91 protein-coding genes, 7 tRNA genes, 4 rRNA genes, 1 other RNA gene, 12 pseudogenes and 1 riboswitch (2 of these 116 running past the window's edge) are annotated in these 115,343 nt (G+C 40.1%); of the genes and pseudogenes, 63 read left to right on the forward strand and 52 right to left on the reverse strand.

Features of this window, described 5'->3' with window-relative positions:
* Positions 1-73: the 3' portion of a zinc ribbon domain-containing protein gene (locus J1G47_RS02975; RefSeq protein ID WP_207326746.1), read on the forward strand. Its footprint begins 158 nt before the window's first position; 73 of the gene's 231 nt are visible here — the last part of the coding sequence; its start codon lies off the left edge, out of view; it ends in the stop codon at positions 71-73.
* A 298-nt stretch (positions 74-371) separates the two neighbouring features.
* Here the strand turns inward: J1G47_RS02975 and J1G47_RS02980 are convergent, their stop codons facing one another.
* Positions 372-1,439, reverse strand: coding sequence for a PhoH family protein (locus J1G47_RS02980; RefSeq protein WP_010786136.1), 1,068 nt, complete (start codon positions 1,437-1,439; stop codon positions 372-374).
* 91 nt (positions 1,440-1,530) lie between these two features.
* Positions 1,531-1,627: riboswitch (TPP riboswitch) on the forward strand.
* Between the two features lie 50 nt (positions 1,628-1,677).
* Between J1G47_RS02980 and thiB the strand changes: the two genes are divergently transcribed.
* Positions 1,678-2,658 (forward strand): thiamine ABC transporter substrate binding subunit, encoded by a 981-nt coding sequence (thiB, locus tag J1G47_RS02985; protein WP_005711006.1) that lies wholly within the window; start codon positions 1,678-1,680, stop codon positions 2,656-2,658.
* 39 nt (positions 2,659-2,697) lie between these two features.
* On the opposite strand, the gene priA is transcribed toward thiB, so the two are convergent.
* The 4 genes from priA to J1G47_RS03005 form a co-directional block, all read right to left on the reverse strand.
* On the reverse strand, positions 2,698-4,911 hold the full coding sequence (gene priA / locus J1G47_RS02990) for a primosomal protein N' (protein WP_207326747.1): 2,214 nt from the start codon (positions 4,909-4,911) through the stop codon (positions 2,698-2,700).
* On the reverse strand, positions 4,911-5,777 hold the full coding sequence (rarD, locus tag J1G47_RS02995) for an EamA family transporter RarD (protein ID WP_035494660.1): 867 nt from the start codon (positions 5,775-5,777) through the stop codon (positions 4,911-4,913). Before rarD (J1G47_RS02995) ends, priA begins: the two co-directional genes overlap by 1 nt.
* Entirely contained in the window at positions 5,777-6,658 is an 882-nt protein-coding gene (rarD, locus tag J1G47_RS03000) for an EamA family transporter RarD (protein ID WP_010786133.1), read from the reverse strand. The genes rarD (J1G47_RS02995) and rarD (J1G47_RS03000) overlap by 1 nt, the downstream gene beginning before the upstream one ends.
* Before the next feature lie 193 nt (positions 6,659-6,851).
* The gene (locus J1G47_RS03005) at positions 6,852-8,069 is read right to left on the reverse strand and encodes a pyridoxal phosphate-dependent aminotransferase (RefSeq protein WP_075592153.1); all 1,218 of its coding nucleotides are present in this window, start codon (positions 8,067-8,069) and stop codon (positions 6,852-6,854) included.
* A 145-nt stretch (positions 8,070-8,214) separates the two neighbouring features.
* On the opposite strand from J1G47_RS03005, the gene J1G47_RS03010 reads away from it, so the two are divergent.
* The 14 genes from J1G47_RS03010 to thrB all read left to right on the forward strand — a co-directional run bounded on the left by J1G47_RS03010 (position 8,215) and on the right by thrB (position 24,893).
* A complete protein-coding gene (locus J1G47_RS03010; protein WP_016527471.1) occupies positions 8,215-9,489 on the forward strand; it encodes an isochorismate synthase in 1,275 nt (424 codons plus the stop codon).
* A gap of 291 nt (positions 9,490-9,780) precedes the next feature.
* Positions 9,781-10,503, forward strand: a complete 723-nt coding sequence (locus J1G47_RS03015) for a phosphatase PAP2 family protein (protein WP_010786130.1) — start codon at positions 9,781-9,783, stop codon at positions 10,501-10,503.
* A 2-nt stretch (positions 10,504-10,505) separates the two neighbouring features.
* The gene (nagK, locus tag J1G47_RS03020) at positions 10,506-11,420 is read left to right on the forward strand and encodes an N-acetylglucosamine kinase (RefSeq protein WP_160433597.1); all 915 of its coding nucleotides are present in this window, start codon (positions 10,506-10,508) and stop codon (positions 11,418-11,420) included.
* Positions 11,421-11,586: 166 nt separating this feature from the next.
* The gene (gene gloB, locus J1G47_RS03025) at positions 11,587-12,294 is read left to right on the forward strand and encodes a hydroxyacylglutathione hydrolase (RefSeq protein WP_010786128.1); all 708 of its coding nucleotides are present in this window, start codon (positions 11,587-11,589) and stop codon (positions 12,292-12,294) included.
* Positions 12,295-12,426: 132 nt separating this feature from the next.
* Positions 12,427-13,119, forward strand: coding sequence for a polyprenyl diphosphate synthase (gene uppS, locus J1G47_RS03030; RefSeq protein ID WP_041603150.1), 693 nt, complete (start codon positions 12,427-12,429; stop codon positions 13,117-13,119).
* 17 nt (positions 13,120-13,136) lie between these two features.
* A complete protein-coding gene (locus J1G47_RS03035) occupies positions 13,137-14,006 on the forward strand; it encodes a phosphatidate cytidylyltransferase (protein WP_010786126.1) in 870 nt (289 codons plus the stop codon).
* A gap of 9 nt (positions 14,007-14,015) precedes the next feature.
* On the forward strand, positions 14,016-15,335 hold the full coding sequence (rseP, locus tag J1G47_RS03040; protein ID WP_075620640.1) for an RIP metalloprotease RseP: 1,320 nt from the start codon (positions 14,016-14,018) through the stop codon (positions 15,333-15,335).
* 50 nt (positions 15,336-15,385) lie between these two features.
* Positions 15,386-17,803, forward strand: coding sequence for an outer membrane protein assembly factor BamA (gene bamA / locus J1G47_RS03045; RefSeq protein ID WP_005711019.1), 2,418 nt, complete (start codon positions 15,386-15,388; stop codon positions 17,801-17,803).
* Positions 17,804-17,877: 74 nt separating this feature from the next.
* A complete protein-coding gene (locus J1G47_RS03050; RefSeq protein WP_005711020.1) occupies positions 17,878-18,681 on the forward strand; it encodes an OmpH family outer membrane protein in 804 nt (267 codons plus the stop codon).
* On the forward strand, positions 18,681-19,706 hold the full coding sequence (gene lpxD, locus J1G47_RS03055) for a UDP-3-O-(3-hydroxymyristoyl)glucosamine N-acyltransferase (RefSeq protein WP_010786123.1): 1,026 nt from the start codon (positions 18,681-18,683) through the stop codon (positions 19,704-19,706). Before J1G47_RS03050 ends, lpxD begins: the two co-directional genes overlap by 1 nt.
* A gap of 78 nt (positions 19,707-19,784) precedes the next feature.
* Positions 19,785-20,192 carry a 3-hydroxyacyl-ACP dehydratase FabZ gene (gene fabZ / locus J1G47_RS03060; protein WP_021118498.1) on the forward strand — a complete coding sequence of 136 codons (408 nt, stop codon included), beginning with the start codon at positions 19,785-19,787 and terminating at the stop codon, positions 20,190-20,192.
* Between the two features lie 27 nt (positions 20,193-20,219).
* The gene (gene lpxA, locus J1G47_RS03065) at positions 20,220-21,014 is read left to right on the forward strand and encodes an acyl-ACP--UDP-N-acetylglucosamine O-acyltransferase (RefSeq protein WP_005711023.1); all 795 of its coding nucleotides are present in this window, start codon (positions 20,220-20,222) and stop codon (positions 21,012-21,014) included.
* A 390-nt stretch (positions 21,015-21,404) separates the two neighbouring features.
* Complete coding sequence (gene thrA / locus J1G47_RS03070; protein ID WP_010786121.1) at positions 21,405-23,849, forward strand: bifunctional aspartate kinase/homoserine dehydrogenase I; 2,445 nt, start codon at positions 21,405-21,407, stop codon at positions 23,847-23,849.
* Between the two features lie 96 nt (positions 23,850-23,945).
* Positions 23,946-24,893, forward strand: a complete 948-nt coding sequence (thrB, locus tag J1G47_RS03075) for a homoserine kinase (RefSeq protein WP_005711026.1) — start codon at positions 23,946-23,948, stop codon at positions 24,891-24,893.
* A gap of 91 nt (positions 24,894-24,984) precedes the next feature.
* On the opposite strand, the gene tyrA is transcribed toward thrB, so the two are convergent.
* The 10 genes and pseudogenes from tyrA to prlC all read right to left on the reverse strand — a co-directional run bounded on the left by tyrA (position 24,985) and on the right by prlC (position 35,781).
* Complete coding sequence (tyrA, locus tag J1G47_RS03080; protein ID WP_010786119.1) at positions 24,985-26,106, reverse strand: bifunctional chorismate mutase/prephenate dehydrogenase; 1,122 nt, start codon at positions 26,104-26,106, stop codon at positions 24,985-24,987.
* Position 26,107: 1 nt separating this feature from the next.
* Entirely contained in the window at positions 26,108-27,169 is a 1,062-nt protein-coding gene (locus tag J1G47_RS03085) for a 3-deoxy-7-phosphoheptulonate synthase (RefSeq protein ID WP_010786118.1), read from the reverse strand.
* 150 nt (positions 27,170-27,319) lie between these two features.
* Positions 27,320-28,342, reverse strand: coding sequence for a glycosyltransferase family 9 protein (locus J1G47_RS03090; protein ID WP_005711031.1), 1,023 nt, complete (start codon positions 28,340-28,342; stop codon positions 27,320-27,322).
* 8 nt (positions 28,343-28,350) lie between these two features.
* A complete protein-coding gene (locus J1G47_RS03095) occupies positions 28,351-28,689 on the reverse strand; it encodes a TusE/DsrC/DsvC family sulfur relay protein (protein ID WP_005711033.1) in 339 nt (112 codons plus the stop codon).
* 204 nt (positions 28,690-28,893) lie between these two features.
* Positions 28,894-29,509: pseudogene (locus J1G47_RS03100) on the reverse strand (2',3'-cyclic-nucleotide 2'-phosphodiesterase); the annotation flags it as partial.
* Between the two features lie 301 nt (positions 29,510-29,810).
* Entirely contained in the window at positions 29,811-31,259 is a 1,449-nt protein-coding gene (locus J1G47_RS03105) for an alanine/glycine:cation symporter family protein (protein ID WP_207326748.1), read from the reverse strand.
* A 202-nt stretch (positions 31,260-31,461) separates the two neighbouring features.
* Positions 31,462-32,439 (reverse strand): nickel/cobalt transporter, encoded by a 978-nt coding sequence (locus J1G47_RS03110; protein ID WP_075592145.1) that lies wholly within the window; start codon positions 32,437-32,439, stop codon positions 31,462-31,464.
* The gene (locus tag J1G47_RS03115) at positions 32,430-33,071 is read right to left on the reverse strand and encodes a DUF1007 family protein (RefSeq protein WP_010786114.1); all 642 of its coding nucleotides are present in this window, start codon (positions 33,069-33,071) and stop codon (positions 32,430-32,432) included. The genes J1G47_RS03110 and J1G47_RS03115 overlap by 10 nt, the downstream gene beginning before the upstream one ends.
* A gap of 121 nt (positions 33,072-33,192) precedes the next feature.
* Positions 33,193-33,573: RNase P RNA component class A (rnpB, locus tag J1G47_RS03120), an RNA gene on the reverse strand.
* A gap of 156 nt (positions 33,574-33,729) precedes the next feature.
* Entirely contained in the window at positions 33,730-35,781 is a 2,052-nt protein-coding gene (gene prlC / locus J1G47_RS03125; RefSeq protein ID WP_005711045.1) for an oligopeptidase A, read from the reverse strand.
* 160 nt (positions 35,782-35,941) lie between these two features.
* On the opposite strand from prlC, the gene J1G47_RS03130 reads away from it, so the two are divergent.
* Positions 35,942-37,108: a chorismate mutase gene (locus J1G47_RS03130; protein ID WP_010786112.1), complete on the forward strand. Its 1,167-nt coding sequence runs from the start codon at positions 35,942-35,944 to the stop codon at positions 37,106-37,108.
* A gap of 30 nt (positions 37,109-37,138) precedes the next feature.
* Here the strand turns inward: J1G47_RS03130 and ung are convergent, their stop codons facing one another.
* Positions 37,139-37,801, reverse strand: coding sequence for a uracil-DNA glycosylase (gene ung / locus J1G47_RS03135; RefSeq protein ID WP_005711048.1), 663 nt, complete (start codon positions 37,799-37,801; stop codon positions 37,139-37,141).
* A gap of 196 nt (positions 37,802-37,997) precedes the next feature.
* On the opposite strand from ung, the gene grcA reads away from it, so the two are divergent.
* Positions 37,998-38,381 (forward strand): autonomous glycyl radical cofactor GrcA, encoded by a 384-nt coding sequence (grcA, locus tag J1G47_RS03140; RefSeq protein ID WP_005711050.1) that lies wholly within the window; start codon positions 37,998-38,000, stop codon positions 38,379-38,381.
* Positions 38,382-38,467: 86 nt separating this feature from the next.
* On the opposite strand, the gene accC is transcribed toward grcA, so the two are convergent.
* From accC to dapD, 5 genes are all read right to left on the reverse strand, one after another.
* Positions 38,468-39,811 carry an acetyl-CoA carboxylase biotin carboxylase subunit gene (accC, locus tag J1G47_RS03145; protein WP_005711056.1) on the reverse strand — a complete coding sequence of 448 codons (1,344 nt, stop codon included), beginning with the start codon at positions 39,809-39,811 and terminating at the stop codon, positions 38,468-38,470.
* Between the two features lie 75 nt (positions 39,812-39,886).
* Positions 39,887-40,357 carry an acetyl-CoA carboxylase biotin carboxyl carrier protein gene (gene accB, locus J1G47_RS03150; protein WP_075620644.1) on the reverse strand — a complete coding sequence of 157 codons (471 nt, stop codon included), beginning with the start codon at positions 40,355-40,357 and terminating at the stop codon, positions 39,887-39,889.
* Positions 40,358-40,554: 197 nt separating this feature from the next.
* Positions 40,555-40,998: a type II 3-dehydroquinate dehydratase gene (gene aroQ, locus J1G47_RS03155; RefSeq protein ID WP_015939704.1), complete on the reverse strand. Its 444-nt coding sequence runs from the start codon at positions 40,996-40,998 to the stop codon at positions 40,555-40,557.
* A 159-nt stretch (positions 40,999-41,157) separates the two neighbouring features.
* The gene (gene bioB, locus J1G47_RS03160) at positions 41,158-42,165 is read right to left on the reverse strand and encodes a biotin synthase BioB (protein WP_005711060.1); all 1,008 of its coding nucleotides are present in this window, start codon (positions 42,163-42,165) and stop codon (positions 41,158-41,160) included.
* Between the two features lie 55 nt (positions 42,166-42,220).
* The gene (gene dapD, locus J1G47_RS03165) at positions 42,221-43,045 is read right to left on the reverse strand and encodes a 2,3,4,5-tetrahydropyridine-2,6-dicarboxylate N-succinyltransferase (RefSeq protein WP_005711063.1); all 825 of its coding nucleotides are present in this window, start codon (positions 43,043-43,045) and stop codon (positions 42,221-42,223) included.
* A 185-nt stretch (positions 43,046-43,230) separates the two neighbouring features.
* Between dapD and yceD the strand changes: the two genes are divergently transcribed.
* The 6 genes and pseudogenes from yceD (at position 43,231) to J1G47_RS03195 (ending at position 48,862) form a co-directional block, all read left to right on the forward strand.
* Positions 43,231-43,755, forward strand: coding sequence for a 23S rRNA accumulation protein YceD (yceD, locus tag J1G47_RS03170; RefSeq protein ID WP_021115246.1), 525 nt, complete (start codon positions 43,231-43,233; stop codon positions 43,753-43,755).
* A 20-nt stretch (positions 43,756-43,775) separates the two neighbouring features.
* A complete protein-coding gene (gene rpmF, locus J1G47_RS03175) occupies positions 43,776-43,937 on the forward strand; it encodes a 50S ribosomal protein L32 (protein WP_005711065.1) in 162 nt (53 codons plus the stop codon).
* A 26-nt stretch (positions 43,938-43,963) separates the two neighbouring features.
* The gene (gene plsX / locus J1G47_RS03180) at positions 43,964-44,989 is read left to right on the forward strand and encodes a phosphate acyltransferase PlsX (protein WP_005711066.1); all 1,026 of its coding nucleotides are present in this window, start codon (positions 43,964-43,966) and stop codon (positions 44,987-44,989) included.
* 285 nt (positions 44,990-45,274) lie between these two features.
* A pseudogene (locus J1G47_RS03185) lies at positions 45,275-46,252 on the forward strand (diaminobutyrate--2-oxoglutarate transaminase family protein); the annotation flags it as partial.
* Between the two features lie 10 nt (positions 46,253-46,262).
* Positions 46,263-47,720: pseudogene (locus J1G47_RS03190) on the forward strand (pyridoxal phosphate-dependent decarboxylase family protein); the annotation flags it as partial.
* 263 nt (positions 47,721-47,983) lie between these two features.
* Entirely contained in the window at positions 47,984-48,862 is an 879-nt protein-coding gene (locus tag J1G47_RS03195; RefSeq protein WP_021111199.1) for an NAD(+) kinase, read from the forward strand.
* 108 nt (positions 48,863-48,970) lie between these two features.
* Here the strand turns inward: J1G47_RS03195 and rph are convergent, their stop codons facing one another.
* Positions 48,971-49,705 (reverse strand): ribonuclease PH, encoded by a 735-nt coding sequence (gene rph, locus J1G47_RS03200; protein WP_160428080.1) that lies wholly within the window; start codon positions 49,703-49,705, stop codon positions 48,971-48,973.
* Positions 49,706-49,795: 90 nt separating this feature from the next.
* Here rph and J1G47_RS03205 point away from each other — a divergent pair, with 90 nt between their 5' ends.
* From J1G47_RS03205 to J1G47_RS03270, 14 genes are all read left to right on the forward strand, one after another.
* Positions 49,796-50,659 carry a YicC/YloC family endoribonuclease gene (locus J1G47_RS03205; RefSeq protein WP_015939712.1) on the forward strand — a complete coding sequence of 288 codons (864 nt, stop codon included), beginning with the start codon at positions 49,796-49,798 and terminating at the stop codon, positions 50,657-50,659.
* Positions 50,660-50,662: 3 nt separating this feature from the next.
* Positions 50,663-51,691 carry a UDP-N-acetylmuramate dehydrogenase gene (gene murB, locus J1G47_RS03210; protein WP_035494676.1) on the forward strand — a complete coding sequence of 343 codons (1,029 nt, stop codon included), beginning with the start codon at positions 50,663-50,665 and terminating at the stop codon, positions 51,689-51,691.
* Positions 51,692-51,697: 6 nt separating this feature from the next.
* A complete protein-coding gene (locus J1G47_RS03215) occupies positions 51,698-52,459 on the forward strand; it encodes a biotin--[acetyl-CoA-carboxylase] ligase (protein WP_016527462.1) in 762 nt (253 codons plus the stop codon).
* Between the two features lie 201 nt (positions 52,460-52,660).
* On the forward strand, positions 52,661-53,023 hold the full coding sequence (locus tag J1G47_RS03220; protein WP_021109920.1) for a YbaN family protein: 363 nt from the start codon (positions 52,661-52,663) through the stop codon (positions 53,021-53,023).
* A gap of 51 nt (positions 53,024-53,074) precedes the next feature.
* A complete protein-coding gene (gene mog, locus J1G47_RS03225) occupies positions 53,075-53,668 on the forward strand; it encodes a molybdopterin adenylyltransferase (protein ID WP_207326750.1) in 594 nt (197 codons plus the stop codon).
* Between the two features lie 8 nt (positions 53,669-53,676).
* Complete coding sequence (gene glnB, locus J1G47_RS03230) at positions 53,677-54,015, forward strand: nitrogen regulatory protein P-II (RefSeq protein WP_021112810.1); 339 nt, start codon at positions 53,677-53,679, stop codon at positions 54,013-54,015.
* 8 nt (positions 54,016-54,023) lie between these two features.
* Complete coding sequence (lspA, locus tag J1G47_RS03235) at positions 54,024-54,512, forward strand: signal peptidase II (protein WP_021112806.1); 489 nt, start codon at positions 54,024-54,026, stop codon at positions 54,510-54,512.
* The gene (gene ispH / locus J1G47_RS03240; RefSeq protein ID WP_021112801.1) at positions 54,513-55,457 is read left to right on the forward strand and encodes a 4-hydroxy-3-methylbut-2-enyl diphosphate reductase; all 945 of its coding nucleotides are present in this window, start codon (positions 54,513-54,515) and stop codon (positions 55,455-55,457) included.
* The gene (locus tag J1G47_RS03245) at positions 55,457-55,696 is read left to right on the forward strand and encodes an FAD assembly factor SdhE (protein ID WP_005711081.1); all 240 of its coding nucleotides are present in this window, start codon (positions 55,457-55,459) and stop codon (positions 55,694-55,696) included. Before ispH ends, J1G47_RS03245 begins: the two co-directional genes overlap by 1 nt.
* Positions 55,697-55,851: 155 nt before the next feature.
* The gene (gene mutY / locus J1G47_RS03250; RefSeq protein ID WP_005711082.1) at positions 55,852-56,997 is read left to right on the forward strand and encodes an A/G-specific adenine glycosylase; all 1,146 of its coding nucleotides are present in this window, start codon (positions 55,852-55,854) and stop codon (positions 56,995-56,997) included.
* Positions 56,987-57,262 (forward strand): oxidative damage protection protein, encoded by a 276-nt coding sequence (locus J1G47_RS03255; RefSeq protein ID WP_005713208.1) that lies wholly within the window; start codon positions 56,987-56,989, stop codon positions 57,260-57,262. The genes mutY and J1G47_RS03255 overlap by 11 nt, the downstream gene beginning before the upstream one ends.
* A 10-nt stretch (positions 57,263-57,272) precedes the next feature.
* A complete protein-coding gene (gene mltC / locus J1G47_RS03260) occupies positions 57,273-58,367 on the forward strand; it encodes a membrane-bound lytic murein transglycosylase MltC (protein ID WP_005713210.1) in 1,095 nt (364 codons plus the stop codon).
* Positions 58,368-58,490: 123 nt separating this feature from the next.
* Positions 58,491-58,566, forward strand: a tRNA-Phe gene (locus J1G47_RS03265).
* A gap of 18 nt (positions 58,567-58,584) precedes the next feature.
* Positions 58,585-58,660: transfer RNA gene (locus J1G47_RS03270), tRNA-Asn, on the forward strand.
* A gap of 402 nt (positions 58,661-59,062) precedes the next feature.
* On the opposite strand, the gene glpC is transcribed toward J1G47_RS03270, so the two are convergent.
* The 3 genes from glpC to glpA are packed head-to-tail and all read right to left on the reverse strand — an operon-like array spanning position 59,063 to position 63,306.
* On the reverse strand, positions 59,063-60,340 hold the full coding sequence (glpC, locus tag J1G47_RS03275; RefSeq protein WP_075604833.1) for an anaerobic glycerol-3-phosphate dehydrogenase subunit GlpC: 1,278 nt from the start codon (positions 60,338-60,340) through the stop codon (positions 59,063-59,065).
* Position 60,341: 1 nt separating this feature from the next.
* A complete protein-coding gene (gene glpB, locus J1G47_RS03280; protein ID WP_207326751.1) occupies positions 60,342-61,625 on the reverse strand; it encodes a glycerol-3-phosphate dehydrogenase subunit GlpB in 1,284 nt (427 codons plus the stop codon).
* A complete protein-coding gene (glpA, locus tag J1G47_RS03285) occupies positions 61,615-63,306 on the reverse strand; it encodes an anaerobic glycerol-3-phosphate dehydrogenase subunit A (protein WP_207326752.1) in 1,692 nt (563 codons plus the stop codon). Before glpA ends, glpB begins: the two co-directional genes overlap by 11 nt.
* Positions 63,307-63,585: 279 nt before the next feature.
* Here glpA and glpT point away from each other — a divergent pair, with 279 nt between their 5' ends.
* Together glpT and glpQ are read left to right on the forward strand one after the other, a co-directional pair.
* On the forward strand, positions 63,586-65,031 hold the full coding sequence (gene glpT / locus J1G47_RS03290) for a glycerol-3-phosphate transporter (protein ID WP_021114149.1): 1,446 nt from the start codon (positions 63,586-63,588) through the stop codon (positions 65,029-65,031).
* 64 nt (positions 65,032-65,095) lie between these two features.
* Entirely contained in the window at positions 65,096-66,175 is a 1,080-nt protein-coding gene (glpQ, locus tag J1G47_RS03295; RefSeq protein ID WP_082259097.1) for a glycerophosphodiester phosphodiesterase, read from the forward strand.
* A gap of 73 nt (positions 66,176-66,248) precedes the next feature.
* Here glpQ and rluC read toward each other — a convergent pair whose 3' ends face one another.
* Positions 66,249-67,208: a 23S rRNA pseudouridine(955/2504/2580) synthase RluC gene (rluC, locus tag J1G47_RS03300; protein WP_021119012.1), complete on the reverse strand. Its 960-nt coding sequence runs from the start codon at positions 67,206-67,208 to the stop codon at positions 66,249-66,251.
* Between the two features lie 89 nt (positions 67,209-67,297).
* Between rluC and J1G47_RS03305 the strand changes: the two genes are divergently transcribed.
* On the forward strand, positions 67,298-68,209 hold the full coding sequence (locus J1G47_RS03305; protein ID WP_016527455.1) for a mechanosensitive ion channel family protein: 912 nt from the start codon (positions 67,298-67,300) through the stop codon (positions 68,207-68,209).
* Between the two features lie 116 nt (positions 68,210-68,325).
* On the opposite strand, the gene J1G47_RS03310 is transcribed toward J1G47_RS03305, so the two are convergent.
* The 7 genes from J1G47_RS03310 to J1G47_RS03335 form a co-directional block, all read right to left on the reverse strand.
* Positions 68,326-69,081 carry a M48 family metallopeptidase gene (locus J1G47_RS03310; RefSeq protein ID WP_005713220.1) on the reverse strand — a complete coding sequence of 252 codons (756 nt, stop codon included), beginning with the start codon at positions 69,079-69,081 and terminating at the stop codon, positions 68,326-68,328.
* A 66-nt stretch (positions 69,082-69,147) separates the two neighbouring features.
* Positions 69,148-69,675 carry an inorganic diphosphatase gene (ppa, locus tag J1G47_RS03315; protein WP_005713221.1) on the reverse strand — a complete coding sequence of 176 codons (528 nt, stop codon included), beginning with the start codon at positions 69,673-69,675 and terminating at the stop codon, positions 69,148-69,150.
* Positions 69,676-69,809: 134 nt separating this feature from the next.
* On the reverse strand, positions 69,810-72,662 hold the full coding sequence (locus J1G47_RS03320) for an SNF2-related protein (protein ID WP_160402870.1): 2,853 nt from the start codon (positions 72,660-72,662) through the stop codon (positions 69,810-69,812).
* A gap of 17 nt (positions 72,663-72,679) precedes the next feature.
* On the reverse strand, positions 72,680-72,991 hold the full coding sequence (locus J1G47_RS11745) for a Fic family protein (protein ID WP_234924167.1): 312 nt from the start codon (positions 72,989-72,991) through the stop codon (positions 72,680-72,682).
* Positions 72,984-73,748 (reverse strand): Fic family protein, encoded by a 765-nt coding sequence (locus J1G47_RS03325; RefSeq protein WP_234924168.1) that lies wholly within the window; start codon positions 73,746-73,748, stop codon positions 72,984-72,986. The genes J1G47_RS11745 and J1G47_RS03325 overlap by 8 nt, the downstream gene beginning before the upstream one ends.
* A gap of 159 nt (positions 73,749-73,907) precedes the next feature.
* Positions 73,908-77,312, reverse strand: coding sequence for a DEAD/DEAH box helicase family protein (locus tag J1G47_RS03330; protein ID WP_207326753.1), 3,405 nt, complete (start codon positions 77,310-77,312; stop codon positions 73,908-73,910).
* Positions 77,312-80,596, reverse strand: coding sequence for a site-specific DNA-methyltransferase (locus tag J1G47_RS03335; RefSeq protein ID WP_207326754.1), 3,285 nt, complete (start codon positions 80,594-80,596; stop codon positions 77,312-77,314). The genes J1G47_RS03330 and J1G47_RS03335 overlap by 1 nt, the downstream gene beginning before the upstream one ends.
* A 254-nt stretch (positions 80,597-80,850) precedes the next feature.
* Here J1G47_RS03335 and ilvC point away from each other — a divergent pair, with 254 nt between their 5' ends.
* Complete coding sequence (gene ilvC / locus J1G47_RS03340) at positions 80,851-82,332, forward strand: ketol-acid reductoisomerase (RefSeq protein WP_160404709.1); 1,482 nt, start codon at positions 80,851-80,853, stop codon at positions 82,330-82,332.
* A 494-nt stretch (positions 82,333-82,826) separates the two neighbouring features.
* Here ilvC and J1G47_RS03345 read toward each other — a convergent pair whose 3' ends face one another.
* The gene (locus tag J1G47_RS03345) at positions 82,827-83,816 is read right to left on the reverse strand and encodes an inorganic pyrophosphatase (protein WP_234923267.1); all 990 of its coding nucleotides are present in this window, start codon (positions 83,814-83,816) and stop codon (positions 82,827-82,829) included.
* Positions 83,817-84,479: 663 nt separating this feature from the next.
* Between J1G47_RS03345 and J1G47_RS12005 the strand changes: the two genes are divergently transcribed.
* Positions 84,480-84,605 carry a hypothetical protein gene (locus tag J1G47_RS12005; RefSeq protein WP_010786080.1) on the forward strand — a complete coding sequence of 42 codons (126 nt, stop codon included), beginning with the start codon at positions 84,480-84,482 and terminating at the stop codon, positions 84,603-84,605.
* 536 nt (positions 84,606-85,141) lie between these two features.
* Here J1G47_RS12005 and J1G47_RS03350 read toward each other — a convergent pair.
* Positions 85,142-85,589, reverse strand: a pseudogene (locus tag J1G47_RS03350) (IS5 family transposase); the annotation flags it as partial.
* A 206-nt stretch (positions 85,590-85,795) separates the two neighbouring features.
* On the opposite strand from J1G47_RS03350, the gene J1G47_RS03355 reads away from it, so the two are divergent.
* From J1G47_RS03355 to dld, 10 genes and pseudogenes are all read left to right on the forward strand, one after another.
* Positions 85,796-85,872: transfer RNA gene (locus J1G47_RS03355), tRNA-Arg, on the forward strand.
* Between the two features lie 27 nt (positions 85,873-85,899).
* Positions 85,900-85,975, forward strand: a tRNA-His gene (locus J1G47_RS03360).
* A 26-nt stretch (positions 85,976-86,001) separates the two neighbouring features.
* A tRNA-Pro gene (locus J1G47_RS03365) sits at positions 86,002-86,078 on the forward strand.
* A 180-nt stretch (positions 86,079-86,258) separates the two neighbouring features.
* Positions 86,259-87,801 (forward strand): 16S ribosomal RNA (locus J1G47_RS03370).
* A 79-nt stretch (positions 87,802-87,880) separates the two neighbouring features.
* A tRNA-Ile gene (locus J1G47_RS03375) sits at positions 87,881-87,957 on the forward strand.
* Between the two features lie 69 nt (positions 87,958-88,026).
* A tRNA-Ala gene (locus J1G47_RS03380) sits at positions 88,027-88,102 on the forward strand.
* Between the two features lie 284 nt (positions 88,103-88,386).
* Positions 88,387-91,403, forward strand: a 23S ribosomal RNA gene (locus tag J1G47_RS03385).
* Positions 91,404-91,745: 342 nt separating this feature from the next.
* Positions 91,746-91,861, forward strand: a 5S ribosomal RNA gene (gene rrf / locus J1G47_RS03390).
* A 51-nt stretch (positions 91,862-91,912) separates the two neighbouring features.
* A 5S ribosomal RNA gene (rrf, locus tag J1G47_RS03395) occupies positions 91,913-92,028 on the forward strand.
* The 16S, 23S and 5S rRNA genes sit together here with 5 tRNA genes alongside, the layout of an rRNA operon.
* A 211-nt stretch (positions 92,029-92,239) precedes the next feature.
* Positions 92,240-93,933: pseudogene (dld, locus tag J1G47_RS03400) on the forward strand (D-lactate dehydrogenase).
* 148 nt (positions 93,934-94,081) lie between these two features.
* On the opposite strand, the pseudogene J1G47_RS11750 reads toward dld, so the two are convergent.
* Positions 94,082-94,258, reverse strand: a pseudogene (locus J1G47_RS11750) (helix-turn-helix domain-containing protein); the annotation flags it as partial.
* Between the two features lie 193 nt (positions 94,259-94,451).
* Between J1G47_RS11750 and J1G47_RS12080 the strand changes: the two are divergent.
* Entirely contained in the window at positions 94,452-95,009 is a 558-nt protein-coding gene (locus J1G47_RS12080; protein ID WP_419471192.1) for an IS256 family transposase, variant Zn-binding type, read from the forward strand.
* 381 nt (positions 95,010-95,390) lie between these two features.
* Here J1G47_RS12080 and J1G47_RS03410 read toward each other — a convergent pair.
* From J1G47_RS03410 to ltnD, 8 genes and pseudogenes are all read right to left on the reverse strand, one after another.
* Positions 95,391-95,999 (reverse strand): annotated as a pseudogene (locus J1G47_RS03410) (IS256 family transposase); the annotation flags it as partial.
* A gap of 286 nt (positions 96,000-96,285) precedes the next feature.
* Positions 96,286-97,632, reverse strand: a complete 1,347-nt coding sequence (locus J1G47_RS03415) for an alpha/beta hydrolase-fold protein (protein WP_207326755.1) — start codon at positions 97,630-97,632, stop codon at positions 96,286-96,288.
* Positions 97,633-97,691: 59 nt separating this feature from the next.
* On the reverse strand, positions 97,692-99,158 hold the full coding sequence (locus tag J1G47_RS03420) for a GntT/GntP/DsdX family permease (RefSeq protein WP_010787321.1): 1,467 nt from the start codon (positions 99,156-99,158) through the stop codon (positions 97,692-97,694).
* A gap of 11 nt (positions 99,159-99,169) precedes the next feature.
* Positions 99,170-100,117 (reverse strand): D-erythronate dehydrogenase, encoded by a 948-nt coding sequence (gene denD / locus J1G47_RS03425; RefSeq protein WP_021117171.1) that lies wholly within the window; start codon positions 100,115-100,117, stop codon positions 99,170-99,172.
* Between the two features lie 24 nt (positions 100,118-100,141).
* Entirely contained in the window at positions 100,142-100,924 is a 783-nt protein-coding gene (gene otnI / locus J1G47_RS03430) for a 2-oxo-tetronate isomerase (protein ID WP_020457593.1), read from the reverse strand.
* 2 nt (positions 100,925-100,926) lie between these two features.
* The gene (otnC, locus tag J1G47_RS03435) at positions 100,927-101,559 is read right to left on the reverse strand and encodes a 3-oxo-tetronate 4-phosphate decarboxylase (RefSeq protein WP_010787324.1); all 633 of its coding nucleotides are present in this window, start codon (positions 101,557-101,559) and stop codon (positions 100,927-100,929) included.
* Complete coding sequence (gene otnK / locus J1G47_RS03440; protein WP_020457592.1) at positions 101,556-102,797, reverse strand: 3-oxo-tetronate kinase; 1,242 nt, start codon at positions 102,795-102,797, stop codon at positions 101,556-101,558. The genes otnC and otnK overlap by 4 nt, the downstream gene beginning before the upstream one ends.
* A 1-nt stretch (position 102,798) precedes the next feature.
* The gene (gene ltnD / locus J1G47_RS03445) at positions 102,799-103,707 is read right to left on the reverse strand and encodes an L-threonate dehydrogenase (protein WP_207326756.1); all 909 of its coding nucleotides are present in this window, start codon (positions 103,705-103,707) and stop codon (positions 102,799-102,801) included.
* Between the two features lie 177 nt (positions 103,708-103,884).
* Between ltnD and J1G47_RS03450 the strand changes: the two genes are divergently transcribed.
* Both J1G47_RS03450 and J1G47_RS03455 read left to right on the forward strand, forming a co-directional pair.
* The gene (locus J1G47_RS03450) at positions 103,885-104,643 is read left to right on the forward strand and encodes a DeoR/GlpR family DNA-binding transcription regulator (RefSeq protein ID WP_160403632.1); all 759 of its coding nucleotides are present in this window, start codon (positions 103,885-103,887) and stop codon (positions 104,641-104,643) included.
* An 84-nt stretch (positions 104,644-104,727) separates the two neighbouring features.
* Positions 104,728-105,270: an RBBP9/YdeN family alpha/beta hydrolase gene (locus J1G47_RS03455; RefSeq protein ID WP_005714118.1), complete on the forward strand. Its 543-nt coding sequence runs from the start codon at positions 104,728-104,730 to the stop codon at positions 105,268-105,270.
* Between the two features lie 34 nt (positions 105,271-105,304).
* Here the strand turns inward: J1G47_RS03455 and J1G47_RS03460 are convergent, their stop codons facing one another.
* On the reverse strand, positions 105,305-105,919 hold the full coding sequence (locus J1G47_RS03460; RefSeq protein WP_005714119.1) for a glutathione S-transferase family protein: 615 nt from the start codon (positions 105,917-105,919) through the stop codon (positions 105,305-105,307).
* A gap of 205 nt (positions 105,920-106,124) precedes the next feature.
* On the opposite strand from J1G47_RS03460, the pseudogene ggt reads away from it, so the two are divergent.
* The 3 pseudogenes from ggt to J1G47_RS12285 form a co-directional block, all read left to right on the forward strand.
* A pseudogene (gene ggt, locus J1G47_RS03465) lies at positions 106,125-107,889 on the forward strand (gamma-glutamyltransferase).
* 269 nt (positions 107,890-108,158) lie between these two features.
* Positions 108,159-108,203: pseudogene (locus J1G47_RS12280) on the forward strand (hypothetical protein); the annotation flags it as partial.
* A gap of 60 nt (positions 108,204-108,263) precedes the next feature.
* Positions 108,264-108,521, forward strand: a pseudogene (locus J1G47_RS12285) (transposase); the annotation flags it as partial.
* A 148-nt stretch (positions 108,522-108,669) separates the two neighbouring features.
* Here the strand turns inward: J1G47_RS12285 and ftsX are convergent.
* The 3 genes from ftsX to ftsY are packed head-to-tail and all read right to left on the reverse strand — an operon-like array spanning position 108,670 to position 111,626.
* Complete coding sequence (gene ftsX, locus J1G47_RS03475) at positions 108,670-109,596, reverse strand: permease-like cell division protein FtsX (protein WP_021110247.1); 927 nt, start codon at positions 109,594-109,596, stop codon at positions 108,670-108,672.
* Positions 109,597-109,605: 9 nt separating this feature from the next.
* Positions 109,606-110,259 carry a cell division ATP-binding protein FtsE gene (gene ftsE / locus J1G47_RS03480; protein ID WP_021110246.1) on the reverse strand — a complete coding sequence of 218 codons (654 nt, stop codon included), beginning with the start codon at positions 110,257-110,259 and terminating at the stop codon, positions 109,606-109,608.
* Entirely contained in the window at positions 110,259-111,626 is a 1,368-nt protein-coding gene (gene ftsY / locus J1G47_RS03485) for a signal recognition particle-docking protein FtsY (RefSeq protein ID WP_207326757.1), read from the reverse strand. Before ftsY ends, ftsE begins: the two co-directional genes overlap by 1 nt.
* Positions 111,627-111,724: 98 nt before the next feature.
* Between ftsY and rsmD the strand changes: the two genes are divergently transcribed.
* The gene (gene rsmD / locus J1G47_RS03490) at positions 111,725-112,312 is read left to right on the forward strand and encodes a 16S rRNA (guanine(966)-N(2))-methyltransferase RsmD (protein ID WP_026916625.1); all 588 of its coding nucleotides are present in this window, start codon (positions 111,725-111,727) and stop codon (positions 112,310-112,312) included.
* Positions 112,313-112,498: 186 nt separating this feature from the next.
* Here the strand turns inward: rsmD and J1G47_RS03495 are convergent, their stop codons facing one another.
* Both J1G47_RS03495 and J1G47_RS03500 read right to left on the reverse strand, forming a co-directional pair.
* Positions 112,499-112,747, reverse strand: coding sequence for a hypothetical protein (locus J1G47_RS03495; RefSeq protein WP_041603184.1), 249 nt, complete (start codon positions 112,745-112,747; stop codon positions 112,499-112,501).
* Positions 112,747-113,190: a nuclear transport factor 2 family protein gene (locus tag J1G47_RS03500; RefSeq protein WP_015939865.1), complete on the reverse strand. Its 444-nt coding sequence runs from the start codon at positions 113,188-113,190 to the stop codon at positions 112,747-112,749. Before J1G47_RS03500 ends, J1G47_RS03495 begins: the two co-directional genes overlap by 1 nt.
* A gap of 134 nt (positions 113,191-113,324) precedes the next feature.
* On the opposite strand from J1G47_RS03500, the pseudogene J1G47_RS03505 reads away from it, so the two are divergent.
* Positions 113,325-113,441 (forward strand): annotated as a pseudogene (locus tag J1G47_RS03505) (helix-turn-helix domain-containing protein); the annotation flags it as partial.
* Positions 113,442-113,521: 80 nt separating this feature from the next.
* Here the strand turns inward: J1G47_RS03505 and rhuM are convergent.
* Together rhuM and J1G47_RS03515 are read right to left on the reverse strand one after the other, a co-directional pair.
* A pseudogene (gene rhuM, locus J1G47_RS03510) lies at positions 113,522-114,095 on the reverse strand (RhuM family protein); the annotation flags it as partial.
* 186 nt (positions 114,096-114,281) lie between these two features.
* Entirely contained in the window at positions 114,282-114,641 is a 360-nt protein-coding gene (locus J1G47_RS03515; protein WP_010787368.1) for a hypothetical protein, read from the reverse strand.
* Positions 114,642-114,684: 43 nt separating this feature from the next.
* Here J1G47_RS03515 and J1G47_RS03520 point away from each other — a divergent pair, with 43 nt between their 5' ends.
* Positions 114,685-115,056 carry a LysR substrate-binding domain-containing protein gene (locus tag J1G47_RS03520; RefSeq protein ID WP_010787367.1) on the forward strand — a complete coding sequence of 124 codons (372 nt, stop codon included), beginning with the start codon at positions 114,685-114,687 and terminating at the stop codon, positions 115,054-115,056.
* 23 nt (positions 115,057-115,079) lie between these two features.
* Positions 115,080-115,343: the 5' end (the start) of an aminotransferase-like domain-containing protein gene (locus J1G47_RS03525; RefSeq protein ID WP_207326758.1), read on the forward strand. It continues 1,278 nt past the right edge of the window; only the first 264 of its 1,542 coding nucleotides appear in the window; the start codon lies at positions 115,080-115,082; its stop codon lies off the right edge, out of view.

The raw sequence follows: 115,343 nt of genomic DNA on the forward strand, positions 1-115,343 counted from the left end.
CGTCAAACTTCACTTGATTTGGTTAGGTATTTTTGTGTTGGTTATTGGGCTGGCGAGTTTATTATCTGTATAAATGAATGATGATGTAAGTATAAAAAAGGATAGTAGATAAAACTGTTGTCCCAAGAATAGGCATAGTAGACAAAATGGTTGCTAATGTTTATTTTCTCTAAATGTTAGCAACTCTTTTTATTTAAAAAACCCTGTATAAACAACATGTTACGCTTTTTTCGTTAATTCATTGTGATTATTTAATTTTCGCTTAAGTTCACTAAATAATCCCTCTAAACGATTTGTCGTCTTTTCTATATTTAATTCAGAATGTTTTGTCTATTACACCTAAAATTATGGTTATACTTTATAACGTATATTTATAATTCTTCTGCTTGTTCTAGGATTTTATCTTGCTCTTTTATTAATTTTTCTAATTTCTTTTTTTCTCGGTTAGCCTCATCTTCTGCTTCCCATACATCATAAGCTTGAACAATTTTTGCAACGACAGGGTGGCGAACAATATCCTTACTGTCAAAAAAGTTAAAACTTAACTCTGGAACCTCTTTTAATACTTCCATTGCGTGTTTTAAGCCAGATTTTTGGCTACGCGGTAAATCCACTTGAGTAATATCGCCCGTAATGACTGCTTTAGAATTGAAACCAATACGAGTTAAAAACATCTTCATCTGCTCAATGGTTGTATTTTGGCTTTCATCTAAAATAATAAAGGCATCATTCAGTGTTCGCCCACGCATATATGCAAGCGGTGCGATTTCGATCACATTTCGCTCCATCAGCTTTTGTGCCTTCTCGAAACCTAACATTTCAAACAGTGCATCGTAAAGTGGTCGAAGATAAGGCTCGATTTTTTGCCCTAGATCCCCTGGTAAAAAACCGAGCTTCTCACCAGCTTCCACTGCGGGACGAGTGAGCAAAATACGGCGAATCTCTTGGCGCTCAAGAGACTCTACTGCTGCAGCAACAGCTAAAAAGGTTTTTCCCGTTCCTGCAGGCCCAATACCAAAGCTAATATCGTGACTTAGAATATTACGTAAATAGGCTTGTTGATGTTCGCCACGTGGTTTAATTACGCCGCGTTTTGTTTTAATTGCAATTTCATGAGCCGAACTTGTCCACTGATTTTGCAACAACATTCGGCTTTCTTGAATCGCTAAATGAACATCTTCCAAATCTAGCTCTTTTACTTTGCCTTTAATTGGAGCAGTTTCGTTGTAAAGTTGCTGAATTAATTTCGCACAATTTTTTAATAATGTTGCAGAATAATGATTTTCTTCAACTGCTTGAATAGTAAAGGTAAATGCATTACGCGCAACAATAAGGTTAAAACTTTTTTCAATAAGGGTAAGATGCTCGTCAAAAGAACCGCATAACGATTGAAGACGAGCATTGTCTTGAGGCTCAAGAGTGAAAATAAGTTCGTTCAAAGGATTTCCTCTATTTTGTACTGATTCTCAGCGACTTTTAAAATTCGCCATATTTTAAGTGATCTTAGCACAAAATTATAGTAGAATACCTCTGTTCTCATCGGGGTGCTTTGTATAGCAAGGCTGAGAAATACCCATAGAACCTGATCTGACTAATATCAGCGTAGGGATTTGAGACAGACAATCTATATCCGCCTGTTTTAGATCCTTCTATTTTCACTTTTAGAAGGAATATTCAATGAAATTCAATCTTTTCACCCTTTCTGCGTTAGCCGTTGCAACCACCACTTTTGCTCAACAGCCAACACTCACGGTTTATACCTATGATTCTTTTGCTTCAAAATGGGGGCCTGCTGCTAAACTTGAAGCGCTATTTGAAAAACAATGCCAATGCGATTTGAAATTTATGCCTTTTGAAGATGGGGTAACAATGTTCAATCGTATTCGTTTGGAAAAAAATAAGACTAAAGCCGATGTAATGTTAGGTATCGATCATTTCTTAATGCCCGAAGCTGAAAAATCAGGCTTATTTGTAGAACACAATCTGCAAAACAATGCCAATAACTTACCGCTTGAATGGCGAAGCAAAATATTTTTACCCTATGATTTTGGAGAATATGCTTTTATCTACAACAAAGAAAAAGTCAGTAATCCACCAAAAAGTTTAAAAGAACTTGTTGAACGCCAAGATCTTAAAGTGATTTATCAAGATCCTAGAACTAGCACCGTTGGACGAGGATTGCTCTTTTGGGTAAATCAAGTTTATGGCGAACAGGCAGAATCAGCGTGGCAGAATTTAGCCAAACATACCGTCACTGTGGGAAAAGGCTGGTCTGAAACTTATGGTGCATTTTTGAAAAACGAAGCAGATTTGGTGTTGAGTTATACAACATCTCCGCTATATCATCAATGGCACGAACAGACGGATAAATACGTCGCGGCAGATTTTGCAGAAGGACATTTAGTGCAGGTGGAAGTAGCCGCAATCACAAAGAGCAGCAGACAACTCAAATTAGCTCAACAGTTTCTAAGCTTCCTACAACAACCAGAATCGCAACGAATTATTTCTTACTATAATGTAATGAAGCCTGTTGTGACTACTAAGGCAGATCCTTTATTTAACACATTGCCAACTTATCAAACTATAAGTTTCACTCTTCCTGATAACAGTGAGATAAAGCGCTGGATAAATACTTGGTTAAATACTGTTAGCCAATAGTTTTTAGAATGGCTAAATAAGCTCAAAGGTCACAATAACCTACCCCAACTCCTGCGGATCAATATCCACCGTCAATCGAATATCGTTTCGCAGGAACTGTTCTTTTTGCTCATCAAAACGATCTAACAACTGTTGGATCGCACTTCTTGCCGAATGTTGAATTAATAACTGCCAGCGATAATGTCCTGCTTTTTTTGCCATCGGGGCGTTGAAAGGCCCAAGTAACTGAAAGCCTTGCCAGCCGTTTTCGCTGATAATTTGGTGTAAACAAGCGGTCAAATCTTGCAGAAAATTTGCAACTTTGTCGCTATCTCTACCCGTTGCACGAATAAGCACTTGTGAAGAAAACGGTGGTAAGCTCATTATTTTTCGCATCGCTAAGGCTTGGCTGGCAAAGGCAAGGTAGCCGTCGTTGAGTAAGCTGGTGAGTAACGGGTGATCGGGGTAATGCGTTTGTAACACCACTTCTCCTTGCTTTTCCGCCCGTCCTGCTCGCCCTGACACTTGTACATAAAGCTGTGCCAAACGTTCTTCTGCACGGTAATCGGTGGAAAACAGGCTACTATCCACATTCACGATGGCGACTAAAGTCACATTCGGGAAATGGTGTCCTTTGGCTAACATCTGTGTGCCGATCAAAATTTGGCTTTTGCCTGCTTGGATTTCGGCAAGGTGTTGTTCCAACGAGCCTTTACGAGCGGTGCTGTCACGATCAATGCGAGTAATACTGTACTGCGGAAAACGCTGTGCCAGCACTTGTTCCAGCTGTTCTGTGCCGATCCCAGTGGTAATCAAATTGACTGAGCCACAATGTCCGCACTGGCGTGGAATGGCTTTTTGCGAAGCACAGTGATGGCAACGCAATACTCGCTGTTTTTGGTGATAGGTAAAGGGCTTATCACAGGACGGGCAATCGGCAATCCAGCCACATTCGTGGCAAAGTAAAACAGGGGCAAACCCCCGTCGGTTTAAAAACAACATCACTTGATTGCCTTTTTCCAAGTGAGCTTGCATCATTGCTAACAACTTTTCCGATAAGCCCGAATAAATCCGCTGTTTTTTCAAATCAATTAAGGTTTGTTTGGAAAAATGTGCATTACCAGCCCTTGCAGTAAGCTGAAGTTCGATAAATTTACCGTTTTGTACATTTTGCAAACTTTCAAAACTAGGCGTTGCCGAGCCGAGAATGATCGGAATGTTGTTATTTTTCGCCCGAAGCACTGCCAGATCTCGTGCGTGATAACGCCAGCCGTCTTGTTGTTTGAATGAGCCATCGTGTTCTTCATCAATGATAATTAAGCCGAGTTGCTGAAACTGGGTGAACAAGGCGGAACGTGTGCCGATCACAATCGCACTTTCGCCGTTTTTTGCCCGAAGCCACGCATTGAGCCGTTGAGTGTCGTTGAGATGGGAATGCAATGCGTCAATTTCCACATTAAAACGAGCTTGGAAACGCTGAATAGTTTGGGGGGTCAGCCCGATTTCAGGCACAAGCACCAACACTTGTTCGCCCCGTTTCAGCACTTCTTCGATCACTTGCAGATAGACTTCCGTTTTCCCTGAGCCTGTGACCCCATTGAGCAAAAACGCCCCGAAGCCTTGTTGATAATGCAAACGGCTGACGACAAGGGTTTGCTGTTTATTCAACGTTAAACGGTTTTGGCTGTTGCAAATCGGCTGTTCGCCCAATTTTTCCTGCCAGCTTTGCACGTTAAAAGGGATTTCCAGCTTTTCCAGATACCCTTTTTCAAACAAAGCTTTCCATACCGCAGGGCTACAAGCGGTCGGTTTTTCAAAGAAATTTGCAAATTCCGCCAGTTTGCTTAATAGCTCTTGTTGTTTTTTTGCCTTTTGAACCACGCCGTTGGCTAGGGCTTTTCTGCCGTTTTCCGTGACAACAAAATAGTCGGGAGCAGTGCGTTCACTACTTTCCCCTTGTCGTAGTTTGACAGGCAAAGCACTTTGTAGCACTTCGCCGAAAGGGGCGTGATAATAACGGCTTGCCCACTGTAAAAGTTGCCACATTTCAGCGTCAAACAGAGCTTGTTCATCTAACAGTTGCTCAATCGGTTTCAGTTTTTCGGTGGGAATATCTGATGTGGTCGGAAAGTCCACCACAATCCCGATTTTACGTTGGCGACCAAAAGGCACAACGACCCTAGCCCCTTTCACCACATTTTCAAAATGCGTTGGAAGTAGGTAATCAAAATAACGTGCCAACGGCACGGGTAGCGCAATTTGGATGAGGTTCATCAGGGTTTCACTTTGCGAAAACTATCAACACTTAATAAGATAATAGATACCGCCAAACACGCCATTAAAATATAGGATTTTGCTTCTAATACTTCACCAATGGCAAAGGAAATAAATAACATTACCAAAGGTTCGGCATAGCCAAGTAATCCTAACACATTAATCGGCAGTAAATTACTCGAAGCGATATATAAAATAAATGCCATTCCATTCACTAGCCCTAATAATGCTAGATAAAAATAGAGATATTCATTTTGCATTAAAATAGAGGCTTGATCAACTTGAGCAATATAATAAATAGCAAAGGGTAATAACAATAATAATTCTACAAAGAAAGTAGCTAAATTATTAATATGAAAATAGCGACGTAATACAATATAAATAGGGTAGCCAAAGCCAGCCACAAAAGTTGCCCACGAAATACTTGCGGTTAAAACAATATTGATTGTAACGCCAAGAGTTGCAAAAAATAAAGCAAGCCATTTTAATAAAGTAAAATGCTCTTTAAAAACTAGTTTACCTAAAGCAACTGCAACGATAGGTAATAATAGATAACCGATAGAAACTTCAATAGCTTGATTATTATTCGGTGCCCAAAGAAATAACCAAAGCTGAATAGCTGTATTTAATGCTAAGAGCAGAAGAATAAAAATAAGACAAGGTGTCTGTTTTACTCTATAATATAAATCTTTAAAGGCTTTTTGTTGATGAAATAAAAAGATCGCCAGTAAAATAAATGGCATTAATACCACAATACGAAAGCCAAAAATACTATCGCTTTCTAAAGGGCGAAGTAAAACTGCAAAATAATAGCCAGCACCGAATAAGATATTTGCAGAAAGTGAAAATAAGATCCCTTTTAACATTATTCCCTCCGACGCTGTTTACGAATAGTAATAATGCCATCAAGCACTAATAGACATATCGACAGCATCAAACACGCCATTAAAATATAGGAAGATTGATCTAACACTTCGCCAATAATAAAAGCAACAATTAGCATTGCAAGCGGTTCAATATAGCTTAATAATCCCAAAACATTAATCGGCACAAGGCTACTTGCCATTATATAGCCAATTAATGCCGTACCACTGACAATGCCTAATAACACTAACCAAAAATAAAAATTCGGATTATTTTCGGTGACAAATTGCATATCGGTATTGAGCATAAAATAAGTGGCTATCGGCAACATTAATATAATTTCGCAGACAAAGCTGGATAAATGCGACATATCAAAATGTTTACGCAAGCTGAAATAAACAGGGTAGCCGATTAATACCATTAAAGTTGCCCAAGAGAGTGAACCTGCGGTAATTAATGTAATGAATACCCCAACAGACGCGGAAATAATGGAGATAATTTTTAAGAGAGATAAGGTTTCATTAAATAAAAACCGCCCAACAGCCACCATTGCAATCGGCATTAATAGATAACCGATAGAGACATCAATGGCATAGCCGTTGTTGGGGGCATAAAGGAAAAGCCACATCTGCAAGCCTGTGACCGCAGTGGTTGTTAGTAATACCAAAATTAAATGGGGGTGCTGTTTTAGGCGTTTTAAATAGCGGTTAAATTCGTCGGTTTTTTTGAAAATAAAGAGTGCTGAAATCACAAAAGGCAGGCTTACCCACATTCTAAAACCGTAGATTTCTTCACCGGAAAGCGGTTTTAAATGGGTGGATAAATAATAGAGTACACCGAATAAAATAGAGGCGGTGACGGAAAATGTGATGCCTTTTATCATTAAAAAATGAACCTATAACCTATATGAACATCTGTGTTATAAAAGTAGGGACGCCACGCTTGGCGTCCATTGCAAAGACGAAGTGCGATTTATGTTCACGGACGGACGCCAAGCGTGGCGTCCCTACAATGTTACATAATAGATTTTTGGACGCACACAGTGTGTCCCATATATTTTAAATGGAAATGCTTAATTAATCCTGACGATAACTCTGCAAAAACTTCGCTAATCGTCCAATCGCTTCTTCCAGCTGATCAACATACGGCAATGTCACCACACGGAAGTGGTCTGGTTTATGCCAGTTAAAGCCTGAGCCTTGAACCAACAATACTTTTTCCTGCTGAAGCAGATCGTAAACAAATTTTTGATCGTCTTTGATACCGTACATTTCCGTATCAATTTTCGGGAACATATACATCGCCCCTTTTGGCTTCACACAGCTAATCCCAGGGATTTTGGTGAGCAATTCGTGAGCCTTATTACGTTGTTCCAATAAACGACCACCCGGTAAGATAAATTCGTTAATGCTTTGATAACCGCCTAACGCTGTTTGAATAGCGTGTTGCATCGGGGTGTTGGCACATAAACGCATTGACGCAAGCATATCTAAGCCTTCAATAAAGCCTTTTGCCTGATTTTTCGGGCCGTTTAACACCATCCAACCTTGACGGAAACCTGCGACACGGTATGCCTTTGACAAACCATTATAAGTCACCGTTAAAAGATCAGGGGCAAGAGGGGCAAGATGATGATGTACCGCACCGTCATAGACAATTTTCTCGTAAATTTCGTCTGAGAAAATAATCAAGTTATGTCCACGGGCAATCGCCACAATATCCAATAATAACTGACGGCTATACACTGCTCCCGTTGGGTTATTCGGGTTAATCACCAAAATTGCTTTGGTTCTTGGAGTGATTTTCGATTTAATATCTTCAATATCTGGGAACCACTCATTTTCTTCATCGCAAAGGTAATGAACCGCTTTACCGCCCGCAAGAGTTGTCGCCGCTGTCCAAAGTGGATAATCTGGCATCGGAATTAAAATCTCATCGCCATCATTTAACAAGGCTTGCATTGACATTGTGATGAGTTCAGATACGCCGTTACCAATGTAAACATCACCGACATCTAAATCACGCATACCTTTTAATTGATAATATTGCACAATCGCCTTACGAGCAGAGTACAAACCCTTAGAGTCGCAATAGCCTTGAGCGGTTGGTAAGTTACGAATAACATCAACTAAAATTTCCGCAGGGGCTTCAAAACCGAATGGGGCCGGGTTACCAATGTTTAATTTTAAAATCTTATGTCCTTCTTCTTCCAGACGGGTCGCTTCCTTATGTATAGGCCCACGAATATCGTAGCGGACGTGAGCTAATTTATCGGTTTTTGCAAAACGTTCCATTGTTTCTCCCTAAAATAGAGGGTTAATTATCTGTTAATTTATAAAAATCACTCTACTGTACTCCGATTTGTTAGGAAAAAAAAGTGGAAATAGGCTAAAATAGACTTCTTTTTGTCAAGCGGTGAGATTTTTAGGATTTTTTGCAATGTCTGTGTTTAGTCAGTTAAAGCAACAACTTTATCAACAACTACAACAAAAGCCTGTGGCACAAGGCTTAGTACAGTTGCAAGCAGAAATTGCAATAGACCTTGAAAATCAACAATTACTAGCTTGGCTAAAAGCACAACCGCTTTTCCCCCACTACTACTGGCAAAATCGAGATACAGAACAAACGATAGTGGCAGTCGGTGCGGTACAAACCTTTGAGCATTTAGACGATGTAGAACAATTTAGCAAACAGTCTGATTTAATGGTCGTCGGCGGAATAGAATTTGAAGGACAATGCCATTTTGTGTTGCCACGCTTACTGTTAGTAAAAAATGAGAAGAAAATCACCGCTTGGTTAAATCTAGATGGTCGCCATTTTGAAAGCGAACAAAAGGAATGTATCGCTTTGTTAGCTCAGTTTGAGCAGACAGCCGAACTTCACCCCATTGAAAATAGCTTGTTAAGCACAAAAGTTGCCTGTGATTTTTCACGTTGGCAACACAACATTGAATTAGCGATTGAACAAATTCAACAACAGCAAATGAATAAAGTGGTGTTAGCCAATGCGACCATCAAAACTTTTACACACCACATTTCCCCCTACGTTCTGCTTTTTGCCAGCCAACAAAAAAATCTAGGCTGTTATCATTTCTTATGGTCGGAAAAACAAGGGGAAGCCTTTATCGGCTCGACACCCGAACGGCTCTACTTACGCCAGCAACGTCAATTTTTTACCGAAGCCCTTGCAGGCACAGTGGCGGTGACGGACGATCCTGTTCAAACGGAACAAAATGCCCTATGGCTACTCAACGATCAAAAAAATATCTATGAAAATTGGCTGGTAGTAGATGATATTTGTAGCCATCTGGCGGATTGTGCGACGGATATTCAAGTCAGCGATGCAGAGATCAAGCGGTTACATAACGTGCAGCATTTACGCCGAAAAATCCAAACGCAACTGACAGAGCAGGTCAGCGATGCAGATTGCCTTGCTCGTATTCACCCAACCGCCGCCGTCGCAGGACTGCCACGCCCTAAGGCGAAGCAGTTTATTCAACAACAGGAATGTTTTGAGCGGGGCTGGTATGCAGGGGCATTAGGCTATTTCACCCCTGAACAAGCCGAGTTTTGCGTAATGTTACGTTCAGCCCTTATTCAAGCTAATCAAATCACCTTTTACGCAGGGGCAGGAATTGTCGAAAAATCTGATCCTCAATCAGAATGGCAAGAAATTGACCGCAAAGCTCAGGCAATGGCAGGGTTAATGGAGTAATTTCTTTTTCATATTTTACTTCTGCGCCTTAGATTTTCTTCACAATAGTCATAATGTGGTAGTCGAAATTAGAATAAACAGACTAGGATATATCTGTTGAGCTTAATTAGAAGTCAGCAATAAGAAACCATTGGGGGGTAGCACATAACAATCAGTAGGGGTGGTAGGACTCTGCCTTTTAGTAAGCAGGTGCTAATTATTCATTATATTACAGAAACATTCTATTTATTTTACAGGTATATCACGTAGTTTTTTAAGGAATACAATTTAATATTGCATAGGATTTATAATATGGTAAAGAAACTTTCATTTTTGACGTTATTAATGTTGTTCATTCCAGCTACAGCGTGGTTAATTGGGTGGCAATGGAATTTGCAAACTAATCTTGGTGTTAATGTTTTCGATTGGGCGTTGTTTATTTTAACGGAAACGGGTTCAACGCCTTATGCGTTAATCACTTGCGTGCTGTTTATGTTGTGGCTGATGTGGCTTGCTCGCTCTCGCTATTCGTGGTTTTTAGTAGGCTTTATTTGTGCAACGTCGGTAGTTGGAACACAGGCAATTAAAGAGGGGGCGAAAGCGGTCTTTAAAGAGCCTCGTCCTTTTGTGACACAGATGTTTCAGGCGGATACTGAGGCATTTTATGCTTTACCTAAAGCTGAGCAGGAAACGGCGGTATTGAAATTTGTACAACCTGAAAATCAGTTTGTGATTGAACATCAAGCAGATGAGCTGGGCTACTCTTTCCCGTCAGGGCATACGATTTTTGGGGTATCTTGGCTATTGATGTTTGCAGGGTTGCTGTTTGGTATTCGTGGACAAGCGGTGATTTTTGCTCAATTTTTTGTGATTTTGTGGGCTGGTTTGATGTTGATCAGCCGTTTGCGGTTAGGAATGCATTATCCTATCGATCTGTTTGTCAGTACTTTGATTGCGTGGGTTTTCCACTTGATCATCTTCTTATGGGTAATCCCACTCTTAGAAAAATGGACATTATTTAAAAAGCGAGGCTAACTATGGTTTATTACGGTTTGGATATTGGCGGTACAAAAATTGAATTGGCTGCCTTTAATGAGAAATTAGAGAAGTTACACAGCGAGCGAGTGCCAACCCCACAAACGAGTTATGAGGATTGGTTAAGAACAGTGGAAACCTTAGTGCGTAATGCCGATGCAAAATTTGGCGAGCACGGCACTGTGGGGCTTGGTGTACCAGGTTTTGTTAATCATAAAACTGGGTTAGCGGAAATTGCCAACATTGCGGTGGTTCACGGCAATAAAATTATTCAAGATTTGGAAGCACGTTTAGGGCGTGAAGTGCGTGTTGAAAACGATGCAAACTGCTTGGCTTTATCGGAAGCGTGGGACGAAAGCAATCTGCAATATTCAACGGTGTTAGGGTTGATTATTGGTACAGGTTTTGGTGGCGGTATTGTGTTGAACGGTAAAGCTCACTCAGGTCAAATCGGTATGGCTGGCGAGGTGGGGCATATTCAGCTTAACTACCACGCGTTGAAATTGCTTGGTTGGGATAAGGCACCAATTTATAAATGTGGCTGCGGTAATACGGCTTGTTTGGATAGCTATATCTCAGGACGTGGTTTTGAGATGCTTTATAATGATTTAGTCGGCGAAAAAGTTGATGCAAAAAACATTATTCAGCGTTTTTACGATAAAGATGAGAAAACCGTTGAGTTTGTTGAGAAATACATTGAGTTAATGGCAATTTCGGTGGCAAATTATATTACGGTACTTGATCCAGATATGATTGTGTTTGGTGGTGGTTTGTCTAACTTTGATTATATTTATGAAGCCTTGCCAAAAGCCTTACCAAAATATTTATTGCGTAATACGGAAGTGCCAGTGATTAAAAAAGCGATCCACGGTGACTCAAGCGGTGTGCGTGGGGCGGCAGCGTTATTCTTGAAATAGTAGGTCGGGCATTTATGCCCGACAATCATTTATAAAATACCGCAAAGTTAGGCATTTATACCCGACAATTTTTCATAAAATATGGCAAAGCAGGCATTTATGCCCAACAATTTTTCATAAAACACGGCAATGTCGGGCATAAATGCCCGACCTACGGAAAATAAATATGCTTCAAATCACCCCAATTCCAGCCCTTTCTGATAATTACATTTGGATTTTACAAAAAGAGTGCCAAGCGATTATTGTCGATCCAGCAGAGGCTCAAGCTGTATTCGCTTTTCTTGCAAAACATCAGCTTAATCCCACCGCTATTTTGCTTACCCATAATCATCACGATCATACTGATGGCGTGGCTGGTTTAGTGGCACAATTTCCCGATATGCTTATTTATGGCTCAGAAGAAGTGAGCCAATTTGCCAATCAGATTGTTTACCCTGAGCAACAGTTTGAACTGTTAGGGTTAAAGGTGCGAGTGATTGAGAGTGCAGGGCATACGGCGCAACATATTAGCTATTTGGTTGATAATGAATATCTCTTTTGTGGTGATGCGTTATTTTCAGGCGGTTGTGGGAGAGTGTTTACAGGGGATTACCAAGCTCAGTTTGATGCCCTACAACGTTTTAAAGCCTTGCCTGATTTTGTGAAAGTCTATGCTGGTCACGAATATACTCAAAGCAATTTGAAATTTGCCGAAGCGGTAATGGCAACAAGCTGTAGTTTAATGGAACATCAAGAGCGAGCGGATATTTTGCGTTCACAACATAAACCAACGCTACCGAGTACGATTGGTGTTGAAAAACAGATTAATCCATTTATGCAAGCGGTGACTTTAGATGAATTTATTATATTAAGGCAGAAAAAAGATAATTTTTAATACATATAAGCTAAATCCTATCTAGCACATCATTCTTAATTTCCCCTATCTCTCATCATATGATATAGTTAAAAACGTTTTCATGTTTATTGTTCAAATAGGTAAGTTGCTGTGAATATAGATCTTCAAAATATGCCTCAGCATGTGGCGATTATTATGGATGGTAATGGACGTTGGGCTAAGCAACGAGGGAAATTACGAGTATTTGGTCACAGAAAAGGGGTAAAAGCTGTTCATTCAGCTGTTAATTTTGCCTTAACGCAAGGAATTAAGGTATTAACGCTATACGCATTTAGCAGTGAGAATTGGTCTAGACCGAAGTTGGAAGTTGCCGCATTAATGACACTATTTATAGAAACATTGGATTTAAATATAAAAAAACTACACAGCAATAATATTCGCTTAAAAATTATTGGTGATAAAACTGCTTTTAGTGAAGCACTGCAAGAAAAAATTGAACTGGCTGAACAACTGACAAATAAAAACACTGCATTGACTTTAAACATTGCTGCAAACTATGGTGGACAATGGGATATAGTCCAAGCAACCAAACGTATTGCACATCAAGTAAAAAATAATGTCATACCTATCGAAGATATTACAACTGATTATTTCCAGCACAATTTATCTACTAAGGATCAACCACAGGTCGATTTATTAATTCGTACTAGTGGAGAACAGCGAATTAGCAATTTTTTATTATGGCAAATTGCTTATGCCGAGTTAGTATTTAGTCCGGTTTTATGGCCAGATTTTGATGAAAAGGCATTTACAGATGCCGTTATTGCTTATCAACAACGTGATCGCCGTTTTGGTGGTTGTTAATCTATAAGGAAAATTCAATGCTTAAAGAACGCATTCTTTCGGCAATCGTGATGATTATTTTAGCAGTGGTTGCATTGTTTTGGTTTTCACCCTTAGCTTTTACGATTGGCTTATCCGCTATTGTTGTGTTAGGTATGTGGGAATGGGCTCAGTTTGCGGGTTTTAAACGTCCGATAGCACGTGCTATTGTTGCTTTTGTGGTGACCTGTTTATTGATTTTTCCTATTATGGCAGAAACAAGTTATATTCAAGCTACACGTTTTTTAACAGATGAAACAATACCACTATTATTTGTAGGTTGTTTTTGGTGGTTCATCGCATTTGGATTGGTTATTACTTATCCTAATTCAGCTTCAATTTGGAGTAAGTCAGTAGCAGCCAAATTTATTTTTGGTTTTTGTACACTCGTCCCATTTTTAATCGGTACTTTAGCGTTACGTTTTTATCAATATAATCTTGAACAATATCAGGGAACTTATTTACTTCTCTATGTGTTTTTATTGGTCTGGGGAGCGGACTCAGGCGCCTATTTTGTAGGTCGTGCATTTGGTAAACATAAACTTGCACCTAAAGTTTCTCGAGGTAAATCTTGGGAAGGGGCTATTAGTGGTGTGATTACATCGACTATTATTGCCGCTATTTTCTTGAGTCTTGCACCAAACAATGTATTTGGTCGTGAGTTGAATACGTCTGCGTTTATCGTGCTTTCCGTGATTACTGTGGCTGTTTCGATTTTGGGTGATTTAAGTGAAAGTATGTTTAAACGCCAAGCTGGTATTAAAGATAGCAGTAATTTGATTCCAGGACACGGAGGAATTTTGGATCGTATTGATAGCTTAACAGCGGCTGTTCCTGTTTTTGCTACTGGTTTCTTCTTCCTTCTATAGAGGTTATTTGTGCTATCAATCTTTGCCTTTTTTATTTTAATTTGCGTCTTGGTGTTTGTTCACGAATATGGACACTTTTGGGCTGCTCGTAAATGTGGCGTAAAAGTTTTGCGTTTTTCTATCGGTTTTGGAAAAGCATTATGGCGTAAGAAAGATAAACAAGGGACTGAATTTGCATTTTCATTAATTCCTTTAGGCGGTTATGTGCAAATGCACAATGGCGAAGCAGAACATCAATTGCCAGATTCGCAATCTTTGCATACAAAGACTGTTTTGCAGCGTGCTTTTATCGTTCTTGCAGGCCCAGTGGCGAATTTTTTATTTGCTATTTTGGCGTATTGGGCGGTTTTTGTTATTGGAATTCCAATGGTAAAGCCTGTTATTGGTTCTGTGATTCCGAATTCTATTGCTCAACAAGCTCACTTGGTTTCTGAATTTGAGATTAAACGTGTTGATGGGCGTGATGTGCAAGATTGGGAAGATGTCACGTTAGCTTTGCTAGGCAAAATTGGAACTAAGGAAATTAGTGTAGAGGGAAGTTTAGTCAATGAAGACTTCCCGCGTCAGTTTTCACTTGATTTAAGCCTTTGGAACGTTGATGGAAATAAAGAGAATCCTTTGACTTCATTAGGAATTCGTCCAAAAAGTGCAACGGTTGAACCAATTATTAAAAATGTAGTCGAAAATTCAGTTTCGGCAAGAGCTGGGATTTTAGCTGGCGATAGAGTTATTTCGGTAAATCAGCAACCTTTTGAATGGCAAGGATTGCTTAAACAGGTTCAATCGGGAACAACTATTGAATTAGTGGTAGAAAGAAATAATCAACAACTTGTTTTTAAATTAGAACCTGAATATTCTAAAAAAGAGGAACGTTATTTAATAGGCTTAGTGCCAACGTATCAACCATTAGAATCAAAGTATCAAAGTGAATTAAAGTATGATATTCTTTCTGCGCTTGGAAAGAGCTTAGAAAAAGTCGTATCATTAAGTTATACGATTTTACAATTTATTGGAAATTTAATTACAGGCGAGCTTTCTCTTAGTAATATGGGCGGGCCAATTTCAATGGCAAAAGGGGCTGGGGCAACGGCTGAAATTGGTTTTGTCTATTACTTAGGATTTATGGCATTGATAAGTGTGAACCTTGCAGTGATGAACCTGTTCCCTATTTTGCCTTTAGATGGAGGACAGTTGATTTTACTAGCAGGGGAAGCAATGAGAAAGAAACCTATTTCTGAACTATTTCAATTGCGATTTCAACAGATTGGTGCAATGTTTGTTATAGGTTTGATGTTATTTGCATTATTTAATGATTTAGTCCATTTATAATCAAGTGGTTAGATTTCAATATTATTTTACCAACGAATAGGATCATTTAAATGAAAAAACTATTACTTTCAACATTATTAGTTGCAAATGGTGTTGCTTTTGCTTCACCTTTTGTGATCAAAGATATTCGTATTGATGGTATCCAAACATCTGTAAGCCAAACAATGATCCCTACATTACCTGTAAAAGTAGGGCAACTAGCGACTGATAATGATATTGCAAACGTTATTCGTCATTTATTTGTACAAAATCGTTTTCAAAATATTAGTGCAACCCGTGAAGGAGATATTTTAATTATTAAAGTGGTAGAGAATCCAGTCATCAATAATGTTGATATTGAAGGTAATTCTGCAATCCCCAAGGAGCCACTGGAACAAAATCTAAAAGCGAATCTCATCACTAAAGGAGAATTATTTAATTCTACAAAGTTAGACGCATTTAAATCAGCACTTATTGAGCATTACCACTCTATAGGTCGTTACAATGCTACCATTGATACTGTTATAACAAACTCAGACAATGGAGGTGTAAATATTAAATTAGATATAAAAGAGGGAGATGTTGCCTATGTAAAAGCTATTAATTTTGAAGGAAATCAAGCTTTTACATCAAAAGTATTAATGAAACAACTGGATATTCAACCTGATGTTTCTTGGTTCAATATTTTTCAAAGTAGTAAATTTGAACAAACAGCATACAATCAAGATTTAGAAAATCTACGTAATTTCTACATGAACCAAGGATATGCAAAATTTAATGTTGAAGCTGAACAACCCGTATTTAGTGATGATAAAAAAGAAGTATCTTTAACATATAAAATCAATGAAGGAATACCTTATACTGTAAGTGAAATACGTATTGTTGGTAATACTGCAAAATTAGATAACGAGTTAAATGAACAGCTCAAATATTATAAAACAGGCGAGCTCTTTAGCAAAAATGAACTTTCAAAAATTGAAGACAATATTAAACAAGTATTTGGAAATAATGGTTTTGCTTCCGCTAAAATAGAGCTTCATCCAACCTTCGATGATACAAATAAAACAATTCGTCTCACATTTGTTGTGGATGCTGGGCAGCGTGTTTATGTAAGACAGATTCGTTTTGAAGGAAATGATGTGACTGCAGATTCAACGTTACGTCGAGAAATGCGTCAGCAAGAAGGAGCATGGTTGTCAACAAGTCTAGCTGCTTTGGGGAAGGCTCGTCTAGAAAGAACGGGGTTTTACGATAGTGTAGAAATGAGCTATCCAAATGTCCCAAATACGGCGGATCAAGTTGATATTGTATATAAAATAAAAGAACGCAATACAGGAAGTATTAATTTCGGTGTTGGTTATGGAACAGAAAGTGGTTTAAGTTATCAAGCTGGGATAAAACAGGATAATTTCTTAGGTATGGGCTCTACAATTAGTTTAAATGGTACCCGTAATGACTATGGTACAAGTATCAATTTAGGGTATACTGAACCATACTTTACTAAGGATGGAGTAAGCCTTGGTGGAAATATCTTCTACGAGGATTATGATAATTCAAAAAATAATAGTGTCGCAAGTTATAAACGACAAACCTATGGAGTCAATAGTACTTTAGGATTCCCTGTAAATGAATACAACTCCTATTTCCTTGGTCTAGGCTACACTCAAGATCTGATTAAGAATGCTCGACGTGAATTTAATCGTGAACTTTATGTACAATCCATGAAATTCCCGATTGATAATGACTTAAATGTCTATAAAAAAATTAAAGCAAATGACTTCGATTTTTCTTTTGGTTGGAACTATAATAGTCTAAATCGAGGTTTTCTCCCAACAGAAGGGACTTTAACAAGCATTAGTGGACGTATTACCACACCAGGTTCAGACAATAAGTATTATAAAGTTAGTATTGATTTTAAAAACTATTTACCAGTCAATCGCGAACATAAGTGGGTTATCTCAACTAAAGCGAATATTGCTTATGCAAATGGTTTTAGTGGTAAAGAATTACCATTCTATCAAACTTATACTGCAGGAGGTATCGGCTCTCTGAGAGGTTTTGCTTATGGAGCTATTGGACCAAAAGCAATCTATCTGGGTAAAGATAACAATGGTAATATCGGATTCAATTCCGTAAATAGAGATATTGTTGGCGGTAATGCAATGGCATCTGCAACTTTAGAATTAATTACTCCAACACCATTTGTAAGTGAAAAATATCAACATAATGTAAGAACTTCATTATTTGTGGACGCTGCAACAGTGTTGAATACAAAATGGAAAACTAATCCAGTAGTAAACGACATTCAATATAATTATTCTAGTTTAGAAAACTTTAAAGATTATAAACGTTTTCGTGCATCTACAGGTATCGCATTCCAATGGAATTCCCCGATAGGTCCATTGGTATTTTCTTATGCGAAACCAATTAAAAAATATCAAGGTGATGAAATTGAACAGTTCCAATTTAGCATTGGTGGTTCATTCTAATCTTATAAACAAGCGGATAGATTTGTTCATTTTTTTACGAGTCTATCTTTCCTAACTTCAGAAAGGACATTTTAATGAAAAATTTATTTAAACTTGCCGCAGTTGCTTCAGCTTTAGCTTTTAGTGCGAATACAGTAAATGCAAATGAAAAAATTGGATTTGTTGATCCTAATTTCTTGATACAAAATCATCCACTTACCATTGAAGCAAATGATAAATTCACTAAATTTATGAAAGACACTGAATCTAAATTTGCACCAAGGGAAAAACAATTAGCAGCAGAAAATAAAGCATTATCTGATGAAGAAAAAGCATTATTGGATGAGCGTAAAAAAATTGAAGAAGATGCACAGAAGTTACAAAAAGAACAAGTGACCTTAGAAGCTGCAATGAAGAAAAAGGTAGCCCAACTTGAAAAAGATGCACCTAGGTTAAAAGCGAAAGAGATCCAAGCACGTCAGGATAAAATTAACGCAGAAGCTAAACCATTCCAAAATAAAGTTTCTGCATTGCAACAACGTGAAGTAGAATTTGGAAAAAAAGCAGAAGAGTTCCAAAAACGTGCTGATGAGTTTCAAAAGAAAGTAGCGGCTTTCCAAGAAGAAATTGCTAAGGTACAAAAAGAATCTGGTGTAATAACTCCTGAACAAGTACAACAAAAAGTCGTTGAAGATATTAATGCGAAAATTAAACAAGTCGCGGAATCTAAAGGCTATACTTTAGTTCTTCCTCCATCGGTCGCATTATATGCTAAAGATGGAAATGCAGCAGATATTACAGAAGAAATTCTAGTTGCAATGGGTGGAAAAATGCCAGAGGCTCCAAAAACTGAAGTGCCTGCAGCGGAAGTCACAAAACCAGAAGAAGTGAAAAAATAATGGCTGAATTCCGTTTAATTGAATTAGCGGAGCAGATCGGCGGTACTCTAAAGGGTAACGCCGATTTGGCTATTTTAAGCATTGCTCCTTTAGATAAAGCAACTTCTAATCAAATTACCTTTATCTCTAATGCAAAATATCGTCCACAGTTATCGCAATGCCAAGCGGGAGCTATTATTGTTTCTGAAGCTGATGTCGAATTTTGTGCCGAAGGTCAAAACTTGATCGTGGTTGGAAACCCTTATGTTGCTTATGCGATTTTAGCTCAATATATGGATACAACCCCAAACCCTGCCGAAAATATCGCTGAAAGTGCCGTGATCTCACCTGATGCTAAATTGGGTCATAACGTTTCTGTCGGTGCAAATGCTGTGATTGAAAGTGGTGTTGAAATCGGTGATGATGCGGTGATTGGTGCTGGCTGTTTTGTCGGAAAAAACAGTAAAATTGGTGCAAGAACCAAATTATGGGCAAATGTGTCGGTTTACCATAATGTACAAATCGGCTCAGATTGTTTAATTCAATCTTCTGCCGTTATTGGTAGTGACGGTTTTGGCTATGCAAATGAGAAAGGTCAATGGATTAAAATTCCTCAGACTGGTGGCGTGATTATCGGTAATCGTGTTGAAATTGGGGCTTGTACCTGTATTGATCGTGGTGCTTTAGATCCAACGGTGATTGAAGACAATGTGATTATTGATAACCTATGTCAAATTGCACATAACGTACATATCGGTTATGGCACTGCGATTGCTGGAGGTGTCGTAATGGCTGGTAGCCTGAAAGTAGGACGCTTCTGCCAAATTGGTGGGGCAAGTGTAATCAATGGGCATATGGAAATTTGTGATGGGGCAATCATTACTGGAATGGGAATGGTAATGCGACCAATCACAGAGAAAGGAATTTACTCATCGGGTATTCCTTTGCAAACTAATAAAGAATGGCGTAAAACAGCTGCTCTTGTAATGAATATTGATGAAATGAATAAACGTTTGAAAGCATTGGAAAAACGTTTAGCTGAATAATTGATTGAGGTCTTAGTAGTGACAACCAAATTACAAACAGAAAATCGTGAACCAAGAATTATTGAAGTAACTGAAATTATGGAAATGCTTCCACATCGTTATCCATTCCTATTAGTTGATCGTGTGGTAGATTTTGAAGAAGGTAAATGGCTCCGAGCTGTAAAAAATGTGAGTGTAAATGAGCCTTGTTTTACTGGGCATTTTCCAAATCAACCCGTTTTCCCAGGTGTACTTATTTTAGAAGCAATGGCTCAGGCAACAGGTGTGTTAGCGATTAAAAGTTACGGTAAATTGAAAGAAAACGAACTTTACTATTTTGCAGCAGTAGATAATGCTCGCTTTAAACGCCCTGTAGTACCAGGTGACCAAATGATTATTGAAGTGACCTTTGTTAAAGAGCGTCGAGGTATTACGGCATTTACAGGTAAAGTTTATGTAGATGATACGCTAGTTTGCGAAGCAGACCTAATGTGTGCACGTAAATAATCTTGCTTGAATAAAGAGGAAAATACTATGCCATTAATTGACGCTTCAGCCAAAATTCACCCAACAGCCTTGATCGAAGAAGGTGCTAAAATTGGTGCAAATGTAGAAATCGGTGCATTTTGTGTTATCGGCAAAGATGTTCGCATTGGGGCTGGTACAAAAATTCACTCTCACGTTGTTATTCAAGGTGATACAGAAATTGGTGAAGATAATCAAATTTTCCAATTTGCAAGTATTGGTGAAATTAACCAAGATCTTAAATATCAAGGTGAACCAACTAAAACCATTATTGGACATCGTAACCGTATCCGTGAAAGTGTGACTATTCATCGTGGTACGGTTCAAGGCGGTGGTGTTACGCGTGTAGGTAACGATAACTTATTTATGATTAACTGCCATATCGCCCACGATTGCTCTATCGGTAATCGCTGTATTATTGCGAATAATGGCACTTTAGCAGGACACGTTACTCTTGATGATTTTGTGATTGTTGGCGGAATGTCAGCTATTCATCAATTTGTCGTTGTGGGTTCGCACGTTATGTTGGGTGGTGGCTCAATGGTTAGCCAAGATGTGCCGCCTTATATAATGGCTCAAGGCAACCACGCACAACCGTTCGGGGTTAATCTTGAAGGGCTAAAACGTCGTGGTTTTGAGAAAGCGACAATGCATGCAATCCGCAATGTGTATAAGCTAATTTACCGCAGTGGTAAAACCTTAGAAGAAGCTATTCCAGAAATTGAACAGTATGCAAAAACAGAAGCAGCGGTCAGTTTATTCTTGGATTTCTTTAAACGTTCTACGCGTGGCATTATTCGTTAATTTGTTCATGCTCTCTTATTGAGGAATTAAAATATTCGAGCATACATTCTGTATCAATAGCAAAAATGTATCCATATAAGATGTTGTTCTAAAGAATATAGATACATCGATTTTTAATCTGACATATTAAATAGTAGTTATTCTATAAAAACCTGTTGACAAATGTTCTATTTTAGAGGATTCTCCCACTTGTCTTTCATGCTTAACATTTAGAGAATAGCGATGAACCGTTTTTCTATGATTATTACCACGACGATGACCATTATGTGCAAACATAGTGCGGGTGTTCGTGGCTAGAAAACGGAACAATATTCAACGAAACCCGCTTTAACAAGCGGTTTTTTTTGTAACAAAATTTGCAAACATTAACTATTATCTTCAGGAGAAATTATGCGAGTTCTAAAATTTGGAGGCACTTCTTTAGCCAATCCAGAACGCTTTTTACAAGCCGCTGACATCATCGAAAAGGCACATTTGGCAGACCAAGCCGCAGGCGTACTATCCGCCCCAGCTAAAATCACTAACCATCTTGTCGCTATTGTCGATAAAGCCCAAACAGGCGAATCCTACGAATCTCATCTCACCGAAGCCACCGACATTTTCAATAACATCATCAACGGATTATATGCCGTCAATAACAATTTCGACCGTGAAGGATTAAGTGCCTTTATCAAAGCAGAACTAGACGACATCTGCAATATTGCAGCTGAAGCAGCAAAAAATAAATTCTGCCCAGATAATATCGGTGCAACAGTGCATAGCCGTGGGGAAAAATTGTCGATTGCGATGATGAAAGCGTGGTTTGAAGCGAAAGGTTATGAAGTTACTCGCATTGATCCTATCGAAAAATTATTAGCACACGGGAGCTATTTAGAATCTTCTGTGGATATTGCTGAATCGACCAAACGTATTGAAGCTCTTTCTATTCCAAAGAAAAACGTCGTGTTAATGGCGGGCTTTACGGCAGGTAACGAACAAGGTGAATTGGTGTTACTTGGTCGTAATGGTTCAGACTACTCTGCTGCCTGTTTAGCCGCTTGCTTAAAAGCGAATGTGTGCGAAATTTGGACGGATGTGGATGGTGTTTATACTTGCGATCCTCGTTTAGTACCAGATGCGATCTGTTTAGAGTCTATGAGCTATCAAGAAGCGATGGAGCTTTCTTACTTCGGTGCGAAAGTGATCCACCCTCGCACTATTGGTCCGTTAGTACCGTTAAACATTCCATGCTTAATTAAAAATACCCATAATCCGGAAGCACCAGGCACAATCATTGACAGTAATGTAGTCAATGATAATTTAAAAGTGAAAGGGATCACGAACCTTGATAATGTGGCAATGTTCAATGTTTCAGGCTCAGGTATGCAAGGTATGGTTGGTATGGCTGCTCGTGTGTTTACTTCGATGTCGCAAGCGGGTATTTCCGTGAACTTAATTACACAATCTTCTTCTGAATATAGTATTAGTTTCTGTGTGCCTGTAAAAGCGGTCGAAAAAGCACTCTGTGCGTTAAACAATACTTTTGCTCAAGAGTTAAAAGATGGCTCGCTTGATCCTGTGGAAGTGATCAAAGATCTCTCAATTATTTCTGTGGTTGGTGACGGTATGCGTACCGCCAAAGGGATTGCGGCTCGCTTCTTCTCTGCACTGGCTCAAGCAAATATCAGCATTGTGGCGATTGCACAAGGTTCATCAGAACGTTCCATTTCTGCGGTTGTGCCGTTAAATAAAGCGATTGAAGCGGTTAAAGCTACACATAAAGCGTTATTCAATAACAAAAAAGTGGTCGATGTCTTTTTAGTGGGTGTTGGCGGTGTGGGTGGCGAATTGATCGAACAGATCACAACCCAGAAGGAATATCTTGCAAAGAAGGATATTGAGATCCGTGTTTGTGCATTAGCTAACTCAAATAAAATGTTGCTCAACGAAAACGGCTTAAGCCTTGATAACTGGCGTGCGGATTTAGAGTCGGCGACACAGCCATCTGACTTTGATGTGTTGCTTTCATTCATTAAATTACATCACGTTGTTAATCCTGTTTTTGTCGATTGTACGACAGCACAATCGGTGGCAAATCTTTATTCTCGTGCATTAAAAGAAGGCTTCCACGTGATTACACCAAATAAGAAAGCGAATACCTCAAGCTATGCTTATTATCAGGAAATGCGTGAAAATGCTCGTCAAAGCCAACATAAATTCTTATATGAAACCAATGTGGGCGCAGGCTTGCCTGTAATCGAAAACCTACAAAATTTGCTTGCTGCCGGCGATGAAGTCGAGAAATTTGAAGGGATTTTATCTGGTTCACTCTCTTTCATTTTCGGTAAGTTAGAAGAAGGTTCAAGTTTGTCTGAAGCAACCACCATTGCTAAAGAAAAAGGCTTCACTGAACCTGATCCACGTGATGATTTATCAGGGCAAGATGTGGCTCGTAAATTGCTGATTTTAGCCCGTGAATGTGGCTATCCATTAGAGCTGGAAGATATTGAAGTGGAAGGTGTTTTACCAAAAGGTTTCTCTGAAGGCAAAACTGCAGCAGAATTTTTAGCGATGTTGCCGGAGCTTGATGTGGAATTTGCAAGACGTGTGGAAAACGCGACCGCTTGTGGCAATGTGTTGCGTTATGTGGGCTCCATTGAAAACGGTAAATGCCGTGTCGCAATCAAAGAAGTAAACGGTGATGATCCACTTTATAAAGTGAAAAATGGTGAAAATGCCCTTGCGTTCTATACCCGTTATTACAGCCCGATCCCACTGTTACTGCGTGGCTACGGTGCGGGTAATGATGTGACGGCAGCGGGTATTTTTGCGGATATTTTGCGTACACTGAATTAAATCTACATTTGCAAAATTTTGTTCCAAACTAACCGCTTATAACGGATGCCAAGCGTGGCGTCCCCACAAAAATGGTTATAAAAACAAAGGAAAAAAATGACATTACGAATTTATGCTCCAGCTTCAAGTGCAAATTTAAGTGTCGGGTTTGACTCTCTTGGCACAGCCATTTCGCCGATTGATGGCTCATTACTCGGCGATGTAGTACAAATTGAAGAGTGTGATCAACCGTTTGAGTTGGAAAGTGTCGGTTATTTTGTGCGTAAACTGCCGAAAGAACCGCAAAAAAATATCGTCTATCAAGCTTATGTACTGTTTAGCGAACGTTTGAAATTGCGTGGTGGCGTAGTGAAAAATTTACGCCTCACCCTTGAGAAAAATATGCCGATTGGATCGGGCTTAGGCTCAAGTGCTTGCTCAATTGTGGCTGCTCTCGTAGCACTGAATAAATTCCACGATGAACCGTTTTCAAAAATGGAATTGTTGGAAATGATGGGCGAACTAGAAGGTAGAATTTCTGGCTCAATCCATTACGACAACGTTGCACCTTGCTATTTAGGCGGTTTGCAACTGATGACTCAATCTCTCGGCAATATCTGCCAGCCGATTCCGTTTTTTGACGAATGGTATTGGGTGCTGGCTTATCCTGGGATTGAAGTTTCCACCGCAGAAGCCCGTGCGATCTTGCCGAAAAGCTATACACGCCAAGAGATGATCTCACAAGCTCGCTATTTAGGCTCTTTCGTTCACGCTTGTCACACTCGTCAAGATGTACTTGCCGCAATTATGATGAAAGATCTTATTGCTGAGCCGTATCGTGAGTCGTTACTGCCAAACTTTGCCGAAGTCCGCCAAGGTTGTAAAGATTTGGGGGCGTTAGCGGTGGGTATTTCGGGGTCAGGCCCAACTATGTTCGCCATTGCACCAGATTTAGAACACGCTCAAAAACTGGTCGATTATCTTGAAAAAGATTATCTACAAAATAATGAGGGTTTTATCCATATTTGTAAGGTGGATAATTTAGGAGCGAGAGAGTTGAAGTAAGCTCGGCATACATAATTATTCTCATAGACTCCGCCCTTATTAAGGGCGGAAAAGCAAGAGAAAATATAAAATGTCTTAGTAAAGTAAATTCCTATCCCCTCAAATCATTCGCCTGTTGCAATAAATTACGGCTCTCTTTAAGGAACTGTTCGGAATAATCGCCAAACCAACAATGCACTTTTTCAAAGGCATCAATAAAGCCCTGTTTATCGTTTTGCTGAAAGAATGCCAAGCTCTTTTCAAAACTCTGTTGTAGCGAGGCAATGACATCTAAATTTTCAGGCTTATCGGCAATAATTTCCGCATACAATTTCGCATCTTGGGCAAATAGACGACCGATCATCGCCAGCTCTAAACGATAAATCGGTGACGAAAGTGCAAGTAATTGCGGTAATTTGACCGCTTGTTGCGATAAATGTAAGCCATAAGCAAAGGTGGAAAAGTGGCGTAGTGCTTGAATGTAGGTCATTGCGTGATCGTGTTCTGTGGCATCGATCTCTTCAATCTTCGCTCCCCAAATCCGCATTTGGTCAAGCAGCCATTGATAACGTTCAGCAAAACGCCCGTGACAACAAGCGATCACTTGTTTGGCAAAACTTGCAATATCTGGCCCAAACATTGGGTGAAGCCCAACAACGGCTCCAGAATGCACTTCTAACATCTTCGCTAACGGCTGTGCTTTGACTGAGGTGAGATCAGCTAAGATCATCTGTTCGTTCAAATACGGCTGTAAACGCTCAAGGGTGTCTAAGGTGTTGGCTATCGGCACACAAACCACCACTAAATCCGCTCCGTGCATAATCTGTTCGGCTTGCTCCCAGTCATCTCGATCAAGGCGTTCGACCGAGTAGCCCGATAATTCAAAATAGCGGGCAAACAGTCCGCCTAACTTGCCCAAGCCACCAACAACCACGATTTTCCGCATTTGCTCATTTGTCGCTTTAAAGCCGTGTTTATTCTCGTTGGCATAAGATTCCCGCATTAGACGACGCAACACATCTTCAATCAAATCAGCAGGAATGCCCTGACTTTCTGCTTCTTGACGGCGAGCGGCAATCATTGAGGCTTCACGTTCAGGGGCATAAATCGGCAAACCGTGCCGGTGCTTAATTTTGCCAACTTCTGCCACCAGTGAAAGACGTTTTGACAATAATTCAATTAACTGTTGATCGACTTGATCGATCTGTTCACGAATAGGATTTAATGGGTTCATACTACTTTCTTAGGGTCTCTGCAAAATCGGTTAATAAGGTTTCCGTTGTCTGCCAATCAATACAAGCATCTGTAATAGATACGCCATATTGCATCTGTTCAAAAGGTTGCTCGGATGATTGATTGCCTGCAAACAGGTGGCTTTCGATCATTAAGCCGATAATAGATTGATTGCCTGCGACAATCTGTTGTAGCACATTTTCCGCCACCAACGGCTGACGGCGGTAATCTTTATTAGAGTTGCCGTGGCTACAGTCGATCATAATCGCTTCAGGCAAGCCGGCTTTGCGTAATGCTTGCTCGCACTCTTGCACATATTGTGCTTCAAAATTCGGGGATTTTCCACCACGTAAAATAACGTGTCCATCAGGATTGCCTTTGGTTTGCAATACCGTCACTTGCCCCTGTTGGTTAATGCCAATAAAACTATGCCCCATTGCAGAAGCCTGCATTGCATTAATCGCCACGCCCAAATTTCCGTCCGTGCCGTTTTTAAATCCCACCGCCATTGATAAGCCAGATGCCATTTCTCTGTGGGTTTGAGATTCCGTTGTTCTTGCTCCAATCGCTGACCAACTAAACAGATCAGCAAGATATTGTGGGCTAATCGGATCTAAGGCTTCGGTTGCAAGTGGCAAGCCCAGTTCAGCTAAATCCAACAATAATTTACGTGCAATGCGTAACCCTTTTTCAACATCGAAGGTGCCGTTTAAATGTGGGTCATTAATTAAGCCTTTCCAACCCACCGTAGTTCGTGGTTTTTCAAAGTACACTCGCATTACAATGTAAAGTTTATCTGACACTTTGTCAGCTAACACTTTTAATTTTTGGGCATACTCTAATGCAGATACAGGATCGTGAATGGAACAAGGGCCGATAACAATAAGCTGGCGTTTATCACGTTTATGAATAATATCTGAGATCACTTTTCTTGATTCTTCAATCTGTTTACGCAGATGCTCCGGCAACGGAAACTCTTGTTTTAATCCCTTTGGCGTTAGCAAAACTTTTTCATTACAAATGTTTACGTTGTGTAAACTATCCTGATTAAATACAGTGTTCATTTTTATTTCCTATAATTGTAAAAAAATCAATACAGAGGTAATTTACAACGTAATTGGCAAAGTTTCAATGGTTTTTTGAGTTTAATCTATCAAGCTGTCAAAGCCCTATAATATTTCGGGCGGACACATCGGTCCGCCCAAACAATGATTTTATAAATAATCTTGAATTTTCTGTTTCACCTGCTCTACTGAAATTCTCTCCATCAGTCCATCACCTTTCGCACTTGTCGCCCAAGGCAACTGATCCCAAGGTTTTCCACGACTTTCTAATACAACCTGATCATAAACAGACACCACTTTATCTAAATCTAAATAAGGGCCTGTACGGCGTGGGTTATGAATCGCATATAGACCAATCACCTTCGTATTTTGAGTTGTCGCAATATGAGCTGGCCCCGAATCCGAAGATAGCACCAAATCCGCTTGACGAATTAATGCGGCAAGTTGTTTTAAATTGGTTTTTCCTGCAAGATTAAGGCTGTTCAGTGCAAGTTGTTGAATTTTTGCTGCTACTTCCATCTCATAAACCGATGGAGAGCCTGCAATAATCACATTGATGTTTTGTGCTAATGCAAACTGTGCAATTTGCCCATAATTTTCAGGCGACCAATCTTTCTCTTTTTTGCTAGAACAAGGGGCAATGACTAAATTTTTTCTTTGTTTATCAATAAATTGCGACGTATAGGCTAAATCTGCTTCACTTACAGGTAAATCCCAAGTTGGGCGTAGATCTTGCACACCAATCGCTTTAGCAAACATCATTTGACCGTCTAAAACGTGGGGGGAAGCGGTCTGTTCCACCTTTTTATTTGTAAATAGCCACTGTCCTTCTCTTGCCCGATCTTGATTAAAACCTACTTTCTGTTTTGCTCGAATACCTAACGATAAAATAGATGCACGCAATGCCGTTTGCATATTTAACAGATAATCAAACCGCTTACTGCGAAGCTGTTTCCATAACGCCAAAATCCCTTTCCATCCCGTTTTTTTATCATAAGGCACAAGGGTTACATTCGGAATGCCTTGCATTAAAATCGACTCTGTTTTACCAATAATCCAAGTGATTTCAGCTTGCGGATATTGGCGTTGAATGGCTTGCACGACAGCAAGGGTATGGCAAACATCACCAATCGCAGAAAGGCGTAAAATACAGATTGATTGTGGGCTGTTCATCTTCATTCCTATAAACATTTCGCAGGTTTTGGCAAGCCTGCAATTTTGGTTGCCTGTTTTGCTGGGCCTTCGGGGAATAAACGTTGTAAATAACGGCTACTGCCTTTTTCTTCACCAAATTTCTGTGACAAGGCTTTTACCAGCATTCGGATTGCAGGGGATGTTTTGTATTCTTGATAAAATTCTCGCACAAAATAGACGATTTCCCAATGGGCTTCGCTAAGTTCAAGGTTATCTTTTTGAGCGATAACTACGGCAAGTTCAGGCGACCAGTCGTCTAAATTTTTCAAATAGCCGTGTTCGTCTGTGGGGTATTGTTGATGATTGAGTTCGATAAAATGAAGCATACAAGATGAGGGTGTAGGATGAAAACTCTAAAAAAAGAGCCCAGCATTCTAAAAAGAACTTAATTAAAATGCTTGGCTATAAATATATTACTTCGTCAAATCAATCTGATAAATCGCAAAGCCTGTTTCATCAGTGCCAACGAATGACATTGGATATTGTGCTTTTTCTGCAATAAAGGCTTTCGCTTTATCGCTTGGCGACGTTTCAAAATAAGGCTCATCAGATGGGCCAGTGTGAGCAAGTGCTACGATTAAATCCGCCCCCGCTTTTTTCACGATTGGCACATATTTTTCAGCCGTTTTCACAATATCACGAGCTTCCACTTTGCCGTCTAAATGGGCTTTATCCCAAACTATTACTTGTGGTGGAACGAAACCGATATAACCGACATTTAAAGTATGTTTCACGCCATCTTCATCAACCACTTCTTTTTTCTGAATGAAGTATGGTTGGTAAACTGGCTCATCAGTACCTGGTTTAACGCATCAATCGCAGGGTTAGATTTACCCTCTTTATAACCGACCGCAACTTGATAATCCGCAATCGGATTACCTTGAATTAAGTCACCATTATCAACAAGTACACTATTTTAAGCTTCTTTTCGAGCTTGTTCAATTAACGTTGCGGCACGAGTAAAACCAAATTTTGTTGTTGGCGCATCTTTATAATAGTCAAAATCCGTTAAAAAACTGTGAATATCCGTTGTGCCAATGACACGTAAGAAACTTTGCTATCACCAGCTGCAAATGCAAAGCGATTTGCACTAATGGCTAATACAGTGGTCGCACCAATTTGAAGAAAACGTCCTCTGTTCATCATAACAAGTATCCTCATTGATATAAAAAAAGGGAGAGTATTATAGTCAATAATACTCTAAAATGCCTTAATCCTTTTATCAAATCTGTGATCGACTTCACAAAATAGATAAATTAAGGCTGTATAAAAACCGCTATTCTAATTTCTGAAGCGGTTACTTTAGGGGGAATATAGAACAGATAAAAACTAGATTATCTATGTAATTAGAAATAAATAATACATATAAATCTACTTAAGATCCCTATACCTCATAAAAATCCCTGCATGATAAGCAGGGATCTTATTAGATTAAACTTTTAATAGGTTACTCTTTTGACTTCCAAATTAACGGATCAACACCACGGCGAATAAGCTCTGGGTGATCTTCAATTTTGAATACAGGCTGCTCTACCCCTGCTTTCACTTGTTTTTGGTAATCTTTTAAGATAACCCAAACAATTGGAGCAAGTAAAACGATAGACACTAAGTTGATCATCACCATTGATGCCATTACGGTATCGGCAAACGCCCAAACAATACCGCCATCACGCACAGCACCGAAGTAAACGAAAAATAACACGATTAAACGGAAGGCTAATACGAAACTTGGTTTGTTACGGATATAGCGAATATTGCTTTCTGCATAAGCATAGTTACCGATAATTGAAGTGTAGCAGAATAACAATAAGATAAAGGCTAAGAAGTGTAAGCCAAATTCACCGATGTGGAACTCTAACGCTTTTTGGGTTAAAGATACGCCACGCAATGATTCGCTACCATAATCGTTAGACATTAAAATAATGATTGCGGTACAAGTACATACAATAATGGTATCCACAAATACCCCTAACATTTGAATTAAGCCTTGACTTGCAGGGTGTTTTGCATCTGACGTTGCCGCTGAGTTTGGTGCAGAACCCATACCCGCTTCGTTTGAGAATAAACCACGTTTAATCCCCATTAACATCGCTTGTGAGAATAATGAACCAAAGATACCGCCAGCCATTGCAGAAAAGTCAAAGGCACTGGTAATAATTTTATTTAAAACTTCAGGTACTCGCTCAATATTCATCCCTAAAATGATCATTGCCATAATTAAGTAGAATAACGCCATCATCGGCACAACTTTCGCTGAAACCTGACCGATACGTTTAATCCCACCGAAGATAATCGCTGCAGTCACAATCACTAACACAATGCCCACATAATGCGGATCCCATTCCCACGCATTACGCGTTGCTTCAACGATAGAGTTTGCTTGAACCGCATTGAACGCAAAACCGAAGGTAAAAATTAAGGTAATTGCAAAGGCAATCGCAAGCCAAGGAGCTTTTAAACCACGCTTAATGTAATAAGCTGGGCCTCCACGGAACATACCGTTTGGATCACGCACTTTATAAACCTGTGCCAATGATGATTCTGCAAATGCACTACTCATACCAATTAACGCTGTGATCCACATCCAGAACACTGCACCTGGTCCGCCTAATGCGATAGCAGTCGCAACTCCACCGATATTACCCACACCCACACGGCTTGCCAAGCCTGTTGCAAAGGCTTGGAACGGGGTTAATGACTCGCCCTCTGCAGCACGGCCAGACCACATTTCACGGATACTACGAGGTAATAAACGTAATTGAACTAAGCCAGTGGTAATGGTAAAGAATAAACCAGCACCTAAAAGGGTTAATACAGTAATATCCCAAAGTGGACCGTCAATCGTGTTCACGATCCATTTTAAAACATCTTCAAAAATTGAAACGATGCTATCCATCGAAAAGACCTCATAAAAAAGTAAAACAATTTCGGCATTTTAACGATTTTTTATCTTTTGAAAAGATTTTTTTAATTAAAATGATAAAAAAAGTTAATGATTAGTTATTTAGCGAGCTGGACTGGTTTAAATAACAAATTCTGTCTAATTAGCAAATAATACAAGGGACACCACGCTTGGTGTCCATTGAATATGACATAACTTAACGCTTAAACAAAAGATTTTGGCTTGTATCTAACAAACTACTGTGGAATAAGGTAAAACCAAAACCGATCAAAAGTAATCCAATCAGCAATTTTCCGAATAAAACAGACCGCTTGTGAGCAGAAAATGAAAGATACCAATGGCTAATATGCACCGCTTTACGGCGAGCGAAAAGTACCAAACAGGCAAAAAGCGTTAGCGTTAGCCCCGTTCCCGTTGCCATTAATAACGCAGAAGCTACCCCCCACAGGTACAAATCCAAGGTATAAGCTAAAAACAGCACTAAAATTGCCCCTGAACACGGGCGTAAGCCAATGCTAAAAATCAACATCAGCGTGCTTTTCCAATCCGTTGCAGTTGCCATTTCAGATGAACTTGGCAAATGTTTATGCCCACAGCCACAATCTGCAGAATGTTGATGATGAGCAGTAATAAGCGGTGATTTTGGGGCTATTTTTTGCAAATGGCGAATTTGAAAGCCCTTTGGCTTTGCTCTCACGCTTTTTAACGCTTGATAACACCAATAAAGCCCAAACAACATCATTACAACAAAACTGCCTCGCTCAACCCATTTTAACGCTAGATTAAAATAGCTACGAGAAAGGGTAAAAATCACCACAATAATCGTCACTAACCCAATCGCCACCAAGCCTTGCACTAACGCAGACAACAACGTGATTTTTACCGCTTGTGGCAGTTTGGTTTGTTCAAAAGAGAGATAGCTGGTCAGAATAAACTTACCGTGACCTGGGCCGACGGCGTGAAACACGCCATAGATAAAACTCACCGCCATTAAGCTCAGCCCTGCCTGTTGCTGGTTTTCGTTTAGACGATTTAACGCCCCTGAAAGGGCAAAATTAAATTCCCTCTGCCACTCGCTGACTTTAAATAAGAGATAGGGATAAGCCTGATAAATCGCAAAAAGAGCCACCAATCCGATCGCTATCCCAGCCCAATACTTTGCCTTTATTGACATACAATACTCACTTTTTGCGCAAATTGTGCGCCTAAAGACAAGCCACGTTCTGCTGGCATATCGGGGGTTTCATTTTTATCTAATGTCGATGCATACAACCGCAAAGATTGATTTACCGTCGGCTCAATCATCTCAACTTTACAAAGATTTTGCTCTGTGCTACTGACATCACTCGCTTTTTCGTAATTCATTGCTAAGTAATAACTTGGCTCAAAGGTAAAAAAACGGAATGACTGCCCTTTTACCGCTTTAGGTTCAGCCAGTAGCAAGGTGAAATGGTAAATAATACGATTATGCTGAATTTCAACGGACGAGTTATGCGGTTTAGCTTTAAACTTAATCGGTTCATTTTGCTGATTATAAAGCTCGCTAAAATAGTGGGTACTCACCGCAGATTCATCTAACTCACGCAAAATTTTATTCATTGCCTGTTTTTTATCCTTACTGCTGTTGATTTCATAGATCAGTTCAGCTGATGTAATCTCATCAAGTGTCCAGTACAATTCAAAACCTTCCAGCTTACCTTGTTGAATTAACACTTTATTTTTCATATCAAGGAAAGAATGTGGGTGGGCAAATACAGAAAAAGAGAGTAATAACGAAATCGTGCCGATAAAAAAACGCTTAAGCATTTGAAATCCTTATAATGAAATCAATTTTAAAATCATTATATCAGACTTTTATAAGGGCTTTTTGTTCCGACATGCTTCAATAAAAAAGCGAACAGACAAAATCTGTTCGCTCTTAAAAATTAGGCTGAGTCGGTCGATAAGCCGAGTTCTGTCGTGGACAATCATTCCTCTAGGCGTACATTCACACATACGCTCGAGCAACCTACCCGAATCCCAAGCGGGCAACTCGTTGGATTCCTATTTGGTCTTGCTACGAGTGGAGTTTACCGTGCCGTGAAATGTTACCACTCACGCGGTGCGCTCTTACCGCACCCTTTCACCCTTACCAGCAGAAACTGGCGGTCTGCTCTCTGTTGCACTAGTCGTAGGCTCACGCCTCCCAGACGTTATCTGGCACTCTGCCCTGTGTAGCTCGGACTTTCCTCTCGTTTACTTGTCCCACTAGGTCGTTCTTACGAACGGTTAAGGGCTTCAATAAACCAGCGATTGTCTAACCAACTCAGGCTGGCGAGTATAGCGGATTTATGAACTTTTGCAACAAAATGAATTGTCTCATCCCTATTATCAACGTTGATTGAATCACTTGGAATATATGATTTATATTCAACAATTTTCAAATTAATGCATACAAGCCAGCTCTTTTCTTTAATGTATTATGCTACCAAGTCTTATCCTCTTGACGAGCAATCCCCTTATGTCTTAACAACGCATCTAACGTAGGTTTGCGACCACGGAAGCGTTCAAACAAGACCATCGGCTCTTCTGAACCGCCACGGGTTAAGATATTATCTAGGAAAGACTGCCCAACCTCACGATTAAAAATACCTTCCTCTTCAAAGCGTGCAAAGGCATCTGCCGATAATACTTCTGCCCATAAGTAGCTGTAATAGCCTGCGGCATAGCCCCCTGCGAAGATGTGGGAGAAGCTGTGTGGGGTACGCACGAAAGTCGGTAATTCCACCACTGCAACCTGTGCTTTTACCGCTTTTAGCGTATCTAACACAATATTTTCTTTCGGCTCACTCATATGTAAACGGAAATCGAATAAACCAAATTCTAACTGGCGTAACACAAACATTGCTGCTTGGAAGTTTTTCGCTTTCAGCAACTGGGTCAATTTCTCTTTTGGTAGTGGCTCGCCTGTTTGGTAATGTCCTGAAATAAAGGCAAGGGCATCTTCTTCCCAGCACCAGTTTTCAAGGAATTGACTTGGTAGCTCAACTGCGTCCCACGGCACGCCGTTAATCCCTGAAACGTCACCCACATCAATTTCGGTCAGCATATGGTGAATACCATGCCCAAACTCGTGGAACAGCGTAGTAACTTCATCGTGTGTAAACAGAGCTGGTTTATCGCCAATCGGTTTATTGAAGTTACAGGTTAAGTAGGCAACAGGTTTTTGTAATGAACCGTCCGCTAGACGTTTTTGATTGATACAATCGTCCATCCAAGCACCGCCACGTTTATTTTCACGGGCATATAGATCCAAATAGAATGAACCACGCAAGCGGTCAGTTTCATCGAAAATATTGAAAAAACGGACATTCTCGTGATAGCTATCAAATTCTTTCTGCTCCTCCACCCGCATACCAAAAATGCGTTTCACCAGTTCAAATAACCCCGAAAGCACACGTTCTTCAGGGAAATAAAGGCGCAACTCTTCATCGTTGATCGCATATAAGGCTTGTTTCTGTTTTTCACTATAAAACGCAATATCCCACGGCTGTAATTCGCTTACGCCATAGCTCTCTTTTGCAAAGGCTTTTAGCTCAGCTAACTCTTTTTTGCCTTGCTCTTTAGAACGATTTGCTAAACCTTCCAAGAAATCAACCACTTGCGTTGGGTTTTCCGCCATTTTGGTTGCAAGGGAAAGCTCGGCATAGTTTTCAAAACCGAGTAATTTAGCTAACTCTAAGCGTAACTCAAGGGTTTCCGCCATAAGTGCAGAGTTATCCCATTTACCTGCATTTGGACCTTGATCTGACGCTCGTGTGTTATAAGCTTCATACATTTTCTGGCGAAGCTCACGGTTTTCACAATAGGTCATCACAGGCAAATAGCTTGGAAATTCAAGGGTAAAGCGGTAGCCTGATTTCTCTTTACTTTGTGCTGAAAGTTTCGCCCCTTCAAGTGCTGACTCTGGCAAACCTTTTAGATCCGCTTCGTCTTCAATCACAATATCCCAACCCATTGTTGCATCAAGGACATTGTTGCTAAATTGTGAGCTAAGTTCAGATAAACGAGCAGAAATTTCGCCATAGCGTTTTTGTTTATCTGCTGGCAATGAGATCCCTGATAACTCAAAATCACGCAAGCTGTTTTCAATCGCTTTTTTCTGAGCGAGCGAATAAGTGGCAAACTCAGGGCTATTTTTCAGTTTGACATAGCCTTGATACAACCCCTGATGTTGCCCAACCCAAGTGCTGTATTCGGATAACATCGGCAAACACGCTTGATAAGCTTCACGCAATTCAGAGCTATTTTTTACTGAATTGAGATGCCCAACAGGCGACCACGCACGAGAGAGTTTATCTCCTGTGATTGCTTGCGGTAGGTAGAAGTTTTCCCACGTTGGTGTATTAATTTGAGAAACTTGTTCAATCGTATCACGGCATTGTTGAATTAACTGCTCAATAGCAGGCACAACGTGTTCAGGTTGAATTTGAGAGAATTTAGGTAAACTTGTGTTGTTTAAAAGTGGATTTGACATTCGATTTCCTCTTTATTTGATAAAAGTGCGACATCTTACCATTTTAGCGATTATTTTCATTAGTTGATTGTGATTTATGGGGGAAGCCGTTAAAATTTCAGTTATATACAAACTGCAAACTGCAAAAAATTAAACACAACCGACCGCTTAGGAAAACGCAATGTCTTTAGATTTATCGGATATTCGACAACAAATCATTCAAATTGACCGCAACTTATTGAAATTATTATCGGAGCGTCATCGACTTGCGTTCGATGTAGTGAGAAGCAAAGAGATCACGAAAAAGCCTCTACGAGATATCGAACGTGAAAAACAACTGTTACAAGAATTGGTTAGTTTTGCTCAAGCGGAAAATTATCAACTTGACCCACAATATGTTACGCAAATTTTCCAACGTATCATTGAAGACTCTGTCTTAACACAGCAACATTACTTGCAAAATAAACTGAATCAGAATCAAGAAAATGCCACCATTGCATTTTTAGGTATGCGTGGCTCTTATTCTCATCTTGCTTCTCGCCAGTTTATGAAAAACAGCACGGCTTCTTTAGTGGAACTCAGTTGCGAATCTTTCGATTCAGTTTTTGAAAAAGTTCAGCAAGATGAAGCCGATTATGGCGTGTTGCCGTTAGAAAATACCACATCAGGTTCTATCAATGAAGTTTATGATTTGTTGCAACATACAGACTTAACCCTTGTAGGCGAATTAGCTTATCCTATTAAACACTGTGTTTTAGGAACAAACAATGCTGATTTTGCCCAAGTGGATACCATTTATACCCACCCACAACCTGCACAACAATGTAGCCAATTTATTCATAGTTTAGATAAAGTGCATATCAAATACTGTGAAAGTAGTTCTCACGCTATGCAGTTAGTGGCTCGTTTAAATAAACCAAATTGCGTTGCGTTAGGTAATGAAGATGGCGGGAAATTGTACGGTTTAAGCGTGTTAAAAAGTGGTATTGCGAATCAAGAAAACAATATTACTCGCTTTATTGTAGTGTCTAAAAAAACTATCAATGTTTCGCCACAAGTACAGACCAAAACCTTGTTATTAATGACGACGACTCAACAAGCGGGTGCTTTGGTTGATGCGTTGATGGTGTTCAAGCAACACGGCATTCGTATGATTAAACTTGAATCTCGACCTATTTATGGTAAACCGTGGGAAGAGATGTTCTATGTGGAATTAGATGCCAATATTCACAATGAAAATACCCAAAATGCCTTGAAAGAACTTAAAACAGTGACGAGTTTCTTAAAAGTATTGGGTTGCTATCCAAGTGAAATTATTGAGCCAGTCCAAATCAACAATATAAGTTAGGAAATCTCTTAGATATTCCTAGCATGTTACTTATAATGGCAGCTGCCAATTAATTTCTTCGACTCCGTGAGAACGAAGGTAATCATTGGTTTTTGAAAAATGGCGACAGCCTAAAAAGCCACGATGTGCAGAGAGCGGTGATGGGTGAGGGGCTGTGAGAACGCAATGACGAGAGCGATCGATAAATTGTCCTTTTTTCTGAGCATGGCTTCCCCAAAGCAAAAATACCAGATTTTCACGATGTAGATTGAGTTGATGGATCACCTTATCAGTAAAGGTTTCCCAACCGATATTGGCGTGTGAATGTGCTTTTCCTTGCTCAACGGTGAGAACCGTATTTAACAATAGCACCCCTTGTTTTGCCCACTCAATGAGATAGCCGTGTGATGGTATTTGAAACCCAACATCTTGGGATAATTCTTTGTACATATTAACCAGCGAGGGAGGCGGAACAATTCCTGGTTTTACTGAAAAAGATAAACCGTGTGCCTGATTGGGGCCGTGATAAGGGTCTTGCCCTAAAATAACTACCTTCACATCTTTGAATTCAGTTAAAGCAAAAGCACTAAACACTTCATTTTGAGGTGGGTAAATTACTTTTCCAACTAAACGTTCTTGATGTACATATTGCAAAATATGTTGAAAATAGGGTTGTGTTTTTTCTTCCCCAATGGCATCAGTCCAACTGTTCATATTCTATCCTATTATTAAATTGTTAAAAATTAAAATGAACTGTTAACTCTTGTCTATTTTTTAAGCCATCATCAGTTTTTTTTGATAAAAATGCTTAAATTTTTCTCGCTTTTTAAAGGATTAAAGTTAGAATGCTCAAAATTTTTTGAAACTTTAAACTTTTTTTATAATTTACCCAACATACTAGGAGCTAAAAATGATCAAAGGTGTACAAATCACTGAATCTACCAACAAAAACTTATTAAACTCTTTCTGGTTATTAGATGAAGAGAAAAATGAAGCACGTTGCTTAGCAGCTAAAGGTGATTTCCAAGAAGACCAAATAGTTGCAATCAGCGAATTAGGTCAAGTTTCATACCGTGAAGTCCCAGTTAATGTTGCACCAACCATTAAAGTTGAGGGTGGTCAGCACTTAAACGTAAACGTATTACGTCGTGAAACATTAGAAGATGCAGTGAAAAACCCTGAGAAATATCCACAATTAACTATCCGTGTTTCTGGTTATGCAGTTCGTTTTAACTCATTAACACCAGAACAACAACGTGATGTTATTACTCGTACTTTCACTGAAAGTTTATAATTACATCTTTTCTCAGGCCCTACCGTAAGGTAGGGCTTTATTGTATCTATTTTGACATAGTAGCAGATATGTTTTCTACTATATCATTATTTTAAACCCAATTTCTTCTCAAGATAGTGGATATTCGTTCCACCCTTGCAGAAGTTTTCATCAGAAAGAATCTGTTTATGAAGTGGGATATTGGTTTTAATTCCTTCCACGATCGTTTCTGACAATGCATTTTCCATACGACGAATTGCAATATCACGATTTTCAGCAAAGGTAATCAATTTACCAATCATTGAATCATAATGCGGTGGGACTGAATAGCTAGCATAAATGTGAGAATCCCAACGAACACCTAATCCACCTGGAACGTGTAAACGGGTGATTTTACCCGGTGATGGTAAGAATGTACTTGGGTCTTCCGCATTAATACGGCATTCAATCGCGTGACCACGCACTTTAATATCTTCTTGTTTAACTGAGATTGGTAAACCTGCAGCAACACGAAGCTGTTCTTTTACAAGATCAATACCTGTAATCATTTCTGTGACAGGGTGTTCTACTTGTAAACGGGTGTTCATTTCAATGAAATAAAACTCGCCATTTTCAAATAAAAATTCAAATGTACCTGCACCACGATAGCCGATTTCACGGCACGCATTCGCACAACGTTCACCGATAAACTGACGTAATTCAGGGGTAATGCCTGGCGCTGGTGCTTCTTCTACCACTTTTTGGTGGCGACGTTGCATAGAGCAATCACGCTCTGCCAAATAAACCGCATTGCCGTGTGTATCTGCAAGCACTTGAATTTCGATATGGCGTGGATTTTCAAGGTATTTTTCCATATAAACCATATCGTTATTAAAGGCTGCTTTCGCTTCTGCTTTGGTCATCGCAATAGATTCTTCCAAATCTTTTTCGTGATGAACCACACGCATACCACGACCACCGCCGCCACCAGATGCTTTAATGATCACTGGATAACCAATCTTCTGTGCAATTTCTTTATTTTTGGCGACATCATTACCGATAGGGCCACCAGAACCAGGCACACAAGGTACGCCTGCTTTTTTCATCGCATTAATTGCAGAAACTTTATCGCCCATTAAACGAATTACATCTGCTGTTGGACCAATAAAGATAAAGCCTGAATTTTCTACTTGTTCTGCGAAGTTTGCGTTTTCAGATAAGAAACCATAACCAGGGTGAATCGCATCAGCACCAGTTACTTCTGCAGCGGCAATAATCGCAGGAATATTTAAGTAACTTTTTGTTGATGGCGCAGGACCGATACATACTGTTTCATCCGCAAGGAGAACGTGTTTCAACTCACGGTCTGCCGTTGAGTGAACAGCAACCGTCTTAATGCCAAGTTCACGGCACGCACGCAGAATACGCAATGCAATTTCGCCACGGTTTGCAATGACAACTTTTTCTAACATAAGAGATACCCTTAATTGAAAGCGGTCTTTTTCGTGCAATTTTTTGCAAAAATCTGACCGCTTGTAAGAAATGGATTATTCAATAATGAAGAGTTTCTGATCAAATTCAACCGCTTCGCCGTCGTTTACAAGGATTGCTTTGATTACCCCTGCTTTGTCTGACTCGATACGGTTCATCATTTTCATTGCTTCAACGATACAAAGTGTGTCGCCTACTTTCACGGTTTTACCCACTTCAACAAATGGAGCTGCTTCTGGGCTTGGGCTACGATAGAATGTTCCTACCATTGGTGAAAGAATCGCGTGACCAGATACTTCCGCTGTTGGTGCTGGCGCTGCCGCAGGTGCTGTTTGAGCTGCTGGTGCAGGGGTTGCTGCAGGTGCTGGCGCTGCTTGTGGTGCAGTAACATATTGTACTGCCGCAGGTGCAACTGCTGGTGCTGCACGGCTAATACGTACTGTGCCTTCTTCTTCAGACACTTCTAATTCAGTAATGCCTGATTCTTCAACTAACTCGATAAGTTTTTTAATTTTGCGAATATCCATAATGAGATCCGTATTTGAATGTAAAAATAAACAAACTCTATGTTCAAAGAACATAGAGCAAAATTTTGCGTAGATTACCTGAAATTTTATTAATTTGCGACGAAAATCTGATAAATTTGCCGAATTTATTAGCAAATTTGCCACTAATCGTAGCAGTTCAGTTTTCTTTTTTTTACTTCAGACAACAAAAAATGGATTTATTTCCCACTCTTTAGAAATTGAATAGCATAATCTAAGGCGTAATCGTAACCTTTTGCCCCTAATCCACAAATCACGCCTTTTGCGACATCACTTAAATAGGAATGATGACGGAAAGGTTCACGGGCGTGTACGTTGGATAAATGGACTTCAACAAAAGGAATAGCAACTGACAATAAAGCATCACGCAAAGCAACGCTGGTATGAGTAGACGCACCGGGGTTAATGATAATGAAATCGGTATTTTGGAATGATTGATGAATACGGTTAATAATCGGCTCTTCGCCATTTGCTTGAAAATACTCTAGACAATAGCCTCTTGCCTTCGCTAATTGTTGGAGGTGGTTTTCAATATCGGCTAAGGTTTGTGAACCATAAATATGGGGCTCTCGTTTCCCTAGCATATTTAAATTAGGTCCGTTTAATAACAAGATTTTTTTCATTATATTATCCTTACAAGCGGTTAAAAATGAGCAAGATTTTGCAATGTTATCAAATTCTAACCCTCGCCCCTTGTGGGAGAGGGGCAGTTTTTGCTTCGTTTACAAGAAAAAACAGGGAGAGGGGAGAGAATTTAGCTACTTATGTTGTAATTACTTTTATCATTCAACATTCGAACAACTTAATGGATATAAATTCAATTTTTCCATCAGCACTCTATCGCCATCTTCTTCTGGGTTTTCCGTCGTTAATAATTTATCCCCATAAAAGATCGAGTTTGCACCGGCCATAAAACACAAGGCTTGCATGGCTTCCGGCATATTGCTACGCCCGGCTGAAAGGCGAACATAACTTTTTGGCATCGTAATACGCGCAACAGCAATGGTTCTCACGAATTCTGTCCAATCGAGATCTTCTGCATTTTCAAGTGGTGTGCCTGCCACTTTAACCAATTGGTTAATCGGCACGCTCTCTGGTTGAGGATCAAGATTGGCTAAGCTGGCGATAAGTCCGGCTCGTTCAGCTCTTGTTTCATTCATACCAACAATACCGCCGCAACAGATTTTTAACCCTGCGGAGCGCACTTTACCTAAGGTATCCATTCGATCATCGTGAGAACGAGTGTGAATGACCTGATGATAGCGTTCTGGATCGGTATCTAAATTATGATTGTAGTAATCTAATCCAGCTTCTTTTAAATCTTCCGCCATACCTTCTTCTAACATACCGAAAGTACCGCAAGTCTCTAAACCTAGGGATTTGACCGCTTTAATGATGGCGGAGACCGTCTCAATATCTTTAGGTTTAGGACCTCGCCACGCTGCTCCCATACAAAAACGGCTTGCTCCTCGAGCCTTGGCAATTTGGGCTTTCTCAACAATATAGTTCACATCAAGCATACTTTGCTTTTCAACACCCGTGTCATAGCGGGCAGATTGTGGGCAATACTCACAATCTTCAGCGCAACCGCCCGTTTTAATGGAAAGTAGCGTAGAAAGTTGAATGGCATTTGGATCAAAATGTTGTCGATGAATTTCTGCCGCCCGAAAAACTAAGTCCATAAAAGGCAAATCAAAAAGTTCTTCAACTTGGCATTTACGCCAATATTGTGCCGTTGGATGCGGCGTGAGCTCATTTTTGGCTTTTAAACGTAGCGAATAGGTCGTCATACAAGATCTCCAAAAAAGAGGCACAAGCCGTTGCTTGTGCCATTCAGTGCGAAAATTACTCTTCGATAGAACGTAATAAGTCGTTAAGACCCACTTTACCTAATGTTTTCGCATCCACTTTTTTCACGATCACTGCACAGTATAAGCTGTGTGAACCATCTTTTGCAGGAAGGCTACCTGAAACCACCACAGAACCGGCAGGAACACGACCGTAATGGATTTCGCCTGTTTCACGATCATAGATTTTGGTTGATTGACCGATAAACACACCCATTGAAATCACACAGCCATCTTCAACAATCACACCTTCTACGATTTCAGAACGTGCGCCAATAAAACAGTTATCACCAATAATCGTTGGGTTAGCTTGTAACGGCTCTAACACACCGCCGATACCTACGCCACCTGATAAATGCACGTTTTTACCGATTTGCGCACAAGAACCCACCGTTACCCAAGTATCCACCATTGTGCCTTCGCCAACATAAGCACCGATGTTTACGAATGATGGCATTAATACTACGTTTTTCTCGATGTGTGAACCTTGACGAACGACCGCACCTGGTACAGCACGGATACCGTCTGCTTTAAACTGTTCTTCGCTATATTTACCGTATTTGGTCGGCACTTTGTCGTAGTATTTAGTTTCTGCACCATCAATGATTTCGTTGTCGTTGATACGGAATGAAAGTAAAACCGCTTTTTTCACCCATTGATTAACAACCCATTCACCATCAATTTTTTCTGCAACACGCAGTGAACCATTATCTAATCCTTTAATCACTTCTTCGACAGCCGCACGAGTTTGTGCATCAACAGTTTTTGGAGTAATTTCAGCACGACGCTCGAACGCCGCTTCAATAATTGCTTGTAATGACATTTGCATTTCCTTCTTGTAAGTTAAATAAAAACGGCGAACGTTTTAACATATAAGCGATGGGATTGCTACTAAATTTCACAAAATAATGTAATAGATACATATAAGCGGCATGATTCTACGGATTTTTTACAAATCCAGATTTTCTCTTTGACTAGTTACTTCAAAATCTGTAATATTCGCACCCTATGCAAAAGGTAAAACTACCCCTAACTATTGACCCATATAAAGACGCTCAGCGTCGAATGGACTACGAAGGCTACATTTCTGCGAACCTACTTAGCCGTTTGGGTGAATCTGTTGGTCAAATGCTGGGCGATGCACAAGTTACTTTATCGTTATATGTTGATCCGCAAAAACTCACAGTGGTTAAAGGCACTGCGAAAGTTGATGTGGAGCTAGACTGTCAACGTTGTAGTAACCCATTTACGCAAACACTCGACTGCACATTTTGTTTCAGTCCAGTGTCTAATATGGATCAGGCGGACAATTTGCCCGAGATTTATGAACCAATTGAAGTTGATTCTTTTGGTGAGATAAATTTGCTAGATATGATAGAAGACGAATTCATTCTGTCATTACCCCTAGTGCCGATGCATACCGATGAACACTGTGAAGTGTCCGAAAGCGAATTAGTTTTTGGCGAATTACCAGAAGAACTGGCAAAGAAACCAAATCCTTTCGCAATATTAGCTAATTTAAAGAAAAACTAGATCTAGTAGGAGTATAGCCAATGGCTGTTCAACAAAATAAGAAATCTCGTTCACGTCGTGATATGCGTCGTTCACACGATGCATTAACCACAGCTGCAGTATCTGTAGATGCACGTGGCGAAACCCACTTACGTCACCACGTTACCGCTGACGGTTATTACCGTGGTCGTAAAATCAAATAATCAATTGGATCTCGTAGAGGTTTAAATTGACTCATCTAACTCTTGCGTTAGATGCGATGGGCGGGGACTTTGGTCCCCGTATTACTATCCCCGCATTATCACTTGCGTTGGCTCAACATCCAATACTCAGTTGCATCTTGTTCGGAGACCAAGCTGAAATATCCCCCTATCTCAATAAACTTTCTCCCGATATTCAACAACGTATCGAATTAGTCCATACAACAAAAGTGATCGAAGCAGACTTGCCTTTTGTGCAAGCGATTCGTCAAAGTAAAGGCAGTTCAATGCGTTTAGCGATTGAAGCGGTAGAAAATGGAAATGCTCAAGGCTGTGTAAGTGGCGGAAATACAGGTGTACTAATGGGGCTGGCAAAACAATTGATTGAACCCTTGCCAAACATTGATCGTCCCGCATTAACATCTTTGATTCCAACAATCAACGGCAACTCAAGTGTGATGTTAGATCTTGGTGCAAACGTTGAAGCAGATAGTGAACTATTGCTTCAGTTTGCGGAAATGGGCAATGTGTTTGCAGAAGTGATGTTGGATTTGGTCTATCCACGTTTAGCGTTGCTGAATATTGGAACAGAAGAGCATAAAGGAACACAGCAAATTCGAGATGCTCACCAGCAATTAAAACAATGTAATCATCTAAATTACATTGGCTTCTTAGAAGGGGATAAATTAATGAATCATCTTGCTGATGTAATTGTCTGCGATGGATTTAGCGGTAATGTTGCACTTAAAACACTTGAAGGTGCGGCAAAAAATATCCTTTCACTCTTTAAAAAAACAACGGAAGATTCACATCTTTGTCGCAATACCAAACGTTATTTACTACGTTTAATCTTTTATCGTTACTATAAAAAGCTACAACAGATCAACCCTGATCGCCATAACGGTGCCACACTGCTCGGCTTATCGTCCGTGGTTGTAAAAAGCCATGGTGGGGCAAGTGAGCGAGCGTTTTTCTATGCAATTGATTACGCCAAACAACAAATTAAAAATAACATCCCTACAAAAATCTCCCAAAGACTTATTCTAAACAATTAAGCTCGCTGTATCACAGGTAAAGTTTTATTCAGAAAAAACTTTTCTTTTTTTTAAAAATCGCTACTATACGCCGTCCTCAAATATAACCCAACATTTGAGGCGTTGTTTCCAACCTATCCAATCCTAGGGAGCAATAGGGTAAAAACAAAAAAGCTGAAACGCTTTTTTTAATAAGTAGCGAGTCAAATGCCCCAAGGCATCTTATCTTTCAAGATAAGAAAGCTTAGGCTTCCCGCAAGGCACCCGACTTATTTTTTTAACCTCTTATAGAAGGTCTATTTTCAAATGACAACAATTCCTGTAAATCCGATCAATCAAGCAACTAACGAATATTACTTAACTCGTCAAAACGAAATGGAATCGAATGTTCGTAGTTATCCTCGTAAATTACCGCTTGCAATTGCAAAAGCACAAGGTTGCTGGGTCACTGACGTTGAAGGTAACGAATATTTAGATTGCTTGGCTGGTGCAGGTACTTTAGCACTCGGACATAATCACCCAGCCGTTATTCAGGCTATTCAAGATGTATTAGCAAGTGGTTTACCGCTTCATACCCTTGATTTAACTACGCCGTTAAAAGATGCTTTTACCGAAGAACTACTCTCTTTCTTCCCGAAAGGTGAATACCGTTTACAATTCTGTGGCCCTTCTGGTGCGGACGGCACAGAAGCAGCAATCAAATTAGCGAAAACCTATACAGGTCGCGGTAATGTAATTGCATTCTCAGGTGGCTACCACGGTATGACCCACGGTTCGCTCTCAATGACAGGTAACCTTAATGCGAAAAATGCCGTGCAAAACTTAATGGCAGGCGTACAGTTTATGCCATATCCGCACGAATACCGTTGCCCATTAGGTATCGGCGGTGAAGCAGGTGTTGATGCTTTAACTTACTATTTTGAGAACTTTATCGAAGATGTTGAAAGCGGTGTGGTAAAACCAGCAGCTGTTATTCTTGAAGCAATTCAAGGTGAAGGCGGTGTGGTTACCGCACCAGTGAAATGGTTACAAAAAATCCGTGAAGTAACGAAAAAACACGGAATTGTGTTGATTTTAGATGAAGTTCAGGCAGGGTTCTGCCGTTCAGGTAAAATGTTCGCCTTTGAACACGCAGGCATTGAGCCAGATGTTGTTGTGATGTCAAAAGCTGTAGGTGGTAGCTTACCGCTTGCTGTACTTGCGATCAAAAAAGAGTTTGACGCTTGGCAACCAGCAGGACACACAGGTACATTCCGTGGTAACCAATTAGCAATGGCAACAGGTTCAAAGATCAATGGAAACTGCCGTACAAGCGGTGAGTAACTGGCTACAAAATGAAAAAATGTACACTGGCGGTAGCATTAAACAGCTACGCTCAGAAATTGCCTTTAACCCGCCAAAAGAAGGCTTAGGCGTTGCTAAATCCCTAGATCGCTTAATTGAATTATTCCTCAACAAAAGTTTAAAAGTACACCACCCACACTCTTTGGCTCATTTACACTGTCCAACAATGGTCACCAGCCAAATCGCCGAAGTATTAATCAATGCCACCAATCAATCAATGGACTCTTGGGATCAAAGCCCAGCAGGTTCATTAATGGAAGTGCAACTCATCGAGTGGTTGCGTGAAAAAGTGGGCTACGACAAAGGACAAGCGGGGGTTTTCACCTCAGGTGGTACGCAATCTAACCTAATGGGCGTATTACTTGCCCGTGATGCGTGCATTGCAAAATACTGGAAAAATGCGGACGGCACGGAATGGTCGGTGCAACGTGACGGTATTCCGCCTGATGCAATGCAAAAGGTGAAAGTGGTTTGCTCAGAAAACGCACACTTCTCCGTGCAAAAAAATATGGCAATGATGGGAATGGGGTTCCAATCTGTAGTGACCGTACCGTGCAATGAAAATGCCCAAATGGACACCAATGCGTTGGAAGCAACCTTAGCCAAACTTTATTTAGAAGGCAAAGTTGTGGCTTGCGTTGTGGCAACAGCAGGCACAACGGACGCAGGGGCGATCGATCCACTCAAAGCCATTCGTGCGATTACCAACAAATTCGGTGTTTGGTTACACGTTGATGCGGCGTGGGGCGGTGCATTACTGCTATCCAATGAATATCGCCACTTCCTAGACGGTATCGAGCTCACCGACTCAATCACCCTTGATTTCCACAAACACTTCTTCCAAAGTATCTCTTGTGGAGCGTTTTTATTAAAAGATGAAAACGAATACCGCTACATCGACTACAAAGCAGATTATCTCAACTCAGAGTATGACGAAGAACACGGCGTACCAAACTTAGTGACAAAATCACTACAAACCACCCGTCGTTTTGACGCATTAAAATTATGGTTTACGGTGGAAGCCCTTGGTGAAAATCTTTACGGCTCAATGATTGACCACGGCGTGAAATTAACTCGTGCCGTTGCAGACTACATCAAAGCGACCGACGGCTTAGAGCTATTAGTTGAACCTCAATTCGCTTCCGTGTTGTTCCGTGTTGTACCGCAAGGCTACCCAGCAGAGTTTGTTGATACCTTGAACCAGAACGTTGCAGATGAACTCTTTGCCCGTGGCGAAGCGAATATCGGCGTAACCAAAGTGAACAACATACAATCGCTAAAAATGACCACCTTAAGTCCAATTGCGACCTTAGAAAACGTTCAGGCTTTATTAGCTCAAGTATTGAGTGAAGCAGAGCGTATCAAAGATGCAATTGCAAAAGGTGAATATACACCGGCGATTGATTAAACATAAAGAGTTTCTAGGATGATGAATAAAAATTAATTTATACGCTATAAAACGAATAAGAAATCATCAATAACTCTTTTATTTAGTTCATTTTTAGTTAAATTCATGCTAACCCTATAAAATAGATGACACCCTATTTTATAGGGTAATTTTTTATTTATCCCTAAGATTTAAACAATTAGTAAGCTGATAGGAAAAAGATGACAAACAGCAGATTGCGTACTACCATATAGCCAAATTTTATTAGATAACGAGTTCAAATGATGCACCGTAGATTTCAAACCATTGCGATTGTCGGCAAACCTCGTCACGATATAGCTTTAGAAACGCATTTAGCTGTGTATAACTGGCTAAAAGATCGTAAATATAATGTGTTAGTCGAAGAAAAAATTGCCACTCAACTCAATTTAGCTAACCCGATGAGCATTGCAGAAATTGGCGAATGGGCGGATTTAGTAATTGTGATTGGTGGTGACGGTAATATGCTGGGTATGGCTCGGCAATTAGCGAAATATCGTGTACCACTGATTGGCATTAACCGTGGAAATCTTGGTTTTTTAACAGATATTGCCCCTCAAACAGCCTTTGAGCAACTGCATAGTTGTCTTGAGCGTGGCGAGTTTATGATTGAAGAACGTTTCTTACTTGATGCGAAAATTGAGCAAAATGGTAAGATCATTGAAGCAAATAATGCTCTCAATGAAGTTGTCGTTCACTCTAGCCAAATCGCTCGTACTATTGATTTTGAAGTGAGTATTGATGGCAAATTTGCTTTTTCGCAACGTTCCGACGGGTTAATTATTGGAACACCTACAGGTTCAACCGCCTATTCGCTTTCCGCTGGTGGCCCAATCTTAACCCCTAATTTAAATGCGATTGCTCTTGTTCCGATGAACCCACACAGCCTTTCTTCTCGTCCTTTGGTTGTCGATGGCGATAGTGTTATTTCAATGCGTTTTGCTGAGTACAATCAGTCAAATTTAGTGATTAGCTGTGATAGCCAACGTTTACTGCCGTTTAGCCCTGATGAACGTATTCTTGTGCAAAAAAGCCCGGATAAGTTGCGTCTATTGCATTTAAAAGATTACAACTACTTTAATGTTTTAGGTTCAAAATTGGGCTGGTTGAGTAAGTTATTTTGACATAATATGTTTCAAAAAATTGGCATAGCGACTATTTTGTCTACTATGCCCCAATATTGCTGGGAATAATCCCCTAAATGATTTCTTAAAATTTTAATTTTTGTACGACTATCGTATAACATCAGAAGTTGCATTTAGCGCCTGACGCTGTGCTTCAAACAACTGCTCAATCCCTTTCTGTGCTAAATCAAGGAGTTGCAATAATTCCATATGGCTGAACGGTTCACCTTCGGCAGTGCCTTGTACTTCCACTAAACGACCGTCTTCAACCATCACCACATTCATATCGGTTTCTGCGTTAGAGTCTTCCACATATTCCAAATCACAGACCGCTTGCCCATCGACAATCCCTACAGAAATTGCCGCCACTAATCCTTTCATCGGATTTTCTTTCAATAAGCCATCGGCGATCAATTTGTTAATCGCATCGTGTAACGCAACGCAAGCCCCTGTGATAGACGCTGTGCGTGTACCGCCGTCGGCTTGTATCACATCACAATCTACTGTAATTGTACGCTCACCTAAGGCTTTCAAATCAACGACAGTACGCAAAGAGCGAGCGATTAAACGCTGAATTTCCATTGTACGACCGCCTTGTTTGCCTTTCGCCGCTTCACGTTGGGTTCGGCTATGGGTTGCTCTTGGCAACATACCGTATTCGGCTGTCACCCAACCTTGTTGTTGCCCTTTGAGAAAACGTGGTACAGTTTCTTCGACAGTGGCATTACACAGCACTTTGGTTTCACCAAATTCTACCAACACAGACCCTTCGGCATAGCGAGTATAGTTACGAGTGATTTTTACAGGACGAGTTTGATCAACAGGACGATTATTTGGACGCATATTTATTCCCTTTCTCTAAAAAATTTCCCCTATTCTAGCAGAATACCAAGTACAATATGCCAAATTTTGTAACAAAGAGAAAAGAGTACAATGATTTACAGTATGACCGCTTTCGCCCACCTTGAGCTTAAAAAAGAGTGGGGTAACGCCGTATGGGAAATCCGTTCGGTTAATCAACGTTTTTTAGAAACTTATTTCCGTCTGCCTGAAGCCTTTCGCAATTTGGAAATGACCTTGCGTGAACGTCTGCGTACGACACTAACCCGTGGTAAAGTAGAGTGTAGTTTACGCATTGAATTAAATGCTAATCAAAACAATGGCTTAGCTTTAAATCAAGAGTATGCCAAACAGGTGATAAGTTCATTACAATGGCTAAAAGAAACGGCTCAAGAAGGCGAAATTAACTTGGTGGATATTCTGCGTTTCCCTGGGGTTGTCGATAACCAAAATCAAGATCTCGACCAGATCAGCCAAGATTTATTATACGGTTTTGAGCAGATCCTTACAGAATTTATCGCAATGCGTGGACGTGAAGGGGCGAATTTACAAGCCTTAATTCAACAACGTTTAGACGCTATTGCCACAGAAGCGACAAAAGTACAGGCTCAAATGCCGAGCGTTTTACAGTGGCAAAAAGACCGCTTGCAACAGCGTTTTGATGAACTGAACTTGCAACTTGATCCACAACGTTTAGAGCAAGAAATGGTACTACTGGCTCAAAAAGTCGATGTGGCGGAAGAGTTAGACCGATTACAGCTACACGTCAAAGAAACCACGTCTATTTTGAAAAAAGGCGGTGCAGTTGGACGTAAATTAGACTTTATGATGCAAGAGCTAAATCGTGAAGCGAATACGCTGGCATCAAAATCGATTAACGCTGATGTCACTAATTCTGCCGTTGAGTTGAAAGTGTTAATTGAACAGATGCGTGAGCAAATTCAGAATTTGGAGTAGTCAATGAGTCAGACCTTAACCCCATTTCATACCTTTCATTTGCCTGCAAAAGCATCGGTCATTATCGAGTTCAACAGTATTGAACAACTATTAACCGAATGGCAAAAAGCTGATCACGCACAACAACCGATTTTATTGTTAGGGCAAGGCTCTAATGTGCTGTTTTTAGATGATTTTGACGGCACAGTATTAGTCAATAAGCTCAAAGGGATCGAGCATCGTCAAGACGACCACTTTCACTATCTACAAGTTGCTGGTGGTGAAAATTGGCACGAACTTGTGCAATGGACGTTGAAGCAAGGAATTGGCGGGCTTGAAAATCTGGCGTTAATTCCTGGTGTTGCTGGTTCTGCACCGATTCAAAATATCGGGGCTTACGGGGTGGAATTTGAGCGTGTTTGCGATTATGTCGATGTGCTAAATCTTAAAACGGGTGAGCAGTTCCGTTTAACGAAAAACGAGTGTGAGTTTGGCTATCGAGAAAGTGTATTCAAGCATCAATATCGTGAGCATTATGCGATTGTGGCTGTCGGTTTGAAGTTAGCAAAGGCGTGGCAACCTGTTTTAAATTACGGTTCTTTGGCACAATTTGATCCAAACACAGTAACGCTACAGCAAGTGTTTGATGAAGTCTGTGCCGTACGCCGAGCGAAATTACCAAATCCTGATGAGTTTGGTAATGCAGGCAGTTTCTTTAAAAATCCTGTGGTGGACTTTGCAAAGTTTCAGCAGATTCAAACCGCTCACCCGAATATTCCACACTATCCGCAAGCGGACGGTTCGGTCAAATTACCTTCGGGCTGGTTGATTGACCAAGCAAATTTAAAAGGCTTCCAAATCGGTGGAGCGGCAGTTCATACCCAACAAGCGTTGGTGCTGATTAATAAAGAGAATGCTACTGGGACTGATGTTGTGGCACTAGCCAAAGAAGTCCGTCGTCAAGTCCGTGAAAAATTTGGCGTGGAATTACACCCAGAAGTACGTTTTATGGGACGACAGGGCGAAGTGGATAGTGAATTTGTGACAAGGTGATCGGTAATGGGATTTGATCAACATTTAATTACATCGGCATTAACGCAAGGACAAACTCTTGTATTTAAAGAGATTGACTCTACTAACGAATATCTACTGACGCACTATAAAACCTTACCGTCAGGCTCACTTTGTGTTGCAGAGTCCCAAACGGCGGGGCGTGGCAGACGTGGACGGCAGTGGTATTCACCTGAAAGTCAAAACGTTTATTTTTCAATGTTATGGCACTATCCTTCATTGGATATTCCACAGCTCTCATCACTAAGTTTAGTGGTCTCAGTATTAATTGCCGAGACCTTCCAAACACTGAACGTACCGCATATTCAAATTAAATGGCCCAATGATATTTACTATCAAGGTAAAAAAATGGGGGGCATTCTAATTGAGAGCCGTGTCGATAAAACGGGAATTTACCTTGTGATTGGCATCGGCTTGAATTTAGGAATGAACACTGTCGATAAAAATGTGGTAACGCAGGCTTGGAGCGATCTCTCAGAACATCAGATAGATCGTTCCCAACTGGTTGCTGAGCTAGCTAAACATTTACAAAATGCCCTAGTGACTTACCCACAAACCACCTTTGAACCCTATGCGGAACGTTGGCAACAGTTTGATATTTTCCGTCATCAAGCGGTTAGATTAATCACTGAAAATGAAGAAATTCATGGGATCTCCCTTGGGATTAATGAAGAAGGGGAATTGATTTTACAGCAAGGAGAAATTATCCGCCGTTTTGCGACAGGTGAAATGTCATTGAGAGGAAACTAATCGTCCCTATCTCAATTCATATTTTAGGGATGCCGTAATCAAAAGAGTTAGTGAAAGTTAGAAAAACAGAACCAACTCTTTTGTCCACTATGCTTTTTTAGGCTGTAAAAATAGTTATATACTTTCTAGTTGCTTGCTTCGTTGAAAAATGAATTGAATTAACGTATTATCAACATCCATCACTACTTTTCCCTTAAATACATGAAAGCACTATTCATCTTACTCGGTTTTATCTCAATGATATTAGGTTTAATCGGTATTATTGTACCTGGGTTACCAACCACTCCGTTTTTGCTTTTAGCATTATATTGCTTTGGCAAAGGTTCTAAACGACTAAAACAGTGGTTCTTATCTACCACTATCTATTCCAAATATCTCAAGTCTTTCGATCAAACACGAGCCATGACACTTAAACAGAAAATCAGTATTTTGGCGTTTTCTGTGCCATTCTGTATTTTTGCTTTCTTTGTAATCCCTCACATCATCGGCAAACTGATCTTAATTGCTGTGATTATCTTTCAATATTATTACTTCATCTTTAAGATTAAGACTTTAGAAAAATAGGCTCTCAAGGTAAAATAACAAGCTGTCTAAATTTGCAAAAAGAGAAAGAAAATGACCGCTTGTTTAAGCAAAGAAATCTTAAAAATTGGCTTAGTTTCCGTGTCTGACCGAGCTTCTGCCGGTGTTTATGCCGATCAAGGCATTCCTGAATTACAGGCTTGGTTACAAACTGCCATTACCACGCCTTTTGAACTTGAAACTCGTCTAATTCCTGATGAACAAGCGGTTATTGAGCAAACACTAATTGAATTAGTCGATAACCTCGCTTGTCACTTAGTCTTAACCACAGGCGGTACAGGCCCTGCTAAACGTGATGTTACACCCGATGCGACCTTAGCTGTTGCCCATCGAGAAATGCCTGGCTTTGGCGAACAGATGCGACAAGTGAGCCTACATTTTGTACCAACCGCCATTCTCTCTCGTCAAGTGGGGGCAATTCGACATAGCTCACTGATTTTAAACCTACCAGGACAGCCAAAAGCAATTAAAGAAACTTTGGAAGGGGTGAAAGATCAAGATGGAAAAGTGCTTGTTCGTGGTGTTTTCAGTGCAGTTCCCTACTGTTTACAACTTTTAAGCGACATTTATATTGAAACTTACCCTGAAATTTGTGAGAGTTTTAGACCGAAATCAGCGAGAAGATAGGATAACTTATGAAAAAAATTGAAGCGATTATTAAACCATTCAAATTAGATGATGTCCGTGAAGCATTAACGGATGTGGGAATTACGGGAATGACGGTCACTGAAGTCAAAGGTTTTGGTCGTCAAAAAGGGCATACGGAACTTTATCGTGGGGCAGAATATGCGATTGATTTCCTGCCAAAAGTGAAATTAGAAATTATTGTGGCTGATGAGCAAGTTGATGAATGTATTGAAGCGATCATTGATACCGCACAAACAGGCAAAATCGGCGATGGTAAAATCTTTGTGTATAATGTAGAACGTGTTATTCGTATTCGTACGGGCGAAGAGAACGAAGAAGCAATTTAAGGAATAAAATGAAAAAAACAGGTTTATCGTGGTTGTGGTTAAGTGCCGTGGTATTAATCACAGATTTATTGAGCAAATACATTGTGGTACAACGCTTTGAGCTTTATGAAAGCGTGAATGTTCTGCCGATCTTTAATCTTACGTATGTGAGAAACTATGGGGCGGCGTTTAGCTTCTTAGCGGATCACTCAGGCTGGCAAAAATATTTCTTTTTAGGTTTAGCTATTGTCATTTCTATTGCATTGATTGTAATGCTGTTTAAAAATAAAGCGGAGCTCAAACTGCAAAATTCAGCTTATGCCTTGATTATTGGTGGGGCAATAGGCAATGCGGTTGATCGTGCTTATAATGGCTATGTGGTTGATTTTTTAGATTTTTATTGGGACATTTATCATTATCCTGTATTTAACATTGCCGATATTGGTATTGTGGTGGGGGCAGGATTGCTGATTTTAGAATCCATTTTAGAACATCGTAAAAGTAAAAAGAGTAATTAAATGAACATTATTTTAGCGAATCCAAGAGGATTCTGTGCAGGTGTAGATCGTGCTATTTCAATTGTAGAGCTTGCACTTGAAATTCACGGCGCACCGATTTATGTGCGTCACGAAGTTGTACACAATCGCTTTGTGGTGGACGGATTAAAAGCCAAAGGGGCGATATTTGTTGAAGAGCTTGATGAAGTACCAGACGGTGCTATTGTGATTTTCTCTGCTCACGGCGTTTCTCAATCCGTTCGCCACGAAGCTAAACGTCGTGAGTTGAAAGTGTTTGACGCAACCTGCCCGCTTGTAACCAAAGTCCATATGCAAGTGGCTAGAGCGAGCAAAAAAGGCACAAAAGCGATTTTAATCGGACACGAAGGACACCCTGAAGTCGTCGGCACAATGGGGCAATATGATAATGAGAAAGGGGGTATTTTCCTTGTAGAAGATGTGGAAGATATTGCTAAACTTGGCTTAAAAGAAGATGAGGATCTGACTTTTATGACCCAAACTACTTTATCTATCGACGATACCAGCGATGTGATTGAAGCCTTAAAACAGAAATACCCTGCAATTCAAGGTCCGCGTAAAAATGATATTTGCTATGCCACTACGAACCGTCAGCAAGCGGTGAGAGAATTGGCGAAATTAGCACAGTTAGTGCTAGTAGTGGGGTCTAAAAACTCGTCCAACTCAAATCGTTTAGCCGAGTTGGCTTCTCGAATGGGAACACCGTCACAGTTAATTGATGGGCCGCAGGACATTGATCCGAACTGGCTACAAGGGGTAACAACTATCGGTATTACTGCAGGTGCATCTGCCCCTGAAATATTGGTGCAGTCAGTGGTTGAACACTTAAAAACATTGGGTGTTACCAAAGTTGAAGAACTGGAAGGTTGTGAAGAAAATACCGTATTTGAAGTGCCAAGAGAGCTACGCATTACGGAGGTAAACTGATGAATCGTTTTAGAATTGAATGGGAATGCCGTCGAGGTATGCGTGAATTAGATAAAATGATTATGCCGTTTTATCAAGAACATTTTGATAGTTTAACCGCTGAACAACAGCGCACTTTCGTGGAAATGCTTCGCTATACCGATCCCGAACTGTTCCGCTGGTTTATGAATCAAGACACACCGCCAACAGAGGCATTGCAAGAGATGGTGAGATTGATTCAATCGAAATTGGTCTATTGAGTAATGATATGTAGGTAAAGTATTTAGCATGTTAGATAAAATGGTTGTTTATAATCCCTGTTTGTGTGTGGGAAAACCCAAAAGAACTATAGAAATATTTTCTTTGGAGCTAACGTTGATCAGCCCCTATTATTAATACTTATATCATTATCTAAATGAAAAAAGAAAAATCCGAATTTCCCTTGGCACAATCTCGTGTCGATGCCCCTTTTGCCAAAGGCGTATTGGCGTGGTATCAGCAATACGGGCGTAAACATCTGCCGTGGCAACAAAATAAAACCTTGTATGGCGTTTGGTTATCCGAAGTGATGTTACAGCAAACCCAAGTGGCAACGGTTATTCCCTATTTTGAGCGTTTTATTCAACGTTTTCCCACTATTATTGATTTAGCGAATGCACCCATTGATGAAGTGTTGCATTTATGGACGGGGTTAGGCTATTACGCAAGAGCAAGGAATTTGCATAAGGCTGCACAACAAATTAGAGATGAATTTGGCGGTCAATTTCCGACAGATTTTGCTGATGTGTTTGCACTTTCAGGTGTCGGCAGAAGTACGGCTGGGGCGGTACTCTCTTCGGTACTTGATGCACCTTACCCGATTTTAGATGGCAATGTTAAACGTGTGCTTTCTCGTTATTTTGCGGTTGAAGGTTGGTCGAGCGAAAAAACGGTTGAAAATAAATTGTGGGATCTGACCGCTCGTGTTACACCAACTTCGCAAGTGGCGGATTTTAATCAGGCGATGATGGATTTAGGGGCGATGATTTGCACACGATCTAAGCCGAAATGTTTCCTTTGTCCGTTAGAAAAGGGCTGTCAGGCAAATGCTCAACAGGCTTGGGCGGATTTTCCAGCCAAAAAACCGCAAAAGGCGTTGCCTGAAAAACAGAGCTACTTTTTGATTTTAAAACAGGGGACAAAAGTCTTATTGGAAAAACGTGAAGCAAAAGGACTTTGGGGCGGACTTTATGTCTTTCCGCAATTTGAACATTTAGACGATCTCAAGCGGTCAGTTTCGGGCAAAAATTTGCAAATGACACAATTAATTGCCTTTCGGCATACTTTTAGCCATTTCCATTTGGATATTTATCCTATTTTGGCGGAACTTAGTTTACAAAAAAATGCCGAAGTCCTACCGCTTGGGGTGGCAGAAAATCAGGGAAATTATCATTTGCGTGTATCTTCAACAGCGGATTATTGGTATGATTTAACTCAACCTAGCGAAGTGGGTTTAGCAACCCCGATAAAACGCATTTTAGACGAATTAACTTTGACATTAGGACAGAAAAATGGCGCGTAATGTATTTTGTGCATATTTGAAACAAGAAGCAGAAGGTTTAGATTTTCAACTTTATCCTGGGGAATTAGGTAAACGTATTTTTGATTCAATCAGTAAACAAGCGTGGGCAGAGTGGATCAAAAAGCAGACAATGTTAGTCAATGAGAAGAAGCTTAATATGATGAACCCTGAACATCGTCAGCTTCTGGAAACAGAAATGGTGAATTTTTTGTTTGAAGGAAAAGAAGTCCATATTGAAGGTTATGTGCCTGTAGAGTCAAAATAGAGATAACCTAATGAACAAATATAAAAAATTCCTGCCGTTATTGGTACTGATCCCTTTTTTAGCATCTTGTGGAAGTGATACGCCGACGAGAAAAGGTTCTAAAAAGCCTCGCCCTGATTATTCTAAAAATACCAATGGTTTAGATATTTTGATGGGGCAATTTTCACGTAATATCGATCAAATTTGGGGCGTTAATGAACTGCTCCAAGCAAGCCAGAAAGACTATGTAAAATATACGGACAAATATTACACCCGTAGCCATATTAGTTTTGAAGATGGTCAAATTACCATTGAAACTTTGGCGGATCACAACCGCTTGCGTAATTCGATTATTCACACATTATTGATGGGATCAGATGCTACAGGGATAGATTTATTTGCTTCGGGTGATGTTCCTATTAGCAATAATCCTTTTTTAGCAGGTCAAGTTGTGGATCAATATGGGCGTTCTGTAACCAATGTGGCGGTTGCTAATGATTTTGCAACTTACCTATTGCAAAATAAATTAAAAACACGCCGCTTGAAAAATGGACATACCGTTACTTATGTCACGATTCCAATGATTGCAAACCACGTTGAAGTTCGTGCAAGACGATATTTGCCATTGGTTCGTCAAATGTCAAAACGCTATGGCATTGATATGAGCTTAATTCTGGGTATTATGGAAGTTGAATCAGCATTTAACCCTTATGCAGTAAGTTATGCGAATGCGATTGGTTTAATGCAAGTTGTACCTCGTACAGCTGGACGGGATATTTTTGCGCGTAAAGGTTTTGGTGGCCAGCCTAATCGTGATTATCTTTATAACCCAAGTCAGAATATTGATGCAGGCACAATGTTCTTAACGATTTTGCGTGATGAGTATCTAGAAGGAATAACTGATCCTACATCAAAACGTTACGCAATGATTTCAGCATATAATAGTGGGGCTGGCGCAGTACTGAGAGTGTTTGATAATGATAAATTAATGGCGATTGAGCGAATTAATAACTTAGATCCGTCAGCAATTTATCGAATTTTAACCACCGCTCATCCATCTTCACAAGCAAGAAACTATTTGGTTAAGGTAAATAAAGCCCAACAAAAATACCGTAACGTGAGATAACACGTTGTTTTTTAAACAAATTGAATAAAAAGCGATCCGTTAAACAGATTTTTTTATTTTTTTGAAAAAAACGTTTGACGAGAGGGGCGGAAATCAGCATAATGCACCCCGTGACGACGAGATGCCTCGATAGCTCAGTCGGTAGAGCAGGGGATTGAAAATCCCCGTGTCGGTGGTTCGATTCCGCCTCGAGGCACCATTTATGTTACAACTCTTTTCCTCCTTAGTTCAGTCGGTAGAACGGTGGACTGTTAATCCATATGTCGCAGGTTCGAGTCCCGCAGGAGGAGCCATATTTTTAGCCCCGATGAGAAATCATCGGGGTTTTTCTTTTTCTCTCTATACCTAGGCATAGTAGAAAAATGGTTGCTAAAAAGTGGCTTAAAGCCTTATAGTACAAGGATTTAAGCCCTTTTTTAAATAACCATCTGTCTTCTTTCACAAAGAAATTACGTCTGATAGATATTTAGATTGATTACACAAGTAAAACAAACCTATAAACAATTAGCAGAAAGGTATCAATGTTTCATTAGAGCTACTCAACATTATTTTGCATAAAAAGAACAGTAGATACCATAATGTTAAATTTTCCCCATCCGTCTTTCGGGCCCTTCCCCCCGTTTGTGGGGGAAGGGGTTAATGAGTAATAAACTAAGGTTCGATGAAAGTACGCAGGAAGTTTGGTAGAGAGGGAACTATCTCTCCAACGCTATCGCCAACAAAGTAATCGGGTGTAGGCAGGTTAAGTTGGTGGACATATCAATTTGCCATTTACAGGTTTCGCACTCGGAAACGACATAATCAAAACCGCCGTTGTTGATGTGTTGGAATAACGGATTGCCGATGGCTTGTGAGGTTTCGTAGTTTTCCGCTTTGAAGCCGTAAGTCCCTGCAATACCACAACATTGTGATGGTAACATCACAATTTCAATCCCTGGGATATGTTTTAATACATCAAGGGTGTAAGGCGCCCAACCTGCTTTATCAACGTGACAAGCGGTGTGATAGGCAATGCGTAATGGCATCTGCTTGAATTTTGGTTTTTTGCCTTGATTAAACAGTTCATAGAGATATTTGGTGACGATATGAACGTGTGGGCGGACTTTGGCGTTGTTCATTCCTAAAACGTGATGATATTCGTCACGCAAATTCATTGTACAGCTTGATGATGTCCCTACTACGTCAAGCTCTCGGTTCATCACCACTTTTTCAAGTTCAGCAAGGTTGAATTTCGCTTGTTGCTTCGCTCTATCTGGGAAGCCGTTTACCATTAATGGCAAACCACAGCACTTCTCTTTTTCAAGTAGCATTACGCCGATGTCCATTGCGTTAAACACATCAATCAACTCTTTACCAAGTTGTGGATTGTTGTAGTTCACATAACAGCCGTGATAGTAAGCCACTTTTTCACGATAAAGGGCTTGGCGTTCTTGCTCTTTTTTCATATACCAGTTACGGAATGAACCAAAAGCGTATTTTGGCAACGAGCGATGACGGCTTACTTTGATGGTTTTTTCAAGCAAGAATTTGGTTGCTTTTAGACCTGTGATGGTATTGACAATCGGGGCTAATGGGGTGTTCATTTTGCCCATAATGTCGGTGTTGCTCAAAATAGCATCACGCAGTTTGTGCATTAGCGGTTTGTTTTGGCGATCTAAATGACGGTTTCTCGCTCGCACAATAATGTCACCAATTTTGACATCAGACGGACAAGCTACTTCGCAACGTTTGCAGTTGGTGCAGTATTTGAGTGCTTCATCATAAAGTTCAGGGCTTTTTAAGCGTAAACGCTCACCATCTGGGCCTGATTGTTTCGGACCTGGATACATCGGGTTATTACGCGAAACAGGGCAAACCGCCGTACAAGCGGTACATTTAATGCAACTTTCAAAGGACTCATCAAAACCGTGATGAACAACGGCAGAATGGGTATTTTGTTGAGCTTGTTCGATTAAACGTTGAATGTTGTTCATATTATGCCCCCACAATTTCTTCTGCAACGGCAAGTGCCGTTACCACTGCCACACCTGAGCCACAGCCTAATTCAAGGCTATTAAAACCGCCAATGACGTTGCCAGTTGCATATAAATTCGCCATAAATTGCCCATCTTTGCGAACTTGGCATTTTTCGTTGATCGCAACCCCTGCCGATTGATACGGTTGTGGCGATGAAAAGCGATTAGCCGTCCACGACAAGCGGTCAGTTTCATTGAAATCTTTGCAACCAATAATATCGGCTTGGAACACTGGTTCAAAAATGCGATCAAAGTTTGCTTTTAAGCCGTTGCTGAAATAGCTTCCTGTGGCGAGTACAAAATGTTCTGCACTGATCGCATTGTCTTGGTGAAGCTGGGTATAAATCCGTTGTACTTTGCCATTTTCAATATCGGCTTTTAATGCTCTGTCGCCGTTTAACATCAAACCGCCCAAGCGTTCAAAACGGTGGCGAAGTTGTTTATGTTGGCGAATGCCGAGTAATGATGGCGGTAAGGTTGGTAATTCAAAAATCGTTGCTTCCACCGCTTGTTGTAACTGGTTGAAGAAACTTTGATCGTCCAAGCCAAAACAAGCTGGTAAGAAGATCGCTTCTGCCCCTTTGGTTGCCGTTTTGATTTCTGCCACAAGATCACGGAAAGCCAATTTGTGTTCTAACACTTGAGCGATATTCACACTACGGAACTCACGGGCATTGTTACGCAGTTGGTCAAGCTCTGGAATATTGAGATAGCCAGTGCTTAATTCGCAGTGGGTAAATTGTGGGTTCTGTTTTAGGTTATCGGCTAACAGTTGTGGTTGGAAGTCGTGATAGCCTTCGATCCCCAATATCGCAATTGTTTTATAGAGGAAAGGTTCGCTACCTTTGACTGTTGGCACACTGTTTGGCGATAACCACGCTCCACGCAAGCCACCTAAAGGCGTTACTCGTAGGTGATTTTGTGCGGTAGAGCCGACCAAATCGAGCTTGAGCGATGTAGCGAGTTGTTCAAATTGTGTCGCTTTGGCAAGGACTTTCTCTTTGCCAAGTAAGCTGTAAGGGTGTTGTGGCAACTGTTTTGCGAAAGTTGCATAGGATTTGCAAAAATCAGCGACAAACTCACCGCTTGGTAAACGGCTGAGTAAATCCATTGAACCCGATGAGAAATCAATCGCCGCTTGACCATTGTTGATAATCACACAACGTTTACCCTGTTCTTGTAGGGCAACCCCACAGGTTAAGCCTGCAAGACCGCCACCGATAATGACTACATCAAAATTCATTGCTATCTGTCCCCTGTTGAGCTTGCTCTGCAAGCGGTTTCACATCATTTAGACCTAATAAACTGTAATAGATCCAGCTAGTAAAATCGGCTTCTCGAATGGCATCGCCCCACGCAATCGGCTCAATCCCACGCCAGCGTTCTTCCATAAAAGAAGCCAGTTGAGTGGTGGATTGTCGTGGTGTTGCCACTTCAAAACGGGTCATCAGCCCAGCGGCACGGCAGGCACAGAGTTCTGCTTGGCAGGTTCCCATACCAACGCGGGTACGGCGACGTAGATCGACAAGATTATTGACACTTAACTCGTCCACCGCATAGCGAACTTCCCCTGCGGTGACCGCTTCACACTCACAAACAAGAGAGCGATCAAGGCGTTCTTTATCCAATAGGCGAGTAGCACGAGAACCGTGACGGTAAACTGCAGAATAGCGAATGGTACTTGGCAGTGAAATGACTTTGCTGTTGGTTTCTGCTCGGCTTTCACTTGAACCCGGTAAGGCTTTTTCTGCAGTAACACAGCGGTCGGTTTTGTTTAATTTTTTGCAAACAAGATCCGTTGCCCACTCAGCCATTAAGCGATAGGTCATTAACTTACCGCCTGTAATAGTAATAAAGCCTTCTAAGCCATCACGCTCTTGGTGATCGAGTAAGACGATACCACGGCTGACATTACGTCCTGATGGATCATTATCGGTAGCCACTAACGGGCGAACCCCAGCGTAAGCACGCAATACACGGGTATGTATTAAACTTGGTGCAAGTTTTTCGCCTTCTCTAAAGAGAATATCGACTTCTTCAGGGGTGACGATCATATTGTCGATTTGATCGTAAGGAATACGGCTTGATGTTGTTCCAATAACGCTAATAGTGTCGCCTGGCACGAGAATATCCGCATCGGCAGGCTTACGGCAACGGTTGATCACCATTTTGTTGATACGGTGTCCCATCACCAGTAATGCGCCTTTGGCGGGGAACATTCTGATTTTCAAATCGGCATATTCAGCAATGCCTTGTCCCCAAATACCGCCAGCATTCACAACCACAGGGGCAAAGAATTGACGTTCCACTCTGTTTTTATGGTCGTAAACGTTCACGCCAATCACTTTACCGCCTTCACGAATTAACCCTTTCACTTCGCAATAGGTAAAGACTTTCGCACCATTCTCTGTGGCATCTAACATATTTGATGCTGTTAGGCGAAATGGATCAATGGAACCATCAGGCACAACCACTGCACCGACAAGGGCTGGATTTACCGAAGGCTCCATTTGCATCGCAAGTTTTGGATCGATAGCCACCGCTTCAATGCCTGACTCCGTACAGGCTTGAATAAAGGTTTTTTGATAGGCGAGATCATCTTCAGGCAAAGTAATAAACAACCCTTCCGTTTCATCAATACAGTGACGAGCAATCCGACGTAAGATTTTATTTTCTTCAATGCACTCCGTTGCAGACTCACGATCATTTACCGCATATCTTGCTCCACTATGCAACAAACCGTGATTACGCCCTGTTGCCCCTGTCGCAATATCTCGACGTTCAAGCAAAATACAGTCAATGCCACGCAATGCACAGTCACGAGCAATCCCTGCCCCTGTTGCACCGCCACCAATGATAATCACATCCGTCGTTAAGGGTGAAAAATCTTCCACATTTTTATACATATGAGGTGATATCTTCATTGTTACCCCCACAAAACAAACAAAAATAAATTAAATTGTTGATATTCTATCCCTAATCAACATTTTTAAACAATAAAATGAGCGAAAAAGAAATTAAATTTGTGATAAAGCTCACATTTATCCAAATTGCTGAGCGAATTTTGTGAAATAGCTCACAAAATGAAGAAATACTTCTTTTTAATTTTCAAAAAAGGGATATTATGAACAACGTCAAGGTCTGGATATGTTTACAAACAAAGCAGACCTTATTTGTCTATAAACTTTATTGTTGGAGGCTCTATGTTTGGTCCTTTTAAACCCGCTCCGCATATCCCGGAGCTACCAAAAGAGAAGATAGATTCCACTTATAACCGCTTACGTTGGCAAGTGTTTGCAGGGATCTTCTTTGGTTACGCAGCATATTATTTCGTTCGTGCGAATTTCGATTTAGCTCAAAAAGGTTTAATCGAAGCAGGAATGTACACAAAAGCAGAACTTGGTGTGATCGGTACAGCAGCAGGTTTAGCTTACGGTTTGTCTAAATTCTTTATGGCAACCATTTCAGACCGTTCAAACCCACGCGTATTCTTACCGTTTGGTTTGTTACTCTCTGGTCTTTGTATGACAATGATGGGCTTAATGCCTTGGGCAACTTCAGGCATTTTAGTAATGTGGGTAATGATCTTCCTAAACGGTTGGTTCCAAGGTATGGGTTGGCCTCCGTGCGGACGTACAATGGTTCACTGGTGGTCTAAATCAGAACGTGGAACCATCGTATCTATCTGGAACTGTGCGCACAACTTAGGGGGTATGGTACCAGGTGCGATGGTGTTACTTGCAAGTGCAATCTACTTCAGCAACTACGGCGTAGAAGCAACCGCTAAAGACGTATGGCAACAAGCGTTGTACTATCCAGGTATTGCTGCAATGGTAGCTGCAATTCCAATCTATTTAATTATGCGTGACACCCCACAATCTTGCGGCTTACCGTCAGTTGAAAAATGGCGTAATGACTACCCAGATGACTATAACGAAAAAACCTATGAACACGACTTAACCGCGAAAGAAATCTTAGTGACTTATGTGTTAAAAAATAAATTGTTATGGTACATCGCAATCGCTAACGTATTCGTTTACTTAATCCGCTATGGCGTATTGAAATGGTCACCGGTTTACCTTGGCGAAGTAAAACACTTCAACATCAAAGGTACCGCGTGGGCATATACCATCTATGAATTAGCAGCAATCCCAGGTACATTACTCTGTGGTTGGGTATCTGACAAACTATTCAAAGGTAAACGTGGTTTAACAGGCTTCATCTTTATGATCCTTACCACAGCAGCAGTAGTTGCATTATGGATGAACCCAGCAACACCAGAAGCAGAACTTGCACAATACGCAGGCAAAGGATGGTATGAAAACCCATATCAATTAATGGACTTCATCTTAATGACCACAATCGGCTTCTTAATCTACGGACCAGTAATGTTAATCGGCTTACACGCTCTTGAACTTGCACCGAAAAAAGCAGCAGGTACAGCAGCAGGTTTCACAGGCTTATTTGGTTACTTAGGTGGTACAGTATCTGCATCAGCAGTGGTTGGTTGGGCAGCAGAGTACTACGGCTGGGACGGTGGCTTCTATGTAATGATCGCAGGTGGCGTATTAGCAGTATTGTTAATGTTCATCACAATGCTTGAAGAAGGCAAACATAAAGCGAAATTAGAAGATAGCTATGGTAAATAATTAATGATTAAAAGGAAGACATTTTGGTCTTCCTTTTTTGTATCTACAAAAAGAGGAAAACAGTATGAAACTCACAAAATTTGCATTAGGTTTAGTCGCAACAGCAGTATTAGCAGGTTGCTCAACATCAACCCTAGTCGCAACACAATCAGATAAATTAATTATAGCTCACCGTGGTGCAAGTGGTTATTTACCAGAACATACTTTAGAGAGTAAAGCTCTTGCCTTTGGGCAACAAGCGGATTATTTAGAGCAAGATCTTGCAATGACCAAAGATAATCGCCTCGTAGTTATTCACGACCATTTCCTTGATGGTTTAACCGATGTCGCGAAAAAATTCCCAAATCGTGCGAGAAAAGATGGGCGTTATTATGTGGCGGATTTCACGTTAAAAGAAATCCAAACCCTTGAAATGACCGAAAACTTCAAAGTAGAAGATGGCAAACAAGTTCAAGTCTACCCAAACCGCTTCCCAATGTGGAAATCTGATTTCAAAATTCACACCTTTGAAGACGAAATTGAATTTATCCAAGGCTTAGAAAAATCCACCGGCAAAAAAATCGGCATCTACCCTGAAATCAAAGCCCCTTGGTTACACCACCAAGAAGGTAAAGATATTGCACTGGAAACTTTAAAAGTGTTGAAAAAATACGGTTATGACCAAAAATCAGACCTTGTTTATCTACAAACCTTTGACTTCAACGAGTTAAAACGTATCAAAACCGAATTGTTACCAAAACTTGGTATGGACGTAAAACTTGTACAATTAGTGGCTTACACTGACTGGCACGAAACGGAAGAAAAAGACAAATCAGGTAAATGGGTAAATTACAACTACGACTGGATGTTTAAACCAGGTGCGATGGCAGAAGTAGCGAAATACGCAGACGGTGTTGGACCAGGTTGGTATATGTTGATCGACAAAGAGAAATCAAAAGTAGGCAACATTGTTTACACTCCATTAGTTAAAGAGTTAGCCCAATATAAGATGGAACTTCACCCGTACACAGTACGCAAAGACGCACTACCTGAGTTCTTCACCAACATTGATGAAATGTATGATGCCCTACTCAACAAAGCTGGTGCAACAGGTGTATTTACTGACTTCCCTGATACTGGGGTGGAGTTTTTGAAAAAAAGGTAAATAAAAACGGGTTAGACTATAAATTTTTTAATAGACCTCACTATCTATGGATGTAGTAGTGAGGTTGATTAGATTATTTTACTCTCAACTTCGCCAACACGGCTTTTAGTTGTTTATCCAACGGTGCTGTCACGACCATTTCTTCGCCCGTTTTAGGGTGAACAAATCGAATAGAATGGGCGTGTAAAAATAAACGGTTTAAACCCGCTTGTTGCATTTTTTGGTCAAATTCACGGTCGCCGTATTTATCATCAAGGGCAATTGGGTGTCCTGCGTATTGAGTATGTACACGAATTTGGTGCGTTCTACCTGTCACAGGCGAAGCCTTGACTAAGGTCGCTATCGGATAACGTTCTTCAATTACAAATCGGGTCTCGGACGGTTTGCCTTCTTCATTTACTCGTACAATACGTTCACCACTGGCTAATTCGTTTTTCAATAGTGGTGCTTTAATCACTTTAACGTGCGATTGCCACTGCCCACGCACGAGCGCGAGATAATCTTTCTGTACCACTTTTTCACGCAACTGTTCGTGCAAACTACGCAATGCGGAACGTTTTTTCGCTACTAACAACAGCCCCGATGTATCTCGGTCGATACGGTGAACTAGCTCTAAAAAACGGGCTTGTGGGCGTAACGCTCGTAAGGCTTCAATCACACCGAAGCTCAAACCGCTACCACCGTGGACGGCAATGCCTGACGGTTTGTTAATCACTAACATCACTTCATCTTCATAAAGAATTTGATGTTCAAGCTCTGCAACTTTGTTGAGTTTGGTCGAAATCGGTGCTTCATTTTTTTCTGCCACACGCACAGGCGGAACTCGCACAATATCGTCCGCTTGCAACTTATATTCGGGTTTAATCCGCCCTTTGTTTACTCTCACTTCGCCTTTACGCACAATACGGTAAATCAGGCTTTTTGGCACGCCTTTGAGCTTGGCGAGTAAAAAGTTATCCAAACGTTGCCCAGCTTCATCATCACTGATCGTAAAAAATTGAACGCTGGCACTAATTACTTTTTCTGTTGTCATTTTGATATAAAGAAAGGAAAAATGAATTGGATTTTATCACAAATTCTGTCTCGTGTTAGAATAGGCTGAAATTGATATAGGAGAACATAATGAGTACCACAGAAAAAACAAAAGAAATCATACCTGAAATCACTTTACCCCCTGAAGCGAAAGAGATTATTACTGATGTAAAAAATCTTGAACTTCAACAACTCCTGGAAAATTGGATTATTCCCTATGGCACTAAATTGTTAATTGCAATTGCGATTTTTGTTATCGGGCGTTATTTGGCAAGGGCTATCAGTACCCTTATCGGCAAAGCGGTATTAGCATCAAGCAAAGATGAAATGCTACAAGGTTTTGTTCGATCTATCGCTTATTTTCTGTTTTTGCTGATTACAGTGATTGCCTCACTTTCACAATTAGGCATTAATACGAGTTCGTTAGTAGCATTGATAGGTGCGGCTGGTTTAGCCATTGGTTTAGCCTTGCAAAACTCATTACAAAACTTTGCTGCTGGGGTAATGCTATTAATCTTTAAACCATTTAACAAAGGCGATTTTATTGAAGCTGGTGGTAAATCAGGCAAAGTTGAGCAAATGGGGATTTTGATGTTAGAGCTAAGAACGGTCGATAATAAAACGGTGTTGATCCCAAACGGTAAAGTATTTGCCGACAGTATCACCAACTACTCCCGCAATGAAACTCGTCGCATCGACTTCATTTTCGATATTAGCTATGAGTCCGATATTGAGAAAGCTAAAGAGATTATTGCTCAAATTCTGTTTGAAGATGAAAATGTTTTACACTATCCAGAGCCTACCATTGCAGTCGGTAACTTAGCGGCAAGCAGTGTGCAGTTATTTGTGCGTCCGTGGGTACAGACGAATAACTATTCAACTACACAATTTGCGATTTTGGAAAAAGTAAAAATTGGCTTTGATAAGGCTGGGATTTCGATTCCGTATAATCAGTTAGATTTACATTTGCCTGAGCAGACCTCGGTAACCTTTACTAAATAGTGAATCCTAATAATTAGGGGAAAAAATATATTCTGTTTTCCATAAATAGAATATTATTTTGTGAGTTCCCCGCTATTTATAGTGGGGCTCATAGAATTTTTCAGGTTATTTAGGTATTATTTTTTCCGATTATAAATTTCCTTAGCCTTAGGCACTAAACGTGCTAAATTCGCTTGGCGATCTTCGTTTGACGGGTGAGTAGAAAAAATAGACAAACCTGAACTGCCGTTCGCTTGGCTCATTTTCACCCACACATTTGGTGCTGCTTCGGGGTTATAACCTGACTCTGCCATTAACATCAAACCGACTTCATCGGCTTCTGTTTCTTGACTACGAGAGAAGGGTTTATTGGCAACTAAATCCACCCCTGCACTGAGCAGACCCTCTGTATCTACCCCTGTTGTTGCGGTCACTGCAACATCAGCAAGTACACCAACAATACCTGTCACTGCGCTAACAGTACGATCTGATTTGCCATGTTCTTGCAAAGCGTGAGCCATTTCATGTCCCATCACAACCGCAATCTCGTCATCAGATAAATTCAACTTATCCACCAGCCCTGTGTAGAATGCCATTTTTCCACCAGGCATCGCCCAAGCATTCAATTCACTTAATTTCAGCACAATGATTTCCCATTGAAACGGCACACCTGTTTTATTTGCTCGTTCCGCATAAAGCTTCATCTTATTGAAAACCGAATGAATGCGATGAGCTGTCGTTGAGCTAGTATCTAACATACTTTTTGCTCTTGCTTCCTGCTTCACTTTAGCATAATTACTTTCTGCTTCTTGATTAATTTGGGCTGTGCTAACACAAGCGGTTAAAAGTAGTGAACAAATTGCTATAACGCTAAGATTCTTGAAAAATTTCATACTTAATTCCTATCATAAAAAATGCCAAAGCGTTTACTTTGGCATTATATTCGGTTAATAGTTTAATTATTTTTTCGCACGTTCGAAAGACTCTAAGATCTCTTGACGAGCTTCATTCACATCGCCCCAACCTTCAACTTTCACCCATTTGCCTGCTTCTAATGCTTTGTAGCTTTCGAAGAAGTGTTGGATTTGTGCTTTTAATAATGCTGGTAAGTCGCCTACATCTTTAATGTGATCGTACTCTTTGGTTAATTTGCTGTGTGGAACTGCAACTACTTTCGCATCGCCACCTGCTTCGTCAGTCATTTTTAACACGCCAACTGGACGGCAACGAATCACTGAACCTGGTTGAAGCGGGTATGGCGTTGGAACTAATACGTCCACAGGATCGCCATCAGAAGAAAGGGTATGGTTTACATAACCGTAGTTCGCAGGATAGAACATTGCTGTTGCCATAAAACGATCCACGAAAATTGCACCACTTTCTTTATCCACTTCATATTTGATTGGATCTGAATTTGCAGGAATTTCAATTACAACATAAATATCATCTGGTAACTCTTTACCAGCAGGTACATTTTCTAAGCCCATTTTGGTTTCCTTCTATTAAATAAGGGTGAAAAATTGGCAAGATTATAACGGATTCATTGCCAATCAGCAAAGCAAGCGGTGAGATTCTCACAAAAATTTGCAAAAAATAATAGGGTTCTGACCGCTTGTAGTAATCAAGTAATTACCCACCTTACCGCAAACAAATGTTCAACCTTACGCTGTTGTTCTAATTTATCTCGGATACGAGCAAATAACCTATCTCGCTCTTCCTCAATTTCCTCTTCCACATCAAAAATATTTGCCCTTAATTGTCGGCGTTTTTTCTCTAAATCTTTCAATTGTGTTTCAAAATTTGCAAGTTGTTCTAAATTTGCTGCTTGGTTTTTCTCACGTTTGACTTGTTTGATTTTTTCACTCACTTCCACAATGGCTTCCTGAGCAGCCTTGATTTTATCTTCTGCCCATTTATCCAAACGTTCGCTTTCTTGTTTTAATAACGCCATTTGTGTTTCAGCCTGTTTTGCACTTATGCCCTGAATAGCTTGATTGACATTGCTTTGTAAGTCATCGGGTAAAGCAACATTATCTGCGTTTACCTGAGCCGATACGCTAAACAATTTTCGGCAAAAATCCTCATCTAACCATTCACCTGTATCGGTTCTGGCGGTAAAAACAAGCTGTTCCTGTGTTTGGTTTTCTCCATAAAAACCGAGCTTATCCACCCATAGCCAACCTGATTGCCGTTGGTGTTCCGCTAACACAGATAATTTCGTTGGGTGCCGGCTATAATCAAACTGCACACAAGCCACATCGGTTTGAACTTGCTGACAATACTCTAAACACCATTCGCCTAAAGGATGGTTTAAGCGATAATCGTATCCTGTCTGCCCCTCTCGTTGTTGCAATTGATAGCGTCCCGTTTGAGCTGTTTCAATAGGCGATTGTTGCAAGTAAAAGGATTTTTGGGCTTCGTCAAATTTCGCATAATCTTGTAATGCAAATTGGCTTGCATACCAAAAATAGCGGCTGGTTTTATCCAATAATTGTTGGCTTTGGGAAAGCTGTAACTTCAAGCGTTCGTGCACATCTTCATCAAAATGGTCTAACAAAGCCGAACTTGCCGTCTGCATTGCCTCTTGGATTTGTGTTTCCATTTCTTTTTGTAAGTCATCAAAGGCTTGCTTGATTTCTTCCGCACTGCGGCAACTATCGTAAATATGAGCAATACGTTTTTCAAAATCCAAACCTGTTTCAATACGCCCTAGAATTTCATCAGATGCACCGAATACGCCATCAAATAACTTAAATTTTTCGCTTAACAGTTCTAAAACTCGTTGATCGGCTTCATTGCGTTGGCTCAAAAAGTTAATTACTACCACATCAAATTTTTGCCCATAACGATGGCAACGACCAATGCGTTGTTCCACTCGTTGCGGGTTCCAAGGCAAATCGTAATTGATAAGCAAGGAACAGAATTGCAAGTTTACCCCTTCGGCTGCTGCTTCAGTGGCAATCATAATCTGTGCATTGTTCTTAAAGTGATCAATCAACGCCGTACGCATATCCACTTGTGGAGAACCTGTTATTCGACCGGCATTATTTTCATCAGCAAGCCACTGTTCATAAACGCGTTTGGCATCAGTGTGATGATTAGCACCTGAAAAACTCACCACTTGATTGGCATAGCCATTGGCAATCAAAAAGTCATATAAATAGGCTTGCGTTCGCACACTTTCTGTAAAAATAATCGCTTTTTGAGCTGCACCAAGTTCCGCCATTTTGGCAAAACCGGTTTGTAGTGCGGTTAAAAGTGAACTTGCTTTACTATCGTGGCGTAATTGTTTGGTTTGTGCGATAAAACCTTCAATTTGAGCGATTTCATCATCTAGTGTTTGACGATCATCCGATGTTAATCCTTCATCATCATTTGACTCATCATCTTCCCACTCTTCATCCAACTCATCGGCTAAGTCTGCTTCACTTTCTCTCAAATCAAGTAATAAATATTCTTGTTTAGCCTGTTGTTCTTTGAGTGTATAAAGGCGTTTTAAGATAATGCTAAGCGTATCCGCCACGGCATAAGGGCTGGAAGCCAATAATTTACGCAAAATCAAGCCAATCAAATGACGTTGTCGCTTCGGTAACGCCAAGCTATGTTCTTTGCTGATAAAATCCGATACAGCTTGATATAACGCCTGTTCTTCATCGCTTGGATAGAAATTTTGGGTAAGCGTATGGCGTTTGGTATAGCGGATATATTCCAACACATCTTTGCGTAACGTTCGCTTTACCACAGTTTGCAGACGGCTTTTTAATTCCGCCATATTGTGCTCATTGACAAACTCACGGCGAAACACCTTTTCATCACCAAATAAATATTCGTCAAGCAAGGTAGATAAACCATAAAGTTCCATCAAACTGTTTTGCAATGGTGTTGCAGTGAGTAGTAACTTTTTACGCCCATCAAATGCCGAGCGTAATGTTTGCCCCATTTTATTACTGGTACGATGGGCATTACGCAGTTTATGCGCCTCATCCATCACGACGCAATCAAACAGTTCTCCGGCCAAAAAATTCGCGAGTTTGGTTGCATATTGGTAAGAAATAATTATGACTCTCTTGCCCATGTTGGCTTGCAAAAAACTTGGCAAGCTGCCTTGATATTCTTGTTTTAATAGCGATTTATCCAAAATCACACAAGGTAAACCAAACTTTTCAGCCAATTCATTTGCCCACTGTTTCCGCAACACCGCAGGGCAGATTACCAACAAACGGCGTTTTCGTTCCGCCCATAATTGGCAAAGCACCAAACCAGCTTCCACCGTTTTGCCCAAACCCACTTCATCGGCAAGTAATACGCCACGCTCAAGCGGATTTTTCAGTGCAAATAACGCTGCATCAATCTGATGGGGATTAAGATCTACTTTAGCATTAAATAAACCGTCTGAAATACGAGCCACTCCATTTTCGGAACGACACAAAATTTCATTGGCAAAATACTTCGCTTGATACGCTGTGATATTCATACAAATTTTCCAATTACCTACTGCATCAACAAATGAAACAATTCAACATTAATATAAAAATTTTCTTTTCCTATTTTGGTTTTCGCTAAAACACCTAAAGCAACCAATTCGTCAAGACGCTTAACGGCTGTATTACGATGGATTTGACAATCTTCCATTACAAAGTCAATTTTTGTATAGGGATATTTGAATAAATTATTTAATAATTCATGACTATACACTTTAGGTAAATTTTCACGAATCATCTGTTTTTGCTTCATCATTAGAGCTTTGATTTCATTAATCAATTTAACCGATTGAATAGCCGTTTCAGCAATACCATTAAGCATAAAAAATCAGCCAAGGTTCCCATTGTTGGGTTTCTCGTACTGCTTGTAACAATTGATAATATTCACTTTTATTACGATTGATGTATCGTGATAAATACAAAACAGGCGTATCTAACAATCCTTGCTGAATCAAATACAAAATATTGATAATTCTCCCTGTACGACCATTTCCATCGTAAAAAGGATGAATACTTTCAAATTGATGATGAATTAATGCCATTTTAACCAAAGGGTCATAATCCATTTGTTCAGAGTCGTTGATAAACCTTTCTAAACCAGCCATCAGATTTTCGATTTCATCATAGGTTTGAGGTGACATATACACCACTTCTTGCGTGGTTTGATTCACTAAACCAGTTCCTGCTTGTTTGCGGAAGCCTGCGTTATTACCTTCCAACTCACGCTGTATCTCTTTAATTAAATTTAGGGTTATCAAACCACTTTTTTGTACTTCATGAAATCCTAAACTCATTGCCTGAACATAATGATGAACTTCTTTAGCTGCCCCAGAAGCAAATTGCTGTGTGGCGTAATTACTCTGATATAAGTCATCTTGTGTGGTTACAATATTCTCAATTTCTGAACTTTCTTTTGCTTCTTGCAAAGGCAAAGTACCAAGCAAAATATTGGGATTTGGCATCGTATGCACGACACCTTTTAACTCCCCCAATGCACGATGTGCGTGGGTACAGGCTTTAAAAACAGATTTGCTTTCCAAATCTCCCAACGCGAATAAATCAGGAATGACGTAATTCATACTTCGTTCTCATCAACATAAAAATTAGGAATAATGTGCACATTCACACAACATACACAAGAAAATGGGATTTCTTGTGTATGTTATTCCGATATGCACACAAAATCCACTTTTCTTGTGTACGTTATTCCCACTTTACCATTTCAAGCATCTACACCACTATTGCAGCATCATCTTAAACATCTGTTTGAGATAAACCTGATTGCCATCCATAAACAAAATATGTTTCTCGGCGAAATCTTGTGTTGTTAAATGCCCCACATTGAGCAAATCTGCCTGTTTGGTAATAGACAAAATAAAGGCAGATAAAATCGGAGTCTCAATCTTCAATTCACTTGCCAACTTTTGCAACTCATCGTATAACCCAAATTTGGCATTGTCTAAATCCATATTGCGAATGCCTTTCGGATCAATCAAGCTAAGCCATTGTTTACCTGTTTGATTGTCCACAAGCCACAGCAAAAAGTCGGGATAGAAATTGCCCGCCAAAGCAAAACCCAAGCCTTTGGACTTATTGGCAGCATTGCGTAATAGATACAAATCTTTGCCTTGCGTCCACTCGCTCAACTTGCCACTTGCTTTGGCATTGACTAAATCACTGATTAAACGCAGTTCACTTTCATCGCCAATGGCAAGCGGTTGAATACTAAACGGCAAATCTTGGCGTTCTAAGCAAGCAAAAATGGGTGCATACAAATGCCCATCAAAACAGAGCATTTGCAACCCTTTGTCGCCACCATAAACAGGTTTTACCCCATTGCTAAACTCGCTAATGCCGTCTGCTAAGGCTTCTAATCGTTGTTTGATTTCATTACCTTCGTCATTATCAGGCAAACTAAATTGGTATTTATCCAACATAGAGCCATTGCTGTCATCCACCGTAACCACTTCATAAAACTGCCCTTCGTAGGCAGCTTTTAAGCGGTTATAAAAGGCTTTCACATATTCCAGCAATAAATCGATCAAAATCTCTTGCTGCAACGCCACTTGGGCAAAACTATCCATCTTTAACGCCGCTTTTGGCATATACAAACGATACCAATGGCTTTGCTCGGCAAATTGGCGTAACTTCGCTTTATCTAATCGCAAGTTATACCAAGATTGCTGATGTTTAAAACGTGCCACTTGCAGATAAATCTTATCCCAATCAAAAAAATCAAACAGTGCCGAATTTAACTTCACTTCATCACGCTGTTCGCCTTGCACTTGAGTGATTGCCGTGCCTTTGGTGGCAAAACTTTGCACTTTTGGATAGCGATCTAGGCTAATTTCAATCCCTTTAATTTTGTTCTGCCATTTTTCAGGAATTTCAAACAGATAAATCTGCTTTTCTACTCGCTTAAACGACTGCTTACGATTGCCTTTGACTTCTTCTTTGAGTTTTAAGGTTTTCAGTTTGATGGCAGGCAAGCGTTTTTGTACAGGGAAATCCAACGTCAGCATTTCATCGCCGGTTTGGATATCTTCATCGTCCAAATAGCCACGGAACACTTCCATATAATCGGCATTGATACCAAAAATATTGAGCGTTTCCAGTTTTTCTAAAAAGACACCTTTCGGGCGAACGCTTGGCAATGAACGTTTGAGCGACCATTCACGCCCTTTTAATCGCACGCCACGCCCAAATAACTGAATAATCTGGCTACCTTCGCCTTTGCCCATATTGAGCAAGCCCATCGTAGAAACACGCCAGCTTGACCAACCTTCGGTAAACTTACGCGAACCGATTAAGATATTTACGGGAGATGTTTTATGATTAATTTCAGCAAATAAACCGCCATTAAACTCATCGCTCACCGCCTCAAACTCATCGGCAAAATTTTCTTGTGCGGTTTTCAGTAAACCAGAAGCATCGCCGATATTGATAACACCAAATTTCTCGCCTTGTTCGCCAAGGGATAATGCCAGTTCGCCATCGCTTTTTTTCAAATGGGTTAAACGCAGACGGCTTGAATGTGTCGCCCCAAAAATCTTACGCAACATATCTTGATACAAAGCATCCACGTCATCGACAAAAGAGAGTAATGGCACAAAACGCCCTTTGAAAAGGTGTTCATTATTCTTACCCAATATTTGAGGATTATCTAGTATGAGTTCTTTCAACCACTTTTTTACCTGTTGAGATTGATTCACAAAGAAAGCCAGCTGTCGAATAACAGTTAAAATATCAGATTTTTCTACTTTTTGTTCTTCTGTTTCTTTATTACTTTCTTTAACACGATGCCCCACAAACACCATCAATGGCTTTTCAATATTCCATTCCGCCAATGTCGATTTGTGTTGTTCAAACAAATAAAGTTGTTGATAAAACGACAACAAACCTGCCACAAAATAAACAGGCAAATGCTCATCAAAACCTTGTTTTTCAATATTTAAAATCAGGCTCTCTTTACCATAGCCATCGTGATAAAAATGCTTATAGGAATAATCAAACAACACCGATTTAGCATAAGTTTCAAGCACTGCAGTGGTGCGAACCTTTGCCATTTCCAGCTCATCAAGGGTTAATTTGGCTAAGTCGTCTTCTGATAAACCTTTTAACGAACCTTTATTAAACAATAACTTGGCTTTTGCTTTTTGCTTGTCTTCCACTTGTTTAGCAATGGTTTTGCGGCCTGCCACCGCTTGCCCAAGCGTTGCCGAATATTCAAAGGCAAATCCGCCTTTGACTAAGGCTTCACGGCGTAACAGCCACTGTTCGCCCGATATGCCACGATGCCCTTCGTCCACCAACACCAAATTATTGCCTTCAAAGGCTTCTACCGACACGGTTTTATCGCCCGATTTGTCGGCAAGTTTATTGACATCAATGATTTCAACGCCCAAGCCAATACCCACCTCATCTTGGCTAAAATTAAATGCCGTCTGCGAGATAACATTTTTATCAAAAAAACTGGCTTGAAAGCCTGACAATTCAAGCTCTTCTTTATGCTGACGGCTTAAACCTTCGTTTGGGGTAAGCACAATCACTTTATCAGGGCGTACAAGCGGTTGGTTTTTGCCGAAATAATGCAAATACTGCAAAATATTGACGTGCATTAACAAGGTTTTGCCCGAACCTGTGGCGTTCCAAAAGGCGATTTTATTTAAATCATTTAAGCGATACTCTTCAAAATCTTGTGCTTCTTTGCCCATCTCTTTGGCGTATTGCACCAACTGCTGATTAAGTGCGGTCTGCAACTCGGCTTTTTTATTAAAATACCAATCCAAATAAATTTCGGTAAACAATAGCGATAGATACTGGAAGTATTTTGGTCGCAAAATATGACCGCTTGTGCGATTACGCTTTTCCGTGATTTTTTGCCAATAATGCACCAACCGCAAATCATAAGCAGCAAGCTCCGCAAGGCTTAGCGGATTGTCGTGTTCAAAAAATAGCTCATTGCTTAGGCGGTGATAAAAATGGCTCTGTCCATCGCTGGCGATATAGTCGTCATTTTCTACGCTTTCCAACAGGCTTTTAAACTCATTTAACGATGTTTTGTGAAATAACGAAAACAGCCAACGATTTAAAATTAAATGCTCATCAAAATGGAATTTGGTATTTTGGGGTGCTTTTGCCATTATGCGTCCCCCTCAAACATTAAGGATAAGAACGCATCTTCAATGCTGACAATCTTCAAACTACCACTTTGCTCACCGTCCCACACTGTTTCAAGGGTATGGTCGCCATTGATATAGACTTGTGCATAGTCGGTATTTTTAGGATTAAAATTCATCTTACCAAATAGCGTCGTTTTGTTACCTTGAAAATTGTGGCTGAATTCTTTTTCTGCATACAAATTTTCATAATGCCATTGTTCACAATCACGCCAAACAATTAATGTTTTGTCATCCCCGCTTTGATTAGGTAATTGACAATCTATCGCTACATAGCCTCTTTTAACTCGCTGATCATCAATACTGACTAACCGTGCTCCAATCAGATAATTAAAGGTTTCCACCAAATCCACTTTTTGCCATTCATAAGCACCGGCACTGGTGGTGCTAATGTTTAAGCCATAATCAAACGGTTTCTCAAAGTGCGATACATTGAGCAAACTTCCACGGCTGTCGATATTCAGCATATAGTTCAGCAGATAATCTTGTTGTACATTTTCAGGCAAATGGTCAAATAAACCACTGCGGCGAAGTTCAAGATTATTCAGCGTATCTTCATAGCTTTCCAGTTTCAGTACTTTAACAATTTGCGGTACACCTTGTAGATTTTCCGCACCACCTTCCGCAACGGGCTTACCCTCTTTCCACGCTTTGCTATAAATCACTTTTTGCACACGCGGTTTTAACACCGTATCAAAATATTCACCTTGTTCCACAAGAATATATTGACGGTTGCCGTTATCTTCACGGTTTAGGTTAATAACGGCGTGGGCGGTGGTGCCTGAACCTGCGAAGTAGTCGAGAATGATTTGATTTTTGTCATCAATTAAAGTTACTAATGTTTTAATAAAAGTAATATTTTTTGGAGCATTAAAAACATCATCCTTATTAAATAAATTTTTCAACAATGTCCCAGCAGAAGTGGTCTTAAAATCTAATTCGATTGTAGATTTAATATTTTGAGTGACTCCAACATATTTTTTATTAGATAAGATGCTTTTCAATCTGATAGTCGTACTAAAATTTTTTTCATATATTTTATTATCCTTGAATTCTAAAGCTTTATTTTCAAATAACTTTAAGAATTTTCTATCTGTATAAGTGTTTTCTACAAATGAATTTCCGATATAAGAAATATATCTTACATAACCTTGAGAAACTAAATTTTCATCTATTTCATTTAATTGAGTTTCTTTTTTTGTGACTAAATGTTTTAATGCATCATGATAATAAATAGTATAGTGTTTATCTGAATTGAAGTTTTGGACTAAATTATTAAACTTATTTTCACCGACCAATACTCGCTTGCCGCTGTTATGAACATAATTACCGTATTCATCCTGTGTTAAGTCTTTAATATCTTTTGGTATATTTTCAATAAAATAACTTTTTGTATTATCAAAAGCATAAATTAGACAATAATCATTACATACAGAAATAAATTTAGAGTTTTTTCTACCTTTTGGATTATTTTCAACTGTCAATAGGGAAATGAAGTTTTCTTTTCCGAAAATTTCATTAGAAAGTAATTTTAAATTTGCTTGTTCATTATCATCAATACTTTGAAAAAGTACGCCTGCTTGATTTAATAGTGGTTTAGCAAGTAACAAACGACTATGAATAAGGCTTGCCCATGTAGAGCTAGGATATCCATCTTTGTAAATAAATTTACCTTTTGCACGGTCATCTTCGGTGTTATACGGCGGATCAATATAAATACATTTCACCTGTTCGCGATAACGGGCTTGTAATAAATTTAAGGCTTGGAAATTATCCGAATGAATAAGTGTGCCGTTGATATGGCTGTCAAAGTCGCCCAGTGAGCGTGAAAGTGTGGAAATTAGTGCAGATTGGAATGTGGCAGAAAAGAGTGATGTATCCACAACAAGATGTTGTAAATCATCGTAACCATTTGAATTTAAAGGCGTTTTACCCCCCCCCGCATTGTTTGCTTTTTGAACATTTAAAAATGCTTGAGCATCCGCAGACGGCAGGTTAAATAAGCTTTGCCATTGAGCAAGTTGTTTGCTGTTATTTGCAATTTCTTCAATAAATTTGCCCGCTTGTTCGAGCTGCAAAATATGGCTAAGAGTAATTAAATAGTGATGCCCCGCCACAAATTTCTTTTTCAGCCACAATTTTTTCTGGAAATTTTCCAACTGTGCCAAAAAGGCAATAAGCTCTAAAGCAATGCTGCGTAAGGTTTGGATTAGGCGTAAATTGGCTTCAAGCGGTGCGAAATGGCTAATATTTTGCACATCGTCCAAATTCATCACTTCGTTTTTGATATAAAAATCCAATTCACGGCGTAAAAAACCGCCTAAATCTTTATGGATAAAATAGTCGGCACTGTTTTTCTGGGTGTAGTCGCTTAAATGTTTTTCCAATAAAGTGCGGTTAGGATTTTTCTCGGTTGGGCAACGCTCGGCTAAGGCAATCCACTTGGTTTGTAGCAAATCGTGAGCTTGCAACGTGGCTAAATCTTGTTCCAAAATTTTCTCTTGTTTTGCCGATTTTTCAAACGGTTTGTAATCAAACAAAATGGTTAAAGTTTTGCCGTCTTCGCTTTGTGTGATTGGGTTGATGTCAATCATTTCCAACTCGCCATCTTCATTTTCACGTTCAATGGTTTGTGCGGTAGCAAGGGTAAACAAACGCTTCGTATCGTTATCTTTGCGGTTGTCTTTGGCAATATCGGCACTGTTTAAACGGAAAAAGACGGTACGACCATCATCAAGGCTAAAACGATAATTGCTGAAATTCTCGCCCGATTTGGTGTAGTACTGATCTTTATTCGCCCAATGTAGCAACACTTCTTCGCCTGAATAAGGCACGGCATAAGTATCGCCTTTATAACGGCGTTGGCTGATAAAATCGCCTTCTTCGTAATAGCGACTGAAAAAGGTTAAAAGATGGCGATAAACCGCCGTCTCGTGATCAGCACTGCCTTTTTTGGCTTGTTCAATTTTGCTTTGCAGTTCTTGGACTTTGGGTGATTGGTTTGGGTCAATGCCTAGCTCTTGAGCTTGTTTTTTGGCTTGCTCCAGTTCCGCCTGCCAGCCTGCGATTTGCTCACTTTGGTTATCACCCAACGCCTGCTTCACTTTTTGTGGCAAGGTTTGCGAAAGATACTTTTCAATCTCTTGGCTACGCGTGTTTAAAATCCGATAAATCCCAAAATCCAAATCTGCACGGTTGATTTGGAAGATTTCTTTGAGTTTATGAGTGAGTTCGATAAGTTGGGACATAAGAATTCCTTCAATTTTAGGTAAATTTGGGGAATTATAGCAAAGATAACTTGAGTGTTAAGGCTCTTACTCCGCAAAAATTTGCAAAAAATAATAGGGTTCTGACCGCTTGTGATTTTATTTAGTGCAATGATAAATTCTAATAATGTCAATTTACGCAATAACAAAAACAGCTATAATCAAACTCGCAAAAACAACTACAGTATGTAAACACAACATCAAACATTCAACATTAACAACACAGGATTTTTATTATGGCTAACTATTTCAACACATTAAACTTACGTGAAAAACTTGACCAATTAGGTCGTTGTCGTTTTATGGATCGTAGCGAATTTGCTGACGGTTGCAACTTCTTAAAAGGCAAAAAAATCGTGATCGTAGGTTGTGGTGCGCAAGGTTTAAACCAAGGTTTAAATATGCGTGATTCTGGTTTAGATATTGCTTATGCATTGCGTGCAGAAGCGATTGCAGAAAAACGTGCTTCATTTACTCGTGCAAGCGAAAATGGTTTTAAAGTTGGCACATACCAAGAGTTAATCCCAACTGCAGATTTAGTGATTAACTTAACCCCGGATAAACAACATTCAAAAGTGGTTGCAGATGTGATGCCATTAATGAAACAAGGCGCAGCATTCGGTTATTCACACGGTTTCAACATTGTTGAAGAAGGTGAGCAAATTCGTAAAGACATCACCGTTGTGATGACGGCACCAAAATGCCCAGGTACAGAAGTGCGTGAAGAATATAAACGTGGTTTCGGTGTGCCTACATTAATCGCAGTTCACCCTGAAAATGACCCGAAAGGCGAAGGTATGGCGATTGCAAAAGCGTGGGCAAGTGCGACAGGTGGCGACCGTGCGGGCGTGTTAGAATCTTCATTCGTGGCAGAAGTGAAATCTGACTTAATGGGTGAGCAAACCATCCTTTGCGGTATGTTACAAGCAGGTTCTATCGTGTGCTACGACAAATTAGTGGCAGACGGTAAAGATCTGGCATATGCAAGCAAATTAATTCAATACGGTTGGGAAACCATTACTGAAGCGTTAAAACAAGGCGGTATCACATTAATGATGGATCGTCTTTCTAACTCAGCAAAAATCCGTGCCTTTGAATTAGCGGAAGAAATTAAAGTCCAATTAAACGATCTTTACTTAAAACATATGGACGACATCATCAGCGGTGAGTTCTCATCAACAATGATGGCTGACTGGGCAAATGGTGATGCAAACTTATTAAAATGGCGTGAAGAAACAGGCAAAACTGCTTTCGAAAATTCACCAAAAGCAGAGGGTATCAAAATTTCTGAACAAGAATACTTCGATAACGGCGTAGTGATGGTTGCAATGGTGAAAGCCGGTGTTGAAATGGCATTCGATGCAATGGTTGCAAGCGGTATCTATGAAGAGTCTGCATACTATGAGTCACTACACGAGCTTCCGTTAATCGCAAACACTATCGCGCGTAAACGTTTATACGAAATGAACGTGGTTATTTCAGACACTGCGGAATACGGTAACTACTTATTCTCACACGTTGCAACGCCAATTCTTGCAGAGAAATTAATCCCAATGTTACAAAAAGGCGATTTAGGCGAACCAACACCAACCGTTGAAATCGACAATGTGTACTTGCGTGATATTAACGATGCCATCCGCAACCACCCGGTTGAGTTAATCGGCCAAGAATTGCGTGGTTATATGACAGATATGAAACGCATTGCTGTTGGTGACTAATTTTTAGTGATAAAAAAGCCTGCTATGGAAATAGTGGGCTTTTTGTGTTTGGTTTAATTAATATGAGGCTTTGGTATTCTACAACTAGCCCTTACGTTCGCAAAGCAAGAGCAGTAGCGCATTATCATAACTTGCAAGATTAAATTGAATTAGGGGCTGACGTAGATGATCTGCACCCCAAAAGTTGGGCTAAACAACCAACTAATTAAGGTGCAGGTTTTTATGACTAAATACACCCAATCTTTCAAACAAAAAGTCATCGAATTTTATTAAAACAAAGCGACATAACTACAACAAAAAAAGCAAGATAAATAACAATTTCGCTTTTTTCACATACAGCAATAAAATTTCATTTTTTAGAGAAAAGGGCTTTAACTATTCCACTAGCTAAAGCCCTTTTAGTCTTTTTTACGTCTTTAGTGACGTTTTCAATCAATCAGAAAACCGTTTTTTGACGGTGCAAGCAAACAATCTGATTGAAAGGTAAAACCTATTTACTTAATACAACCTTGAATTAAATAACCTGCTGATTTTCCAACAAGGAAAGGGGCGTTAATATCCGTGCAACGAATAATTTCCACTTTACCGCCTTTCTCTTGGTAAGTATCAACAAATAAGCCATCTTTACGTCTTACCGTGTAACCGTAAGACGGTTCAAAAATATTGCCTTTTTTACCTTTATCTTTACCGTTTGCAACATAAGCCAAAACAATGCTATTTGACCAGATTTTTTCTAAATTGCCGTCTTTTTCTTGCGAAGCAGCACCGATTTTTACCGTTTCAACGCCAATCAATTCAGCAAAAATTTCAGGGGTTAAAATGCCTGTGCGAGTGTATTTGATACGTTCTAAAAGGTTTGTATTTTCTTTTAAAATTTTCCAAACATCTGAAGCAATTACACAAACATTAGGCAAACGCCCAATAGTAGCAGAAACAGCTTCTAAACCATCATTGATGAATTTTAAAGGGCCAGATTTTGCATTTGTGAAACGTTGTGTTTCAGTCAGTGTAACAACATTTTCAGCTGAATAATTAGCTGCATTTTGTGCAATTTCAGCAACAGCCACTTCACGCCCTAACGCAATGACATCTTGAACAACAGAAAGAGCGTATTTTTTCAAAGGATAGCTGGCATCATTATCTTCACGATAATCAATAGGGTATTCAATATCGTGTTCTTTTAATTCTACGCTTAAACTTGTTACATCTTCAGGCGTTAAGCGGTTAGAGTCGCCGTGTAATTCTCGAACGGTTGAACGAGTGCGAAAAGCTAAACGCCCAAACTGTGGGATTTTGCCCGCTTCTTTTGTAAGGTTATCAAATTTAGGAATATACAAATTTAAACCTCCATTAAATTTCCCAAATAATTCTAAAAAATGAAACCTAAACTTTGCTTTATCACCTTGTGCCTTTTCGTAAGCTTGTTCAATACAACTGTCTAAAGTTTCGATTAAATTATTGTAAGCAACTTCAGCATTGTTCATATATCGCTCTGTTTTAATCATTCAACCAATACCGCAAACTTTAAACTGATTTATAAAACTGCTCTTTTAAACTACTTTAATAAAACACTTATACTGCAATACATAACTAATGCCAAATACAACAAGCAAGAATCAAATTTAAGGCGTTTACGAGCGTTTATAAACACACTAAAAGACAAAAGAGCTACACTTGTTCGGCTTAAACAGAAAAAGGGCTTAAAAGGGCGTTTTTGTGGGGATTGGTAAAATTTAGGGGAAATTTGACCGCTTGCAAGAAAAGATTTGAATGGTTCAACTTAATGAAAGAAATTCTATTTTATAAAAATCAAATAGTTATGAGTAAACAACAATGATTTTAAAGTTGAACATTCAATTTTTTAATTAAACACTTGCTATTTATCTTAAAACGCGTATGACTGTTCTCAAGGTGTCGTAACCTTACACAAAGCGGATAACCGCACCCGATAGATCAAGCGGTTTTTTGTACCTAAAATTTGCAATTTTGGGGCAAAAGGCACAATTTATTTAAACTCAATACCGAGGGGGCGAGGAATACAACACCCGAAAGGGAAATAACTCCAGCCGTCTTTGTGTGGCTTACGAACCCCCCTTGGCACCCTATTTTATAGGGTAAAATTTCGTAAATACACAAAGGAGTTCATTATGAACGCTCAACAATTTTCATTCAAACTTTATTCACGTCTTATCAATAACCGTTCACAGCTTTTGATTTCTCTGCAAGATTTATATATTGCGATTGATAAGGCATTCCAGTATCTGGCACATTAAAACTGATGTTACCTAAATTAGGCTTTATTCTTAATCAAGACTACATTGAGGTTGAAAGCTGGCGATCTGATCAATTGGCAATTACTTTTTTAATTACACCCGAAACAGCTTTAATTTACTTAAACACTTTTGAAACAACGGATAAAGTAAAAAATGCATTAAAGCGATCGCTCAATTACTTTCAAGTAAATCTCCTGAACTTGAACAAAGTATAATAAATCAAGAAATCACAAAACAGCACTACATTACGCAAACACAAGCATTTTTTGAACAATATTTTTCTTATAAAGGCGTTCATTTTTTATTAAGTAAAGATGATTTAATAGTACTTGAGCGAATGAAAGGAGCTTGCACCGCTTTTGAGCAAATGCTACTTGAAGTGAATAATAACCGTTCATTAAGCTATGAAGCCTTAGCCGATTTATTTTCTTGTTGTACCGCTCCTCTATTTGACGTGCTGAAACGTATAAAAGACGTAGGCGATGAAACCAATACAATTAAAGCCTTAGGGGCTGTTGATCTTTTGAGTTTAAATCTTAACCAAACAACAATTTCCCCCAGCGAATACAACAAATCATTGCTAGCGATGCCGCATAATTTCTTGCTAACTTATCGTACCGAGTCGCAATGGCTCGGTATTGTTTTAAAAAAGCAAACGCATTTTCAACTAAATGGCGATAACGATATAAACACCAGTCTATATCATCATTACCCACCTTTGAATTTCGTCTACGAGGTATAACTGGAACTGCTTTTGTTGTCGTCAAAATAAGTGCTCGTAAGGCTTCACAATCATAACCTCTGTCTGCAACAATGGTCTCACTGTCAGGTAACAATTCCACAAGCTCAGGCGCAGCTTTACTGTCGTGAACTTCACCCCCGTCAGAACAAAATCAATAGGATTTCCACAACTATCTACCGCTAAATGAATTTTTGTGCTATTACCGCCACACTTTTGCCAATCGCTTGCGGATTTTGACCGCTTAGTTTGTACGGAATGGTTAGGTTTTGGCGAACTAAATTATACCAAATTTCTATGTCGTTTGTTTTTTTGTACTTAAAAGATCAACACGCTCTAGACATTTTGAATAAATTAAGAGCATACAAGAAAATTTTTTAAAAAAGTGCTAGACAAGCGAGAGTGAAATCACTAATATACGCCTCCGTTGCGACGCAGTACTGAAAACAACGCGTTCGTAGCTCAGTTGGATAGAGCGTTGGCCTCCGGAGCCAAAGGTCGCAGGTTCAAATCCTGTCGAGCGCGCCAGAGGTAATGCAATATCGACTAGAAATGGTGGCTATAGCTCAGTTGGTAGAGCCCTGGATTGTGATTCCAGTTGTCGTGGGTTCGAGTCCCATTAGCCACCCCATTAAATATATGCAGTGGCATATCAGACGGCGAGTAGCGCAGCTTGGTAGCGCAACTGGTTTGGGACCAGTGGGTCGTAGGTTCAAATCCTATCTCGCCGACCACTTTATTTTGCTCTTTAACAACTTATCAGACAATCTGTGTGGGCACTTGTTGATTGACTTTGTTTAAATATATTTTTTTAATTTTGAAGTCTTAATAGGTGCTTAAACTAGAAATTCATTTTTACTTAAAAGTAATATGTAAACTTTAGCTAAGCAGTTTATTGAGCGATTAAACTTTTTAAATTGAAGAGTTTGATCATGGCTCAGATTGAACGCTGGCGGCAGGCTTAACACATGCAAGTCGAACGGTAGCAGGGAGGAAGCTTGCTTTCTTTGCTGACGAGTGGCGGACGGGTGAGTAATGCTTGGGGATCTGGCTTATGGAGGGGGATAACGACGGGAAACTGTCGCTAATACCGCGTAATGTCTAAGGACTAGAGGGTGGGACTTTCGGGCCACCTGCCATAAGATGAGCCCAAGTGGGATTAGGTAGTTGGTGGGGTAAAGGCCTACCAAGCCGACGATCTCTAGCTGGTCTGAGAGGATGACCAGCCACACTGGAACTGAGACACGGTCCAGACTCCTACGGGAGGCAGCAGTGGGGAATATTGCACAATGGGGGGAACCCTGATGCAGCCATGCCGCGTGAATGAAGAAGGCCTTCGGGTTGTAAAGTTCTTTCGGTGATGAGGAAGGGTGATGTTTTAATAGAGCATTACATTGACGTTAGTCACAGAAGAAGCACCGGCTAACTCCGTGCCAGCAGCCGCGGTAATACGGAGGGTGCGAGCGTTAATCGGAATGACTGGGCGTAAAGGGCACGCAGGCGGTGACTTAAGTGAGATGTGAAAGCCCCGAGCTTAACTTGGGAATTGCATTTCATACTGGGTGGCTAGAGTATTTTAGGGAGGGGTAGAATTCCACGTGTAGCGGTGAAATGCGTAGAGATGTGGAGGAATACCGAAGGCGAAGGCAGCCCCTTGGGAAAATACTGACGCTCATGTGCGAAAGCGTGGGGAGCAAACAGGATTAGATACCCTGGTAGTCCACGCTGTAAACGCTGTCGATTTGGGGATTGGGCTTTATGTTTGGTGCCCGTAGCTAACGTGATAAATCGACCGCCTGGGGAGTACGGCCGCAAGGTTAAAACTCAAATGAATTGACGGGGGCCCGCACAAGCGGTGGAGCATGTGGTTTAATTCGATGCAACGCGAAGAACCTTACCTACTCTTGACATCCTAAGAAGCTTTCAGAGATGAGAGTGTGCCTTCGGGAACTTAGAGACAGGTGCTGCATGGCTGTCGTCAGCTCGTGTTGTGAAATGTTGGGTTAAGTCCCGCAACGAGCGCAACCCTTATCCTTTGTTGCCAGCGATTCGGTCGGGAACTCAAAGGAGACTGCCAGTGATAAACTGGAGGAAGGTGGGGATGACGTCAAGTCATCATGGCCCTTACGAGTAGGGCTACACACGTGCTACAATGGTGCATACAGAGGGTGACGAAGCCGCGAGGTGGAGTGAATCTCAGAAAGTGCATCTAAGTCCGGATTGGAGTCTGCAACTCGACTCCATGAAGTCGGAATCGCTAGTAATCGCGAATCAGAATGTCGCGGTGAATACGTTCCCGGGCCTTGTACACACCGCCCGTCACACCATGGGAGTGGGTTGTACCAGAAGTAGATAGCTTAACTGAAAGGGGGGGCGTTTACCACGGTATGATTCATGACTGGGGTGAAGTCGTAACAAGGTAACCGTAGGGGAACCTGCGGTTGGATCACCTCCTTACCTGAATGAAGAGATTTGCAAGTGTTCACACAGATTGTTTGGTAATTGTAGACAAGAAAGAGAACGAAGACATCCTTTTGGGTCTGTAGCTCAGGTGGTTAGAGCGCACCCCTGATAAGGGTGAGGTCGGTGGTTCAAGTCCACTCAGACCCACCACTCTAAACGGTGAAGAGAAATCTATACTGAATAGTGAGTGAAACGAAGAAAGCGATGTGATGACATTTTGGGGATATAGCTCAGCTGGGAGAGCGCCTGCCTTGCACGCAGGAGGTCAGCGGTTCGATCCCGCTTATCTCCACCAATCATCATATTTAAGTGAACAAGCAAAATAGAAACTGAATGCGAAATAAAAGCAAGAAGTGACCGCTTGTTAATTTAAGTATGATGATTTAGCCGAAAGGTGATTATCGAATGTTCTTTAAAAATTTGGAAACAAGCTGAAAACTGAGAGATTTTCTGTAGGGGCAAATCACATTTGCCCTGAAACAAGAAAGTCTGAGTAGTAAGAAAAATCTTGACTGAACAAAAGCAGTCAAGTGTTTAGTAGTTAATATCAACTTCAAGTGAAAATGTTTGAGGTTGTATGGTTAAGTGACTAAGCGTACACGGTGGATGCCTAGGCAATCAGAGGCGAAGAAGGACGTGCTAATCTGCGAAAAGCTTGGATGAGTTGATAAGAAGCGTTTAATCCAAGATATCCGAATGGGGAAACCCAGTAGATGAAGAATCTACTATCAATAGATGAATACATAGTCTGTTGAGGCAAACCGGGAGAACTGAAACATCTAAGTACCCCGAGGAAAAGAAATCAACCGAGATTTTGTCAGTAGCGGCGAGCGAAAGCGAAAGAGCCAGCAAGTGATAGCAGCAAAGACAGAAGAATTGGCTGGGAAGCCAAGCGACACAGGGTGATAGCCCCGTATTTTAAGTTTATGTTGTGGTACTAAACTTGCAACAAGTAGGGCGGGACACGAGAAATCCTGTTTGAAGATGGGGGGACCATCCTCCAAGGCTAAATACTCCTGATTGACCGATAGTGAACCAGTACTGTGAAGGAAAGGCGAAAAGAACCCCAGTGAGGGGAGTGAAATAGAACCTGAAACCGTGTACGTACAAGCAGTGGGAGCCCTTTTGGGTGACTGCGTACCTTTTGTATAATGGGTCAGCGACTTATATTTTGTAGCGAGGTTAACTGAATAAGGGAGCCGAAGGGAAACCGAGTCTTAACTGGGCGGTGAGTTGCAAGGTATAGACCCGAAACCCGGTGATCTAGCCATGGGCAGGTTGAAGGTTGGGTAACACTAACTGGAGGACCGAACCGACTAATGTTGAAAAATTAGCGGATGACTTGTGGCTGGGGGTGAAAGGCCAATCAAACCGGGAGATAGCTGGTTCTCCCCGAAATCTATTTAGGTAGAGCCTTATGTGAATACCTTCGGGGGTAGAGCACTGTTTCGGCTAGGGGTTCATCCCGGATTACCAACCCGATGCAAACTGCGAATACCGAAGAGTAATGCATAGGAGACACACAGTGGGTGCTAACGTCCATCGTGGAGAGGGAAACAACCCAGACCGCCAGCTAAGGTCCCAAAGTCTATATTAAGTGGGAAACGAAGTGGGAAGGCTTAGACAGCTAGGATGTTGGCTTAGAAGCAGCCACCATTTAAAGAAAGCGTAATAGCTCACTAGTCGAGTCGGCCTGCGCGGAAGATGTAACGGGGCTAAAATATAGCACCGAAGCTGCGGCATCAGGCGTATCACAAATACGCCTTCGATTAACAACATCGAATGAAGTGAAACGGAATAAGATGTTGGTCAAGCACCCAACACGTTGAGTTGGCATAAAGTGCGGATAGAAATCAGAGGAATATTTGTGATACGCCTGTTGGGTAGGGGAGCGTTGTGTAAGTCGATGAAGGTGTATTGAGAAGTATGCTGGAGATATCACAAGTGCGAATGCTGACATAAGTAACGATAAAACGAGTGAAAAACTCGTTCGCCGGAAGACCAAGGGTTCCTGTCCAACGTTAATCGGGGCAGGGTGAGTCGGCCCCTAAGGCGAGGCTGAAAAGCGTAGTCGATGGGAAACGGGTTAATATTCCCGTACTTGGTAAAGCTGCGATGTGGGGACGGAGAAGGTTAGGTTAGCAGACTGTTGGATGTCTGTTTAAGTTGGTAGGTGGGAAGTTTAGGCAAATCCGGACTTCCATAACACTGAGAGATGATGACGAGTTTCTACGGAAATGAAGTAACTGATACCACGCTTCCAGGAAAAGCCACTAAGCGAAAGGCTTTACTAAACCGTACTGAAAACCGACACAGGTGGTCAGGTAGAGAATACTCAGGCGCTTGAGAGAACTCGGGTGAAGGAACTAGGCAAAATAGCACCGTAACTTCGGGAGAAGGTGCGCTGGCGTAGGTTGTAAGAGTATACCTCCGAAGGCTGAACCAGTCGAAGATACCAGCTGGCTGCAACTGTTTATTAAAAACACAGCACTCTGCAAACACGAAAGTGGACGTATAGGGTGTGATGCCTGCCCGGTGCTGGAAGGTTAATTGATGGTGTTATCGAAAGAGAAGCTCCTGATCGAAGCCCCAGTAAACGGCGGCCGTAACTATAACGGTCCTAAGGTAGCGAAATTCCTTGTCGGGTAAGTTCCGACCTGCACGAATGGCATAATGATGGCCAGGCTGTCTCCACCCGAGACTCAGTGAAATTGAAATCGCCGTGAAGATGCGGTGTACCCGCGGCTAGACGGAAAGACCCCGTGAACCTTTACTATAGCTTGACACTGAACATTGAATTTTGATGTGTAGGATAGGTGGGAGACTTAGAAGCAGGCACGCCAGTGCTTGTGGAGTCGTCCTTGAAATACCACCCTTTAACGTTTGATGTTCTAACGAAGATTACGAAACGTGGTCTCGGACAGTGTCTGGTGGGTAGTTTGACTGGGGCGGTCTCCTCCCAAAGCGTAACGGAGGAGCACGAAGGTTTGCTAATCACGGTCGGACATCGTGAGGTTAGTGCAATGGTATAAGCAAGCTTAACTGCGAGACAGACAAGTCGAGCAGGTGCGAAAGCAGGTCATAGTGATCCGGTGGTTCTGAATGGAAGGGCCATCGCTCAACGGATAAAAGGTACTCCGGGGATAACAGGCTGATACCGCCCAAGAGTTCATATCGACGGCGGTGTTTGGCACCTCGATGTCGGCTCATCACATCCTGGGGCTGAAGTAGGTCCCAAGGGTATGGCTGTTCGCCATTTAAAGTGGTACGCGAGCTGGGTTTAGAACGTCGTGAGACAGTTCGGTCCCTATCTGCCGTGGGCGTTGGAGAATTGAGAGGGGCTGCTCCTAGTACGAGAGGACCGGAGTGGACGCATCACTGGTGTACCAGTTGTCTCGCCAGAGGCATTGCTGGGTAGCTAAATGCGGAAGAGATAAGTGCTGAAAGCATCTAAGCACGAAACTCGCCTTAAGATGAGTTCTCCCTAGCTATAAGCTAGTAAGGGTTGTTGAAGACTACGACGTAGATAGGTCTGGTGTGTAAGCGGTGTGAGCCGTTGAGCTAACAGATACTAATTGCCCGAGAGGCTTAACTATACAACCTCAAGCGTTTTTGAAGTAGACGTGAGAGAGCTGAATAAAAGCAACAAACTAACTAAACAAAATAAAACAAAGAGACTCAGAACAGCTTGTTTCGAAATTAGAATAGTGTAGGGGCAAATTACATTTGCCCTTAAAGAACAGAAAGATGTAGGGGCAAATTATATTTGCCCTTAAAGAACAGAAAGATGTAGGGGCAAATTACATTTGCCCTTAAAGAACGGAAAGATGTAGGGGCAAATTACATTTGCCCTTAAAGAACGGAAAGATGTAGGGACAAATTACATTTGCCCTTAAAGAACAGAAAAAAGAAGATAGAGAGAATCATCAAAAGATTTTCCCGACGACAATAGTGCAGTTGTCCCACCTGACTCCATACCGAACTCAGAAGTGAAAAGCTGTAACGTCGATGGTAGTGTGGGGATTCCCCATGTGAGAGTAGAGCATCGTCGGGGTTTTATTAACTTAGTTCATTAAATTAGTGAACTAACTTAATAAAAGAATTTCTTGGCAACAATAGTGCTGTGGTCCCACCTGACTCCATACCGAACTCAGAAGTGAAAAGCTGTAACGTCGATGGTAGTGTGGGGATTCCCCATGTGAGAGTAGGGCACCATCAGGGCATTAATTTAAACCCTAGTAGAGATACTGGGGTTTTTGCTTTTTGTTCGGGAAAACAAAACTAAGGGATTTTAACCCAATTAATCTTTTTCAAGTTTATAAAAGTGTGGTGGAAAAAATTGAGTTTTTTCGTTGAATTTGACTTCATAATGTAGATATTTCTACAATTATGTTATAATTTTGTTAATTATTAACCAATATAAGGAATTTATGTGTCAGCCCAGAAGCTTATTAGTACACTCACTCAAATTGTGGGGGAGAAATATATTATTACTGAAGCCTCCAAAACAGAAGTTTATCGAAGTGGTTATCGTTTTGGATCAGGAAATGCACTTGCCGTTGTACGTCCAGCGACATTACTAGAGTTTTGGGAAATATTAAAGGCTTGTGTTGCAGCTGATGTTATAGTGATTACCCAAGCTGCAAATACGGGGTTGACAGGGGGTTCGACACCGAATGGCGATGATTATGATCGGGATATCGTGATTATTAATGCAATGAGAATCAATGGAATTCAACTTATTAATAATGCGAGCCAGGTTGTGTGTTTGCCTGGTTCTACTCTTAATGCTCTAGAGAATGCATTAAAACCTCACAATAGAGAAGCACATTCTGTAATAGGCTCATCATGTATTGGTGCATCGGTTATTGGTGGTGTTTGCAATAATTCGGGAGGGGCTTTAGTACAACGAGGACCGGCTTATACCGAAATGGCACTTTATGCTCAATTAAATGAAAAAGGTGAATTAGAACTTAAAAATCACTTAGGGATTGATTTAGGTGAAACACCTGAAGAGATTTTACAAAATCTACAAGAACAGCGTTATCAACGTAAGGATATTCAACTAGAATGTGGAAAAGGACATGATCATGCTTACTGTAATCATGTTCGTCAAATAGACGAAGATTCACCCGCTCGTTTTAATGCTGATCCGGCTCGTCATTATGAAGCATCCGGAAGTGCAGGGAAGTTAGCTATTTTTGCTGTACGTTTAGATACTTTTCCTGCAGAAAAAGAAACGGCTGTATTTTATATTGGAACAAATCGAACTGAAGTTCTTAATGATATTCGCCGTTATATGCTAGCTAATTTTCAGCAGTTACCAATTTCAGGAGAATATATTCATCGTGATGCTTTTGATATGGCTGCAGAATATGGTAAAGATACATTTTGGGTAATTAAAAAGCTGGGTACTCATCGTTTACCAATGTTATTCGCACTAAAAGCGAGAGTAGACCGTTTAGCTAAAAAATATCATTTTTTACCTAACCATTTGAGTGATAAAGCATTACAATTAATTTCTAAAGTATTACCACAGCATTTACCTTTAAGTCTTCGTCAATATCGAGATAAATATGAACATCATTTAATCGTTAAAATGGGGGGGGGGGAGGTGTTACAGAAGCAAGAGAATATTTAAAAACCTACTTCGCAGAAAGTGCTAAAGGTGGTTATTTCGAATGTAATTCGGAAGAAACTCAAGCGGCAATGCTTCACAGATTTGCTGTTGCTTCTGCGGCAGTACGTTACAGAGCTATTCATGAAAAAGAGGTAGAGGATATTGTTGCTTTAGATATTGCGTTGCGCCGCAATGATAGTGAATGGTTTGAAGTATTACCAACAGAGATCAACGATAAAATTAGCCATAAACTCTATTACGGTCATTTTATGTGCCATGTTTTTCATCAGGATTATATTGTGAAAAAAGGTCATGACTGCGTAGCATTAGAGCATAAAATGTTAGAATTGCTTGACCAACGTGGTGCCCAGTATCCTGCTGAGCATAATGTAGGACATTTGTATGAAGCAAAACCTACTTTACGTAAATTCTATCAACATCTTGATCCAACAAATAGTTTTAACCCAGGTATCGGACAAACTTCAAAGAAAAAATATTGGCAATAGCTGAGATATATTCGAAGATTTAGTACAAGATTGATATAACAACCTGTGTTTCTTGTTTGATACAGGTTGTTTTTATTTGGCATAGTAGACAAAAGTGTTGGTAAAAAGTGACTTAAAGCCTTATACTACAAGGCTTTAAGCCCTCATTTTGATTCTTGCTGACAACCTCTAACTCATTGATTCCATTATGATTATATTTTGAAATCCAACGACATAGCGTTGTGTCTTTGAGTTGAAATTGCCGATGAGTGAGAGATCGATTTTTGCCATTTTGAGGATAAAACTCGATTACTTGTTGTTTGAATAATTTGTTATATTTGGTCATAAAAAATCTACACATTAATCAGTTGGTTGTTTAGTCCAACTTTTTGAGTGCAGATTACTTTTTTATAACCTTAAAAAATAGGTGTAATAGACAAATTTGTTGCTAAAAAGAGGCTTAACGCCTTATAGTACAAGGCTTTAAGCCTCTTTTTGAAACATGAACAAAAAACTGTCCATTTTGCCAAAGTCTGAAAATAAAGAAACATGGTACATCAAATAATATTCAACGATATTTTTGTCATAAATGCCATAAAACCTTTTCCTTCAAAAATAAATTAGACCCAATTAAAATTTGGACTGATTACACATCTGGAAAACAAACCTATCAACAACTTGCCGTTAAATATCATTGTTCAGTCAGAACGATTCAAAGATATATTGATAAAGCCCCTAAAACATCTTTAAAACCGCCTTTAAATCGACATCTGAATATCATTATGGATACAACATTCTTCGGGCGTTATTTTGGTGTATTAGTGCTAATGGATTCTAATTCAAATAACGTCATTGCCCATTATTTTGTCCGAACCGAAAAAGATATTTACTACAAACTTGCTCTAAATAGGTTAAGAGAAAAAGGCTATATAATTCAATCAATTACCTTCGATGGTTGGAGTGGTTTGATGAAAGATTTATTTAATACGCCAGCACAGATGTGTCAATTTCATATGGTGGAGATTATGATGCGAAAATTAAGAAAAAAGCATCAATCGCAACTATATGAGATAGCATATTCATTAAAACTGACATAGTAAAAATGGTTGCTATGCCTAAAATTTAGGGCTAACTTACATCAGCCCCTAAATTCGTGTGGAGATGTGGGGTACTGACTATTTTTGCATAGAAAGAAAGAAAAAAATTTGGGCTGAAAAAATGCGGTGGAGCTTTGTGTGATGGGGCTTACCGCATTTTTTTGTTGGGGGGGGGGAGTTATGCAAAAAGTAAAATGGGCAAAAATGGTTGAAAATGGGCAGTTTTTGCAATATTTTTTGCATAGGTTTGGGCAGGTTTGATCGGTTTTTAAAATGGGTTTAAGAAATTTTAAAACCCATTTTAAATTTTTAAATTAGGCTGTGTCCGATATGAACCACTTGCGACCCTATCCCAAATTCTGTGTAAACACCCATTTCAACTTAACGGTGATCGTCTAAGCGATCACCAAAATCAATCATAAATCGATTCATCGCCAGTTTCCAGTTCTGAATCGGCATTGTCCATTTTTTTGATGCATCTTTAATCGCAAGCCAAATCACTTTGAAAACTGAATCATCCGTCGGGAATACATTTCGTTTTTTAATCACGCGACGAATCACGCTATTAAGCGATTCCACGGCATTCGTGGTATAAATCGCTTTACGAATATCAGCCGGATAATCAAAAAATGTGGCAATATTTGCCCAGTTATCTTCCCAGCCTTTCGCCACAAGCGGGTATTTTGCCTGCCATTTTTGCGAAAGTGCGGTCAGATTTTCGCGAGCCTGTGCTTCCGTCGGGGCTTGATAAACCTGCTTTAAATCTGCGGTGACGGCTTTGTAATCTTTCCACGAAACGAATTTCAAGCTGTTACGCACTAAATGCACAATGCAAAGCTGAATCTTCGTTTTAGGATAGACTGCATTGATGGCTTCTGGGAAGCCTTTTAAACCGTCTACACAGGCAATAAAAATGTCTTTTAAGCCTCGATTTTGAAGCTCTGTCAGCACATTTGCCCAGAACTTCGCACCTTCATTTTCAGCAATCCAATCACGGTCACGAGGCGTCTCAATTTCTATCTCACCTTCATCACAAATGACGGTCTTAGATGTGTAACCGTTACGTGCATTTTTACCTTTTCTAGGCTGATGTTTTTAGGTTTTTGGCAAATTCCGCTGCCAAGGCGTGAAGTTGTTTTTCGTTCATAATAAAATACCTGTGTCTGAATGTATTATCTCAGAAACAGGTATTTACACAAATTGTGGGAGAGGCTCATTAAAATATTCATTAGCAACCATTTTGTCTACTATGCCAAATAATTGGGGAGTTTTTACATTAATTAGCCCGTCTCTGTTGCAATAACCAATTTAATACTTCTGGACTATTAAATACAGCATCCCATGTATTATGCGGATTATTATTAATAATTCCATTATCTCCTTCTTTCTCTGTGCTAAATTCTGTATATTTAACATAAGGAGCATTTAGTTCTTTAGTAAGTATTTGATAATTAATTCTAGAGCCTTTTACTGGAGAAACTTTATCTTCCTTACTGTGAAAAAACCAAATCGGTATATTTTTAATTGGAGATAAATTCTCTTTAGTTGCATTACCATCTATCCATTCAATTGTATAGGCCTCTCTACCTCCCATTAAAAGCGCTCCTGCAAAGAAATCTGGATGCTTTAATAACAAATATAGCCCGCCTTCTGCACCACGAGATAATCCCGTAATATAAATTCTATTGGGATCTATCATCGGATAAGATTTCAATGTATTGTCAATCATTTTAAACAAGAGGTTATGACGATTATCAGTTTGCCAATGAATCCCCCCTTTACTACCTGTAGAATAATTATCAAAAGAATCAAAAACACTATCGTATTGAGGTGCTAAGACAAACCCATCTTCATACTGTAAAGTAGCTATAGCTCCTTTACTTGATAGTAAATGAGCAATATTGTCTTTTCCTACTTGTCCTGAACCATGTAAGAAGATGGTTAGAGGATATTTTTCTTTATTTAAGGAAGAGGGAATATGTAATCTATAATTCAATTTATTTTTTGGATCGTCGATAGTAACTGTTCCTTCCACAAAACTATCTGTGTCTGTTTTTAAATTACCCCGAAGAATCGTTTCTGTCCATTGTTCTTTATCTAATGTTTTACCATTAGTTAACTTTAAAAAACCTGTTTGTTCTATATTATATGATAGCCTTTCTCCATAGAATACTGGTACTCTTATTGCCTGTTTTTTCTCATTAGGGATGATATTACCTTGAATATCCTTTTCTCTAAATAACATAGGAGTATCATTTTCTACTTTAATTTCGTATAAATCTGAACCCTTATCTCTAACATCCATCTCAATAATAATAAATTTACCTTGTTTTGATTTAAAGGAAACATCAGGTTGATCATTTACATATGCTTTTAAAATAACCCTATCTTTAAGAGGTTTTCCATCCAAATATGGTGTTACTTTATATAATTGTGACAAATCACTTCCTGATAAGATATTATCTTCATACTTTAAAGCAAGAGCTTTTATTTTTTGACCTTTAGCTGTAGTTTCTGCTAGAAAAGTTATATCTACTTTTTCTGATACTTTTTGAGGTTGATCATCTATCCCATAAGCATGGGATACACAAAATAGACCTAATAAAGCATATAAAGTTTTCATTTTTTCCTCCTAAATAAAACAGGCTGTAAATATAGTATTTACAGCCTGATCATTAAAAATTAAAGATGTTTATTTTGAGCTTTGATATATAAGCCAATACCTATCATAACTACAACAGGAAGAACTAGATCGAATAGTGAGCCATCATTACCCCAAATTAAATTTGCTAAGATGACACTAATACCGCCAATACCCCAAGCAATGGTAGTTGGTACAGACCATACGATCATTTGTTTTTTCACATCATTGATCCCCATCATTCTGTTTACAACCCAGAATAAACTATCATTGAAATATCCAAAGAAAAGAGAACCCATTGTTGCTGCCTGTGCTGCAAGGATCATATTCACACCTGGAATTTGTGCCAGAATTGGAGCAGAGATTGATGCCGCAGTCACCATTGCAACAGTACCTGAACCTTGAATAAAGCGAACAAGAGTTGAAACAATAAATGGAATTAAGATAGGAGAAATCGGTAAATTCGCAATTTGCTCTGCAAGTTGAGCACCTGCACCACTCTCACGTAAAACGGTACCTAAAGCACCACCAGCACCTGTTACTAATAGAATAATACCTGCAGTTTTAACACCTTCTTCCAGATGTAATGCGGTTGTCGTTTTGTCAGCATGCGGAAGTAACGTATAAACAGCGACTAAGACACTAATTGCTAAAGCAATCATCGGATGGCCAATAAAAGCAAATACATCATAAAGTGCCATTTCTGCAATCGTAGAATTTGATTTTGCTACTAAATCTAAAATCGCTTTAATAAAGATTAGTACGATTGGCAATACAATTGGGAGAAGAGATAAACCTAAGCTTGGTAAATTCTTTTTCTCACGACTTTCAATATAGTCATCGTATTTTTGTTTTAGCTCTTCTTTACTAAATACTTCTTGGTTAAATTCAGGATATTTTTTATCTAGCCATTTTGCATATAAAACAATACCGATAACAGGTAATACTGCCATAGCCATACCAACCAAAAGCATTACGCCAATATCTACCCCAAATAATCCTGCTACGCCTAACGGGCCTGGTGTTGGTGGAACGGTATGGTGAGTTACGACTAAACCACCCGCTAAAGCTACACCTAAAGTTAATAAAGAACGTTTACCATTTTTTGCTAAAGCTTTTGCAACTGGATATAAAATAACGAAGGCTGAATCAACGAAAATAGGGATACTAACTACATAACCTGTGATAGCTAAAGCCCACTCTTCTTTTTTCTTACCTAACATTTTGATGAAGCTATATGCCATTTTTTCTGCTGCCCCAGAAACTTCAAGCACACTTCCCATCATAACCCCTAAACCGATGACAATACCAATACCACCTAAAGTACCGCCAAAACCTTTACTAATTGCCCCAAGAGTCTCATTTACCGTCATACCGCCGATTAAACCTGCTATCGCGGATGCAATAAGCATCGCAATAAATGCATGAACACGTGTCTTAAGAACTAAATAGACTAAAACAAAAACCGCAATGATTAGCCCAATGATAGGAATCGGTAGTCCAAACATAATGTTTTCTCCTACATATCATATTGAATAAATTGTTGAATCACGTCTTTAAAATCATTATCAGCAGTAAAACCTAATTGAAGAGCATAAGTATTGTCTATTTCAGCAGGCCAACTTGCGACAATATTGTTAATGTTTGCATCAAAATCAAAACGGACTTTTTCTAGAATAGGCTCTCCTTTCACTTGAACTAAATCAGATAACATCTGTTTCACACTCACGGTAAAACCTGGAAGATTAATCACATGCCAATGACGTGGTGGAAGGGATGTCAATGTCATCGCATGAATGAAATTATTGATTACCGTATTTGGGCTTGATAACCATAAACGTAGATCTTGTGATACTGGACAAATCGCTTCTTCGCCATGCAATGGCTCACGGATAATACTGCTCACAAAAGAAGAGGCTGCTTTGTTCGGTTTTCCTGGTCTAATACAAATTGTTGGTAAACGAACGACAATACCATCTACAAATCCTTTACGACTGTAATCATTAATTAGCAACTCACACATTGCTTTTTGTGTACCGTAAGTAGATTGCGGAGTAACAGCAGTTCCATTAACAATTACATCTGGTAACTCACCACCAAAAACAGCTAAAGAACTAGAGAATATAAAACGTACAGCAGGATTATTTTTACGGCAGATTTCCAATAAATTCCTTGTTGCAAGGAAATTAATTTCATAACCTAAATCTGGATCCTGTTCCGCATGGCTACTCACAATTGCAGCTAAATGAAAAATAGCATCTGTTTCTTTTGTAATAATTTGATCTAATCCTTCTGGATTTCTTAAATCCATCTCTAAACAACGAACTCTTGAATCACCATTTGGAGCAATCGGTTTTACTACATCAATTAACACAAGCTCATCAATTTTCTCTGAATGCTGATTTAATAAAGTACGAGCAAGTCTTTGGCCTAAAAAACCTTGTCCACCTGTAATTACTACTTTCATTTCTTTCTCTTTCATCTAAATAGATTAACGATTTTTGTATGGTTGAAACCATTGCAAGCCATCAACCGTATTTGCTCTTGGTTTGTATTCACAACCTACATAGCCTTCATAACCGATTTCATCTAATTTGTTGAAAATATAAGCATAATTAATTTCACCTTCATCTGGCTCATGTCTATCTGGTACAGATGCAATTTGGACATGAGCAAATTTGCTATCCAACTTATCTGTCAATCGAGATAAATTGCCATCCACGTTCTGGGCATGAAAATAATCTAGCTGAACAAATACATTTTCTCTCTGCACAGCTTCTACAATTTCCAAGGTGTCAAATTGACTTTTTAACAGATAGTTAGGTTTAACTTCTGGACTTAACGCTTCTAACAATACTTTAATGCCATAAGGTTTGAATTTATCCGCCGCATAACGCACATTCTCAATGAATGTTTGTTTATATGCTTCTCTATCCTGATCTTCTGGCACAACAGCAGCCATGACATGTACATTTTCACAACCTAGCGCTAAAGCATACTCAAGAGCCATATCAATATCCTTATGGCTATCAGCCTCTCGCCCTGGTATTGCAGAAACACCCCATTCACCAGCAGATACATTACCTGCTGCAGTGTTAAATAAAACTTGTTTCAGACCATATTGGTCTAATAAACGTCTTAATACCTCTTTGTCATATTCATAAGGCCATAAATATTCAACATATTTAAATCCTGCTTTGGCAGCAGCTTCAAATCTGTCTAAAAAAGGTACTTCATTGAACATCATCGTTAAATTTGCAGCAAATTTAGGCATTTTTATTTCCCCCTATTTTCTAGATCCTTCACTTCACTCTCAGAGAGATAGCGAATATTTTTCCCTTGCAAAATAAAATGTAATTTTGCAGTTTCTTCTAACTCTTCCGTGTTATCCACCGCATCCACTAAACTGTGTCCTGTTACTACAACACCATGGTTGGCAAGTAGAAAAGCTTTAGCCTGTAATGCTCTTTCACTCAACTCCCTTGCGATATTGATATCACCAGGCTTGTAATAAGGGATCACTGCAAGTTGTCCAACTCTCATAACATAGTATGGTGTAAAAGCTCTCATCGCATTTGTAGTATCTATTCCTTCCAAACAAGATAAGGCGGTGAGATAAGTTGAATGTAAATGAACTATCGCTTTACACTGAGGATTTGCTTGATAAAGTGCTAAGTGAAATACAGACTCTTTGGAAGGTTTATCACCCTCAATGAGATTTCCCTTCATATCTAAAACAGATAAACGATTAACTTCTAGTCGTCCTAAAGATGAACCTGTAGGTGTGACAAGCACCCTATTATCATCAAGTTTGACGGAAAGATTTCCAGCACCACCTACTGTGTATCCTCGATCAAATAACGACTTTGCAAGTTCAACCATTTGGATTTTTTGTGCCAAATCCGTCATACAAACATCTCCTGAGCGAATTTAAAGAAATCCTCTTTTCCAAAGTTACCTGATTTCAATGCTAAATAAATCGGTTCTTCTACCGCTTTTAGCCAAGGAACCCCTGGTGCAATTTGTTTACCAATATGGAAACCGGAAAAACCTAGTTGCTGAACCACAATGCTCGATGTTTCTCCTCCAGCCGTAATAAAATTAGTGATGCCTGTATCTTTAAGTTTTTCTGCCAAACGAGCAAAGGTAGTTTCGATGGCATGACTCGCTTTCTCTGCACCAAATTGGGCTTGGATTGTTTTTAATGTTTCAGGAGGGACTGTTGCATATACCATTGGAGCAAGCGGTTGGTTTAGGTGAGAAATCACCCATTGGTAGAGCTGTTCTACATATTCAGGATTATTGATAGCTTGTTCAGCCTCTAAGAAATAGCTAGGTGCATGTTTCTGATAATACTCAACTTGCTTATTAGTCATCACAGAACAAGATCCTGATAAAATAACGGTTTTCGCCTTGGTTGGCGTAAAGGCATCAGTACCTTTTTTACCGCCTGAAATTCTTTCAGCCATATATGCTGCCAGCCCAGAACCACCCGTCACTAATTTAAAACTTTCAATCGATTCTGCTAAAACAGCTAACTGAGTATTGTCCACTGAATCAACTACAGCATATCGATAGCCTTGTTGTTTTAACTCTATAAAACGTTGTTTAACATAGTCAGCACCTTTGAATAATTCAGCACAGCTTACTAAACCTGTTTTCCCACGAGCTTGCATATCCATTAAACGAACGAGATTAGCATCTTTCATTGGTGTAATAGGATGGTTTTGCATACCCGATTCATTAAGTAATACATTTCCAACAAAGAGATAACCATTAAAAATGGTCCGCCCATTGATTGGTAACGCAGGGCAAATAATTGTGAAATCCTCACCCAATGCATCAAGTAATGCATCTGTAACAGGACCTATATTGCCCTTCTCTGTGCTATCAAAAGTAGAACAATATTTAAAATAGAACTGTTTTCCGCCATTATTTTGTAACCATTTCAACGCATCTAATGATTGCTCAATCGCCTCATTAACTGGATTCGAGCGTGATTTCAAACTAATAACTACAGCATCAACAGGTTCTACTAAATTTGATGTTGGCACTCCATTCATCTGAATGGTCTTTAATCCATTTTCAACTAAAAAACTGGCAATATCGCTTGCCCCAGTAAAATCATCTGCAATAACACCTAACATCTTATTTCTCCCCCTTTTTTGGTAACTCAATACCATCGAAGATCTTAATCACTGCACTATCATCTTCTTTGCCATACCCAGCATTACTTGCCGATGTAAACATATTGAATGCAGTACTTGCTAAAGGAAGTGGGAATTTCAATGCTTTAGCGGTATCCGTAACAAGACCAAGATCTTTGACAAAAATATCAACCATTGATAATGGTGTATAATCTCCGTCAACAACATGTTTCATTCTATTTTCAAACATCCAAGAATTACCTGCAGCATTTGTCACCACGTCATACATCAAATCCAAAGGAATTCCCGCTATTGCTGCTAATGCCATCGCCTCAGCGCCTGCTGCAATATGAACACCAGCTAATAATTGATGGATTATTTTGACTGTAGCTCCAAGTCCAATTTCTTCACCAATGTTATAAACTTTTCCTGCAACCGCATCTAACACAGGCTCTAATTTCTCAAAAGCTTCTTTAGAACCAGATGCCATCACAGTCATATCACCATTAGCTGCTTTAGCTGCCCCACCTGAAACAGGTGCATCTAACATTAATAACCCTAACTCTGTTAATTTATGTGAAATTTCTTTAGCATCTTGGGCAGAAATGGTAGATGAAACCATCACCACAGTACCTTTATTAAGGTGAGGTGCTAGTCCCTTCTCTCCAAATAAAATTGATTTCACTTGATTAGCATTCACGACAAGTAGTAATACAGCATCTAATTTAGATGCAAAAGGAATGGCACTCTCCCCAATATCAGTTGCGCCAAAGGATTTTAGTGTTTCTAACGCTTTAGAATTCAGATCAATACCATAGGTATCTAATCCTTTTGTAATACAAGACTTAGCCGCCCCCATTCCCATTGCACCAAGCCCAATTACTGCGATACTATAAGTAGATTTACTCATAACTAACTCCTCATAAAATGATGTCTCATAAATTATGTTTACAAATCATACATAACAATAAAAATAAAATCTGTGACAAAGCTCACAAAATTTAACAAAATTGTTAAATTTTGTTAATGGCTCAAGGTAACATAGATGGGTATAATGAACAGGCCGAAGATAATGTAAGGAAAGAATATGATTCCAGCAGAAAGACAAAGACAGATTATTCAAATTGTTAATAGTTTTGGTAGCACAAGTATTAATTTTCTTGCTAACCGTTTGAATGTCTCACATATGACAATCCGCCGAGATATTCAGAAATTGGAAGAAGAAGGGAAAATATCCTCTGTGTCAGGGGGTGTTCAGTCACTTGAGAGACTGACCACGGAACCCACGCATAGTGATAAATCTCAATTATTTCACGACCAAAAATGGGCAATTGGTGTTGCAGCAGCAAAACAGATTCCTCATAATGCCACGATTTACCTTGATGCAGGAACAACTACACTAGAAATTGCACATCAAATAGCAGAGCGCAATGACATCTTAGTTATCACTAATGATTTTGTTATCGCTCATTTTCTTAGTAACTCAGGTCGATGTGAAATCATTCACATTGGCGGAAGTGTCTGTAAAGAAAATTTATCTACAGCAGGCATGCTTGCCGCACAATTCTTAAAAAACTTATCTATTGATATCGCATTTATCTCGACTTCATCATGGAATCTTAAAGGACTCACCACGCCTAATGAAAACAAAATTTCTGTGAAACTAGCAATTATAGAAGCCTCTCGTAAAAATATTCTTGTCACTGATTCTTCTAAATATGGAAAATTTGCGACTTTTTTTGTATATCCTCTCACCATATTTGACCAGATCATTTGCGATAAAGGATTACTAGAAAATGCCCAAGAATCTATTAGCAGTATGAATGTTAATTTATTATTAGTCTAAGTTACACTAATTTAAAATATTTCGTTATTTACCTATTTTTGCAAATTTATGGCAAAATCAGACCGCTTGTATTGAGGAGGTTTTATGGCAAAAGTCTATATTGTTCACGGTTATACTGCATCGGCGGATAAACATTGGTTTCCGTGGTTAGAACAAGAATTAGCAAAAATCGGGGTTGAGTGTTATCGCTTGAATATGCCAGATTCAAGTAACCCAAATCCAGATAAATGGCTGAGACATTTGGAAGGACACATCACCATTGATGATGAGACTATCGTTGTCGGACATAGTTTAGGCTGTATCGCTTGGCTTAACTTTTTGGCGAGAAACTTTTTAAAACCTAAAGCGGCTATTTTTGTGTCAGGATTTTATCAGCCATTGGATACGATTCCTGAACTGAGTTCGTTTTCAAATAGTTATGCTGTTGCACCAAGCTGTTTAGCATTTAAGTCTTATGTTGTTGCCGCGTTAGATGATACGGTTGTCCCACATCCATATAGTGATGAATTAGCCAAACATTTGAAAGCAGATTATATTCGCTTACCGTCAGGTGGGCATTTTTTAGATAGGGAAGGATGGTGTGAATTTCCTCTTCTGATCGATTTAATCAAAAAACAGATAGAATGAAAGAGAAAAGGCGAGAATTATTCTCGCCTATGTTCTATTTTAAGCCTTCCTGAACACGTACAGCATCTACACCTTTATCCGCTTCGACACGTTCGATAAAGGACTTGAAGTGAGTGAGGTGGCTAACATCCAATCCAACACGTTTCGCCCAGCCTAACATGGTGTAGAGATACACATCTGTGACACAGAGACGTTCACCGAAAAAGGCGTGGTGCTCTAAGTGATCGTTGGCAATTTCTAACATTCTTAACATATTGTCCGCCGCATTTTGACGAATTTCTACCGTTAAAGCTTCATTTCCTTGTGCATAAGGTGGTACACGAAAAAACGGAGTAAATGCTTTATGGACATCTGAGTTGAAGAATGACAACCAACGCATTGCCTTGGCTTTGTCTTGTGCTGTATCGCTACCAAACAGTTTCGCTTCAGGATGAAGGTTATCGAGGTAAGTTAAGATCGCAATGTTTTGTGATAGTGCGAAATCACCATCCACTAAAAGCGGCACCGCACCTTGCGGATTTAACGCCAAGTATTCTGGCGATTTGATTTTGTCACGGTTGACCGCTTCCGCTTCGTACGGTTTACCAATCCATTCTAACGCAGTATGCGGAACAAATGAGCAAGCGCCCGGTAGATAATAAAGTTTCATAGGAATCCTTAATAATAAATGCTGATATAAGCTTAATGATCATAGCACGCTATTAAGCCCAGTTTGCAAAATTTTTCATGAAAGTAACCGCTTGTCTCACTAACTGTTAACAAAAATGTTATAAATGTTAGCTTTTTGTTTTATTTTTATTTTATTTATGCATAATGAAAATTGTTCAATTAGTCACTACCAAGGGGCATATATGATGCATAAAACCATGACAAAATATTTCTTACTTAGCAGTTTGACTGCAACATTAGCCTTGCCTCTATCCACAGAGCTACTTGCAAACACACAACCTACTATGACACAAATTGCTGCTCAGCGTTATGACAGTAGCAAAGATATTTTCCATCCTGTTTATGCAAAACACGGTATGGTTGCCTCTGAGCAAGAACTCGCTACACAAATTGGCGTGGATATTTTGAAACAAGGCGGAAATGCCGTTGATGCTGCTGTTGCGGTCGGTTTTGCATTAGCTGTTGTATTACCAAATGCAGGAAATATTGGCGGTGGTGGTTTTATGGTACTACATGATGCAAAAAGTGGCGAAAACTTCACAGTCGATTTTCGTGAAATGGCACCAATTAAAGCTACAAGAGATATGTATCTGGATGAAAAAGGTAATGTTGTAGATGGCAAATCACTTTACACCCATTTTGCTGTTGGTGTTCCAGGAACAGTTGCTGGTATGGAATATGCCTTGAAAAAATGGGGAAGTTTGCCACTAGAAAAAATTCTAGAGCCATCAATTAAGCTTGCCGAAGAAGGATTTGTGGTAAGTGGCACCTTAGCAAGTACATTAAAAGAAGAAACGGAAACATTAGGTAAATGGGAAAGCAGTAAAAAAATCTTTTTCAAAGATGGCAGACCATTAATAGCTGGTGAGCGTTTAGTTCAAACAGATTTGGCAAACTCATTACGTCAAATCGCAAAAGAGGGATCTAAAGCCTTCTATGAAGGCGACATTGCGAAAAAGATTGTTGCTGAGATGGAGAAACATAATGGATTAATCACCTTAGATGACATGAAAGGTTATCAAGCCGTCGAACGTAAACCGATTACTGGTGAATATCGAGGATACAAAATTGTGACAATGCCACTGCCAAGCTCAGGTGGGATTCACTTAGTACAAATCCTCAATATGTTAGAAAACTACCCATTAAATGAATTTGGTTCTAATAGCGCCAAAACGATTCACCATCTCGCTGAAACAATGAAATTGGCTTATGCCGATCGCTCTGAATATTTAGGTGACCCAGATTTTGTAAAAGTTCCTGCGAAAGGGTTAACCTCTAAAGAATATGCAAAATCACTCATCCAAGGTATTGATGAAGAAAAAGCACGCCCAGCATCTGATATCAAACCAGGACAACCACAATCTTACGAGAGTGATCAAACCACCCATTATTCCGTGATGGATAAAGAAGGTAATGCTGTAGCAGTCACTTATACGTTAAATCTCAATTTCGGTAGTGGTATTGTTGCCGAAGGAACAGGAATTCTTCTGAATAATGAAATGGATGACTTCTCAGCTAAACCTGGTGTTGCAAATGCCTTTGGTTTAATTGGCGGAGACGTTAATGCTGTTGAAGGGAAAAAAACGCCCACTTTCTTCTATGACACCAACCTTAGTTCTGAAAGAGGATAAACCATGGTTAGTGACTGGTAGCCTTGGCGGTGCTCGTATCATTACCACGGTGTTACAAAGTATTTTAAACACCGTTGATCATGGAATGAACCCAGCTGAAGCGATTGTAACTCCTCGCGTACACCATCAATGGTTACCTGATGAGTTACGCATTGAGGAAGGAATTAGTCCTGATACCCTCAAACTCTTGGAGCAAAAAGGACATAAAATTAATGTTAAAGCTCCTATGGGAAGAATTCAGATTATTCAAGCGAGAGAAGATGGATTTTATGGCTACTCTGATCCGAGAAATCCAGATGGTAGAACCATTGGTTTCTAACGTCTATCTATAAAAAAGGGCATAGTAGACAAAATGGTTGCTAATTTTGTAAAAACTATGCCTATATGACAAAGGAGCCTCTCCCACAATTTGTGTAAATACCTGTTTCTGAGATAATACATTCAGACACAGGTATTTTATTATGAACGAAAAACAACTTCACGCCTTGGCAGCGGAATTTGCCAAAAACCTAAAAACATCAGCCTAGAAAAGGTAAAAATGCACCTAACGGTTACACATCTAAGACCGTCATTTGTGATGAAGGTGAGATAGAAATTGAGACGCCTCGTGACCGTGACGGCACCTTTGAACCGCAACTTATCAAGAAAAACCAAACCCGCATCACAGGAATGGATGAGCAGATTATTGCCTTAATTGCCACATTTTTTGATTATCCGGCTGATATTCGTAAAGCGATTTATACCACGAATGTTGTGGAATCGCTTAATAGCGTGATTCGTCGCGTGATTAAAAAACGAAATGTATTCCCGACGGATGATTCAGTTTTCAAAGTGATTTGGCTTGCGATTAAAGATGCATCAAAAAAATGGACAATGCCGATTCAGAACTGGAAACTGGCGATGAATCGATTTATGATTGATTTTGGTGATCGCCTAGACGATCACCGTTAAGTTGAAATGGGTGTTTACACAGAATTTGGGATAGGGTCGATCTACATCAGTCTCCTATTTTATTACAGCCTCTACATCTCTAATGCAGCGCATTTTCTTATATCGCTTTGCCAAAAATTAACAGCTATTCTATCTTTCATAAAAGCTTCTACCACTTTCCACCAATCTTCTGAATATACCTATTCGTCGCAATCTTCGCAGATAACCACCCAAGAAAGATACTCAGTGCCATAATAAAAATCGCCTCACTAACATCAAAGCCGTGTAGTTCAAATTTTACCGTAAACATATCTGATACATAACGAACTACCCCTGTAAAATAGCTGATAGTCATTAAACTAAATAGCATCGCTAGTAGGCTTCCGAGCAAGCCATAAATCATTCCAATATATAAGAATGGGCGTGAAATAAAATGATCCGTCGCCCCCAATAGTTGCATCACATCAATAGACGCTTTGCTATTAGACACATCAGAACGAACGCTGTTACTGATAACAAGGAAAACAGCAATAAGCATCAACACCGTACAAGTAACCGCTACACGAGCAATTAATTGGGTAATCGCTGTGAGTTTTTCTAACCAGCCATTGTCTAAACGCACTTCCTGTACCCCTTTAATATTCTGCAAACCATTGCGAAGCTCCAGCATATTTTCAGGTGAGGTAAAGGTTTTTTTCGGCTTTAAGAGCACCACGGCTGGTAGTGGATTGTCATCTAAAATATCTAATGCCTCCCCAAATCCTGACCAAGAACGAAACTCATCTAGGCTTTGTTGGCGAGAAATGTAATTAAGAGAGTCCACCTTATCGGTATCAAACTGACGAATCCGTTCAACAACTGCATTAATATCGTGTTCTGCTAGGTTTTTATGTAGATAGACCGTCAATTCTGGCTCTGGATAAAATTCCGTCGCTGCCTGGCTCGTATTTTTCCATAGCAAGTAGCTGACGGTCGGTATCGTTAAGGACACCGTAATAACTAATACCGTTAAGAAAGTGCCAAATTTACGTTTGAGTAGATCTTGCCACACTGAACGCAGAATAAAACGGGTTTGAGCATTAAGTGAATTTAGCATTGTCGATCCTTACTTTAAATGTCCTTCTTCCAACTCTAAACACGGTTTAGGGCGTTGGGCGATAATGTTTGTATCGTGGGTGGCAATCAATACTGTTGTGCCTGCTTTGTTAAATTCTTCAAATAAACGAAAAATTTCAAAAGAGAGTTTGTCGTCTAAATTGCCTGTTGGTTCATCAGCAAGTAATAACAGCGGACGATGAACAATCGCACGAGCAATATCTACACGTTGTTGCTCCCCACCTGACAGATGAAGCGGTCGGAAGTTCGCTTTATTTTCCAAGCCAACACGAGAAAGAGCAAGGCGAGCTTCACGTTCTGCAACGGTTTGATTAACGCCCATAATGATCAAAGGTAATGCTACATTATCTAAAATCGAGCGGTCGCTCAGTAGGCTATAATTTTGGTGAACCATACCAATTTGACGACGTAAAAACGGCAATTCTCGTTCTGCAAGGAGCGTAATGTCGTGTCCGTTGAACATCACTTGTCCGCCATTGGCTCGTTCAATGCCCATAATCAGCTTCAGCAAGGTGGTTTTTCCTGCCCCTGAATGCCCCGTGATATATTTCATTTCCCCTTCTGCAAGGTGGAAGTTAATCCCTTGCAGAGCTGGTCGTCCACCGCCTTTATAGGCTTTGCTGACATTAGTAAATCGGATCATTACTTCTCGTCCTCGTGAGTAAATAAGGCTTCAATAAATTCTTCGGCATCAAATGAGCGTAAATCATCAATTTTTTCACCCACCCCAATAAAGCGAATTGGAATATTAAATTGATCCGCAATCGCAAAAATTACCCCACCTTTCGCAGTACCGTCCAGTTTTGTTAAGGTAATCCCCGTTAAACCAACCGCTTCATTAAACAGTTTCGCTTGGCTGATCGCATTCTGTCCTGTACCAGCATCAAGGGTAAGCATAATTTCGTGCGGTGCGGTTTCATCATATTTTTTCATTACTCGCACTATTTTTTTCAACTCGTCCATTAAGTTATTTTTGTTTTGCAAACGTCCTGCGGTGTCTGCGATTAACACATCAATCCCTTTTGCTGCTGCCGATTGCATTGCATCAAAAATCACTGACGCAGAATCAGCCCCCGTACTTTGTGCCACGACTGGAATGTGATTGCGTTCGCCCCACACTTGAAGCTGTTCAACGGCCGCCGCACGGAACGTATCGCCGGCCGCTAACATCACTGATTTTCCTTCCGCTTGGAATTTTCGTGCTAATTTACCGATAGTAGTTGTTTTACCAACCCCATTTACCCCCACCATCAAGATCACATAAGGTTTTTTATCTTCCAATACCAATGACTGAGCAACAGGTTTCAGCACATCGGCAAGTTCAACTTTTAACTGCTGATAGAGCAACTCAGCGTCACGTAATTGCTGTTTTGTGGCGTGTTCGGTTAAATTTTTAATGATTTTCGTGGTAGTCGGCATACCTAAATCCGCCACCAATAACTGTTCTTCTAGCTCTTCAAACAACTCATCATCAATTTTCTTACCACTAAAGAAATTACGGAAGCCAGAGCCGATACTCTGCTTCGTTTTGATTAATCCTTTGATTAAACGGCTGAAAAAACCGCCTTCGCTGGTTGGTTTTTCTTGATATTCATCTGCCTGAACACGTTCTTCGACTGGACTTTCATCTTCGACAAGCGGTGGATTTTGCTCAGAAATTTGCAACTCTTCCGTTTGTTCATCTGAGTTTTCTGTAGTTTCTGCGGTGGGTTCAACAACCGCTTGCTCGACAGTTTCAACTGTTTCTTCCGCCGTCTGTTCAACGATAACATCTTCGACAACTTCAGTTGGGACTTCAGTCACGTTTTCGGTTGTTATATTTTCTTCGATAACTTCTTCATCTTTTGCAAAATATTGCTTAGAACTGACCGCTCGTTCGGTGATTTCCTCTGGCTGAACTTCTGCTTTCTCTTCTACTTTTTCTTCGGTCGTTCCCGTTTGTTCAACATCTTCTTTTTTCCCGAAACCTAACCAAGACCAAAAGCCTTTTTTCTTCTTTTCATCTGACATTTTTTGCTCTCTCTTAAAATTAAAAAATCCATTTTCGATAAAAATGGAATAAACTTGTATTAGTCTATCATTTTTAACCCTAATTTTTACGATTTCGTATGAAAAAAACTCGAATTTCCACACAAAACAGACCTGCTGGCGAAGTCCGTGTGATTGCTGGCTTATGGCGTGGGCGAAAACTGCCTGTGTTAAACGCCGAAGGATTACGCCCAACCACTGACCGAGTAAAAGAAACGCTCTTTAACTGGCTGATGATGGATATTGCCGGCTCTCGTTGCTTAGACTGCTTTGCAGGCAGTGGCTCACTTGGGATCGAAGCACTCTCACGCCAAGCACAAGCGGTTGTATTCTTAGAAAAATTTGCAGACGCAGCAAACCAACTCAAAAAGAATTTAGTCAGCCTAAAAGCTGAAAATGGCAAAGTTATTCAAACGGATACCCTACAATTTCTTGCACAGAAAAATAGCGAAATGCCTTTTGATCTGGTTTTTGTCGATCCGCCATTTCATCAAGGCTTTGTACCGCAAGTCTTAACGGCACTCGAACAAAACGGCTGGCTGGCTGAAAACGCCTTGATTTATGTCGAAACAGAAAAAAATCACTCGCTGTTGGTCTTGCCTGAACATTGGCAGGTAATTAAAGAAAAAACAGCAGGGCAGGTGGTGAGTAGGTTGGTGAGGACTTGATAACACAAAGCGGTGGGATTGTCTCAAATATGCAAAATCTCACCGCTTGTTGTTTTGTTATTTCCCCAAACGTTGTTCCATACCTGATAAAAAAGTTTCCATAGACTGTTCTAAATCTATGCAAGAATCAGGTCAGCTTGCTCTGTTTAGGGATTTATCTATTACAATAAAACCTTACGTTTTTTATTAAAGCCGTTGCACATAGTCCACAAGGTTTGCACCAGCCCCATACAACAACTGGCTCGGCACAATATGCAACCGTTGATCGTTATCCCACGCATAGCGGGCGAAATCGGCGTCCATTTTACGAGCGCTTTGGTAAAACAGCCCCGTTGGCGCAAGTGCAAGCGGATAGATTTCATTGAGTTTTTGCAATGTTGCTGACGCACCATAACACCAGCCGCAAAGGGGATCGAATAAATAATAAATTTTCATTAAAACATTCCACGTCCGCTTTCTGTTTTTTCTGGTACCGCTTGGATTACGTCCCAATGTTCTACAATTTTGCCGTTTTCATCGAAACGGAAAATATCCACCACCGCTTCGCCTTTATCTTTTTCATTGAGCTGGCTGTGAACGTGTAATGCTACTAAATCGCCGTCCGCTAATACACGTTTAACTGTTGCTCGCGAAGTTGGGTGTTCTTTCAAAAACGGAGCAAAAGCATCAATAAAGGCTTGACCACCATCGGCTACACTTGGGTTGTGTTGCAAATACTCTTTGCCGATATATTTATCCACTGCGTCTTGTAATTGATGTTGGTTAAACGCCACTTCATAGAACGCCAACGCATTCGCTTTATTTTGCTCTGGCGTAGTTTGTGCCATTGCAACGGTTGATGAGAAAAGTGCAGTTAAAAGTAAAAGTAATTTTTTCATTTTGTTTTCCTTTTGTTGGATTATATATTCAGCTTGATTGCTATTGATGGTGTGCATTTTAATGAAATAAAAAGAGAGAAAAAGTGCGATTTTAGAATATAATTATTTCCGATTAAGAAACAAAAAGGATAACTATGGACAAACTCACCGCAATCAAGGTCTTTATGACCGTTGCCGAAACAGGCAGTTTTACCGCCACTGCAGAACGGTTAGAGATTTCCAAACCGATGATCAGTCGTTATGTTGCTTTAAAGGGCTGACGTAGATTAGCCCCTTTTGGGTGGAGAGTTTTGAAGGGAAAGCGTGGTAGGAGGCGTTTGCTAATGCACCACTACCCTTTCAACAAAATAAAATGCTCCACCAAACGGATCATTAGCTCTTTTTGTTCAGGCAAACTTTCTGCTACCAACAAGGCAAGGGCAACCAAGGTGTTATCGTTAATCAATTCATTAACGGGTTTGGCAAGCAGGGCTTGATTTTGGTGTAAATACCATAAAAACAGACTCGGTCGCCTCGCCTTTGGCAATTAGTTCTTGTTTTAATTGCGAAATGGCGGTTAAGACATCTTCAAACACTAACGGTTTCATTTCAGGCTGTTGCACCGAAATTGCCGCTAGATTTTGCTCGTCATATGCCTGCAACAAGCTCCAAGTTCTCGCATAGTCCTGCACCACACCAATAACCGCCTTACCTTCATCACTAATCAAGGCTTGGTTGGTGAGTGTTTGACTTAACAATGCCACTGCTTGGCTAAATTCCACGCCTTTTTCCTGCAAGCGTTTTTGGTTAATCGCATAACCTTGTACCAAAAACTGTTTCAGCGTTTGGGTTGCCCATTGACGGAATTGCACGCCACGCATTGATTTTACTCGGTAGCCGACAGAAATAATAACATCGAGATTGTAATAATCTACTTGATAAACTTTTCCATCAGAAGCAGTTGTTGCATTTTTTGCAACGGTTAAATTTTGCGTAAACATAGAATAAAACCACAACCAAGAAAATAACAAGCGGTGATTTTTTCGATCAAGATCACAAAATAAAATTTTAGACAAAAAAGGTGCGTTCATACGCACCTAACAAGCCTTAAATTAAGCCCAATACCATTTTATTTCTTTACGCTGACGGGCATACATCCACACCAAAATCAAAGGTGGAATAACATAGCCAATCGTAACCAAAAAACCGTGAATTAAATGCGACCAAGGTTCAGGCAACACCGCAACGTGTTTCATCGGCGATAACCACGGCGACATATTGATAGCAGTCACACTCAAAAACAGCACTTGCCACGTTAAATTCACACCATTTTTAGTGGATTTAAACCACGCATAGCCCAGCAACACCGCCATAAACGTCACCTCAATCCCCCACGACCATTCACCAAATTTCGCCCACCAGCCCCAGCCGAATTTAATATCCGAATTTTGCGATCCTGCGGTTTCTCCCAACCTATTTGTCCGCCGTTTACATCACGAACGCTACGTTTGTGCAATGCGTGAACAGCACCCGATATTGCAACAAAAATGGACTTTAGACAGCTTTTGTAGCCTAAATTTTGTGCTGGTTTCCTTGTTTGGCGACAGCTTTGTTGGGGTAACAGATAGGGCTTTGGAAAAAATTGGTTCATCTCGCAATGTGGTGTTATCGGTGCAAAGTTTTGCCATTGTTCCCGAATTATTGCGACAAAGCGATTTAGCCGCCGTTGTGCCTTATCATCTGGTTCAAAATGCCCACGGTATTATCACCAAAGAAATCCCTTTTGAAGTGGAAGGATACGATAAAGTGATGACTTGGCACGAACGAACTCAACACGACCCTGTGCAAAAATGGTTGCGTGAGGTGATGCTGCAGTTAGAAGGGTAGTTATTACCTATTCAGAAGATAGAATGACAAGCGGTTGTTTTCGCAAGATCTTTTACAAAAACGACCGCTCTTTTATCTACCTAAATCCCCAAACTTTATCTTCCTCACTTTACCAATCCGACAGCTCGCTTTCGAGTTGTTCTACGGTTGGTAAAGTGGTTAGCCATAGCAATTGTGCAGCAACCTGCTGCACAAATTTAAAATCAGTTCACGTTTCAGTAGTTATCCAAAATTTTTGGATAACTGAATTTTCCGCCACTGAAGAAACAATTTCCGATTTAAACTTC

Origin of the sequence: Glaesserella parasuis (assembly GCF_017352235.1) — a bacterium.
Classification (GTDB): domain Bacteria; phylum Pseudomonadota; class Gammaproteobacteria; order Enterobacterales; family Pasteurellaceae; genus Glaesserella; species Glaesserella parasuis.

Coding starts and splice junctions, on each gene's coding strand:
- thiB (WP_005711006.1), top strand. CDS start 1,678: ATGAAATTCAATCTTTTCACCCTTTCTGCGTTAGCCGTTGCAACCACC.
- priA (WP_207326747.1), bottom strand. CDS start 4,911: ATGAACCTCATCCAAATTGCGCTACCCGTGCCGTTGGCACGTTATTTT.
- rarD (WP_035494660.1), bottom strand. CDS start 5,777: ATGTTAAAAGGGATCTTATTTTCACTTTCTGCAAATATCTTATTCGGT.
- rarD (WP_010786133.1), bottom strand. CDS start 6,658: ATGATAAAAGGCATCACATTTTCCGTCACCGCCTCTATTTTATTCGGT.
- J1G47_RS03005 (WP_075592153.1), bottom strand. CDS start 8,069: ATGGAACGTTTTGCAAAAACCGATAAATTAGCTCACGTCCGCTACGAT.
- J1G47_RS03010 (WP_016527471.1), top strand. CDS start 8,215: ATGTCTGTGTTTAGTCAGTTAAAGCAACAACTTTATCAACAACTACAA.
- J1G47_RS03015 (WP_010786130.1), top strand. CDS start 9,781: ATGGTAAAGAAACTTTCATTTTTGACGTTATTAATGTTGTTCATTCCA.
- nagK (WP_160433597.1), top strand. CDS start 10,506: ATGGTTTATTACGGTTTGGATATTGGCGGTACAAAAATTGAATTGGCT.
- gloB (WP_010786128.1), top strand. CDS start 11,587: ATGCTTCAAATCACCCCAATTCCAGCCCTTTCTGATAATTACATTTGG.
- uppS (WP_041603150.1), top strand. CDS start 12,427: ATGCCTCAGCATGTGGCGATTATTATGGATGGTAATGGACGTTGGGCT.
- J1G47_RS03035 (WP_010786126.1), top strand. CDS start 13,137: ATGCTTAAAGAACGCATTCTTTCGGCAATCGTGATGATTATTTTAGCA.
- bamA (WP_005711019.1), top strand. CDS start 15,386: ATGAAAAAACTATTACTTTCAACATTATTAGTTGCAAATGGTGTTGCT.
- J1G47_RS03050 (WP_005711020.1), top strand. CDS start 17,878: ATGAAAAATTTATTTAAACTTGCCGCAGTTGCTTCAGCTTTAGCTTTT.
- lpxD (WP_010786123.1), top strand. CDS start 18,681: ATGGCTGAATTCCGTTTAATTGAATTAGCGGAGCAGATCGGCGGTACT.
- fabZ (WP_021118498.1), top strand. CDS start 19,785: ATGGAAATGCTTCCACATCGTTATCCATTCCTATTAGTTGATCGTGTG.
- lpxA (WP_005711023.1), top strand. CDS start 20,220: ATGCCATTAATTGACGCTTCAGCCAAAATTCACCCAACAGCCTTGATC.
- thrA (WP_010786121.1), top strand. CDS start 21,405: ATGCGAGTTCTAAAATTTGGAGGCACTTCTTTAGCCAATCCAGAACGC.
- thrB (WP_005711026.1), top strand. CDS start 23,946: ATGACATTACGAATTTATGCTCCAGCTTCAAGTGCAAATTTAAGTGTC.
- tyrA (WP_010786119.1), bottom strand. CDS start 26,106: ATGAACCCATTAAATCCTATTCGTGAACAGATCGATCAAGTCGATCAA.
- J1G47_RS03085 (WP_010786118.1), bottom strand. CDS start 27,169: ATGAACACTGTATTTAATCAGGATAGTTTACACAACGTAAACATTTGT.
- J1G47_RS03090 (WP_005711031.1), bottom strand. CDS start 28,342: ATGAACAGCCCACAATCAATCTGTATTTTACGCCTTTCTGCGATTGGT.
- J1G47_RS03095 (WP_005711033.1), bottom strand. CDS start 28,689: ATGCTTCATTTTATCGAACTCAATCATCAACAATACCCCACAGACGAA.
- J1G47_RS03105 (WP_207326748.1), bottom strand. CDS start 31,259: ATGGATAGCATCGTTTCAATTTTTGAAGATGTTTTAAAATGGATCGTG.
- J1G47_RS03110 (WP_075592145.1), bottom strand. CDS start 32,439: ATGTCAATAAAGGCAAAGTATTGGGCTGGGATAGCGATCGGATTGGTG.
- J1G47_RS03115 (WP_010786114.1), bottom strand. CDS start 33,071: ATGCTTAAGCGTTTTTTTATCGGCACGATTTCGTTATTACTCTCTTTT.
- prlC (WP_005711045.1), bottom strand. CDS start 35,781: ATGTCAAATCCACTTTTAAACAACACAAGTTTACCTAAATTCTCTCAA.
- J1G47_RS03130 (WP_010786112.1), top strand. CDS start 35,942: ATGTCTTTAGATTTATCGGATATTCGACAACAAATCATTCAAATTGAC.
- ung (WP_005711048.1), bottom strand. CDS start 37,801: ATGAACAGTTGGACTGATGCCATTGGGGAAGAAAAAACACAACCCTAT.
- grcA (WP_005711050.1), top strand. CDS start 37,998: ATGATCAAAGGTGTACAAATCACTGAATCTACCAACAAAAACTTATTA.
- accC (WP_005711056.1), bottom strand. CDS start 39,811: ATGTTAGAAAAAGTTGTCATTGCAAACCGTGGCGAAATTGCATTGCGT.
- accB (WP_075620644.1), bottom strand. CDS start 40,357: ATGGATATTCGCAAAATTAAAAAACTTATCGAGTTAGTTGAAGAATCA.
- aroQ (WP_015939704.1), bottom strand. CDS start 40,998: ATGAAAAAAATCTTGTTATTAAACGGACCTAATTTAAATATGCTAGGG.
- bioB (WP_005711060.1), bottom strand. CDS start 42,165: ATGACGACCTATTCGCTACGTTTAAAAGCCAAAAATGAGCTCACGCCG.
- dapD (WP_005711063.1), bottom strand. CDS start 43,045: ATGTCATTACAAGCAATTATTGAAGCGGCGTTCGAGCGTCGTGCTGAA.
- yceD (WP_021115246.1), top strand. CDS start 43,231: ATGCAAAAGGTAAAACTACCCCTAACTATTGACCCATATAAAGACGCT.
- rpmF (WP_005711065.1), top strand. CDS start 43,776: ATGGCTGTTCAACAAAATAAGAAATCTCGTTCACGTCGTGATATGCGT.
- J1G47_RS03195 (WP_021111199.1), top strand. CDS start 47,984: ATGCACCGTAGATTTCAAACCATTGCGATTGTCGGCAAACCTCGTCAC.
- rph (WP_160428080.1), bottom strand. CDS start 49,705: ATGCGTCCAAATAATCGTCCTGTTGATCAAACTCGTCCTGTAAAAATC.
- J1G47_RS03205 (WP_015939712.1), top strand. CDS start 49,796: ATGATTTACAGTATGACCGCTTTCGCCCACCTTGAGCTTAAAAAAGAG.
- murB (WP_035494676.1), top strand. CDS start 50,663: ATGAGTCAGACCTTAACCCCATTTCATACCTTTCATTTGCCTGCAAAA.
- J1G47_RS03215 (WP_016527462.1), top strand. CDS start 51,698: ATGGGATTTGATCAACATTTAATTACATCGGCATTAACGCAAGGACAA.
- J1G47_RS03220 (WP_021109920.1), top strand. CDS start 52,661: ATGAAAGCACTATTCATCTTACTCGGTTTTATCTCAATGATATTAGGT.
- mog (WP_207326750.1), top strand. CDS start 53,075: ATGACCGCTTGTTTAAGCAAAGAAATCTTAAAAATTGGCTTAGTTTCC.
- glnB (WP_021112810.1), top strand. CDS start 53,677: ATGAAAAAAATTGAAGCGATTATTAAACCATTCAAATTAGATGATGTC.
- lspA (WP_021112806.1), top strand. CDS start 54,024: ATGAAAAAAACAGGTTTATCGTGGTTGTGGTTAAGTGCCGTGGTATTA.
- ispH (WP_021112801.1), top strand. CDS start 54,513: ATGAACATTATTTTAGCGAATCCAAGAGGATTCTGTGCAGGTGTAGAT.
- J1G47_RS03245 (WP_005711081.1), top strand. CDS start 55,457: ATGAATCGTTTTAGAATTGAATGGGAATGCCGTCGAGGTATGCGTGAA.
- mutY (WP_005711082.1), top strand. CDS start 55,852: ATGAAAAAAGAAAAATCCGAATTTCCCTTGGCACAATCTCGTGTCGAT.
- J1G47_RS03255 (WP_005713208.1), top strand. CDS start 56,987: ATGGCGCGTAATGTATTTTGTGCATATTTGAAACAAGAAGCAGAAGGT.
- mltC (WP_005713210.1), top strand. CDS start 57,273: ATGAACAAATATAAAAAATTCCTGCCGTTATTGGTACTGATCCCTTTT.
- glpC (WP_075604833.1), bottom strand. CDS start 60,340: ATGAACAACATTCAACGTTTAATCGAACAAGCTCAACAAAATACCCAT.
- glpB (WP_207326751.1), bottom strand. CDS start 61,625: ATGAATTTTGATGTAGTCATTATCGGTGGCGGTCTTGCAGGCTTAACC.
- glpA (WP_207326752.1), bottom strand. CDS start 63,306: ATGAAGATATCACCTCATATGTATAAAAATGTGGAAGATTTTTCACCC.
- glpT (WP_021114149.1), top strand. CDS start 63,586: ATGTTTGGTCCTTTTAAACCCGCTCCGCATATCCCGGAGCTACCAAAA.
- glpQ (WP_082259097.1), top strand. CDS start 65,096: ATGAAACTCACAAAATTTGCATTAGGTTTAGTCGCAACAGCAGTATTA.
- rluC (WP_021119012.1), bottom strand. CDS start 67,208: ATGACAACAGAAAAAGTAATTAGTGCCAGCGTTCAATTTTTTACGATC.
- J1G47_RS03305 (WP_016527455.1), top strand. CDS start 67,298: ATGAGTACCACAGAAAAAACAAAAGAAATCATACCTGAAATCACTTTA.
- J1G47_RS03310 (WP_005713220.1), bottom strand. CDS start 69,081: ATGAAATTTTTCAAGAATCTTAGCGTTATAGCAATTTGTTCACTACTT.
- ppa (WP_005713221.1), bottom strand. CDS start 69,675: ATGGGCTTAGAAAATGTACCTGCTGGTAAAGAGTTACCAGATGATATT.
- J1G47_RS03320 (WP_160402870.1), bottom strand. CDS start 72,662: ATGAATATCACAGCGTATCAAGCGAAGTATTTTGCCAATGAAATTTTG.
- J1G47_RS11745 (WP_234924167.1), bottom strand. CDS start 72,991: ATGCTTAATGGTATTGCTGAAACGGCTATTCAATCGGTTAAATTGATT.
- J1G47_RS03325 (WP_234924168.1), bottom strand. CDS start 73,748: ATGAATTACGTCATTCCTGATTTATTCGCGTTGGGAGATTTGGAAAGC.
- J1G47_RS03330 (WP_207326753.1), bottom strand. CDS start 77,312: ATGGCAAAAGCACCCCAAAATACCAAATTCCATTTTGATGAGCATTTA.
- J1G47_RS03335 (WP_207326754.1), bottom strand. CDS start 80,596: ATGTCCCAACTTATCGAACTCACTCATAAACTCAAAGAAATCTTCCAA.
- ilvC (WP_160404709.1), top strand. CDS start 80,851: ATGGCTAACTATTTCAACACATTAAACTTACGTGAAAAACTTGACCAA.
- J1G47_RS03345 (WP_234923267.1), bottom strand. CDS start 83,816: ATGAACAATGCTGAAGTTGCTTACAATAATTTAATCGAAACTTTAGAC.
- J1G47_RS12005 (WP_010786080.1), top strand. CDS start 84,480: ATGAACGCTCAACAATTTTCATTCAAACTTTATTCACGTCTTATCAAT.
- J1G47_RS03415 (WP_207326755.1), bottom strand. CDS start 97,632: ATGAAAACTTTATATGCTTTATTAGGTCTATTTTGTGTATCCCATGCT.
- J1G47_RS03420 (WP_010787321.1), bottom strand. CDS start 99,158: ATGTTTGGACTACCGATTCCTATCATTGGGCTAATCATTGCGGTTTTT.
- denD (WP_021117171.1), bottom strand. CDS start 100,117: ATGAAAGTAGTAATTACAGGTGGACAAGGTTTTTTAGGCCAAAGACTT.
- otnI (WP_020457593.1), bottom strand. CDS start 100,924: ATGCCTAAATTTGCTGCAAATTTAACGATGATGTTCAATGAAGTACCT.
- otnC (WP_010787324.1), bottom strand. CDS start 101,559: ATGACGGATTTGGCACAAAAAATCCAAATGGTTGAACTTGCAAAGTCG.
- otnK (WP_020457592.1), bottom strand. CDS start 102,797: ATGTTAGGTGTTATTGCAGATGATTTTACTGGGGCAAGCGATATTGCC.
- ltnD (WP_207326756.1), bottom strand. CDS start 103,707: ATGAGTAAATCTACTTATAGTATCGCAGTAATTGGGCTTGGTGCAATG.
- J1G47_RS03450 (WP_160403632.1), top strand. CDS start 103,885: ATGATTCCAGCAGAAAGACAAAGACAGATTATTCAAATTGTTAATAGT.
- J1G47_RS03455 (WP_005714118.1), top strand. CDS start 104,728: ATGGCAAAAGTCTATATTGTTCACGGTTATACTGCATCGGCGGATAAA.
- J1G47_RS03460 (WP_005714119.1), bottom strand. CDS start 105,919: ATGAAACTTTATTATCTACCGGGCGCTTGCTCATTTGTTCCGCATACT.
- ftsX (WP_021110247.1), bottom strand. CDS start 109,596: ATGCTAAATTCACTTAATGCTCAAACCCGTTTTATTCTGCGTTCAGTG.
- ftsE (WP_021110246.1), bottom strand. CDS start 110,259: ATGATCCGATTTACTAATGTCAGCAAAGCCTATAAAGGCGGTGGACGA.
- ftsY (WP_207326757.1), bottom strand. CDS start 111,626: ATGTCAGATGAAAAGAAGAAAAAAGGCTTTTGGTCTTGGTTAGGTTTC.
- rsmD (WP_026916625.1), top strand. CDS start 111,725: ATGAAAAAAACTCGAATTTCCACACAAAACAGACCTGCTGGCGAAGTC.
- J1G47_RS03495 (WP_041603184.1), bottom strand. CDS start 112,747: ATGAAAATTTATTATTTATTCGATCCCCTTTGCGGCTGGTGTTATGGT.
- J1G47_RS03500 (WP_015939865.1), bottom strand. CDS start 113,190: ATGAAAAAATTACTTTTACTTTTAACTGCACTTTTCTCATCAACCGTT.
- J1G47_RS03520 (WP_010787367.1), top strand. CDS start 114,685: ATGCGTGAACAGCACCCGATATTGCAACAAAAATGGACTTTAGACAGC.